This is a genomic window from Methylobacterium sp. 17Sr1-1, from assembly GCF_003173775.1.
Classification (GTDB): domain Bacteria; phylum Pseudomonadota; class Alphaproteobacteria; order Rhizobiales; family Beijerinckiaceae; genus Methylobacterium.
In genome coordinates this window covers 1909717-2024219 of the sequence record NZ_CP029552.1, presented here as the reverse complement: position 1 = coordinate 2024219, position 114503 = coordinate 1909717, and the positions used below count along the sequence as shown (strand labels likewise).

Genomic DNA, 114503 nt, shown 5'->3' with positions numbered 1-114503 from the left:
TCCGGCGCCTCGTAGATCGTGTGCAGGCGGATCGCCGGGCATTCGGCGGCCAGCCGCCGGGCGTGCCCGGCCATGGCGTGGACCCGGCCGTTCAGCGCCCCGTGGACGTACCAGGTCGGCCGCGCCGGCGTCTCGGCGTGGATCGTCTCCAGCATGCTCATCATCGGGGTGAGGCCGACGCCGCCGCTCACCAGCACCACCGGCGCGGTCGAGGCGCGATCGAGCGCGAAGTCGCCGGCGGGCGCCGCGACGCCGAGCACCGTGCCGGGATGGGCCGTGTCGTGCAGCCAGGACGAGACTAGGCCGGCGGGCCGGCCCGGCGCGGCCTCGCGCTTGACGGTGATGCGGTAGGCGCGGTCGTTCGGCGCGCAGGAGATCGAGTAGTTGCGCTTGAGCACACCCGGATCCTGTGCCCCGTCGCCCGGCAGGTCGAGGCGGAGGCCCAGATATTGGCCGGGCTCGTGGCGCAGCACCTTTCCGCCATCCACCGGCACCAGCACGAAGGAGCGGATCGTCTCGCTCTCGGCCGTCACGCTCTCGATGCGGAAGTCGCGCCAACCGGTCCAGCCGCCGGGTCGCGCGGCGTGATCGTGGTAGATCGCCGCCTCCCGATCGATCAGGATGCCGGCCAGGAACCAGTAGGCCTCGCCCCAGGCGGCGCAGATCTCCGGGGTCGCGGCGTCGCCGAGCACGTCCCGGATCGCCCCGAGCAACGCCTCGGCGACGGAGGTGTAATGGGCCGGCAGGATCGCCAGGGTGACGTGCTTCTGGGCGATGCGCTCGACCGCGCCGGCGAGCGCGCCGAGATCGTCGATGTGGCGCGCATAGGCCAGAACCGCATTCGCCAGGGCTTTCGGCTGCGAGCCGGTCTCGCCGTGATGCGACTGGTTGAACAGGTCACGGATCGCCGGGTCCTGGAACAGGCGCTCGTACATCCGGCGGGTGATGGCGGAGCCGTACACCTCCAGGGCGGGCACGGTGGCCTTGACGAGAGCGATGGTGGCGGGGCTCAGCGGAGACGGCATGGCGCGCTCAAAGGTGCATTCGATATGAACCTTATACGGCGCGCATCAGAAGGTGCATAGGAATTACATGTTATGAGACGGGCGAGGCTCCCATGCGCCTGACGCGCTACACCGACTACGCCCTGCGCACGCTGCTCTATCTCGGGGCGAACGAGCCGCGGCAGAGCTCCATCGCGGAGATCGCCCGGGCCTACGGCATCTCCGAGAACCACCTGACCAAGGTGGTGCACCAGCTCGGCCGGCTCGGCCTGGTACGCACCATCCGCGGCCGCGGCGGCGGCCTGCGCCTGGCGCTGAGCCCCGGCGAGATCGTGGTCGGCGCGGTGGTGCGGCAGACCGAGGAGGACCTGGCCCTGGTCGAGTGCTTCGGCGAGGGGGCCTGCGCCATCACTCCGGCCTGCCGCCTGCGCCGCGCACTGGCTGAGGCGCTCGCCGCCTTCCTGGCGGTGCTTGACGGCTACACCCTGGCGGACCTGCTGGCGGGAGGCGCGGCCCCGGACCTGGCGCGCCTGCTGGGCCTGCCGGAGCCGGGGGGTGAGCGGGTGGGGGTGTAGGTCGCACGCGAACCCTCCCCCCTCCGCGGGGGAGGGTGGTCCCTGCGTCAGCAGGGGCCGGGAGAGGGGAGCACGTTTCCGGAAAGGTCGCGCGCTTCATGAAGAGCGCCACCTGAAGCAGCGTCGCGCTGCCCCTCTCCCGCCCCACTCCGTGGGGCACCCTCCCCCGCAGAGGCTAGCGTGTTCACACATCTGGGTCTGAGTGCTTTGGACCTTTGAAGACAAGGCGCCTCTCCTCCCCCTTGTGGGGAGGAGTTGGAGGTGGGGGTGGTGCAGGATTGAGCGCGAGACTTCTCCGGCACCACCCCCACCCCTAGCCCCTCCCCACAAGGGGGAGGGGAAAGCGCCAGCCTTCACAAGGGATTGGCTCTCGGACGGCGAAGTGTGAATCCGCTAGCCTCTGCGGGGGAGGGTTCGGGCGGTGGCGTCAGCGCCTCACCTGTCCCGCCCCGGCCGCTCGGCCAGCGGCGTGTAGTCGATCGTCGTGAAGCTGCCCCCTTGGAGGGTGCGGGCGACCGGATCGAGGGGGTTCTCCTGTGCGAGGATCTCCTCGGCCCAATCTTCCGCCGACTGGGTCGGCCGGTAGCCGATCACGGCGGCCGCCGCGCTGTTGTCCCAGTAGCTGCGTGGGTTGTTCGAGGCGCCCCAGACCGCGACGTAGCCCGGGATCGGTGCCGTGATGCTGCGCAGCACGAGCTGGGCGAGGTCGTCGTGGCCGAGCCAGGTCGAGAGGTGGCGGAACTCGGTCGGCCGCGGCAGGGCGCTGCCGATGCGCAACGCCACCCCCTCGATGCCGTGCCGGTCCCAGTACATCTGCCCCATCAGCTCGCCCCAGGCCTTGCTCAGGCCGTAGGCGCCGTCGGGCCGGAACGGCGCGTCGATGGCGAGCCGGTCGTTCACCGAGTGCATGCCGAAGGCGTGGTTGGAACTGGCGAAGATCACCCGCCGCAGGCGATGGCGGCGGGCGCCCTCGTAGACCGCCTGGAGGGCACGTAAGTTGTTCTCGATCACCTCCGGCAGCGGCTTCTCGACGCTGGTGCCGGCCATGTGCACCAGGACCTCCGTTCCCTCGAGCAGCCGGTCGACCGCCGCGGCGTCGCGCAGGTCGCCCGTCGTCACCGTCTCGGAGTCGGAGAGCGGCGCCAGCGCCGTCGGCCCCCCGCCGGAGCGCAGGACGATCCCGGCATCGAGGAGCCGCGGCCGCAGCACCGCCCCGATCTGGCCCCCCGCCCCCGACAGGGCGACCCGGATTCCCGCTGCCTCGCTCATGCGTCCTCCTGCTTCATCGTTGGTGCGCGCCCGTCCGGCGCGAGGTCAAGGGCCCCATCATCGGGGAACGGCGGTTCCCCGTCGAGGCGCGCCGTGCCTCTCGGCGCTTGCATCGCGGCTTGTGCCCCGCGAAGGTCCGCCGCGCCAGGAAGAGCATCAGGAGGACAGCCACCGTGTGGACGCCGACGACCCGGTATCCCGACCCCGCCATCGAGGTCATCGACCCCTCCTTCGCCCGCTACCGGGTGTTCAGCGCCGGGATCGAGCGCCTCGCCACCGGCTGCCGCTGGAGCGAGGGGCCGGTCTGGTTCGGCGACGGGCGCTACCTCCTGTGGAGCGACATCCCGAACAACCGCATCCTGCGCTACGACGAGGAGAGCGGCGCGGTCTCGGTGTTCCGCAAGCCGTCGAACTTCGCCAACGGCAACACCCGAGACCGCCAGGGCCGCCTCGTCACCTGCGAGCATGGCGGGCGGCGGGTGACGCGCACCGAGTATGACGGCGCGATCACGGTGCTGGCCGACGCTTACGAGGGCAAGCGCCTCAACTCGCCCAACGACGTGGTGGTGGCCTCCGACGGCGCGGTCTGGTTCACCGATCCGCCCTTCGGCATCCTCGGCAATTACGAGGGCGAGCGGGCCGAGCCGGAATCGCCCCAGAACGTCTACCGCCTCGACCCGGAGACCGGGGTGCTGGCAGCCGTCGCCACCGACCTCGCAGGGCCGAACGGCCTGTGCTTCTCCCCCGACGAATCGATCCTCTACCTCGTCGAATCGCGGGCGCAGCCGAATCGCCGCATCCTCGCCTACGACGTCGCGAACGGGCGGCTGACGAACCGGCGCGTCCACATTGACGCCGGACCCGGCACGCCGGACGGCTTCCGCTGCGACACCGACGGCAACCTGTGGTGTGGCTGGGGCATGGGCTCGGACGCCCTCGACGGGGTGATGGTCTACAATCCGGAAGGCACCCTGATCGGCCGCATCCGCCTGCCGGAGCGCTGCGCCAACCTCTGCTTCGGCGGCCGCCACCGCAACCGGCTGTTCATGGCGGCGAGCCAGTCGCTCTACGCGCTCTACGTCGACGCGCAGGGCGTGGCCGGGGGGTGAACCCCGGCCGGCGGGGGCGGGGGACGACGGGCTAACCCCGCCGCCCCGCCGCCACCAGGCACAGGAGCTCGAACAGCACCTGCGCGGCACATTGCGCCGTGTTGCCGGTCGGATCGTATTGCGGCGCCACCTCGACCACGTCGCCGCCGACGATGTTCAGGCCGGCGAGCCCCCGCAGCAGATCCAGCACCTCGCGCGGGGAGAGCCCGCCCATCTCCGGCGTGCCGGTGCCCGGCGCGAAGCCGGGATCGAGGCTGTCGACGTCGAAAGAGAGGTAGGTCGGGCCGTCGCCCGCGACCTCGCGGGCCCGGGCGATCACCGCCGGCAGCCCGAGCCGCGGCACCTCCTCGGCGTGGATCACCGTCATGCCGGAGACGTAGGAGAACTCCCACAGGTACTCGGCGCCGCCCCGGATGCCGATCTGGATCGTGCGCTCCGGATCGAGCACGCCGTCGAGCACCGCCTGGCGGAACGGTCCGCCGTGGTGGAACTTCGAGCCCTCGTAGACGCCGCCGGTATCGCAATGGGCGTCGATGTGGATCATGCCGACCGGGCGCGACGCACCCACCGCCCGCAGGGTCGCGCGGCTGATCGAGTGGTCGCCGCCGACCGCCAGCGGCACCACGCCCGCCTTGACCACGGTGGAAAAGAACGCCTCGATGTCCTCGTGGCAGCTCTCGAGGGAGAAGCGGCTGCGGAACGGCACGTCGCCGATATCGGCCGCCTTCAGCTCCGCCGCCGGGGTGATGCGCAGCACGTGCTCGTAGGGGCCGATGCGCTCCACCGCCCGCACCGCCCGCGGCCCGTGGCGGGCGCCGGCCCGGTTGGTGACGCCGAGATCCATCGGCACCCCGATCAGTGCCACGTCGAGCCCGCCGAAATCGGGCAGCGTCGCGGCCTCGGGGCGGAACGGCAGGTCGAGGAAGGTCGCCGGGTCGGCGAAGGGCCACTTGCGCCGGTCGCTCTCGCTGAATTGCTGCGCGGCGGCCTTGGCGAAATCCGGGTCGTCGATGTCGCCGCCGGTCGCGTCGAGGTAGCGGCCACGCAGGGCGGCGAGCTTGGCCTGATCCATGGGGGGCTCCGGAGATGGGCCCGCGCGGGCTCAGCCTCGCGGGCGCGGCACTCGGGGGGTCGGCCTCGCAAGGGCCCCGGCGCGCCCGGCGTGCCCTCGGCCCGCGCCACCCGGCCGCGACAGAAGCGCAGGCCGGCGATGCTGGCAAGCCCGTTGTCCCGGCCGGCTGTCCTCACCCCAGGGCCACCCCGGCACTCATCGCCGCGCGCCCGGGACCGTCTCGACTGCAGTCCTGAAGCGCGCGGAGCCCGCCGGCCGGCCTCGTGGCCTGGCACGGCGAGCTCCTGTGAGCGGCACGGCCGGCCCCCGCCGGTCGCGCCGCGACGCTCCCCGGAGCGATCGCACGGGCTGAGATCACCCGCGCGGCCGCTCCGGATCGTCTCACGCGCTGCGCGCGCGCCCGCGCTTGGCCGTCTTGGTCTCGGCCTTGGCTTCGACGGCCGGCGCCGTCACGACGGCGTCGGAGGCGGCCCGCTTGGCAGCGGCCGCGACGTTGCGGCCCCGGCCCAGCCCGATGCTCTTCGCCAGCTCGGAGCGCTGGGCGGCGTAGTTGGCGGCGACCATCGGGTAGTCGTGCGGCAGGCCCCACTTGCGGCGGTACTCCTCGGGGGTGAGCCCGCGGGTCGACAGGTGGCGCTTGAGCGACTTGTACTGGCGGCCGTCCTCGAGGCTGATCAGGTAGTCCGGCGTCACCGTCTTCTTGATCGGCATCAGCGGGACCGGCTTCTCCGCCTCCTTGGCGGCCGGCTGGCCGAGGGTGACGAAGGCGGTGTGCACGGTGCCGATCAGGCCGGCCAGTTCGGCGGCCGGGACGGAGTTGTTGGCGACGTAGGCCGATACGACGTCGGCGGTGAGGGCGACGAAATCGACCTCCTGGACCAGATCTTCTTGTGACACGGAGAATCATCCTAACTTACGCGCCCGCATCGCGGGCATAGCCGCGATATCGGGCAGCGCGGCGTGGTTTCAACCCATCATCGCGCGCTCACCCCCGAATTTCCCACAGATGCTTTTGATAATCGGGCAGGCTTGCCATCGCGCAACGGTGTCGGGGCGGATCGGGAGATTCATCCAAGCCTTGCGCAGCCGGCGGGCTACTCGGACGCCTACTCTGACAGGCAGGGCGCTGGGCGGCATCGGATGCGACACGATGAGCAAAAATAGCTCAAGCAACGGCATGTCAGCGATGCGAAACTTGGCGCCGCCCTTTCCCCGGCGCCGATTTTGCACTAACGCCGAGGTACGACCGGCGAGCGCCGCATGCCCTTCAACTCCCTGCCGTTCCTGCTGCTGTTCCTGCCGGTGGCGCTCGGGCTGCACGCGCTCTGCGTCGCCCGCCGGCCGGGCTGGCGCGTCGCCTGGCTCGCCGGCCTGTCCTTCGCCTTCTACGGCTGGTGGGACCTGCGCTTCGTGCCGCTGCTCGCGGCCTCCATCGCCCTCAACTGGCTCGCCGGCGAGGCGTGGCGCCGCTCCGGGCGCGGCGACGTCCTCACCGCGGCGATCGTCCTCGATCTCGGGCTGCTCGGCCTCTACAAGTATCTCGGCTTCTTCGCCGGGCTGACGGACGCCGTCACGGGCGCGAGCCTGCCGCTCGTCTCGCTGGCGCTGCCGCTCGGCATCTCGTTCTTCACCTTCCAGCACATCGCCTATCTGGTCGACCTGCGGCGCGGCAAGGCGGAGCCGATGACGCTCGCGGAATACGCCGTCTATATCGCGTTCTTCCCCCGGGTGATCGCCGGCCCCCTGGTGCGGCCGTCCGAGCTCGTGGGCCAGCTGCGCGCGCCGGAGCCGTCCTCCGCGGACCGCGCCGCAAGCGGCCTGATGCTGCTGACCGCGGGCCTCGCCAAGAAGGTCTTTCTCGGCGACGGGCTCGGGAGCTCCATCGATCCGCTCTGGGCTGCCGCCGCGGCCGGCGGCCGGCCGGACTTCGCCACGGCGCTGCAGGCGACGGTCGGCTACGCCCTCCAGCTCTATTTCGACTTCTCGGGCTACACCGACATGGCGCTGGGCCTCGCGCTGCTGTTCGGCATCGTGCTGCCCGAGAACTTCCGGGCGCCCTACCGGGCGGCCTCGATCCAGGATTTCTGGCGGCGCTGGCACATCACCCTGTCGCTCTTCCTGCGCGACTACCTCTACATCCCGTTCGGCGGCAGCCGGCACGGGGTGCCGCGCCAGCTCCTGGCGTTGTTCCTCACCATGGCGCTCGGCGGGCTGTGGCACGGGGCGGGGCTCACCTTCGTCGCCTGGGGGGCGGCGCACGGGATCGCGCTCGGCCTGCACGTGCTGTGGCGCCGCGCCGGCCTGAGGCTCCCGGAGGCGGCGGGGTTCCTCGCCACCTTCGTCTTCGTCTGCCTCGCCTGGGTGCTGTTTCGGGCGCCCGACTTCGCCACCGCGCTCAGCGTCTATCGCGGGCTCCTCGGCCTCGGCACGGAGGCGGGCGGCGCACCCGAGTTCTGGCCGCTCGCCGCCGGCGCCGCCGCCCTGGCGATCCTCGGACCCACCGCCCGCGAGGCGGTGGAGCGCCTGATCCCGCGAGGATGGGCTGCCGCCGCGACCGCCCTGCTCCTGGCCGCGATCCTGCTCCAGGTCGGCAACGACGCCAACCAGGCCTTCATCTATGCCCGCTTCTGAGGCGCCGGATCGGGATTCTCCTGTTCGCGAGACCCTTGCTCGCGAGACCTTTGCTCGCCGCTACCTGGTGCTGACGGCCCTGGTCCTCGCCGTGCTCATGGCCCTGGTGGCCGGACGGGTGATCTGGTTCGACGCCTACTGGGTTTTTCGCCAGGACCCGCCCTGGCGGGCGGTGACCGACGGCAACAGCCGCCTCCTCGACCGGCAGACCCGCCGGGCCAAGGTGCTGCAAGCGCTGACGCGTCCCTACGACCTCGCGCTGATCGGCTCCTCGACGGTCTATCACGGCCTCGACCCCGCCGACGTCACGAGCGTGGCGCCGGGACGGGTGTTCAATGCCGGCATCTCGGCGATCATCGCCACGGAACTGCCGGTGATCGCCGCGGTGGTGGCCTCCCGGGGTCCGGCCCGGGCGACGCTGGGCCTCGACTACTACATGTTCTCGCGCCCGAGCGTGCCGGTCCACCTCGACGAGGCGCTGGCGACCGCGAGCGGCCGGCTCGCCGCCCTGATGGGCAGCGTGCTCGGCCGCTACGCGCTCGCCGACAGCCGGCTCGACGCGGTGGCGGGCGGCGACGATCCGGGCGCCTGGACTCGGGGAGGCTACCGCATCACCCCGCCCCTGCCGGCGGCGCTGACGCGCGAGAACGACGCCACGCGCCGGCGCACCACCGCGCCGTTCCGGCCCGAGACGCTGGCGAGCCTCGACCTCGCGCTGGAGCGGCTCGCGAACACCGACCTGACGGTCTACCTCTCGCCGGTGAGCGACGCGCAACGCCGGGTGCTCGCCGATCTCGGGCTCTCCGACGATTTTTCGCGGTGGCGCGAGGCGGTGATGCGGCTCTGCGCCGCCCGCGGCCGCCCGGCCCTCGACCTCACGAGCCTCGGCGACCCCTATCCCTTCGATCCCGCCGCCGGCTCGACCCCCGCCTGGCTCGACAACCTGCACTACACGCCGCTGATCGGCCGGCAGGTGCTGGAGCGGCTGGGCTTGCGCCGGGCGGCCGGGCGGTGAGCGCCGCCCGCCCCCCTGCCCCACCTTTGAAACCCTCCGGCCTGCGCCGCCACCGCGCCCTCCTGGCCCGTCTCGCCGCCGGCCCGGCGCCGGACGCGGTGATCCTCGGCGATTCGCTCGCCGCCGGCTGGCCCGAGCCGGAGCTCATGGCCGCGACCGGCCGATCCACCCTCAATCTCGGCCTGCCCGGCGACCGGGTGCAGACCACGCGCTGGCGCCTCGCCGCGATGGCCGCCTTCGCCCTCCGGCCCCGCCTCGCGATCCTGATGGTCGGCACCAACAGCTTCGCCGACGGCGACGACCCGGAGACGATCGTCGCCGGCCTCGCCGCGCTTCTCGCGTCCTTGCGCGCCGCCTGGGCACCGCCGGTGGTCGTGCTCGCTACGGTCCCGTGGCGCGAGAGCCCGCCCGGACGGAGCGAGGCCGACCGGCTCCATCTCAACGCCCGCATCGCCGGCCTCGCCGCGGCCGAGGCCCTGCTCCTCCTCGATGGCGACGCGGCGCTTGGTCCCGATCCGGCCACTGGCCTTGACGCCGACCGGCTCCATCTCAACGCCCGCGGCTACGCCGCGCTCGGCATCGCCCTCGGATCCCTGCTGCGCCAAGGCTGAATCGCTCGGCCGGACCGCCGCTGTCATCGGATCGTCACGAGAGCGGCCGACACGCAGGCCATTCCCTCACGACAGGAGCCCCGCCCGATGGACTTCCACCGCCGCTTCACGGTGCTGATGTGCACGCCGGCCTTCGACCCGGACGACCTGGAAGGCGTGCGCGTGAACCAGATCGTCGCGGCGGTCGAGCACCGCGGCTTCGAGGTGGTGCGGGCGCGGCGGGTCGAGGACGCGGCGATCGCGGTGCAGACCGACGCGGCGGTCGGCTGCCTGGTTGTGGATTGGGGCAAGCGCGGCCTCGACGGCAAGGCGGCGGCGCTCATCGACATGATGCGCAAGCGCGGCCTGGAGATGCCGATCGTCATCATGGTCCGGCGCAAGCGCCTGGAGGACATCCCGGTCGAGCTGCTCGACTTCATCGACGGCTACATCTTCCTCGCCGAAGAAACCCCCGAATTCATCGCCCGCGGCCTCGTCAGCCACGTGACGCAGTACGCCGAGACCCTGAAGACCCCGTTCTTCGGCGCGCTGGTCGATTACGCCGAGAAGGGCAACCAGCTCTGGACGTGTCCTGGCCACAACGGCGGCATCTTCTACAACCGCTCGCCGATCGGCCGCATCTTCGTCGAGCATCTCGGCGAGGCGATCTTTCGCGACGACCTCGACAACTCGGTCCTCGACCTCGGCGACCTCCTGACCCACGAGGGCCCGGCGCTCAAGGCGCAGAAGGAGGCGGCCCAGATCTTCGGGGCGGAGAAGACCTACTTCGTGCTGAACGGCACCTCGGCCTCGAACAAGATCGTGCTGTCCTCGCTCGTCGCCGAGGACGACCTGGTGCTGTTCGACCGCAACAACCACAAGGCGGCGCATCACGGCGCGCTCTTTCTCGGCGGCGGCATCCCGATCTTCCTCGAGACCGACCGCAACGCCTACGGGCTGATCGGCCCGATCTTCCACGAGGCGCTGGACGAGGACAAGATCCGCCAGAAGATCCGCGCCAACCCGCTCGTCAAGGATCGTGAGGCATGGCGCAAGGAACGGCCGTTCCGCGTCGCCGTGATCGAGCAATGCACCTATGACGGCACGATCTACGATGCCCGCGAGATCGTCGCCAAGATCGGCCACCTCTGCGACTACATCCTGTTCGACGAGGCCTGGGCCGGCTTCATGAAGTTCCATCCGCTGTTCCAGGGCCGCTACGCCATGGGGCTGACCGGGCTCGACGAGACCTCGCCCGGCATCATCGCCACGCAATCGACCCACAAGCAGCTCGCGAGCTTCAGCCAGGCCTCGCAGATCCACACCAAGGACGGCCATATCCGCGGCCAGACCCGGCGGGTGGAGCACCGGCGCCTCAACGAGAGCTTCCTCGTCCACGCCTCGACCTCGCCGTTCTACCCGCTCTTCGCCTCCCTCGACGTCGGCGCCCAGATGATGAAGGGGCGCTCCGGCATGATCCTGTGGGACGACACGATCCGGCTCGGCATCGAGTGGCGCAAGAAGGTGCGGGCGATCCGCAAGGAGTTCGAGGAGAACGAGCGCGACCCGAAGCGGCGCTGGTTCTTTGATCCCTTCGTGCCCGACATGGCGACGGGGGCGGGCGGCGCCGAGGTGCCGTGGGAGAGCCTGCCGACCGACGAGCTCGCCTCCGACCCGCGCCACTGGGAGCTGAAGCCCGGTGCCGGCTGGCACGGCTTCACCCATGTCGCGCCGGGCTACGCCATCACCGATCCGAACAAGCTCACGGTGCTCACCCCCGGCTTCGACCGGCAGACCGGGGAATACGCCGAGCACGGCGTGCCGGCCCCGATCGTCGCCCAGTACCTGCGCGAGAACCGCATCGTCGCGGAGAAGAACGACCTCAACTCGCTGCTCTTCCTGCTGACGCCCGGCGTCGAATCCTCGAAGGCCGGCACGCTGATCTCCGGCCTCGTCGCCTTCAAGCGCCTGCACGACGACAACGTGCTGCTCGAAGAGGCGATGCCCGAATTCGTCCGGCGCCGGCCGCAGCGCTACGGCGGCGTGCGCCTGCGCGACCTCTGCGCCGACTACCACACCTTCCACCGGCAGGCCGGCACCTCGGGGCTCCAGCGCAAGCAGTTCATGCCCGAGCACCTGCCCGAGATGGTGATGCCGCCGAAGGCCGCGGCGCAGATGCTGACGCGCAACAACGTCGACTTCGTGCCGATCGCCGAGGCCGAGGGGCGGATCGCCACCACCTTGATGCTGGTCTATCCGCCCGGCATCGGCACGGTGCTGCCGGGCGAGCGGCTGGACGAGCGGGCCAAGCCCATGCTCGACTACTTCAAGATGTTCGAGGCCGCCGCCAACCTGTTTCCGGGCTTCGAGGCCGAGATCCAGGGCGTCTACCGCCAGGTCGAGCCGGACGGGCGCATCCGCTTCTACACCTACGTGCTGCGGGAGGGCCGCTGATGGATTCGATCGCCGCCCAGCCGGGGATCGTGATCCGCCCGTCCACGGATGCGGACGTGGCGGCGATGATCGACATCTACGAGCACCACATCCGCCACGGCGTCGGCGATACCGGCGACTTCGAGGAGGACCGGCTCGTGCCGGACGACCTCAAGCGCCGGCGCAAGAACATGCGCTCGAAGCGCCTGCCCCACCTCGTGGCCGAGCGCCACGGGGTGGTGGCGGGCTACGCCTACGCCGTGCCGTTCCGCAAGCGGCCGGCCTACCGCTACACGCTCAAGCACTCGATCTACGTCCATGCCGGCCATCTGCACGCCGGCATCGGGCGGCGCCTGCTGCCGGCGCTGATCGAGGCCTGCGCCGCCGGCGGCTATCGCCAGATGATCGGCTACATCGACGCCGAGAACGAGGCCAGTTTACGCCTGCACGAGGCCTGCGGCTTCGCCAAGGTCGGCCACCTGCCGGCGGTGGCCTACCGCCACGGGCGCTGGGCCGACAGCGTGATGGTGCAATGCCCGCTGGGGACGGGGTCGTCGGACCAGCCCTCGACCTGGCGGCAGGAGGCGGTGGCGCAAGGTGCGCGGGCGCCGTTGCCGCTGGCGTGAGGGGGAGTCGAACCCCTTCCGACGCTCTTGAAAGCGTCCCATCCTTCCCACCCACCACCTCATCCTGAGGTGGTGGGTGGGAAGAGTTCATAGAACGGCCGGATACGCCAAGTGAAGGCGATCAGGCCTCACCCCGGCACCACCGGCGTCTTGCCCGCCGGCAGTCCGGCCAGCACCGATTCGTCGACGTTCAGATGCGCCCGCACCAGCGCGTGCGGGGTCAGCGCCATCCACTGGTTCAGCGACACGTCGGCGTAGACCGGGCTGCGGAACAGCTCGAGGAAGCGCAGCGGCGTCGATCCGGTATTCTCGACGTAATGCCCCATGGCGAAGGGCACGTAGCCGACGTCGCCGGCCTGATAGTCGAAGGTGCGGGCCTTCGATTCCGATCCGAACACCGTCATCCGGCCCTGCCCGGAGAGGTAGTACTGCCACTCGTCGCCGTTCGGATGCCAGTGCAGCTCGCGCAGGCCCCCGGGCTCCAGCTCGACCAGGGCCGCCGCGATGGTCTTCGAGGCCGGAAAGACCTTGGAATCGGTGATGCGGACGCTGCCGCTCTTCGTCCGGATCGGCTCCTGCGCCAGCATCCGGTAGCTGAAGCCCTCCGGCACCGGACCGGCGCCGCCGGTGCGGTCTCCCGCGAGCGGCCCCGGCATCGGCGCCGGGAAGATGTATTTTTCCTTCTCGGGAATCTGGCCCAGGGCGTCCTCCGGCACCCCGAAATTCTTCGCCAGGATGTCGCGCGGGGTGTGGGCGAGCCAGTCGGTGATCAGGAAGGTCGAGTCCTCGGAGAAGTGGCCGTCGTCGAAGACGAGCAGGAACTCGCAGCCGTCGACGTCGCTCTCCAGGCCCTGGATCGAGTGCGGGATGCCGGACGGGAAGTACCAGAGGTCGCCCTCAGCCACGTCGTCGACGAAGGTGCGGCCCGCTTGATCGACGGCGGTGATGCGGGCGCGGCCCTTCAGCATGTAGGACCACTCGGCTTCCTTGTGCCAGTGCATCTCCCGGGCGACGCCGGCCTTCAGCCGCATGTTGACGCCCGCCATCGCGGTCGAAACCGGCAGCTCGCGGATCGTGGTCTGGCGTGCCCAGCCGCCCTCCTCCAGGCGCATGTGGCTGTCGGTGAACGACCATTTGAGGTTCGGCATCGTGCCGTGGTCGGTCTTCGGCGGGCGCGTGGTGAACGGCTCCGCGGCCTGGCGGGCCGGGTTCACCGGGCCGACGATGTCCGCCCCGTCCTTGCCGCGGATGGGTGTGGGTCCTGACAGGGTCTGGGCGCTGGCGGCGGTGCCGACGAGGCCGGCCGCCGCGGCGGCCAGGGTGTCGCGACGGGAGATGAGGGGCATGGGCGGTCTCCACCTCTGGGCGGGGACAAGCTCTCACGGCCCCGCGTGGCGCCCGACAATGCTCCGCTCACCGGCGGGTTCCGCTCGGTCAGCGCGGCCCAGATCTGCGCGCGCGACTGGACCGGCGCCTCTCCTTACTCCGCCGGCTGGTGCCGGCCCGCCTCCCCCTCCGGCCGGGTCGCCGGCAGGCGCCCGCGGCGCAGCGACAGGACGAGGCGGGTCGCCCCGGTCCCGAGGCGGTCCATGTAGAGGTAGAGCACCGGCGTGATGAACAGGGTGAGGAGCTGCGACACCAGCAGCCCGCCCACCACCGCGACGCCGAGGGGCTGGCGCAATTCGGCGCTCGCCCCGTGGCCGATGGCGATCGGCAGGGTGCCCATCACGGCTGCCGCCGTCGTCATCATGATCGGGCGGAAGCGTAAGGCGCAGGCCTCGCGGATCGCCGCCGCCGGGGCCCAGTTCTGCTCGCGCTGGAGCACCAGGGCGACGTCGATCATCATGATGGCGTTCTTCTTCACGATGCCGATCAGCATCAGGACGCCGATGATCGCGATCACCGAGAGGTCCATCCCGTAGAGCTGGAGCGCGCCCAGCGCCCCGATCGCCGCCGCCGGCAGGCCGGTGAGGATGGTGAGGGGGTGGATGAAGCTCTCGTAGAGGATGCCGAGCACGAGGTAGATGGTGATGACGGCCGCCGCCAGGAGCAGCCCCTGGTTCGCCAGCGCGTCCTGGAATACCTGGGCGGTGCCGGCGAAGGTCGTCGTGATGGTGCCCGGCACCCCAAGAGTGTCCTTGATCGCGGCGATGCGGTTGACTGCCTGGCCGAGCGCCACGCCGGGAGCGAGGTCGAACGAGATCGTCACCGCCGGCAGGAGGCCGAGCTGGTTGATCGAGAGCGGGCCCGGCACCCGGGTGACGCTCGCCACCGCCGAGAGCGGCACCAGCCTGCCGTTGCTCGCGCGCAGGCGGATCTCGTCGAGCCGGTCGGCGGTCCAGTTCAGGCGCGGGTCGAACTCGGTGATGACCTGGTAGCTGTCGGCGGTGCCGTAGATGGTCGAGACCTGCCGGGTGCCGAAGCCGGTATAGAGGGTCTGGCGGATCTGGTCGGAGGTGATGCCCAGCGCCTGCGCCTTGTCGGTATCGACCGTTACCTTGGCCTGGAGCGCGGCGTTCTGGAGGTCGCTGGTGACGCCCGCGAAGGTGGCGCGGTCCTTCGCCAGGGCCTCGGTCAGCCGCTCGGACCAGCGCTCGAGATCGGGGCGGTTCAGGCCCTGCACCACGTACTGGTACTGGCTCTTCGACTGGCGCCCGCCGAGGCGCAGGTTCTGCACCGGCGTGATGAACGAGGTCAGGCCCGGCACCGCGGCGAGCTGCTGGCGCAGTTCCGTGAGGGTGCGGGAGAGCGGCGGGCGCTGGTCGCGGTCCTTCAGCTCGACGAAGAACGAGCCCTGGTTGAGGGTGCCGGAGAAGCCGTTCGAGCCGGCCCGGCTCACCACGTGGGCCACCGCCGGGTGGCGGGCGAGGATCACCTCGGCCTCGTGCTGGAGCGCGCTCATCGCGTCGAAGGACACGTCCTGCCCGGCTTCCGTGGCGATCTGGAGCTGGCCGATATCTTCTGAGGGGAAGAACCCCTTCGGGATCACCACGAACATCCAGGCGGTGAGCGCGACGCTCGCGAAGAACACCATCAGCACGGCGAAGGGCCAGCGCAGGCAGAGATCGACCCCGCGCTCGTAAGCGCCTTGCATCCGGGCGAAGCCGCGCTCGAACAGGTTCTTCTTCTGCCCATGCCCGGCGGCGTCGGCCGGCAGGCGGGCCGCGAGCATCGGGGTCAGCGTGATCGAGATCACCGCCGAGGCGACGATGGCGATCGTCACCACGATCGCGAACTCGTTGAAGATGCGCCCGACGACCCCGCCCATCAGCAGGACGGGGATGAACACCGCGATGAGCGAGATGGTGATCGACAGGATGGTGAAGCCGATCTCGCCAGCGCCCTTCAGCGCCGCCTCGAACGGCTTCATCCCCTCCTCGACGTGCCGGACGATGTTTTCCAGCATCACGATCGCGTCGTCGACGACGAGCCCGACCGCGAGCGTGAGGCCGAGCAGCGAGATGTTGTCGATCGAGTAACCGAGCAGGTACATCGCCCCGAAGGTCGCGATGATCGAGATCGGCACCGCCACCGACGGGATCAGCGTCGCGGCGAGCCGCCCGAGGAACAGGTAGATCACCGCGACGACGAGGACGATGGTCAGCACGAGCGTGAACTGCACGTCGTGCACCGCCTCGCGGATCGAGGCCGAGCGGTCGTTGACGACGTCGATGGTGCCGCTGCCGCCCAGCTGCTCCTGGAACTTCGGCAGCATGGCGCGCACCCGGTCGACCACGTCGACGGTGTTGGCGTCGGGCTGCCGCTGGACGGCGAGCACCAGGCCGCGGGTGCCGTCCTTCCACGAGGCGATGCGGTTGTTCTCGACCGAGTCGATGACCCGGGCAACCTCGCCGAGGCGCACCGGCCGGCCGTTGCGGACCGCCACGATCACGTCGCGGAACGCGTCGGCGTTCATCAGCTGGGTGTTGGTCTGGATGGTGAGGTTCTGGCCCCTGCCCTCGACCACGCCGACCGGCGTCGAGGTGTTGGCGTTCTGGATCGCCGCCTGGACCTCGTCGACGCCGATGCCGCGGGCGGCCAGCACGTTGGGATCGAGCTGGACCCGGACGGCGAATTTCTGGCTGCCGAAGACCAGCACCTGCCCGACGCCCGTGATGGTGGAGAGCGAGGGCGAGATCACCGTCTGGGCGAAGGCGTCGAGCGTCGGCAGCGGCGTCGTCTCGCTCGACAAGGCGAGCAGGATCACCGGCGCGTCGGCGGGGTTGAGCTTGCGGAAGCTCGGCGGGATGGTGAGCTCGATCGGCAGCCGGCGCAGGGTGCGGGTGATCGCCGCCTGCACGTCGGCGGCGGCCTGGTCGATGTTGCGCGACAGCTCGAACTCGACGGTGATCGAGGTGAAGCCCTGGTAGTTCGTCGCCGAGATCGTGGCGATCGACGGGATCGTCGAGAATTCCTTGATCAACGGCGTCGCCACGGAGGCGGCCATCGATTCCGGCGAGGCGCCGGGGAGCTGCGCGGTGACCGAGATGGTCGGGAAATCCACGGTCGGCAGCGCCGCCACCGGCAGGAAGCGGTAGGCGAACAGCCCCGACAGCGTCAGCGCGATCGAGAGCAGGATCGTGGCGACGGGCCGGCGGATGAACGGGGCCGAGAGGTTCATGGGGTCACTCGATCCGGGTGGCGGCGCCGGGCTTGGCCGCCTGCGCCTCGGTCGCGTCCTGCGGGCGCTCGCTGACGGTCAGGCCCGGTCGGACCCGGAACTGGCCCTCGACCACCACCCGCTCGCCGGCCGTCAGGCCCTGACCCAGGGCGGTGCGGCCGTCGCGGGAGGCCAGCACCTCGATCGCGCGGCGCTCCACCGTGCGGTCGGGCTTCACGACCCAGACGAAGCTGCCCTCCTGCCCCGGCTGCACCGCGGCCTGCGGCACCGTCACGGTCCCCGGGCGCGAGCCGAGATCGACCTCGATCCGGACGTACTGGCCGGGCCAGAGCCGGTCGTCCTCGTTCGGGAACAAGGCCCAGGCGGTGACGGTGCCGGACGCCTGGTCGACGCTCGAATCGACGAAGGAGAGGCGGCCGGTCGCCAGCACCGCCTCGCCGCCGCTGGGATAGACCCTGACCGGCGCGGTGCCGGGGCGGGCGAGCGCGGCGCGCAAGCCGTCGAGGTCGCGCTCGGGGAGAGAGAAGGTGGCGCGCAGGGGCCGCATCTGCGTGATGGTGACGAGGCCGGTGCCGGCGGATTCGTTGCCCTTGACGAGGTTGCCGGTGGTGACCAGCACCTTGCCGAGGCGGCCCGAGATCGGTGCCCGCACGGTGGTGTAGTCGAGCCGGACCTTGTCGGCCTCGATCGCGGCCTGCGAGGCCGCGACGTTCGCCGACGCGACCTTGGCCTCGGCGGTGGCGACGTCGAACTGGGCCTGAGAGGCGGAGGAGCGGGACAGGAGCTCGCCGACGCGGCGGACGTCGTTCTGGGTGCGGACCTGGGTCGCCTGGTCGCGGGCGAGCGCCGCCTCGTCGCGGGCGAGCTGGGCCCGGATCTCGCGGTCGTCGAGGCGGTAGAGCACGTCGCCCGCCTTCACCACCTGGCCGTCGCGGGCGAGCTGCTCGGTGATGACCCCGTCGATGCGCGGGCGCACGATCACGCTCGCCATCGGCTCGACCCAGCCCACCGCCGAGCGGGTGAGCGCGAGGTCGGTGACGCCGGCCGCCACCGTGGTCACGACCGGGCGCGCGGCGGGGTTGACCGGGGCTACGGGCGCGGGCGGCGCGTAGGCGACCGGCAGGTGCTCCGGCAGGTGCCGGGCGAGGTCGGCCGGCAGCGCTCCCCGGGCCGTGCTCCAGGCCGCGCGGGTGTCGCCGCCGTGGCGCTGCACGAGCCATCCCGCCCCGGCCGCGAGGGCGACCAGGAGGACGAGGAGGAGGCGGATCATCGTGGGGCTCCCATGGGTGGCGCGGACGTGTGAGGCACGGGCCTGGCGCCGAGGCCGTCGAGGAAGAAATCGGCGACCGCGGCCGAGGCGGGCGGACGCCGCCCGGTGCCGTGCACCGCCATGCGGATGCCGCCGAGGATCATCATGACCGCGAGGTCGATGTCGGGCACGTGCAGCTCGCCCGCCGCGACGCCGGCGCGCAGCAGGTCGGCCAGCGCTCCCCGCAAGCCGTCGAAGCCCTCGCGCAGGACTCGCCGGCTGCGCTCGCCGAACTCGGCGCCGCGTCCCTCGATCGCGGTCAGTGCCGGCGAGAGGGCACCGATCCGCTCCAGCACCAGCCCGACCGCTTCGCGCAGGCGCGCGGGCGCGTCGACCGCCGGGATCGCCCCGATCGCGTCGCGCAATTCGGCGAGCGTCCAGGCGAGGCCGGCGATGAACAGGGCTTCCTTGGTGGGGAAGTAGCGGTAGAGCGTCGGCTTGGCGACGCCGGCCGCGGCGGCGACCGCATCCATGTGCACGGCGGCGTAGGGGAGACCCGAGAACAGGCCCATCCCGGCCTCGAGGATTCGGCGACGGCGCTTGGGATCGAGCGACTTGAGGTCGAGCGACTTGGGGTCGAACGGGCGCTCGGCGGGGAGACGTGCGAGATGCGGGCGATCGGCGTGGCGGGCGGCGTCGCTCATGAAGGCCTAACTGAACTGACGAGTTCAGTTAGCGGTCGGGAGTATCCGGCTGGCAAGCATTGGTTTCTGCGACACAAAGACGCAAAATCGACAAGGCGAAGTGTCCATGCCGCAATACATCCAGAAATTGTGACGAGACGTGGCTTGGGACATCACGCCCCCGCGCCCTGCAAGAAGAGCCGCTCGGATGTCGCGCGGCACCGGTCCACCTTCGACGACGTCAGATGGCCGCGGAGCGGAACCCGGAATCCGCACGTGCTGAGTGTTCAGGATCGGGGCGAAAGCGTTGCGCCGCGATCCTCATCCGGTGCGGCTTCTGATCTCGAGGGTCGCGCCGGGCGCCGCTCGCGCGGGCCCGGTGTGACGCAGAGGATCCTGGACGAATCGAGACGATACGGGCGAGGGCGGCCGCGACCGACCCTCACACCAGGTGGAATGCGTGCGGCGCGAACAGCCCGACCGCCAGCATGGCGATCCCGGCGATCCCCAGCGCTCCGCCCGCGAAGGCGAGCGCGGCGATCCCGGTGATGACCTGGGCCGAGGCGAGCACGATGCCGATCTGGAAGGCGGCCGATCCGAGCTCGTAATGGTGGTAGCGGGCGAGCGACAGGTCGCGCTTGGTCTCGGCCGCCTTGGCCTTGGCGGCGAGTTCCTTGCGGCCGTCGCCGGAGGCCGGGTCGGATTCCCAGCGCGCCATGGTCTTGGCCCATTCCTCGGTCTGCTTCTTCACCGCGTCCGGCGACGCGCCGGGATCGAGGGCGGCCTGCTCGCTCGCGGTCTTCAGCACCGTGGCGCGGATCGTGCGCGCCTGGAAATAGGCCCATTGGTTGGCGGATTCGACGTTGGCGCCGAGCGCGTCGGTCTGGGCGCTCTTCGCCAGGGTCTCGCCGAGGGCGAGGAAGAGCGCCAGCACCGAGATCAGCAGCGCGACCTTCTTGTTGGAGGCGTCGACCGCCCCGTGACCACCCGACATCGTCGTCTCCCCTCAACCGGCCATGACCGGCGCGCCGCGCGCCCGGTCTGGCGTAACCCTGCGACAGGACGAAGACCAGCCGCGCCGCGCGTGGCACGGCGAATCGGCGGTGCCCGCGCCTTCATAGCCGGGCCGCGGGGCCGCGCCAGCCCCCGCTTGCGGCGCGAGGCCGGACCGGGCAGGCCTCTCGCGACGGCCCCGTCCGCGGGCCGGCCCGGAGAGACGCCCCTCATGTCGCCTGCTCGCCTACTCGTCCCGCTGCTCGCCGGCCTCGCGGCCGCCCTCCCCGCCCGGGCGGCGGGGCCGGACTGGCCCGACACCTATCTCTCCCGCGTCGAGGCCGTGGCGGTGGTGCAGAGCCTCAACGCCGCCCTGCTCGCGAGCCGCAGCGCCACCGCGACGCTGGAGGGCTGGTGCGCCGCCCACCGCATGGCCGAGGTGCCGCGCCTCGTCGCCCGGCTCGATCGGGGCGTCGACAAGCCGGCCAGCCCGGAGACCCGCAAGCGCCTCGCCGTCGGGCCCGACGAGCCCCTGCGCTACCGCCGCGTGCGGCTCGCCTGCGGCGACCACGTGCTCTCCGAGGCCGACAACTGGTACGTGCCGGCCCGCCTGAGCCCGGAGATGAACCGGGTGCTGGAGACCACCGACACGCCGTTCGGCCGAGCCGTGTCGTCCCTCGGCACCACCCGCCAGACCGTCGGCGCCGAGCCGCACTGGCAGCCCCTGCCCGAGGGCTGGGACCAGGCGGCGCCCCCGGCCCCGGCCTGCGGCACGCTCGTCGTGCCGGAGCACCTGTTCAGCCACCGCGCGGTGCTGTTCACGGGCGAGCGGCAGCCGTTCTCGGAGGTGGTCGAGACCTATACCCGTGAGGTCCTGGACTTCCAGCGTGCGGCCCGCCCGGCCGATCCCGCCTGCCCCAGGCCCTGACCGTTACGGAGTGGGCAGCAGACTTGCATGGCGGGCCGGAACCCGGATGCTCCGGATCTGTATCCTCACCCCGGACCGGACGGAGGCCATCCCAGGCGAATGGACACCACCCTCACCCTGCTCGACCTCTGCGGCGCGGTCGCGCTGCTGCTCTGGGGCATCCACATGGTGCAGACCGGGGTGCAGCGCGCCCTCGGGCCGCACCTGCGCCGCCTGCTCGGGGTGGCGCTCGGCAACAGGGTGAAGGCGCTGGCGGCGGGGCTCGGCGTCACGGCGCTCCTCCAGAGCAGCACCGCCACCGGCCTGATGGTCGCCTCCTTCGCCGGGGCCGGGCTGGTGGCGGTGGTGCCGGCGCTCGCCGTGATGCTCGGCGCCAATATCGGCACCACGCTCATCGTGCAGGTCCTGTCCTTCGACGTCGCCCGGGTGGCGCCGGTCCTGGTGCTGGTCGGCGTGATCCTGTTTCGCCGCGGCGCCGACCCGCGCACCCGCGACATCGGCCGGGCGGCGATCGGCCTCGGGCTGATGCTGATGGCGCTCGCGCGCCTCGTCGAGGTCATCACCCCCTACGAGGACGTGCCGGCCCTGCGGGTGCTGCTCGGCGCCGTCGCGACCGACCGGCTGATCGCCCTGATGCTCGGCGCGGTGCTGACCTGGGCGGCGCATTCGAGCGTGGCCATCGTGCTCCTGGTGATGTCGTTCACGCAGGCCGGGGTGCTGCCGCTGGAGGCCGGGATGGCGCTCGTGCTCGGGGCCAATCTCGGCTCGGCCCTCAACCCGGTGCTGGAAGGGTCTCGCGATGGCGAGGCCGCCGGACGCCGGGTGGCGCTCGGCAACCTCGTCACCCGGGCGCTGGGCTGCGCGGTCGCCCTGCCCTGCCTCGGGCTGATCGGACCGCTCCTCGTGACCTGGCAGCCCGACCTGTCGCGGGCGGTGGCGGATTTCCACACCGCCTTCAACCTCGCCCTCGCGCTCGTTGTCCTGCCGCTCCTCGATCCCTTCGCGGCCCTGCTGCGCCGGCTGGTCCCGGAACGGATCGACGCCCACGATCCCGGCCGGCCGATCCATCTCGACGAGGCCGCCCTGGAGACGCCGCCGGTGGCGCTCGGGGCCGCCGGCCGCGAGGCCCTGCGGATGGCCGACGTGCTCGCCGAGATGATGAACGGCGCCGGCGAGGCGCTGACCGGCGGCGACCGCACGCGGGTGGCGCAGATCCGCCGCATGGACGACACCCTCGACCGGCTCAACGCCGCCATCAAGGCCTACCTCGTCCGCCTCGACCCCGAATCCTTGAGCGAGGACGACGAGCGCCGGGTCGCGGGGCTGCTGGCCTTCACCACCCACCTGGAGCATGCCGGCGACATCCTCTCGCGCAACGTGATGACCCATGCGGCCAAGCGCCTGAAGCGGGGCTTGGCCTTCTCGACCGACGGCAAGGCGGAGGTGGAGGCGCTGCTGGCGCGGCTGTCAGCGAACCTCAGCGCGGCGGGCGCCGCCTTCCTGACCGAGGATCCCCGCGCCGCCCGACGGCTGGCCGACGAGAAGGCGGTGTTTCGCGATCTCGAGGCACGGGCGACCGAGGCGCATTTCCGCCGCCTGCGCGAGGCCGGCCCCGGCTTGGGGCCGGCCGAGGCCACGGCGCTCTATCCCGACCTCGTGCGCGACCTGAAGCGGGTCAACGACCATCTGGTGGCCGGCGCCGCCTACCCGATCCTGGAGACGCGCGGCGCCCTGCGGGCGAGCCGGCTCGAGGAGCCGTGAGCGCGAGCAATCGATCCCGGCTCGGCGGGCATCCGCCGTCCTTCCTCGGCGTCCGCTCGCGCCATCCGGCAATCGTGTCCGCCGCTACACCCGCCGCCCCTCCTCCGAGAACAACGCCCCCCGCCCCGGATCGAAGGTCAGCGCGATCGTCTCGCCCAGCACCGGCGCCGCATCCCCCGGGAGCCGGGCCAGCACCCGCTCCTCGCCGGTCACCACCGTCACAAGGGTATCCGCCCCGAGGGGCTCGACGAGGGAGATGACGCCACGGATCGCCGGGCCCTCGCCGCCGAGGCTCAGGTGCTCCGGCCGGATGCCGAAGGAGGCGCGGCCCGCATGCGCGCTGCGGGTCGGGATGCGCTCGCCGCCCGGCAGCGTCACCGCACCGCCGGACACGTCGACCGGGACGAAGTTCATCGCCGGCGAGCCGATGAAGCTCGCGACGAAGCGCGAGGCGGGGGCGCGGTAGAGCTCGGTCGGGGTGCCGATCTGCTCGATGCGGCCCTCCTTCAGCACGACGATGCGGTCGGCCAGCGTCATCGCCTCGACCTGGTCGTGGGTGACGTAGATCATCGTGGCGCCGAGGCGCTGGTGGAGTTGCTTGATCTCGGCCCGCATGTCGACGCGGAGCTTGGCGTCGAGGTTGGACAGCGGCTCGTCGAACAGGAAGATCTTGGGATCGCGCACCATCGCCCGGCCCATCGCGACACGCTGGCGCTGGCCGCCGGAGAGCGCCTTGGGCTTGCGGTCGAGGAGATGGCCGATCTGCAGGACTTCCGCGACGCGGTCGACCTTGGCGGCGACGGTCTTCTTGTCGACGCCCGCCATTTTCAGGCTGAAGCCGATATTGGCCGCGACGGACATGTGGGGATAGAGCGCGTAATCCTGAAACACCATCGCGATGTCGCGCTGCCAGGGGGCGAGCCCGTTCACCACCTTTCCGTCGATGGCGATTTCGCCGTCCTGGAAGTCCTCGAGCCCGGCGATCATGCGCAACAAGGTGGACTTGCCGCAGCCGGAGGGCCCGACGAAGACGACGAACTCGCCGGGCGAGACGTCGAAGCTGAGCGAGCGGATGACCTCGGCGGTGCCGTAGCGCTTGACGACGTTGCGGATCGAGAGAGCCGACATCGGGGCTTATCCCTTCACCGCCCCGGACGACAGGCCCGAGACGAGTTGGCGTTGGACGAGGAGCGCGAGGACGAGGGGCGGCAGCGCGATCATGGTGGCGGCGGCCATCAGGGCGCCCCAGTTGGTCACCCCCTCGCCGATGAAGTTGAACGAGGCGACGATCGCCGTCTTGGTATCGAAGCCCGACAGGGCGAGCGCGAACAGGAAGTAGTTCCAGGTGAAGACGAAGCAGAGGATCGCCGCCACCACCAGCCCGGGCGCGACGAGCGGGAGCGCGATGCGCATCAGGATCGCGTGCGGCCGGCAGCCGTCCATCTGGGCCGATTCGATCAGCGCCCGCGGCAGGGCGTCGAAGTAGGGCAGGAGCGTCCAGAGCGCGACCGGCACGGTGATCGCCCCGTGGGTCAGGATCAGCACCGTGTAGGTGCCGACGAGGTCGACCTGCGAGAACAGGATGAACCAGGGCAGCAGGAAGAGCGTGCCCGGCGCCATGCGGGCGAACAGGGTCAGCGTCGCCGGCCAGGTGATGCGGTGCCAGGAGATCGCGAAGGCGGCAGGCGCGCCGAGCGCCAGCCCGAGCAGGGTCGCGCCCGCCGCCACCACCAGGCTGTTCCAGGTGTTGTGCAGGAAGTCGGTGCGCAGAAACAATTCGCGGTAATTGTCGAGGGTCGGGGTGAAGATCAGCCGCGGCGGCAGCGCCATCACGTCGCGGCTGACCTTGAACGAGGACAGGACCATCCAGGCGAGCGGCGCCAGGACCGCGACCAGCATCGCGGCGACCTGAAGGCAGCCGAGGATCCGGCGGGGTGCGGTCGGGGCCATCGGCAAGTCCTCAGTAGCTGAGCGCGCGCCGCAGGCGGGCGAAGACCATGACGGTGCACAGGACGACGAGGGAGAGCGTCAGCATCGCCGCCGAGGCGTGGCCGAAGCGCGAGAACTCGAAGCCCTGCTGATAGGCGTACATGTTCATGGTGGTCGAGGCGTTGCCCGGCCCGCCGCGGGTGGCGATGAAGACGAGGTCGAAGAAGCGCAGGAGATCGACCGAGCGCAGCACCGCCGCGGTGAGCAGCGTCGGCCCGAGGAGCGGCAGGGTGACGTAGACGAAGCGGCGCCAGCCGATCACCCCGTCGACCTCCGCGGCCTCGAACACGCTCGCCGGCAGCGATTGCAGGCCGCCGAGCACGATCAGCCCGACGAACGGCGCCCATTGCCAGGTATCGACCAGCGCCACGCTCAAGAGCACCCAGCGCGGGCTCGCGAGCCACAGGAGCGGCCCCACCCCGACCGTGCCGAGCAGCCAGTTCACGATGCCGACCGACGGATCGAGGATCACGATCGCCAGCATGCCGACCACCACCGGCGGCATCATGAACGGCGTGATCGCGATGGTGCGGACGAGATGGCGGGCGGTCTTGACGCCGTTGAGCACGATGCCGAGCCAGGTGCCGAGCACGAGCTGCATCGTGAGGGCGACACCGTAGAGCAGCCAGGTCACCCCGAAGGCGTTGAGGAATTCCGGGTCGCTCGCGAGGTTCAGGTAGTTGTCGAGGCCGACGAAGCGCGGCTCGGTCCCGAGCGAGGCGTCCTGGAGCGAGATCCAGGCGGCGTAGACGAGCGGGAAGACCATCATCAGGACGACGAAGGCCACCGCCGGCCAGACCATCCAGGAGAACGAAATCTTGTGCTGGCCGCGCCGCGCCCGCTCGGGTGCGATCGTGACGGCTGGGCTGGCGATGGTGCTCACGCGTGTCCCCCGTGGCGGGATGTCGGTCGGTGTCGGACGATGATCCGACCCTGAACCTCGTCCTGAACGTCCGTTCGAATCTGCCGACTGGCCTCGAACCCTCCGTGTCATCCCGGAGCCGCGCAGCGGAACCCGGGATCCATCACCGCCAAGGTTTCAGGATGAGGCGGACGGCCGGTCGTCTTGTCCGGTGCCGTCGGCGGTGATGGATCCCGGGTTCTCGGCAACCCTCGCCCCGCGATGACGCGGAGAGTTGGAAGCCTGTGGGCTACTGCAGCTTGAGCAGCGCCGCGTCCGCGTCGCATGCGGCCTGTTGCGGGGTCTTCTGGCCGAGGACCACCTCCTGCGCCGCCCGGCCGATGATCTCGCGAGTCTCCGGCACCCGGTCGGTCGGCGAGGCGTAGTCGCCGGTGCCGCGGCGGCTGATCTCGCTCACCGCCGTGACCCATTGCTGCCGCACCGGCTTCTGGCTCGCCCAGGCCCGCATCCCCTCGCCCTCGAAGACCGAGGTGCGGGACGGCGCGACTCCGCGATCGACCAGGGTGGCCTGCATCTCGGGCGAGGTCGCCCATTGCAAAAAGTACCAGGACGGGCCCTTGCGGCGGGAATACTCGGAGATCGACAAGCCCCAGCCGAAGCCGATCGGCTGCGACACGCCGCTCGCCTTTCCCTTCGGCAGGATCTTGATGCCGAGATCGTCCTCGCGGCCGGGATACTTCATGATGTTGGAAAATTCGTTCGAGGATTCATGGGTCATGGCGACCTTGCCCTGACCCAGAAGCTCGACGACCTGCGGGAAGCTGTGGTTGGTCGCGCCTACCGGACCGTAATCCTTGAGGAGGTCGGTGTAGAGCGTCAGCCCCGCGACCGATTCCGGCCGGCACAGGCCGGGCTTCGTCCCGTCCACCGACTTGAAGCCGCCGCCGCTGTTGAACACGAAGGCGGCCATCGGGTACGGCACGGCGTTGCGCACGCCGCGGGCGGCCCAGGCGTTGATCGACGGATCGCAGGCCTTGATCTTGCGCGCCGCGTCGAGGATGTCCTCGAGGTATTCCGGCACCGCGACATTGCACTTGGCGAAGATGTCCTTGCGCCAGTAGAACAGCGGACCCTCGACGTTGATCGGCAGGCCGGTGAGCTTGCCGCCGAAGGTCTCGTTGCGGATCAGGCCGGCGCCGAAGTCATCGAGCTTGAACTCCGGCGCGGTCTGGCCCGGATCGTTCAGCATCGGCGTGACGTCGGCGTACCAGCCGGCCTTGTTGTAGACCGCGCCCTCGCGGATCTTGAGCGAGATGTAGACGTCGACGTCGGAGGACTTGGCCTGGAGCAGCGTGTTCAGCCGCGCCCGCTGCGGGTCCTCGTTGAGGATCTCGATGCGCAGCTTGATCCCGGTCTTGTCGGTGAATTGCTGCGCCATCTCCCGGACGGCGTTGCCCCAGGGATGGTTGGTGAGGACGAGGTTGATGGTCTGGCCGTCGTACCGCTTCCAGTCGAACCCCTCGGCGGCGGCCGGGGCCGCGCCGGCGAGGCAGGCGATGAGGCCGGCGAGGGCGGCCGGCCCGCGTCTCCCCACGGTCCGGGAGCGGGTCGAGGCTCTCGCGCGCGGCATCGTCGTCATGTTTCCTCCTCGGACCGGATCCCCGGTTCTCGTTCACGGCTCTGGCCGGCGGCGCCCGCGCCACGTCCCATCACTGCGTGTTGAACGAACCTTTAGCGATTGACAGGCTGACATGTCAATGAGAGATGAGTGACATGAAACAGCGCGACCAAGCCTACGACGCCTTCGTCCAGCAATTGCTGGACGGGCGCCTGGCGCCGGGCTCCTTCGTGACGCAGCGCGAGCTGGTGGCGCTCACCGGCCTGCCGCTCGGCGCCGTGCGCGAGATGATCCCGCGGCTGGAGGCTGACGGGCTGATCTCGACCCTGCCGCAGCGCGGGCTCCAGGTCGCGGCGGTCGACCTGCGGCTGGTGCACGAGGCGTTCGGGCTGCGCGAGATCATCGAGACCGCGGCGGTGGCGCATTTCGCCCGCACCGCGCCGGCCTCCCTGGTGGCGTCCTTGCGGGCCGCCCATGCGCGGATCAGCGCCCAGGCGCGGGAGGGCGTCACCGAGGCGCTGATCGCCGAGGCGCAGGCGACCGACTGGGGGTTCCACGACGCGGTCGTCGCCCATCTCGGCAACGGCCTCGTCTCGGAGATCCACCGGGTGAACCTCATCCGCATCCGGGTCATCATGCAGAGCCGCGTCGCGCTCTCGCCGGAGGTGCTGCCCCCGGCCTTCGCCGAGCATGCCGCGATCCTGGCGGCGGTGGAGGAGCGCGACGCCGACGGGGCGGCGGTCGCCCTGCGCCGGCACCTCGACACCTCGCGCCGCCGGGCGCTCGGCCTCGAGACCGGCCGGGAGGCCGACCGGCACGAGGCGACCTCGCCGCGCAATCCCGACGGGCGCGAGACGCCCGCTTCCCACGATTCCAACGGGCGCGAAGCGCCCGCATCCCTTGAAAGCAACGGGCGCGAAGCGCCCTCTCGGAGGACCGCATGACCAACGCCATCACCGGCCTGTGGGTCGCCCTCGCCACGCCGCTCGACGCGACCGGCGCGGTCGATCACGGCGCGCTCGTGCGCCACGTCCGGTTCCTGATGGAGCAGGGCTGCGACGGCGTGGTGCCGTTCGGCACCACCGGCGAGGGCACCTCGTTCTCAGGCGCCGAGCGCCTCGCGGCGGTCGAGGCCCTGCTCGCCGCCGGCATTCCGGCGGCGCGGATCGGCCTCGGGACCGGCTACCCGGCGATCCCCGACAGCGTCGCGCTGACCAAGGCGGCGCTCGGCCTCGGCCTCGTCCACGCCCTGGTGCTGCCGCCCTACTTCTACCGCGACGTGACCGAGGCCGGCATCGTCGACGCCTTCGCGGCGATCCTCGACGGCGTCGGCGACGACCGGCTGCGGGCGACGCTCTACCACATCCCGCAGACCTCCGGCGTCGGCCTGCCGCCGGCCGCGGTCGCGACCCTGCGCGCCCGCTACGGCCGGCTCGTCGCCGGCGTGAAGGACAGCTCGGGCGACTTCGCGCAGTTCCAGGCCTTCCGGGCGGCGGCCCCCGAGGTCGCGGTCTGCGTCGGCAACGAGGCGGATATCGGCCGTGCCCTCGCCGAGGGCGGGGTCGGGACGATCTGCGGCATGGCCAACATCGTCCCCGACCTGGTGCGGGCGATGTTCACCGATCCCGCCGCCGCCGAGCCGATGCGGGCGGCGATCGGCCTGATCCGCGGGCCGTTCGTGCCGGTGCTGAAATCCGCCATGGCGGCGATGACCGGCGAGCCCGCCTTCGGCCGGGTGCGCGCGCCGCTCGTCGCAGTGGAGGCGGGGGTGGGGCAGCGCATCGCCGCCGAGCTCGCCGGCCTGTCGCGCGCGGCCGCCGCGTGAAGTCTGTAATTCGTCCTCCGCTTGATCTCTTCGAATAAAGGTGGGGCGCATCTCCCCCTCTCCCGTGTGGGAGAGGGGCCGGGGGTGAGGGTGGCTCGGGCTCAGGATCAATCTCGAACCGTAGAGCTGCGCAGCTCGACGCTTGGTGGCTTATCCTGAATTCGAGCCACCCCCACCCCTACCCCTCTCCCACACGGGAGAGGGCATCCCGCGCTTGTCTGGTTTTTGAACAAACCAAACGGACATTGTATAAGCCCATCCACACGTGCGGCGGTCCACGCCGCCTCTGGGAGGAGAGACCTGCATGACGGCGATGCCGGACGCGTCCCGCAGCGAGGCGGTGGTGGCCGCCCTCGTGGCGGAGCTGGGCGACAGGACGGTGCTCACCGGCGCCGGGCGGCCGGAGCGCAACGAATCCGACTGGAGCACCCTCGGGCCGCAAAGTCCCCTCGCGGTCGTGCGGCCCACGACCACCGAGGCGGTCGCCGCCGCGATGCGGATCTGCGCCCGGCACGGCGTGCCGGTGGTGCCGCAGGGCGGCCTCACCGGCCTGTGCGGGGGGGCGCGCCCCATCCCCGGCTCGGTCGCCCTGTCGCTGGAGCGGATGACCGGGATCGAGGCGATCGACGAGGCCTCCGCCACCATGACGGTCAAGGCCGGCACGCCGCTCCAGGTGGTGCAGGAGGCCGCCGACGCGGCCGGCTTCCTGATCCCGCTCGATCTGGGAGCCCGGGGATCCTGCGCCATCGGCGGCAACGCCTCCACCAATGCCGGCGGCAACCGGGTCATCCGCTACGGCATGACCCGCGAGATGATCCTCGGCCTGGAGGTGGTGCTGCCCGACGGCAGCATCGTCACCAACCTCAACCGGATGATCAAGAACAACGCCGGCTACGACCTCAAGCACCTGTTCATCGGCTCGGAGGGTACGCTCGGCATCATCACGCGGCTGGTCCTGCGGCTGTTTCCGAAGCCCGCCTGCACCTTCGCGGCGCTCTGCGCCCTGCCGGACTACGCCGCCGTGGTCGGTCTCCTCGCGGCGGCCCGCCGGGGCCTCGGGCCGATGCTCTCGGCCTTCGAGGTGATGTGGCCGGATTACTGGGAGACGATCGGCGCCATGCCGGGCGTGCGGGTGCCGCTGCCCCAGGGCCACGCCGCCTATTGCCTGATCGAGGCGCAGGGGACCGACGAGACCTTCGACGGGCCCCGCTTCGAGGCCTGGCTCGCGGCGCAGGCCGAATCGGGCCTCCTCGCCGACGCGGTCCTGTCCCGCTCGCTGGCCGACGTGAAGGCGTTCTGGGGCGTGCGCGACGCCTGCTCGGAATTCCCGCAGGTGCTGGGGCCGCACGAGCCGTTCGACATCGGCCTGCCGGTGGCGGCGATGGACGAGTACGTCCGGGCCTGCAAGGCGGCGCTGATCGAGCGCCTGCCCGGCATCACGGCCCTGTTCTACGGCCATATCGGCGACGGCAACCTGCACATCGTCGCCGGGGTGAAGGGCGCGAGCCCGCAGCCGAAGGACGTGATCCAGGAGGTCGTCTACGGCCTGGTGCGGGATTTCGGCGGCACGGTCTCGGCCGAGCACGGGATCGGCTTGACCAAGAAGCCCTGGCTCGGCCACGTCCGCTCGGAGCCGGAGATCGCCCTGATGCGGCGCCTCAAGGCGGCCCTGGATCCGGACGGGGTGCTGAATCCCGGCAAGGTCGTGTGAGCGGAGAAACCCCGTGATCGTCTGCTTCGGCTCCCTCAACGCCGACCTGATCTTCCGCCTGCCCGAGGTCCCGCGCTCGGGCCAGACGCTGCTTGCCGACGACCTCGCGGTGCAGGCGGGGGCAAGGGGGCGAACCAGGCGGTGGCCGCGTCGCGGGACGGGGCCGAGGTCGCGATGGTCGGCGCGGTCGGGGACGATGCCCTGGCCGAGGTGGCGCTCTCGGGCCTGCGCGAGGCCGGGGCCGACACCACCCGGGTCCGCAAGGTGGCGGCCGCGACGGGCTGCGCCTCGATCTGGATCGACGCGGCGGGCCGCAACCGCATCGTGGTGGCGCTCGGCGCCAACGGGCATACGCGGGCCGACCAGCTCACGGACGCCGACCTCGCCCGGGCGACCTCGCTGCTCCTCCAGATGGAGGTCGATCCCGCGCAGACCACCGCCCTGCTGCACCGGGCCCGGGCGCTTCAGGTGCGCAGCATCCTCAACCTCGCCCCGGCCCTGCCGCTCGATCTCGGCGCGTTGCGCCTCGCCGGCCTCCTCGTCGTCAACGAGGACGAGGCGGAGGCGACCGCCGCGCGGCTCGGCTGCACGCCGGAGGCCGCTTCCCTGCGGGCGGCGCTCGGCATCGACGTGGTGCGCACCCTCGGCGAGGCCGGCTCGGAGGCCGCGACGGCGGACGGCGCCTGGCACGTCCCGGCCCGGGCGGTCGGCCCGGTCGACACCACGGCGGCGGGCGACTGCTTCGTCGGCGTGCTCGCCGCCTCGCTCGACCGCGGTGCGGATCTGCGTGCGGCGATGGAGCGGGCGAGCGTGGCGGCGGCCCTCGCCTGCGGCCGGCGCGGCAGCCAGGCGAGCCTGCCGTGGCGGGCGGAGACCGACAGGCGGCTCGACGCCTGATCAGGCCGGGCAGCGCGCAGGGTCCGCCGGCACTGGGAAGGCGGCCTCGCGCGCCCTGATGAGGGCGACCACCGTGTCGTTGACTGGGGTCGGTACGCCGCAACGCCGCCCCAGGCACGGGATCGCGCCGTTGATCGCCTCGACCTCGCCGCGGCGCCCGGCGCGATGATCGAGCAGCATCGAGGGCCGGGCCGCGGGGATCTTGCCGCCGAGCCGGCGGATATGCTCGACCGGATCGCCGACCTGGAGCGTCACGCCCATCGCCGCGGCCACGGCGATCGCCTCCTCGGCGCAACCCTTCGCCACGCTCCACGCCTCCGGATCCGCCATCACCCCGCCGATGGTCAGGTCCGTCAGGGTGGTGGTACCCGAGAAGGTGACGTTCATGATCAGCTTCTCCCACACCATCCGGCCGAGATCGTCGAACAGGCTGACCTTGAACCCGGCCGATTCCCAGATCGCCGCCGAGGCCTCCAGGCGCTCCCGCGGCAGGCCCGCGAAGGCGCCGAAGCGGATCATCTCGAGCCCGTTATGGTGCGCGTGGCCAGCGCGGCGCCGGCCATCAGGCGATGGTCACCACGAAGACCGGTCGGGGCACGAACGTCTCGCCCAGCCTCAGGCGGGTGCGGGCCGTCTTGGCGTGGTGCTCCTCGGTGTAGACGCGGGCCGGGCGAACCGACGTGTTGGAGGGCTCGTGCCAGAGAACCCAGCCGATGGGCGTGCGGGCCTCCTGGGTGGTCGGGGTGGCGGCTTGGTCGCTCATGTCAAAGGAATCTCCCAGAAAAGAGAAAGCCGCCCGGTGGTGCGGCCTAGAGGTGTCTCAGCGGTGGCTTCCGGTCCTCACCAGGAGGACAAGGCCGCTCGCTTCCACGTGTTGGGGGCTACGCAGCGGTATTCGAAGGAGGTATCCCACGCCTTCTGGCCGGTGGTGCAGGGCGAGGTGCTCGTGGGGGGCACGAAGCCCGAAGCCTCAACAGTGAGGCCCGTGACTGTGAGTGCGTTGGCGACCACTGAGCCGGCAGGGCTCACGGTGAAGCCGTTGCCTTGAATCATGTAGAGGCCGTAGGCGCCGTCGAGCCGTAGACCCACAGGGGTGGCCGAATGCTCATAGATGCCGGCAAACGACTTCGAGCCCGACACCCTCACCCCGGCGGGGGCAGTGGAGCGGTCTTCGATGCCGGCGGAACTCTTTGTCCCGGCAATCTCGATGCCCTTCATGGCCGTTGAGTTGTCGTAGAGGAAGGACTGGCTGTAGGTGGTCCCGCCGTCAAGGTTGAACTGGTTTGCGGCGATGCCGTACTTGGAGCTGGCGTCGATGGCGAGAGCGGCCTCCCGAGCCGTATACCGGCCCAGGATGCGGGCGCCCCAGATGGACGCCACGGTATCTGTATTGGATGATCCGAGGCTCAGTCCGGCGGTCGTGACGTTTGGCCCCTGCATGGCGATGGAGAGGCCGATGCAGTTAATACCGAACTCACAGTCCGTGCCCGAGGCGTTGAAGAAGTTGAGTTCGGTCGCGACGTTGAAGGTGGGCTTGAAGCCTGGGCTCAAGGTCACATTGGTGGCCTGTCCCCAAGACTGCCCGCCGCCGGGCTCGTTGATGACCTCGAAGTACGCGCCGGCTTTCGCGTGGATGGCGTAGTCATTGATCCACAACCACTTCACGCTTCCATCGGTCTTGACGAAGCTGGCGCCCACGGGCGGTCGGATGCCCGGCGGTGCAGAGTTCGCTCCCGTGGTGCCGCCCTGGATCGCACGGTACGTCACGTCCCCCACACGGGTATTGTCGCCCAGGGAGAAGGTCTTGTTGGGGGCGTAGGGCCGGACCTCGCCCTTGTTGTTGGTGAACGTGACTGCGAGCGCCTGCTCCTGCGCCTGCCCGTCTATGCCGGTGGTGGCCGAGACCAGGAGGGACGCTCGCTGGTGGTCGAAGTACGCTGGATCGTCCGGCCCGCCGTTGGCCCCCCGGATGCAAGACCCCTTGGGGCAGAACGAGACTGTCCCGCCGGGGCCCACCGCGACGGTGTCCGGGTTGAAGGTGTTGACCCAGTTGCGGTTGAGCGCCGCCCTGCCGCTGAAGTCGCCACTCAGCGCCTTGAGGGCGTTGAGGGCCGGGCTCGGCAAGGTTGACGGTGTCTGGGCGCAGAGCGGGCCAGCAATCAGGGCCAGGAGGAGAGCGAGTAGGAGTCGAGACTTATAGCCCATCGCTGCTCACCACGTTGTACTCGAAGACATCCTCCCCGGCGGGCTGGAGCACCGGGCGGGTGTACCAGTCGGAGGGCTTTAGGGCCTTTGCTAGGGCGACCGCCTGGGCCGGGGTGGAGGCTGTCACGTAGGCCTCGGTGACATGGTGGGCGATGCGGACAACACGAAGCTGCCCGGCCGGGCCTGCCGGCGGGTTGGATGCCATGATGGTGTTCCTCAGTAGGCGATCGTGGGGAGGATTGATCGAACGTCATTCACGAAGCGGCGGGCCAAGTGGTCGTAGCCTGGGTCCGCCGCATGAGTGTTGTCGCTCGACACATAGAAGTCAGCGTTACCGTTCCCGGCGGGGGCGTCAACTCTCCCCGTACCGATCATCCACGGTATCGCGGCGGTGCTTGCGAGATGAAATGCGTCAGCTTGTCCGAGAACTGAACGACCGCCGCCTGTATGGCCGCCTCAACACTCAGCGTCGCAGCGCTAAGGTTGCCGAACACGTGGCGGCCCCAGAGTTGACACTCGCCGATGGATGGGGCGTCAGGCCGGGCCTTGAGGACCAGGAAGTCCTTCTCGGGGGTGCGGACCTTCTGCCCTGCCGGCTCGCCCGCCTAGTCGAAATAGGGGGCGACCTGGCAATGCTGCCCCTTGAAGCCCGCTACGAAGTAGCCGAACCGCCGAAGTGTCGCGCTCTCGATGCGGCGCTTGCCAAGCTTATCGAAGGCGCCGGGGCCGCGGGCGAGAAGAGGGGCGCTTCGGCCCGGGGTCCAGCAGCTCGAACAGGATGAGAGCCTGGAGCGTCTGCCCCTTGGTCGTTCCCGGGTAAAGGCGTGTGATGGCCGCACGAGTAGCAATGGGTGTGGAGGTCGGCATAGGTGGCCTTTGCGTCTGACGACCCGCAGCTCTCGCAGGGTCCCTTGGAAACGATGTCGGCGTTGGTCGCCGGGAAGGTCGGGTAGGGCGAGGGCATCATCGCGGCCCCGGGAGGAGCACGGCGACCTGGGCCGCGGTGTTGAGCCGCCCGTCCTCGACGGTCTCCGTGAACGTGACCGCGGACGATTCCAGGAGGGCGTCTGCGAGGTGCCGGGCGATGACGCGGCGAGCCACGTCGCGGGCTCCGGGGGTGTCGGCGCCCCGCTCGAAGTGGTGAATGTCGATGCTTGACCCCGCCTTGAGGTCGCCGAGTTGGAAGCCGGCAGAGGCGAGAGCCTCGCGCAGAGCTTTGCTCCGCACGTCGATGGCACGCATGAGGTCTCCTTGCCGGTGGACCCTAGGCCCCCTCCCCGGCTTAAGCTGGTGGGAAATCTGGTGGGACCGCGTACAGCAATAGGCCCGCGCGTTCGGGGTCTGTTCCCCGGGTGGGCTCACAGCGGGGCGCGAAGGCGCCGCGCCGCCGGAGCGGATCTAGAAGATGGAGGAGGTTAGCGGCGCCAGGAGTGGCGACCCCGGTAGGGCTCGAACCTACGACCTGCCGCTTAGAAGGCAGTTAAGGCGTTCTATTATGCTATTGTGGTGAAAGGGATTTCTGAAACGTTGTCGTTGCCGTGTTGCGTCCGTGTTGCAGGCTCAAGCCGCCCCAAAACGGACTGTTCACCAGCGCTGATCGCCCGGCGATCCGACCGGCCGGCGCTGGAGAGGTGCCCATAGACGCGCTGCGTGAAGTCTGGCGCTTCGTGCCCCGCCCATTCCGAGACCTGCTTGATCGCAGCGCCCTCGTCGATCCAGAGCGACACGGCGAAGTGCCGGAAGTCGTGAGCCGTCCAGCGCGGCGAGCCGTCGACCGCGGTGATCCCGAGCGCGATCTGCAGCGGCTTGAGCTGCCGATTGGCGATGTTGGCGTAGCCGAGCGGGGTCTTTTCCTCGGAGGGGAATACCAGGCCCTCCTTGCCCTCGCTGGCAGCCTTCCAGTTCGCCAGGATCGCCGCGAGATGAGGGCCGATCGGCACGGTCCGGAGCGCAGCCACCGTCTTCACGGTCCCGAGCTCGTTGAAGGCGTCCACCGCCTCGCGGACCTCGAGGTGCTCGGCATGGATCCGGCGCCACGAAAGCCCCCTCGCCTCCCCGATCCTGAGCCCAGCCAGAGCAATTGCAGCGAGCATGGGCCGGAGCCAAGGCGTTGGGCGGTATGCCTGCACCTGAGCGCCTGGGTGCTCCTTCCGGAAGGTGCGCAGCCCGTTGATGGGATGCTTCGCCGGCACCCGCCGCACCTCGATTGTCCGCAGCCCGCCAGCGGTCTGCTCCCGTGCGATTAGGAACAGCCCCTCCACATCGCCAGCCCCGGCCAGAAGCGCCCTGACGGTCTCCCGCTCGGGGATCTGCAGGGTGTCCTGTGCCTCGTGGATCTCCGCCCGCCGGGTCTTCCTGCGGCTGCGCAGCGCCCGGACCGGGTTGGTGAATGCCAGCCGGCGTCGGATGGCCTCGTCGAAGATCACTCCCAGCACCACCCGAGCCCGCCGGCGCGTGTCGTCCGTCCGCCCGTCCGCCTTGAGCTTGTCGAGCCACTCGCCAACGTCGGCCGGGTGCAGCTTCGGGAGCAGACGGGCGGCGAGGTAGGGGCGGACGTGGCCGTTGTAATAGATCTGGTAGTTCCGCCGCGTCGACCGGGCGGTGCCCTCGTCCTCCAGGGTCCGCATGAGCAGGTCGAAGGCCTGCCCGCCGTGCTCGCGGCGCGGTCAGGGATGTGGCTTCCTGCGGCCACCTGGCTGCGCGCCTGCAGCAGGAAGGCCTCCGCCTCTCGCTTGGTCTGGAACTGCTTGAAGCGGCACTGGGCGCCGCCATCCACGTAGCCGGCGAGCCAGACCTGCTTGCCGCTCGGGAGCGTTCGCTTTCGGATTGCCATTCGCATCCTCCCCACAGATGGGCGCCTGGTTCACGATCCCTGCACCCTTCTGATATAAAGTCAGATGGGGGTTGACCCGTCAACCATCTGAAGCTATTTCATATGAGCAGGCTGAGTTCATGGCGCTCCTTAGTGACCTCGTTCGGACCGTGGCCGCTGTTGAAGGCATGGACGAAGTTTCAGTCGGTATATATGCCCGCGCTGCTCGGGAGGCGGGCTTTATATCACAAGGTGGGAGAGGCAGGTCTGCTGCGAAAATGTCGGTTATAGATGCCGTCAATCTGATAATTGCTGTTAACGGCTGCGCTCTTGCTAAAGATGTTCCGAACTCAATTCCAATTTACAGAAATCTGCGCGTATCAGAATGCGATAACCCCGGCGTGTCGCCTTTAGGAGGGGCAAGGGCTGCATTTGGGGACGACCTTGAGCGCGTCATAAGTTTATGGGCCACTCGGGATAAGAATAGATTGTTTGATTATTCGTCTGCGGGTATAGGTATTACGTTCCACAAGCCTTATTTTCATGCCGAAATCAGGTTGTTCGTTTACTTAGATGGCGATTTTCATACCGTAAATACTTATTATCGAGGAGTGGGAGATAATCCGCTCGACTATGACGGAGACAGGTCTGACGATACAATAATTACCGATCGTACCATCGATGCGATAACGAAACTAATATCGCTCTAAGGAGAGAAATAAATGAACAACGACACAGCGCGCTATTTGAGCGCGAACAATGGAGCCTTGCCTGACGACATCATCGTGGGCGCAGAAGGGATCTCGGTTGCGCTCTACGGCCCCGAGGAGGGCGCGCGAGAGACGAACATCCGGCGGATCTATCACGCCGTCGCGAAGGGCGACCTGCCGACCTTCAAACTTGGTGGCCGGGTCCACGCCCGCTGGTCGACGATCCTGGCCTGGATCGAAAAGCAGGAGGCGCGGTCATGAAGCAGCAGACCCGCTCCGAGATCTCGGTCTACGCTGGCCGCACGCTCCTCGGGACGATCCGGCGCTCGGCCGGCTACGTCTACGCCTTCGCCACTGACGGCACGCCCATTGGCACCTTCGGCGATCAGAAGGCCGCCACAGCCCCCCTGGCGACCCAGACCGCCGGTACGACAGAGGACGGCCGATGAGTGCCATCGTAGTCCCCTTCCGGTTCGCCCGTCGCGTGCCCCAGATCCGGAAGACGGCGGCCTACATGGCGGGCCTGCCGCCCAAGCACGCCGAGGGACACCTCCGTGATCAACTCCGGCGCCTTGAGGAGGGTCTGCGTAAGAAGGGCGTCGCCGACCCCCTCGTCCGGAGCGAGGTCGCCGGCTACGAGGCCGCGATCCGGGCCAACCTCTGGCGAATGATCCTGACGGGGGAAGGCGGCGCTGCATGACGAAGCAGCACAATCACACCGGCCGATCGGAGAAGGCCGCCGACCACGTCAGGCTCTATGCCTGGCTCATGAACAGCCCCGCCTGGAAGGCACTCACGCCGGTCGCCAGAGCCCTCTACGTGCTCCTGAAGGCCGTCTACAAGGGCAACAACAACGGCTCGCTGGTGCTGTCCACCCGGCAGGCCGCCGAGGACCTCCACATCAGCAAGACAACCGCTGCGAACGCGTTCTCCGAGTTGCAGGTCCACGGCTTCATCGAAGCCATGATCCGCGGCAGCTTCGGTGGTCGCAAGGATCGACGGGCGACGGAGTGATTGCTGACCGAGCACAAATGCGATGTGACCGGGGATCTGCCCTCGAAGCGTTTCATGCGCTGGACCCCCGGAAGCAATTTCACAGTCCGCGTAGAGGGACAGGGTGTCCCTCAGGGCGGACTGTCTGTCCCTCAGGGCGGACTGTCGAAATCCAAAGTGGCCGTTTCTGTCCCTCTACGCGGACTGTGAACAACGTTCAGAGCCGTCCATAGGTACTCAGGGCGGACACTATATAATTTACCAGTGAGGGAGCGAAGCGGACGAGACGCTTCCTGTGCTGGCCTCCTTCGACCCCAAGCTTCGAACGCTGAGATCGCGCACCGGCCCGGTGCGTGAGGCATGCCGGCTGTCCTCCACCGGCCTGCGAGACTGTGAGGAGGAAGGCCGAGGAGCGCCTGGACCGCGCCCCTCAGCCGCGTCACCTGACTGGGGAACCCGATGACAAGCAAGTCATACAGCGATCAGTCTTGCAAAACAATGAACATCGATACGGCGCGCGTTGTCCAAGTGGGACAAGGGCAGGTCGAGAGGCTGAACGAGGAGCTCGGCGCGATCGAACGTGACCTCGCTCACATGAAGGGTATGGGCAAGCTGATGGGTCATCTCGCTGAGAGCCCACACGCCATGGATCCGGAAGTACTGTACGCCGTCGGCGCCGCGATCGAGGGCTTTCACCGGGAGGTCGAGGAGCGGTGGCAGGCGGCTGTCGCGATCGCCTACGAGTTTCCGGGCCGGGGAGCGTGATCATGGCACCCCTGTCCTTCGCCACGAAAATCGACAGCCCGCTTCGCGACACGGCTCGAGCCGCCCGCCTCGGCGAGCAGTGGCTGGGGTCCCTGTCCAACCGCGGTCTGGATGATGGTGACCGCCGGTTCTTCCTGTCGGAAAGCGAGCTGGAGATCCTGGAGTTTATCCTGGACGACGTCGCCAAGCGGGCAGAGGGCCTGGTGGCGCTCCTCGATACCGAAGCCGATCTGGCGATGGTGAGCCTTAACCACAGGATGCGGGCAGCCCGGCCATGACCGCTCGCCCCTTCATCGTCGTGCTTCTCGGGACCGCTCGAGCCTGCTGGCTGCTGTTCGGCTCAGCCCGGGACCTGCAGCGCGCTCGGCACCACCTGGCCCTCTGCGACGCGTACGCGGCACGAGCAGAGGCACGGCTTCTCGTCGCCCGGGATCTCTCATTCCCGCCCACGCGGCCAGAGTAGGCAGCCCCTCTGCCACTAAGAAATGCGCGCCGTAAAGGCACGCAGCAAGAGATAGGAGATCAAGATGGATGATGATCTGCCATTCGGTGATGGCTGGAACTCCGAGGAGTGGGCTCGAAAAGAAAAAGAAAGAGAGCGCAAGATAGCGCTGAGAAAGCAGGTAAAATCTGAGATCGTAGCCTTCATGGCCGAGGCGGAGAAGAATGGCAAGGATCCGATCAACGCCGCGAAAGCCGCCTTCCCTGCTGTTCCTGAAGGCATTCGCTATCAATGCTTGATGGAAGTCGGGAATGTAGAGGAAGAGGCTTGGTGGGGGCACATGGAGCGCACGATTGACGAAGAAGTTGTGCGCAACGCCCTCCAGAACACCCTGAAGCGCGGCTCATGAGCAGCCTCATCGACCGGGCTCGATTTGAGAAGTGCTTCGCGCTCGCCGAGCGTGGGGCAACCCCTGGGGAACGGGCAGCAGGCCGGGCTGTGTGCGATAGCTCGACCGCCTTCTGGCATGAGGCTTCGGGCAACTGGATCTGCGAGAGACGCTGCGGCATCGCCGATAGAGCTGCAGCGTCCGTCGGCCTCAACGATTTCGTCGATGGCATCCCATTTCGTTCGGCCCTGGGGGATTTTCTATGACCAGCGGTCTGGAGACCTTCGCAAAGGTCCGTGCCCTGTATGATCGGACCACGAACCCGGGTGAGCGGGCAGCCGCGGCGGGCAGGATGGAAGCCTTGGCCCGCAACGCCGGAATGACGGTCGCAGAGGCGGTGTCCAAGTTGGACGCTATGGCAGCGCTCGCTGCGCAGCCGCGACAGACCAACTTCAAGGACATTTTCGACACGCCATTCTTCCGGCAACAGAAGGCCGGCCACGAGCGGGAACGGTCTGAAAAGTGGCGCCAAGTGGTTGCGGAGTACGGGTCCGAGGAGGCTGTATTCGCGCCTGGCTCCTGGGAGCGTGCACTTGAGGAGGCTTGCGCGCCATTCGTTGTCCAGGGCGAAACCACCGGCTGGCGGAGAGGCAGCCTGTCGGGCTGGGACATCTTCACCAACGACGAGCCACCCCCGCACATCGTCGAAGCAGTGTCCCGCGCCTATCCCCTGCCGGAGACCGTGCGGGCAGCTTGGGACGAGTGGAGGTTCTGGGAGAAAATCGCTGGCGATATCGAGGTGCGCGGCACGGGTTGTGGAGACCCGGCACCCGAAGTTTCAATCCGGACCCAACTCGTTGAGCGTCTGCTCGACACCATGCCCGCGAGCCGCATGGACGATGTGCGGGCTCGCCTTGACTGGTTCGACCACCACAACACCATCGAGAATGCGCCGAACCCGAGACAGGAGCGGGTGCGGTTGGCGACCCTGCGCGCCGACATCGAACGGCTAGCTGCGCGACTTCAAGAACAGGACGAGGGGCCTGTCCAATCTGGACACGCGCGCCGGACCAATGCCCACAAGCGCCAGGCCGTTCTAGACCTGCTCGGCTCTGGCCTCTCCGATCGCGAGATCGCGCGCAGGGTCGGCGTATCTCCCCAGACCGTTGGTAACGTTCGGAGGGCGGCATGATCGCCATCGACAGCGCCAAGTTCCGGAAATGCATGGCCCTAGCCGTCGGCGGGTCGACGGAGGGCGAGCGAAAGGCAGGGCAAGCTGCGGCCGCACGCGTGGCCGTGGCCGCCGGCCTGTCGTTTGAGGAGGCCGAGCGCCTCGCCCGCCAGCATCCGGAGCCCGACGAAGGCCTCCTCGACGCCTTCTCGGAAGCTATGGCGCGGGTCATTGCTGAGGCCGTCGCCGAGGCCTTCAGGTCGGTTCAGGAGGAGATCGCCCGGCAGCTAGCTGCTCGCGACCAGGAGCGGCGGGCTGCAGCGCGGGAACTTCGCCGGCAGCAGAAGGCCGCTGCAGCCGCCTACGAACGCGAGATGGCTGAGTGGCCCGAGCGTGCCAAGGCCGAGCAGGCGGAGCGCGACCGAATATGGGCCGAGCAGCGCCGCCAAGCGCGGGAGAGTGCCGCAGGCGCGACAGAGGCCAGCCGATGACCGAGCCTCGGCCCCTCAGCATCGAACACGGAAAGCTCCCGACGGAGGCTGCAACGTGACCAGGCCCACCCGCGATCTCGCAACAGGCGATCTCTTCCGGGAGACGCTTCCGGCCCACCTCGGTGCTGCCCCTCAGGCTGAGGCAGTCGTCGGCATTCCGTGGGATCGTCGACACGGACCTAAGCCGGGCGTCCGGTGGCAGCACGCGGGCAAGGCGTTTGCCCGGTCCCCTGTTCGCGCGCAGTCGGTTCGCCACGGGCACGTTCCGGCCATCGACCCCACTTCGGAAGGCCGCCCAGAGCAAATCGGGCTTGGAGATCTGGCCATGCCGGCTGTCGACGCCCAATCGGTCGCCGACGAGCTACAGGCCTATGCAGGCGGACGGCTCACCGAGAACCTCGCGAAGTTCGTCCGCGACACACTCCGCCGCCGTGGCACCACCAAGACGGCACTCGCCAGGGCCATCGGCGTCGAGCACCCCCAGGTCGTTCGGGTGCTCAACGGCTCGCGTGGTCTGAGCCGGAGCGTCGCGGCCAATCTCAAGATCTGGCTGGCGACGTGATGCACGGCGCCGAGGTGCGCCAGGACCCCGCCAACGGCTTCCTGATGACGGATGGAGTGATCAGCGTGCGTGCGTTCCCCCTCCCTATCGCCACCAACGAGGCGCAGGACTTCGAGAGCTACCGCGGAGCCGCCGGCGCCCGGGATCAGCTGCTACGCGAGGCGGAACGTCTGCGTGAGAGCGCGGACCGCCTCCAGCAGGCAGGCTGCGGTATCCAGGCCGAACTGACCCGCAAGCGGGCGATCGGGATGGAACAGGCGGCTGCTGACCTTCAGGACGTCCTGTCCGGTCACGAGGAGCGCCATCCCGGCTACCGCCGCCAGCTGAAGGCGGAGCGCAAGCGCGAGGCTGCCCTCGCCCAGGCTGATGCCGCCCGCGCCAAGCCGCTCAGGGATCTCGATGCCAATCTCGTGTTCGACCGCCGTACCGCCGGCGGAAGCCGCGAGATCCGTCTCGGCAACGCCAAGGGCAAGGGCGAGGCCCAGGTGACCCTGGCAGCCTATGCGACCCTCATCCGCGATCCGAAGGAGCGCACCGAGGCCCGCCTCCGCGCCATGGAGAAGTTCGACGATCTCTGGCACCGCGCCGAGGCCGGCCTCTACCCGGAGCCGCGCTTCGAGCCCGCTGTGGACACCAGCGCCGGCGCTTCAGGGGTCACCGCCCACCGCATGGACGGCCTCGCCGAGATGCAACGCCTCACCGCCTATATCGGCCGCCAAGCGCAGGCCTTGCTCTGGATGCGCGTGGTCGATCGGCAAGAGTTCACCGCCATCGCCCGGGTCACAGGCCGCGATGCGCGCGATGTGTCAGCCCTGGTCGTGTCCGCGATCGACAGCGTCGCGGCCTTCTATGGCTTCGGACGGCCCGCCCCTGAGGTGCAGCGCCTCGACGCGGCGCAGGCTCACGCATCACTCCATCTCGGCCCGATCGTGCGAACTGCCGTATCTGCTACGCCCTCCTCAGTTCATGAGGACGATCGGCTCCGTTGTCCGCGCGACGGTCGGCCACCTTCAATAATTGAGTGAAGCTTCCAGCTGTCATCGGTCGTCCGAAGAAGTAGCCTTGACCTTCGGCGCAATGCTGACCCATTAACCCAGTTTGCTCCAGCGTCTCGATCCCCTCGGCAATCACGTCAAGGTCGAAGCCCCGCGCCAGAGTGGAAATCGCTTCAACGATGGTCTGGTCCTTCCGGCTACACCCGACGTTGCTGACGAAGGAGCGGTCGATCTTCAGCCGTGTGACCGGGTAGTCCTTCAGCATGGTCAGCGAGGCGTAGCCGGTGCCATAATCGTCGAACGCGATGCCGACTCCAAGGGCCCGCAAAGCTGTCAGGTTGGCCTTGATCCGGCCGTCGCTGCGCAGGATGATGTTCTCAGTGATCTCGAGCTCAAGGGCGTCCCCCGGCAGGTTGTGGTCGTCCAGAATTTGCTCGACCACGTGGGGGAGGTCCCCGGTTCGGAACTGGGCCGCGAAGAGGTTCACGCCGACGCGGAAGCGGGGGAAGCCGAGCCGGCGCCACGTGGCCGCCTGCTTGCACGCGGTGCGTAGGATCCACTCCGAGACCGGAACGGCGAGCAGGCTCTCTTCGAGGACCGGCAGGAAGGCGGCGGGGCTGACGAGACCACGCTCGGGGTGATTCCAACGGATCAACGCCTCCGCCCCGGTGATGGCGCCAGTGTCGAGAAGCACCTGGGGTTGGTAGTACATCTCAAACTCGCCCCGCTCCCACGCCGCGCGCATGCCGGAGCTCACGGAGGTGCGCGTCCGCGCAATCGAGCGTAGATCGGGCGTGAACAGCGCCACCCGGCTCCGGCCTTCGGCTTTAGCGCGGTAAAGAGCGAGGTCGGTGTCGCCGAGAAGCTCGCCAGGATCCCACTCGGCGGCCTCGGTCACCGCGATCCCAACGCTGGCACCGACGTAGATGCAGCGCTCGTCGATCTCGATCGGGCGCTCGATGGCGGCGATCATGCGCTGGCCCAGGGCAGTGCCTACGACTGGATCGACGATCCCCTCCAGGAAGACCGCGAACTCGTCTCCTCCCAAGCGGGAGACAAGGGCGTTGCCCGAGGCCTCGGCCTGCAGGCGGGCGGCGACTACCTTGAGGACCTCATCGCCTGCCGCGTGACCCAGGCTGTCATTGACGTCCTTGAAGCCGTCGAGGTCGACCAGCAGGAGGATGGCGGCTGAGCCGCAGCGGCCCGCCTCTTCCATGCGGGCCGACAGCACCTTCCGGTTGGCGATGCCCGTGAGGTGATCGAGCTCTGCCTCGCGCTTGAGGCGCTCCTCGGCAAGGGCCCGATCGGTGACGTCGCGGGCGATCGCGCCGAAGTGGTGCTCGCCGGCCTCGGTCCAGTGCGAGAGCGAGAGTTCGATCGGAAACTCATCGCCGTTGCGGCGACAGGCCGGCACAGTGACGACATTGCCCACGAGCGTAGTTGGATGGCCGGCGGCGGCACGGGCTAGACCGGCCTCGTGCATCGAGCGGAACGCGGGCGGCACGATGAGGGTCAGAGGCTGACCGATCACCTCCGCCGCCGCGTAGCCGAAGATTGTCTCAGCGGCCTTGTTCCAGGACACAATCCTGTTTGCGCCGTCGGCGCAGATGATGGCGTCGGGCGAGACTGCGGCGACTGATTCAAATCGCTTGCGGCTGTCGCGGTCGGCGAGCTTCAGCTTGCGAGCTTCCAGCCGCTCCATCACGAGACGGGCGAGGTCTTCCATTGTCCTGCGCTGATCGTCGGAGAAGTCCGCGCGCGGGACAACGTCCTTGATGCAGAAGCTGCCGACGACAAAACCTTCCGGTGTGACAAGGGGTGCGCCCGCATAGAATCGGACATAAGGTTTGCCGGTGACGAGGGGTGAGGAGATAAAGCGCTCATCCGCCAGCGCGTCGGGTATGACCATGACCTCTTGGCCAAGGATCGCACGGGTGCAAAATGATCCCTCGCGGTTGGTCTGGCAGACGTCCAGACCGATGCGAGCCTTGAAATACTGCCGGTCGGCGGCAACGAACGAAACGAGGACTATTGGAACCGCGAATATACGCTGCGCCATCCTCACGATGTCATCGAACTCCCGCTCGGGCGCTGTGTCTAGGATGGCGTACCCGTCGAGGGCGGCCAGACGCCCGCCCTCGTTCACCGGCATTTGGTCAGCGCTTGACGAGAGCATTACAGTAATCCGCAGAATTAATAATTAGTTGCCTGGCACGTGGGCGGTAGCCGATCGATTGATTGATGCTGCTGCTAGCACCGATAGTGATGACGCCTGCGACCATAAAGGCGTATGCAACAATTGTTACTATCGTCCTAGATCTCGACGGGCTAACTGTTAAGGCACCGGGCCGACGCTCGCCGCCGACGGTACGGCTCGCATTCGCGACGGTGGTGTGGGATCGCTGCGCCAAGACGCTAAGCTCCTTGGCGACCACCAAAAACCCTCTTGCCCCCTGGATCAGTCCCTCACGCGAGAAAAGCGCCGCCCTGCGACGTTGAGGTATTACGTGAACTCTGCCTGTGGGTTGAGTTCGATTAGTTCACGAACTGCCTTCGGTTAACCCCTTGCAGTTGCGCGCAGACTTAGGCATCAATCTCCTCACAGTTCGAGGTGTGTCCAGAGCCAGGCGTTAGCCAGCCGACCGCACTTCTCTCCTGATCCCCAATCCTCGTGATCTCGCCCACCAGCGAGCCAAGCCTGCGCCCCTCCCAGGCTTTGGGCCACACGGCGTTGGGGCCGCCACTCGCGCAACCGAGGTGAACCATGCCGATCCCCAGTCAGGCAGCCCCCTCCTATGTCACGATTGCCGCCGCGGCGGAGCAGGTCGGCGAGCCCGCGCACGTCCTGAGGTTCTGGCAGGAGCAATTTCCACAAATCCGACCGCTCACGCGAGCCGGTGGACGCCGCCTCTACGATCAGACCTGCATCGAGCTCCTTCGCGGGATCCGGCACCTTCTCCGCGATCAGGGCCGCACCATCGCCGGCGCCAAGGCATTCCTGTCACAGCACGGCATCGGACACGTTCGGGCGCTCGGCAACAACGCGGCAGGCTCGGAGAGCACCGGTCCGCTGGACATCGACGGCATCCGCCGCGGGTTCGATGCGGTCGCAGCCGACGCGATCGGCCAGGGCCTGCAGGAATTGTGGGTCGCCGAGGAGATGATCACTGTCGGGGTTCGGCGACTGCGCCACTGCGCCAACAGGGACACGATCAGGGAAACCCTGGCGCTCGCCCTCGAGCAGAATGGCCTGGACGGCATCGTCCATCACCGGGGGCTCTGATGCGCAAGGCTCCGAGGATCCGCCTCGCCCGGCCGCTCCTGCAAACTGCCGACCATCGTACCACCCGGCCGCCGCCGAAGCGGGCCGATCCAGAGTTGCTGACTGCCGAGCACCGCGCCTGGGCTCTCGCCGTCAAGCGCCGGGCCGGATGGAAATGCGAGGACTGCGGAGTGCAACTTACGTTCAAGCGGTCATCGCAACACCATCTTGCACGGCGGCCAGCACAGCGTCGAGTGCCTCTGCCGGCGTCTTCCAGTTCAGCGTTTTGCGCGGTCTGCTGTTGAGGGCTGCGGCCACAGCAGCAAGATCGTCCACGCTGTGAGCGCTCAGATCCGTTCCTTTCGGGAAGTACTGCCGTAGCAACCCGTTCGTATTCTCGTTTGTCCCCCGCTGCCAGGGTGAGCGTGGATCACAGAAGTACACCTGCAGACCCGCGTCGATCCGCAAGCGCGCATGCTCGGCCATCTCGGCCCCCTGGTCCCAGGTCAAGGAGCGCCGCAGATGCTCCGGCAAGCGCGCGATCGTGCCGGTGATCGCCTCGCGGACCGCCGCGGCCCCGTGCCCCGCCAGCGCTGGGCCAGTCTTGGCGCGTGGTGTCACCCCATGGCCGTCCATCGGCGGAAGATGCAGCAGCATCGTAAAACGTGTCGTGCGCTCGACCAGGGTCCCGATCGCCGAGCTCTTCAGACCCAGGATCAGGTCTCCCTCCCAGTGACCCGGTACCGCGCGGTCCTCCACCTCGGGCGGACGCTCGCTGATCAGTACCTCGGGGGTGACGAACGACTTGCCGCGCCGCAGGCAGCGGGCCCGCGGCACTCGCAAAGCCCGTCCTGTGCGAAGACAGGCGGTCAACTCACGCTTCAGCGCGCCCCGACCCTGAATGTAGAGCGCCTGATAGATCGCCTCGTGACTGATGCGCATCGTCGGATCGTCCGGAAAGTCGAGCCGCAGGCGTTCGGCGATCTGCTGCGGGCTCCAGGATCGGCCCCAGCGCCGGCTCTGGCGTCGCCCGTGCCGCCGTCCCTTCCAGGCAACGCTCGGTCCAGGCAGAACGCTCCCGCCCGGTGTCGCGACAGCGCCGGCGAGCCGTTCCTGCACGTAGGTCCGTAGCGCGGTGTTCCCCACCAGCTTTGCGGGTTTGGGCCGGCGTGCCGCACGTTCAGCGTGCCACTGCGCCGTCGTCGCGCGATAGTCCAAGCCGCCACTGCGGGTCGCTGCATTGCGCCGCAACTCGCGCGAGATGGTCGACGCCGCCCGCCCCAGACGCCGGGAGACTTCCCGGACCCCATGACCTTGCGCCTGCAGTATCGCGATCTCCTCACGCTCCGCGAACGACAGATAGCGCGTAGAAGGTGACTTGGATGATGGTGACAGATGAGACGGTGCCATTCCGCCTGCTGTTCGGAACCATCGCGAGCCGACCGGTGGCGAGATCCCGACCTTCATCGCTGCGTCCTCGCTGGAGAGACCTTGGGCGATGAACGCCCAGAACTCCCGCCGCGTCACGCGTAAACCAACCCCGGGACGACCCGGTGACCGCAACTTCTCTCGAAGACACCGATCCGAACGCCGCCGACCTGCCATCACAGCCGCCCTCCGCCAAGCCGTTGCGACGACCACTTGAATCCACCCAAGGCGGCAAGGGCGGTGTGATGCTGTACGCAGACCATGTCATCGAGCGATCCGACGGTGGCGCCCCCTACGACCTCGACAACTCGAGGTGCAGATGCGGGTCATGTCACGGCGCAAAGACCGCCGACGCCCGAGCTTACCGACACGGTCTGAGGTGAACGCGGTTCATACGTCATGCAGACCGCTAGCCTGACGGCGGGGCCGCCCATCTCGCTGCCCTGCCCCCTTGGCAGCATGACCAATCGATCAGGACGGCCAGGGAAGCCCATCAGCCTCTCAGGCCAAGAGGGACCCCTCGCACCACCGAGCCCGCCCACGGCCAGCCTGGACCATTCCTGGGCCGGATGCCTACCGGGACCGCCCCTGACGTCGAGGGGGAGGGGTAGGGTCGAAAGTCTGGGAGGTTGAGGGGCATTTACCGCAATGGGTATTACGCGCGCATTTTTTGTGGCCGAACCTGAATTTTCCCGTGTCAAAAATCCAAGAGCCCTCGTTTCGGGAGGGGTGCTTCCAGGCTGTTTTCCCTGACGGTTCAAGCTGTTGTGATTTTCGCGCAGCCTGTCGCGAAATCCCCGTCGACCGCGCCGCGCCTCACGAGCAGGAGCCCGCCGTGAACGACAACCAGAACCCCGCCCTGCGGCACGCCATGAACAGCATCGTCATCGCCGGGGAGCGCCTGATCGGCCCGGGGATCGACGCGAGGGTGGTCGGCCTGGCGATGCTCGCCGCGGGCGTAGCGCATCTAGGGCGCCTGATGCCGGCCGAGGCTCTGCGGGAGCACCTGGAGCGCTTGGCGGAGGAGATGGACGGGGCCGACGCTCGGCCCTGACGCCGACCTCTCGCCGCCCTGAAGGCTGCTGCTGAGGCGTCGCGCCTCCTGATCGAATTCCCGCCGGTCCGTCTTGGTCCCGGCAGGACCGCTGGGTCATGCATCCCTAGCCATGCATCCCTGGCGCGGGCCACAGGGCGGTGCCCGGAACAACACCCTGAGCCGAGCGGCCCCTGGTCCTAGGGGCGTGGCCGGCACGACGCCCCCGGTGGCGCACGACCGCCAAGCGTGCCGCCACCGGGGGCGCCCTCCCTTGAGAGGCAGTCGCCATGGTCAGCATCTCCACCGTTCGCACCATCAGCATCGAGGCTCGCGCCCTCGGCACCGAGGAGGCCACCGCGAAGGTGCGGGCCCTCGGCCAGGCCGCGGACGGCGCGGCGAAATCCGTCGACGGGATCGCGATCGCCACAGAGACCTCGGCCCGCCGGCAGCTGTCGGCCATGACCGCGTACGATCGGGTGCGGCAGAAGGTGGATGACGCCTACCGAGCACAGGTGCAGCTTGAGAAGGCCACCGCGGCGGTTGACCGTGCACACCAGCAAGGCAAGATCAGCGCGAGCGCCTACGCGGATGCAATCGCTAAGATCCAGGCGAAATATGGGGCTGCGGCGGCGGGCGGTGGGGCGAATTCGAACAACCGACTTCGCGGCGACCAGATCCAGAACCTCCTGTACCAGGGCAGCGACATCGTCAGCAGCCTCGGGAGCGGCTCCAATCTTACAACGGTGGCGCTGCAGCAGGGCCCACAGATCGCGCAGGTCTTTGCCGGCCCAGGCGGCGCGAGCATCAAGGGCGCGTTCGCAGCCGCGCAGGAGGCGGCCGCCGGCCTGGCAGCGCGTGTCGGGATCGCAGGCGGAGCCTTGGGCGCCCTGGCGACCGCTGGCGTCGCGGCCGCCGCCGCGGGCATGTCCTACGCCTCGTCGCAGCGAGAGACCGAGAAGGCCCTTCTCGGCGTCGGGCGCGCCTCCGGCGTCACGGCCGGCCAGATCGCAGAGCTCGCCGCGGCGAACGCCAGCGCGGGAGGCGTCTCGACCAGATCGGCGCGCGAGCTCGCGACTGGCTACGCCGCGACCGGCCGCATCGGCGCCGAGACGATCACGGGCCTGATCCGCACCACCAAGGATTTCGCGGCCACGACCGGGCAGGACGTGCCCGACGCCGCGAGGATGCTCGCCGAGGCCTTCGCGGACCCGACGAAGGGCGCCGACGCTCTGAATGAGCGCCTCGGCTTCCTGAACGACACGACCCGCGAGACGATCCAGCGGCTCCAGGCGCAGGGCGACCAGCTCAGCGCGCAGCGCGCCCTGATGGAGGCCTATTCCGGCAGCCTCACCAAGGCGACCGACACCATGTCGGGGTGGGGCCGCGTCACCGAGACCGTCGGGACCACGATCGGCGACATCTGGGACAAGATCGGGCGACAGGTCGACCGGGTTGTTACCGGTGGCTCCCTCGAGGAGCAGATCGCGGCGGCCCGGCGCACCCTGGAGAATGCCCAGGTCGCGGCGGAGGGTGGCTTCGGCCTGTTCTCATCCAAGGACGTGGAGAGGGCCCAGTCGGCGTTCGACAAGCTGTCGGCGCAGGCGGAGAAGATCCGGCAGCAGCAGGAGCAACGCGAGGCGGCCCGCAACTCCATCACGATCGGTAACTCGATCCGCTCGACCCAGCCGGACCAGGCGGAGATCAAGAAGCTCCAGGACAATATCGAGCAACTCAAAAAGGCCATCGCCGAACCCGCCAAGTTCAACCTCGACATCGTCGGCCTCTACAACGCGAATACGGCCGTCGGCAACTTGAGCCGGTCGTTCCAGGCCCTCACCGAGGACGTGGACAAGTTCGGCAGCAAGGCCGTGGCCGCGATGAACCGGGCGGCTGACCCCGCGAACAAGACCGTCGGCTACTCCTCCTCGGCCAAGGCCGCAGCGGAGATCAAGGACAGGTTCGACCAGCTGGAGCGCACCGCGGACAGCCGCGAGCTCGCGGGCCTGCGGCGGGCCCGGAGCGTCGAGCTCGACACCCTCCAGAAGACCACCTACTAGACCACGGGCAGCTACCGGACCAACATTCGTGACGTCCCGGACGCCTACCGGGATCGGATCTACCAGGCCGCCATCGCGCAGGGGCTGGACCCGAGCTTCCTGGCGTCCGTGGGGGCGCAGGAGAGTGGCAACTTCGATCCCCGGGTCGTCTCGGGTCGGAAGCGCAGCTCGGCCGGCGCCATCGGCATCATGCAGTTCATGCCGAAGACCGCGGCGGAGTACGGGATCGACCCGATCAACCCGGAGCAGTCGATCGACGCCGCGGCGCTCTACCTCCGGCGCTCCCTCGACCGGCGGAAGGGCAACGAGGCCCTGGCGCTGGCCGACTACAACGCCGGCCCGGGCCGCGTGAACAGCGTGGGCGGGGACATCAGCCGCCTGCCGGCCGAGACGCAGAACTACATCGCCAAGATCCTAACGGCGACGCCGCAGGCCACGGAACTGGCGAAGGCGCAGAAGGCGCGCACGGACCGGCTGGAGAGCGAGCGCCAGAGCCTCGAGATCGCGAACCGCCTTCTCGGCCGCAACGGCGAGGCCTACGACGCCGCCACGCGGGCGCAGCAGATGCTGGCGGACGCCGAGCGGCAAGGCATCCCCGTCACCGATGCCTACCGAGCCCAGATCGAGCGCGTCGCCGGCGGCATGGCCGCGGCGAACCGCGCCCTTGCAGATACCCGCCTCGGCCGAGATCTCGAATTCGAGCGCGAGCAACTCGGCCGCTCCGCCGGTGACCAGTCCGCGTTCGCCCGGGTCCGCGCGGCCTATGGCGACACGACCTCGGATCCGGCGCAGGCCGCGATCGGCCGGATCCGCGAGATCGACATGCTGAAGGAAGGCCGGGCAACCTTCCAAGAGACCTTCGGCGGTGTGGTCTCGAGCCTCAGTCGAGGCGCCACGGCTGCGACCGCATTTTCTCAGGTGCTCAACCGGTTCGCCGACAAGGCGATCAACGTCGGCACGGACATGCTCGGCGGCTTGCTCTTCGGCGGCGGCAAGAGCGGGGGCGCAGGGCTGCTCGGCAGCTTGCTGGGCGGCGCCTCGTCCTGGATGCCGAAGTTCGCCGACGGCGGGATCATGACCAGCGGGGGCGCACTGCCGCTCCATCGCTACGCCACCGGCGGGATCGCAAATTCGCCTCAGCTGGCGCTGTTTGGCGAGGGGCGCGGGCCGGAAGCTTTCGTGCCGCTGCCCGACGGCCGGCGCATCCCGGTGGCGATGACCGGCGCGCCGTCGAACCAGAACCCGGCCATGACCGACGCCCGCTCCTACAGCTTCGACCTCAGCGGCTCGAACCTGACCGAGGCGCAGGTCCGCGCGGCCCTGACGCAAGCCATCGCCGCGAACAACCAGGAGCGAGACCGGACCCACTTTGAACGGGTCGAGACCCTTCGTCGGATGGGCCCTTACTGATGGCGACGCGCGAGATGCTGATCGACGAGGGCATGGCCGCCGGGCGCGAACTGGCGGACACAGCGGCCGCGGTCGGACTTCGGAGCACGACCCACGATCCGGTCGTAGTCGCCGAGATGGAGCTCGACCGGCGACTGTCGGCTGCGGCGGCGGGGCTGATAGCTGGGGGCATCCCTGCGGCGGACGTCGAGATCTGGCGCGGCGCCGTGATGATCGGAGCCGGGGTGCGGCTCAGGGAAATAGCCATGATGGCGAGCGGCGCCAACGACTAAGGCTGGAACCGCGAGGCAGCCGGTTGGTTGTCCGGCAGATCTTCATGGTCCCCAGAAGCCCGCCTTCAGCCCCGCCGGCAGCCGCCGAGCGGGGCCTTTTCGTTCCGGGCTGCATCCCTCATCTGAGGGACGACGCAGCCTCTGCCGCCAGGCACATTCAGCTTGCGTCGAGAGGCGCACTGGAACTCCAAATTCCTTCGGCCCGCCCGGTTCACCCCGGTGCGGGCCTTTTGCTGATTGCGCTCCACCGATCCGGCCACGGCACGTCCAGACCGACGACGCTGTAGCTCTCTGGCAGCGGGCCGGCCGACTACATGCGCCACCCGGTTTCGGCGTGGGCATGCGCATAGTGCGCCTGGATGTCCTTCATGACCGACACGTCGCGGCTGCCGCAGCCTGAGCACCGGAGCCTCAGGGCGATGTCGGGGAATGGCAGCCAGGCCGGAAACCGGTCTGTGGTGATGATGACGTGCCGGCGGCAACTGTGGCAGGTGACGGCGGCGGTGGTCTCACCCTCAGCCCTGGCATCGCCCACGGTCGGCGGCGCGATCTCGCGGCCCTGCTCATCGTAGGCCCTGCGTGGGTTGCGCCTCACCGCCTCACCCTCTCTTTTCCGGATGCCCGCCGCCTGCAATCGCCACAGCACATGAGGAGCTCTGAACCATGGGCCGCCGCGCAGCGCCTGTGACCCAAGCCGACATCACCCGAGCGATCCGGGCGGTCCAGGATGCCGGCCTGCCAGTGGTCCGTGTCATCGTCCGACCGAACGGGGAGGTCATCGTCGAGACGGTCGACATACCCCAGCCGGTTGTCGATCCGATCGATCAGTATGCTGCTTGGCGGGATGTAGTCCCCTGAACCCAAGACGGGGGCGGGCGATCCGGATTAGGTAGCCGTTATAAGATGGAGAAAGAAGGCACCCACGCCTAGGTTGTGATCGTGGTGGAGCTGATCGGCGTGGGCGCACCCCTCATCTTGAAGTAGGCAGCATAAGCCTGCCGGAGGTGAGTGGGTTGCGCACTCGATATTTGGGCGCATTTCTGTAATATTTGATTGATTGTGTCACCCCAGCGGCGCCAGCAGGATCGCCGTCCTCACCTCACTCAACCGCCGGGCCGGTGTCGCATCATCAACCGCGAGCTCGTCAGCTGACCACTGGTGCGCCAGGACGGCTCCATCACTGGGCCTCCGCGCCAGATACCATATGGGCTGCCACAGGCTCACTGTCGCCGGACCGACTTCTGGTCGATGATCCATTTCCCTTCACGCGGCCTGGCTTGCAGTGCGAGGCTTACACGCTGACATCGGCTTGGTTCGGTGCCCCGCAGGCGTAGCAGAATCGCTCGAAGGTGCTCTTGCGGTGACTGCATGAGGAGCATCGCTCGTACAGGCCGATGCCGCAGTGCGGACAGAAGTTTGCTTCGGGGTTCGCCAAGTTCACCGGCCGTTCGCAGCCGGGACACACCTGCTTGGCCAGACGTTGTAGCGCTTGGTCGGCCGCGATGTGCGTGCGACGCTCCTCGTTTGGTCGTGCTTCCGCCGCGCGCTGCCGCTCCTGATAGGCCTGCAGAGCGTTAATGGCGGCGCGGCCGAGGACCAGAGTTAGGACGACGCCAACCCCGTACTGCACGTAGCCGCCGTAGCTCGGCAGATACGGTACGAGCTCGACGAAAAAGGCGAACGCTGCGGCCAGGGCAAAGCCCCACACGAACGGCCAGTTGCGCGTGTGCCGCCGCTTCACCAGGAGCCAGCCTGCGATGGCGAGCAGCGGCAGGGTCAGTGCCAAGCGATAGGCAAAGACCCGCAGTTCCTGTCCCCGCTCGGCGGTATCGAGCCTCTCCTGTGCGGCGGCACGAAGATCCTGGTCGATCCGCCGCTGCGCTGTCTCCTGGTCGGCGAGCGCCAGCATCGACCTGTTCAGATCGTCGAGTTGCTCCTCCACCGCACGCTCGCCCGCCTTGAGCCGGTCGAGCTGCTCCGTACGCGCGATCAGGCCTGGATCCTGATCGACGCGCTGGGTCGCATCACGGGTCTGCAGCCAATTGCCGAAGGTCTCGCGGGCAGCGCGGGACGCTGACTGCGCCGCCTCGAGAGCGAGGCGGGCTTGCTCGACCCGACGTCCGACATCCTCCTGCTCACGCTGGAGGCGCTTCAGGCTCTCGGCCGAGGCCGCGGCGGGATCACGGTCGAGGAACTGGTCCAGGGTGTAGCGCTGCTCAACCTGTGGCAGGTCGCCGACCACGAGCGACCCCAGACCGATCAGGAAGACCGCAAACGCGAGGGCGATGAGCCAGAGAACAAGGTTGAACCAGCGTTCCGGAAGGCGAGAGGCGGAGCGCACGCTGATTCAGCCTCTGCCGCTCATGGACGTCCATCCGGCTTCGCGGCGCTCTTGTGGCCACGCGGGAGGCGTTGTGTCCGGCAAAGCAGCGAGGATCAGGGCGCCGGCAGCGGGGACAGAGGCCCGTGCGGCTTGGCCGGCCTTGCGTCCAGGAGAGCTGCCATGCATGGCGCCGAGCACCGATAGCGCGCCGAGCAGCACCATGAGCACGGAGTAGTACTGCATCGGGATCCAGAACAAGGTGTGGCGCCGGCGCAGGATCACGATCTGTCCCGTGCGCGGATCGACGAGTTCGCGACCTGGGCGGTTGTTGAGCCGAGTGCCGAGCCACCAATTGAAGGTCGCTGCAGCGATCCAGACGAGGACCACCCCGGTCGGCGTCGGGATACCGGTGCGCGCGAGCGCCGGATCGAGGAGCACACTGCCGACGAGGCCCGCCGCCGCGATGAGCGCCGAGAGCATGCCCCAGCCCGACCAGATGATCATGTGTCCGAACTCCTCATGATGAACCCCTATCGGACGCGTCCGACCAGAGGTGAGCAGCCGCATCTTTCAGCGCTCAATGGGGCGTGCGCCGTGCAGTCTCGTTTTCGCCGTCACGAGCCGCCAGTACTGGGATTATGCCGTGCGCCGATTGCGGAGGAGCGAGAGCAGCGCCCCGAAGATGCAGGCCGCGATCGCACCCATGCCCACCAGAAGGGTGATCGTCCGGTTCCAGAGCCGTTCGAGGCCGAGATCGGTGGTGACGAGGTCCGGCCGGGCCGGGTCGGCCATCACCCCGACGCGGTAGTCACCGGCATGGAGACCGGTGAACACGTAGTTCACCCGCCGCGTCACCGTTCCGGTGGGCGTGCGCAGGGCGAGGGTCGCGTCGCAGATGTGGATGACGAGCTTGGCGCTGCACTTACCCTCGCTCACCCGGGCGTTCGTGGCGGGCTGAGCCGCGGCACGGACCTGCCAGTCCGACATCACGGCCGGCGCCGTGTAGATCGCACAGGCAACCAGGATGCCCCCGAGCGCCACCACACCGAACAAGATCCAGAAGGTGTTGATCCATCCGTGCTCGCGGGGCGGCAGCCGCAGGGCGTCAGGGCGGTAGGACGAGGTGTTCTCAGGCGTTCCAGTCATGGATCCTCTCGCGGTTCGTTAGGCGGGCTCGGTTGCGGGCGTGGTCCCCTCGAGGATCATCCGGGCTCGCGCTGCCGCCTGGTAGGTGGCGATCAGATCGGCGAAGCCCTGCGGGTTCATCCCGCGTGGCATCGGAAGCGGCAGCGTGACGATGCGGCGCTTGGGATCGAGCTTCACGACGGGGCGGCCACGTCGCCGCTCGGGCCAGGGCACGGCTGGCGGCAGCAGCACGCGCATGACGATGCCGCTATGGTTCCCGGTCAGGTCGAGGTCGGCGATGTCGTCCCAGGCGATCGTCCGGTCGAGCCCAGGCGCGGCCAGGCCTTCGGACTTCAGAACCAGGATGACGGGCTCGCCCCGCGATAGGACAAAGGCTCCGGCCCCGCCCATCAGGATGGCAATGCCGAGCGCCGTGGCGAGGATAACGTTGGCCTCCCGAGGCAGGATCCCGGGGATGCCGAGCACCGCCACGACCAGGGCCACCACGGCGAAGAGGCCGCCGGCCACCGCCAGCACGAAGCCGCGGGGGCGGTAGTTCGCACGCAGCACCCGCTCCTCGGTACCAACCTCGGCGGCGGTCGCTTCCAGATGGGCACGGAACGCCGCGTCGCGCTCGCGCATCGCGCCGAGGAAGTCTGCGCTCGCTGCCCGGCACAGGCCGGCAGGGTCGGCGAAGTAGGCGGCGAGCTGTCCGATGGCGTGGGGCGGCGGAGTGAGGGCGGCGGCGCTCAGGAGGTCTGGGCCGAGCGCCTGGCCGAGAGCGGCGACGCGCTCCCGGGTCGTCGGATGGGTGTCGGTCGGGTGGGCCTGCTCGGCCTCCAGGTGGAGAGCCGGGTCGTCGAGGCCGCAGGCGACGGCGCGCGCGAGCACGGCGGCCACGAGGTCGGGCGGTGCCGCGTCCGGCGCCTCGGCCGCTGCGGCGAGGGTCTCGGCGATGCGGGGGGCGACCGCGCCACTGCGCAGGAGCGCCCGCGCCGCCGCCTCGTTCGAGGTCACGCCTGCTCCCGCGGCGTCGGCAGCGAACTCCCGCACCCGGCTCCAGTGCCGCACGGCTAGGTGGAAGCGCTCCATCACGAAGCGGCCGAGCCGCAGCGATGGGCCGAGCAGGCCGAGGGCGTGTCGCTCGCGCGCCGCCACCGCGTCGAGCGAGCGCGCGACCCCGGCATAGATCGGCAGGAAGCGCTGGCTGTAGGCGGTGTCGCCGCCGGCGTAATGGGCAAGCTCGTGGGCGATGATCGCCGCGACCTCGTCGCCGCGCATCAGGGCGAGATGCGGCAGCGGCAAGTAGAGGATGCGGCCCGAGAGCCGCGCGCCGCCGGGCTCCAGCACCACCGGCCCGGCGGTGACGAAGAACCCTTCCGTCAGACCGACGACCATGGCCTCGGGCTTCAGCGCTCCCATCCGCTCGGCGAGCCCCTCGACGAGACGCCACAGGCCCGGCGCCTCAGCGGGCGCGATGGGCCGTCCGAGGATCGGCAGTGGGTTGGGCTCGAAGGCGTCGAGCGCACGGCGCAGGCCGAGGAGGGCACCGCCCGCCGCCAGGACCGTGGCACCGACCACGATGGCGGCGGCGCCCAGGAGCCTCATCCCGTCGCTGGAGAGGCCGCCCTGGAGCAGCAGTCCCGCCTCGAAGGCGACGACGGCGACGAAGCCGGCGGTCGCCGCCAGGATCTGGGCCGCGAGCACCGTCGGCAGCACGCGGCGCACCAGCGAGAAGCCGCGCACCAGCGCGTCGCGCGAGCCGCGCCCGAGCCGCGCGAGGGACGCCCCGGCCAGCAGCACGAGGAAGGAGAGCCCGGCGGCGATCCCCCCGCCCGCGATCGCGACCGGCGGCAGCCACCGGCGCCAGTCCATCACCGCAACGAGCGTTCCGGCCCCGTCCCGGGCCTCGCGCGCCTTCAGCACGGCGAGGGGCCCACCGTAGTTCCTGCCGTCGTGGCGGAACTGCAGACGGTAGTCGGGCCGCCCATCGCGCGGCGTGCGCGCCTCGAGATCCGTCACAACCCGGGCGAGGCGATCGTGCTCGGCCGCGAACTCGGCCCAGTCGTCGGCGCTGCGCTGCCGCTCCCACAGGCCCACGAGCAGGATGATCAGCGGCAGAAGCACGGTGGTGGCGATTAGACCGGCGAGGGCGCGCGGCCGCGAGGGCACGCTCGACATCGTTGCCTCGGGGATGGTCGCCTCCTGAGCACGAGAGATCAGTCGCCGTTGCGTCGCACGAAGCCAGTGACGATCGTAAGACGACGGGGCGTCGCCATTGATGACCTAAAGACACATGTGCCGATTTCAGTGAATGAGGATCGGACGTGATACGTCCGACGTCTCGGCTGTCACCGCGATTTCTACCGTGATGAGCACGCAGGTCAAGCGTGTCTTGCCGTCAACGGATCTGAAGGGATTAACGTCCCGAGCCGACACCAGGGGCGGCACCAGACGCAGCGGTGGCGTCATTAGTGCTGGCGCAGCCGGTAGCCGAGCATTCGAGGTGCGCCTCGATCCCCAGATGGTTCAGGCGTGGTGTCGTGGTTCCGGCGCGGGCGGGGCTCGTCGAGAAGCGCACCTGGTCGACGTAGTTCGAGATGTGCACACCGCGGTTCACGACGCGGTTGAGTGAAGTACCGAGCGTGTCCGCAGTGCATTGATCACGGGCCACGCCTTTGCCTTTTATGCCGCCCGCACGGTGTCGAGGAAGCTCGCCACCTCGACCGAGAGGTACTCGGACTGGCGCGACAGCTCGCTTGCAGCCCCCAGCACCTGGCTCGCCGCAGCGCCCGTCTCCTCCGCGGCACTCGCCACCCCGGCGATGTTGCCAGTGACCTCGCCGGTGCCGGCCGCTGCTTGGGAGACGTTGCGCACAATCTCCTGCGTCGCCGCGCCCTGCTCCTCCACCGCTGCGGCGATCGAGGTCGCCACGCTCGAGATCTCCTCGATCCGCGCGGAGATCTTGCCGATTGCGCCAGCCGCCTGGCCGGTGGAGGCCTGGATCGCCGCGATCTGCCCGGTGATCTCCTCGGTTGCCTTCGCGGTCTGGCCGGCGAGCTCCTTCACCTCCGCTGCCACCACGGCGAAGCCGCGGCCAGCCGCCCCGGCCCGGGCTGCCTCAATGGTGGCGTTAAGCGCCAGCAGGTTGGTCTGCGCGGCGATCGACGAGATCAGCCCAACCACGTCGCCGATGCGTGCGGTGGCCTCGGTCAACGCACGGACTTGGTGGGCGGTCTGCCCGGCCTCCGCGACGGCGGCCTGGGCGAGGCGGGCCGAGCTGTCGACTTGGCGGCCGATCTCTTGGACTGAGGCGCCAAGCTCCTCCGCCGCCGCGGCCACGGTGCCCACATTCGATGAGGCTTCCCCGGCAGCGGCCGCCACGGCAGTGGACTGCGCGGCGGTCTGCGTCGCGGTCGCAGTCATGGTCTGAGCTGTGGCTTGGAGCTCGACCGCCGAAGCCGATACTTGGCCGACAATGCTGCCAACTGCCTGCTCGAAGGCGTCGGCCATCTGACGCATGCCGGCGCGGCGCTGCTCCTCGGCAGAGGCGCGGGCGAGCACAGTCTCCTCCTCCAGTTCCCGCGAGCGGATCAAGCCGTCCTTGAACACCTGCACGGCGGCGGCCATCTCGCCGACCTCGTCGCGGCGCCCGGTGCCCTCGACAGATACTGCGAGATCGCCACTAGCAAGGCGGCGCATCGTTTTTGTCATCCGTCCGATCGGGCCAATCACCCGCCAGCGCACGATGACGAACCCGACGAGGGTGAGGACGAGCGCAACGGCAAGCAGTCCGACCCCACCAGCAAGCCTTGCCGTTGCCTCAGAACGCCGGATCTGCGCGTGCTGCCGCGCCAATGCCATAGCGGCATTCGAGATGGCAGTAAGGGCTTCTAAACCCTGATTGCCTAGGCGGTCCAGCTCGTCGTTGCCGATGCCCGGGGCACGCTTGGCGGCAGCATCGTCAAAGGCTGTCTTGCGCACGCGCTCGTAGGTGCCGAATGTCACGCTCTTCGCCGCATTCGTAAGATCTACTAGCTCGGCCGGGACCCCGGGCCGCGCGACGAGTTCGTTGAGCACTGACCAGTTCACCAGCGCGCGGCCGCGCAGCTCGGCCATCTTGCGATCCAGGTCCGGCGTGAGTTCGCCCTTGCTGCGCACTTCGGCTAAGATCGTGCGCTCCAGGCCAACCCCGTCGCGGGCAAGCCAAGCTGCTTGCTTGATGGCCATAAACTCAGCCGTCGTTGTGTCGGCTATACGGATGGCCTCGCCCAAGGCGATCGATATCGCCTCCAGCCGATCGATCACGTCGGTGGCTGCGGCAGCGTAAGCTTTGCTCAGGCCTGAGGGCCGCTTCTCCAGCGGCACCATGAGTGCGGTGTCAGCCTCTCCACGCAAGCTGGAGAACTTCGCGATACTTTCGGCGAGGCCTGCGGCGATCTCAGGCCGCCCCCTCGTGCAGTCGAACTGCCCGCAGAGTTCGACGACGCGGGAGAGTGCGGGGTCGGCTTTCTGGCGTGCTGTGACGAGCGTCGCGAGAAGCGCCTCGGATGCGGGCTGTCGTGCTTCCAGGGCGACGCGAATGGGCCCACGTTGGGTACGGGTGTTCTGGAGTGCAGCGAAGACCTCATACCCAGTGTCGGCTACGCGCGCCGCGCGGGTGCTGTCGCGCAGCTTTGAGATGTCGCCGTAGATCGGAGCTCCGGCTGCTACTACGACCAGGACGGCCATCGATCCGAGCAGGGCCTGAAGGGTCGTGCCGATCTTCGGCGACAAAATTCTAAAACCCATCACTCGTTCCGCCAATCGAACCGACATCTACAAGATCGTAGAACCTGCGCGAACATGGGTTAATTTTATTAAAATTTTGCTTATGATTCTCTGTCGGAGCTCGATTGCTTGACCATGCGGCAATTCTGACTAGCGTGGATGCTACACGGGAAGCTCCCAAAAACGACGACGATTACTTTGATGCCGCTTCGAAAATGCATTATTATCAACAATAAATTTAATATTAGGCAGGAATCGAATTTCACCGAACTGCCGTCGTGGTCGCTCAAGACGTAAAAGTGGGAGTGGCGAACACGAAGCTCCAATGCCCATACTCTGCCGAGCTTACGAGCGGCCACGTCGTCCCTGTTCACGCCGTTCGATAGCGGTAGTTATCCAGATTGGATGTTTTCCCGTCCTCCCACTCCGTATCAAGGAATGGGGAAGGCCCGATGGGCTACGGTTCTGGCCATGTGCAACCTCTACAGCTCCGCCCGCTCCCAGGACGAGATCCGGCGCACCTTCGCGGTCGATCGCGACGAGGCCGGCAACCTGCCGCCGCTGCCCGGGATCTTCCCTGACCAGATGGCGCCCGTCGTGCATGTCGCCGATGGTGAGCGGGTGCTGACGATGATGCGCTGGGGCTTTCCGCCACCGCCGAAGGTCGGCACGCAGCCGGTCACCAACGTGCGCAACGTCGCCTCGCCCTACTGGCGCCCCTGGCTCAAGCCAGCGCACCGCTGCCTGGTGCCCGTAACCTCGTTCAGCGAGTACGCCGACACCAAGCCCCGCAAGACACCTGTTTGGTTCGCCCTCGACGAGAGCCGGCCCCTGTTCGCCTTCGCGGGCATCTGGAGGCCCTGGACGGGCGTGCGCGGGCCGAAACGGGACGAACCCGTCGAGGAGGAGCATCGCCTGTTCTCGTTTCTGATGACCGAGGCGAACGGGGTGGTCGGGCCTGTCCATCCGAAGGCGATGCCGGTGTTGCTCACCACAGCGGAGGAGTGGCGCACGTGGCTTGAAGCGCCGGCCGAGGAGGCGCTGCAATTGCAGCGTCCGCTCGCGGGCGAGATGATGGCTGAGGTGGCGCGAGGCTCACGTCAGGACGCGTGATGACAGCCACTACGCCGCTTGCCGCGATTATCCTGTCGCGGTTCACGACGCGGTTTTAGGGAGGATCCGGAAGTGCAGGCGATTCTACCAGTCGCTCCGTGCACTATGGCGATGGCGGCAACACAAGTTCGTCCAGCAATATTTAATCATCAAGATCCTTTGTGGCGCCTTTGACATTCAACAGGGCATGCTTACCAAGGAACTTAATCAAAATAGCCTCAATTTTTGCACATAATTCAGGATCTGGTATTTCTAGAAATGCCCCTCTTACTACAAGCGGATCCTTGAACCAGAAACGGGTCTGGTGATCTTTGACGCGACGTCTGACGTTTGTTTTAGAAATTCCAACATAAACCGGACGATCTGTAGTATCATAGAATACATACACACCTCCTAGCTGCGGAATTGTTTGTAAATCGCTAGGAGTAAAATCAGCCCATGAAAGACCGGGGACCGTGATAGCATCTTTCTCAATTTGTTGTTCAACTGCCTCAGGAACATGCCTATTCAAGGCAGCTGCAAGTTTATCACGCGTTTCAGGGCGCGGTGCCTTAGTCTTGTTGTTTGCAATATTTCAAATACCAGCATAAGATATACCTGTTCTAGCTACCAACTCAGGTATTTAAATATTTTGATTATGCATTTCTCCCTTCAGCCAGTCTCCGAACGACGGCTCGCTATCTTCATCGACAACTTCGAAACTCTCGTCCATACTAGACATCCCTAACGCATCGGTTGCGGATTGGCGACGCGTAAAACAATCTCAAGAACGACCGCCGACCGACTTTACTTACCCATAAAACCCAGATCAACCCAGCCGGTCAACAAGATTATCGGGCCGGACAAGTCGTGCGCCCCCCGGCGATGACTTAGCCTGGCGCCGGATTAGCAAGGGGTAGGTCACCTTGGCGAGCACTTCACGGTCTGCCTACCTCCGGTTATCTCCCAAATTCGGTGAGAAGCCGCCTCTGAGGCCGCTTCGGCACTATTTGCACGGTTTACAGCCCTGCTTATCTGAGATGAAAGGTGGAGGTAGGCACCCGCAAGAGAGATCAAAAGCAAGGCCTGCATTCCAACTACAATCTTGAGCATTTTTGAGTGCATCTGTCATCCTATCGGTGCCGGCAGGATCGCCGTCTTGACCGCATTCCGCCGCTGCAGCGCCGTCACATCCTCCCGGGCCAGCACCTCAGTGCTGTAGGCGTTCGCTAAGACGGCCGCCGCCCCGTCGAGGCGCTTGTCGCCGATCCAGTGCACTGACACCGACGAACGAGCCACGTAGGCGCTTGCTAACCGCCTGCATTCGCCGGTGAATTTCGATGCGCGGTGTACCTTTTGAAGGCGTCAGTGCACTAGACTACCGCCAGCTTCGACGGATCGGAGAGGTAGGCCGAGATCGCGGCGTCTATCGCTTCGGGGGGTGAGAAGGCCTTCGCGGAACAGGTTGCCTCCCGTCTTCATCGCTTCGCCTCCTACACCGGGATCATGCCCACCAACTTCACTGGATGTAGCCGGAACACGCGCCCATTCACGATCCCTATCCACTCGTCCGTGACCTCAGTCACGTCACGGGCCAGCGGCGTCGCAGAAATCCCCCTACAGCGCGCCGGTCTCCGGGCCGACGCCGAACAGCCGCAGCGCGTCCTACCCCGCCGCGTGCGCCTGCATGCCCAACCGTTCGACAAACTTGGTGCAGCGGTAGTGGGTCTCGCACCACTCCTGCTCGCGCATGCCGTGGCAGGGCACTACGCCCAGAGACAGACTGGCAAGGCCGCGATCCCAGACGAAGATGGTAGGGGTAGGAGCGTTCATGTGGCGGTCTTACCCGCTCCCTTGAAGCTGACCATTGCATCCTGATCGGCACGACGAGTGAGGCCATCAACGTCAGCGCTATCCGGGCCCACCATGCGGAGAAGACCCGCAACCGGGATAATGACCGGGTGGCCTACCGCCGGGTGGCTGGCTGATGGTGTGCGCGGGATTGGCGGAACAGGGCAAGGCTGCCAATGGCTGAAGCTCTACGTTAATGAGGGAGGCAAGCTGTCGATTTACCCGCCCACCCCATACCATAAGCACATTAAGCCAGATTATTTGAGTTCGATCGTGTTTCGAACTATACGTGCAATCGGTTCGATTTTTCCGATATTCGCCTGCATCCATAAATTTATGAAAGCTGATGCAACTATGTTGCTTGATATAAGACCAGCTTTTTGACCAATTTGGTTGAACAATAGATGGGAGTCCCTGTTTGTCAGAGCAACATCTTTAACAACCTTCTTCACCATTTCGTCTTTTTCTGGAGATAGGTGAAGTCCGGCTGCAACAAGCATTGATAACTGATCAATATTATCGTGAACATAATCGAATATCTCTGATTCTGGGACATTTCCAGGGAGTTTTATTATACTTTGATCCACATCCTCCTGATGAATGCTGTCTCCATCAAGAATGCATATCGATTTCAGCTGTCTCACTGATGGATCGCGCATATGATGCAGATGTATATTATAAGCCTGAGACTGGCCACTTACAGCATAAACTCCGATCATATCGAAAATATCTGGCGTGAATCTTCTGATTATATTCTCAACAACGCTTTTTGCAAAATCGTTCTCCACAAATATAGCAAGACCCTCTTCAACTTTTCCCGTCATCGCTCGCAAGGCATCAATTGATATTTTGCCTTGTCGTACTTTGCCTTCGATTGCATACCATATTGCCTCCGACGGAAGCGGTAAGAGGGCATCTTCAGAATGGGTGGTGAAAACAGACTGAACGGACCTACGATCAGCAGCGTCAATCAGATACTCGACCATCCTTCGCACTGCAACTGGGTGTAAACCATTCTCGATCTCCTCAATAAGTATTAGCGAATTCTTCGGCGTATTCTCTATCAGTGAAACCATTCTAATAACGGAAGATTCTACGGCACCGAAGTGAAATTCTGAATAGCTTACAATGCCGTCTCCGCCTATATAGAAGCTTTTCCCCGGCCCTAGATCAGCGACCTGGAAAAATGATATATCTTTGCCAAGTATCTTAGCGACATGATCGATTATATCTTTCGATATGCTAATCTTTTTCCCATAATGTCGATAAGTCGGCCTAGCAAGCTTCTAAAACTCTGTCCTCTCGCCAGCAGGGACTGTTCTTGTAATACCGAAATATACAACCGGCCTTTCAGCAACGGCATCACGAGCCCATTTTTTGTTTTTGAAGCGTGCGGTTCTCGGTATCAGCTGGTGGAGATTCTTTCCTTTGTCGACTAGTTCGAAGGCGACCCCCCAATCTGCCATCGAATTATCGCCAAGGGAACTTTTCGGAAAAAATATTGCTGGCTTCGTATTTTTATAAGCAAGCGCTGCCGCCCCTAGTATGGAAGATTTACCGCCCCCGTTTGCGGCTATCAAAGCCGTAACTGGGAATTCAAAATCTACGGCCTCTCCCTCGAAAGCTCTAATCTTCGTCATCCTCATGCGCCGGAGATAATAGCCGAAATTTGCGTCCTTAACCTTCTGCAGCAGATCGCGAACCGTGCTGTGGCGTATCTCAGACTGATACTGCTGCGCCATTTAACCCCCCGTCGCCCCGTGCTGCGGGGCTTCACAGCCCGGTTGTGACCGGCCGAGTGGGTATTTCAGGCGCGATTGAAGAAGATCCGGTTACCTCACCATTCCGAGGCGGCATCACAGAGCGCAACTTTAGGCTAAGGCAGCAGCAGAAGGTCGGGCACGAAGCCTGCTCAGGCTACATTCGCTGGCAGCGGCTGCCTTCGCGTCCTCACGCCCGAGAACATCTCTTTTCTCCCGGATGGGAATTATGACTGCTCAAGGCCGTCCACACCGCTGCCGGTACTCCCTTCGTGCGTCCTCAACCCGATCGTCGAACCACCGCGCTAGGTCGACCAGATGTACGCCCTTCGCCGCCTTCTGGCTCGCCTCGATCCGGACCAGCGGCAAGGCGATCCCGCCGACGGAGATCTTCCGGATCAGCACCTCGGGCGTCAGGTGCGAGCAATAATCCCGGCACACGAGGCTGATCGAGATCACGGCCGCGCCGCCGTACTGAGCCAGCAGAAGGAATGCCGTGACCATGGGCTCGGGTCTTGCGGCTGGGTGGACGTCGGTGGCGGACTTGCGGGCACGCGGCATCGGTTAGATCCGGCGCCGCTCAGGAGACCGTCCGAGACCGTGTTGATGCCTCTGAGCCTAGTCCGCATGCTGGGCCGCCCACTCCTCGAACGACTGACCGGCAGCCTCCACGAGGCCGGAGTGGCGATCAAGTGCGCGGTCGATTGCCTTGCGGTCCCACCGGCGGGTGCCTGGCATCGCTGGCGGAACGATCTTGCGCCGAACCCATGCGTCGAAGGCTTCGGTGCTATCGCAACCGCAGTACTCGGCCGCCTGCTCGCGAGTAAGGCCTCGAGGCAGCATACCGATGGGGAGCTTGGTCATGAGGTGCTCCGGGCTGATTGATCGGAGGTGGGTAGGGTTAGATCTCGGATGTGGGCCGTGCAGCTTTCCTGAACCACTCGAGGCCGCAATCAGGTCGTTGGCCGCGGTTTTGCGCGCCTGCCAGCCGCTCTGGTTGGAGTTGGCCGCGGCGGCCCCATAAGCGCTTTCAGCTTGAGCTGTAGAGCCTCCATCGCGAGAGATCCTGATGCCCCCTGCGATCTCTGAGATCCAACTGGCGGCCCGGCACCGCCCGATGCTGCATCGTGCGAGATCTCCTTGGGCGGCAGCCGGCACAGCTCGCGCATCCGCTCGATCGCGGCGAGCGTGGTGAAATCCTTCCCGGCGATCCGTTCGATGGTAAGGCGCCCCTTGGCGGCCTCTCGGCGAAGGCTGGCAGCCGTCATCCCGCCGGCCGGAAAGGCGAGGCGGGCGGCATCGGCCAGCCGAAGCGGAGCATCATCGGAGATCTGACACCTTGCCAGAGGCTCCTTGATGGGAGGCTTGGTCATGTGTTGCTCCGAGCTACGTTGGGGGGAGCGATCAAAGGGGCAATCCAAGTGGATGCACGCCCTGTGGGAGCCCCCCAAGCCGCATCTGATGATGCGTGGGGGGATAGCCTTTAGTCGTCTGCACGGCAGCTTCGACGCGGTACCGAACCGCCGAAGCTGCTCACTTCTTTCAGCGGTTGATGCCAGCAGCAGGACCTGGGGCCAGCGTGTTAGGCTATAACCGTGTCGCCGAGGAGCGCTCCGCTTCCAGCCGACCTCCCGGCGAGGGTAGCAGCCGTGAGAGAGATGATGGACAAGAGCGCGACGTAGCCGCCTATGAGCCAGGACTGGCCGTAGGTCGCGATCAGCCATTGCGCGATGGTGGCGGCAAATGCTCCGCCAAGGATCGATCCGAGGGCGTAGCCCATCGATACCCCGGAATACCGCACGTTAGCCGGGAACATGTCGGCATAGAGAGCGGCCTGAGGTCCGTAGGAAAGTCCGAGGGGGATCGTGAGCAGGAAGGCGGCGAGGAAGAACAGCAGGATGCCGCCGCCATCGAGCAGGAACCACATCGGAATGGCATAAAGTGCCATGGCGACGTAGCCGAGCTGGAACGTGCGCACATTTCCGAGGCGGTCGCCCAGGTAGCCACCGAGCAGCGTGAAGGCGAGCCAGCCGAAAGAGGCCAGGGTGCAGGCGATGAGCACGCTGTTGGCCGGCAGGCCGAGAACACGCTGCCCGTAGCTGATCAGGAACGCGATCAGCAGGTAGCCGGCCGCGTTGTTGGCCACGAAGATGAGCGCCGCGAGCAGGACCTTTCCGGCGTGGTGCCGGAACAGGATCGACAGGGGAGCCGATGCCTCGCGGCGGCGCTGGCGCAACGCCTCAAAAACCGGCGATTCCTCAACGCTCCGGCGGATGACGAAGCCGACGACGATCAGCACGATGGAGAACAGGAACGGCAGGCGCCAGCCCCAAGCCATGAACTGCTCGCGGCTCATTGACGTCGTCACGATGAGCAGCGTCGCGGTTGCGACGATCATGCCGACAGGCGTTCCGACCTGTGGGAAAGCACCGAAGAGGCTGCGACGATGGACGGGGGCATGCTCCACCGCCATCAGAGCTGCCCCGCCCCACTCTCCACCGGCGGAGAAGCCCTGCAGGATGCGCAGCACGATCAGGAAGACCGGTGCCCAAGCACCGATCTGCGCGTAGGTCGGCAGCAGCCCGATGAGCGCAGTGGACGCACCCATCAACACCAGGGTCATGACGAGGGTAGCTTTGCGGCCGAACCGGTCGCCGAGGTGACCGCATACCAATGCGCCGAGGGGCCGAAAGAGGAAGGCAACGCCAATGGTGGCGAAGGACAAGATCTGCGCTAAAGCCGGATTGTCCTGCGCTATCGGACCGAGGAAGAGCGGGCCGAGGACGAGGCCGGCTGCTTGCGCGTAGACGAAGTAGTCGTACCACTCGATGCCCGTGCCTACGAGCGTGGCTGCAAGTACCTTTTGCTCTTCCTGGGTGACAGCGCTCGCTGGCACGCTGGATAAATTTTCGATCGTGGCCATAACACCCTCCCTGTCGCACCGCTCTTGGGGCGGCGTCGCGTTGGACTGAGTTATGGCAAGCTGAGATCACCTAAGCCAGAGCACGCTTCGCGGCGCAGGCCAGGCATACTGTTCCGGCATGCGGGTTGCCGCGTGCCAGGTAGCTCACCGTTGCCTCCAAGCTCATTGGAAGCAGCGGCGGCTTGCTCTGCATGCACCGCAGCTGCATCTCACCAGCCCGCTGGACGTCCCTCGTCGGAGAGCGGGTCTGCCGTCGGAATTTGCGCCCCAACGTGTTGCGCTGGTGTTGCGTGGAGCAGCCTACGCCGCGCCGTAACCCGTTGTAAAACAACGATTCGTGTTGCAAGCCGCTGCAACACGCCTTGGGTTGAAGCAGGGCAAGAAAAAGCCCGCTAAGTCATTGACTGAGCGGGCGTTTCAGTGGCGACCCCGGTAGGGCTCGAACCTACGACCTGCCGCTTAGAAGGCGGCTGCTCTATCCAGCTGAGCTACGGAGTCTGGCCGGTCCGGGTGGTAGCAGGCCCCTCGCCGCCCGTCCATAAGGGAGTCCCGGTTCCGCAGGCAGGATCACCGCAGCGGCAGCAGGCGGACCCGGCGGTGCTCCGCGAGCCGCGACGGGGTCCCGAGCGCCTCGGCGAGCCCGAGCTGCTGCAGGGCGGCGAGCGCGGCGATGATCCTGACGTGGCTGGTCCGGGTGAGGCGAGAGGCGGCATCGACGTCGAGGGACGCGACGCCGTCGGGGTCGCGGCCGCAGGCGCAGAGCAGCAGGTAGGTCTTCAGCGCGGCGAGGTGGAGCGCCTTGCGGCAGGTGAGACCGTGCAGGGCGGCGATCGGGGCGCCGGGCTGCGCCCCATGGACGAGGGAGGCCGCGGCGGCGGACGGGCGCAGGCCGGTCAGCCGGTAGGCGATCGTGCCGCCCGGGCGGTCGCCGCCTGTGGTGACGAGGCCCCGGTCGAGGAGCGCCTTCTTGCCGTCGCAGATCAGCGGGTCGGAGAGGCCGGACAAGGCGGCGATCCGCCCGTAGGACAGGAGGATCGGTGCCGGATCGCCGCCGCCCGCGTCCTGGCTGACGACCAGGGTGAGGTAGAGCTTGAGCGCCGCGATCGAGCGGCCGAGATAGCCGGCATCGCTCCGGAAGGCCCGCAGGCCCCCGTCATGGATCTAGTCCGCCGGCAGAGGCGACGCCCGCCCCGCCCGGGCCGGCGCCACGGCCTCGGACGGCACGGTCGGCCGGGCGCGGACCGGAGGCTGCGTCGGGTGGAGGACTTCCGGATGCATCATGCGGGCGTCGGCGTCCCTGCGGCCTCGCGGGCGGAGCGGACCGGCATGAGCCGGTGCCACGCTCCGGACGTGAGATCATCGGCGGTACGATGCCATTGCATACGCCGCAATAGGACGTATGCTTCCGATGGAGACTCAGGCCGTGCCGCGGGCCGGATCGCGTCGCGGTGCCGGCGGCCCGGCCCGGGGATGGGCATGCAGCGGGACGGGCGGAGGCTGGCGCCGGTGGTTTTCTCATGACGAGACCGCCCGACGAGGGTCTCGATGTCGCGCTCGGGCTCGGCGGCTGGCTGCTGATCGGGCAGGCGCGCATCGCCGTCGCCGACGCCTCGGCGCTGCTGCGCGCCATCGTCCGGACCGGCTCGGTGCAGGGGGCGGCGAGCGAGATCGGCCTGTCCTACCGCGCCGCCTGGGAGCGGGTCCGGACGCTCGAGGCCGAGGTCGGCCACCCGCTGGTGCGCAAGACCCGCGGCCACGGCACCACGCTCACCGAGGCCGGCACCGTCCTGCACGAGGCCCTGGCGGGTGCGGCCGAGGGCCTGGCCCTGCCGCTCGCCCGCGAGGCGCGCGTGATGCGGGCCCGCCTCGCCACCCTGCGCGGCGGCCCGCGGCGCCTCGCGGTGGCGGCGAGCCACGATCCCCTGCTGCTGGAGGTGCTGGGCCTCTGGGGCGGGGCCGAGATCGCCGTGATGGGCAGCCGGGACGCGGTGATCCGGCTCATGGACGGGCGCGCCGACGCGGCGGGCTTCCATTGCGGGGCAGTCGGGCCGGCGGCCGCCGGACTACCCTTCTCGGACCTCGTCGCCGATCCGGCCTTCCGGATCCGCCCGCTGTTCGAGCGCGAGCAGGGCCTGCTGGTCGCGCCCGGCAACCCGCTCGGGCTCGGCGGCCCGGCGGACCTGCGGGCCACCGAGGCCCGCTTCGTCAACCGGCAGAAGGGCTCGGGCACCCGGGACTGGTTCGACCGGCTGCTGGCCGAGGCCGGGATCCGGCCGGACGAGATCGTCGGCTACGGGCTGGAGGAATTCACCCACCAGGCGGTGGCGGCGGTGATCGCCTCGGGGGCCGCCGATGCGGGTCTGGGAGCGCGTGCGGCGGCGGAGCGGTTCGGTCTCGGCTTCGTCCCGGTCGGCTGGGAGGTCTACGGCCTCGCCGCCAGCGCGTCGCTGCCGGGGGACGGGCTCGACCGGGTCGCGGCGCTGGTGGCCGAGCGGATCGGACACTTGCCGGGCTATCGCCTGCCGCGGTGACCGACGGTCCGGCGCGACGTCCGCCGGGGCCGGTGGCCCGGCAGCCGGGCAATGCCTTGGAGGATCGGCGCGCTTGATTCGACCGAAGGTCCGATCATCATGACGCAAGGGGCGTGCGACACCGCTCCCCGATGCCCCACCCGGAGAGTGCCGCCATGACAGCTCCCTCGACGATCTACGACTACGGCCTCGACCGGAATCCGGCCAACCACCAGCCGCTCACCCCCCTCACCTTCCTGGAGCGGGCGGCGACGGTCTTCCCGGACCATACGGCGGTGATCCACGGCGGGTTGCGGCGCAGCTACAGCGACCTCTACGCCCGCTGCCGGCGCCTCGCCGCGGCGCTCAGCGCCCGGGGGATCGGGCGGGGCGATACGGTGGCGGTGATGCTCGCCAACACCCCGGCGATGATCGAGTGCCATTACGGGGTGCCGATGGCCGGCGCGGTGCTCAACACCCTCAACACCCGGCTCGACGCCGCGATCATCGCCTTCTGCCTCGACCACGGCGAGGCCAAGGTGGTGATCACCGACCGGGAATTCGCCCGCACCATGGGCCCGGCCCTGGCCCAGGCCGGGGTGACGCCGCTCGTCATCGATTACGACGATCCCGAATACGACGGCCCGGGCGAGCGCCTCGGCACGGTCGAGTACGAGGCCTTCCTCGCCGAGGGCGACCCCGCCCATGCCTGGACCATGCCGGGCGACGAGTGGGACGCGATCACGCTCAACTACACGTCGGGCACCACCGGCGACCCGAAGGGCGTGGTCTACCACCATCGCGGCGCGTCGCTGCTCGCCGTCGGCAACGTGGTGGCGGGCAATCTCGGCCGGCACCCGGTCTATCTGTGGACCCTGCCGATGTTCCACTGCAACGGCTGGTGCTTCCCCTGGACCCTGTCGGTGGTGGCCGGCACCCATGTCTGCCTGCGGCAGGTGCGGGCCAAGGCGATGTACGACGCCATCGCGGATCACGGCGTCACGCATCTGTGCGGCGCCCCGATCGTGATGTCGCTCCTCATCAACGCCCCGGAGGCCGAGCGGCGGGAGCTTCCGCGCCGGGTCTCGTTCCTCACCGCGGCGGCGCCGCCGCCGGAGGCCGTGCTCGCCGGCATGGCCGAGGCGGGATTCGACGTCACCCACGTCTACGGGCTGACCGAGACCTACGGCCCGGCGGTGGTGAACGAGTGGCACGCCGACTGGGACGCCCTGGGCAAGGACGAGCAGGCCGCCCGCAAGGCGCGCCAGGGCGTGCGCTATCCCCCGCTCGAGGCCCTCGACGTGCTCGACCCCGAGACGATGCGGCCCGTCCCGGCCGACGGCGAGACGCTCGGCGAGGTGATGTTCCGCGGCAACGTGGTGATGCGCGGCTATCTCAAGAACCCGACGGCGACCGAGGCCGCCTTCCGGGGCGGCTGGTTCCACTCGGGCGATCTCGGGGTGAAGCACCCGGACGGCTACATCCAGCTCAAGGACCGCTCGAAGGACATCATCATCTCAGGGGGCGAGAACATCTCGTCGATCGAGGTCGAGGAGGCCCTGTTCAAGCATCCGGCGGTGGCGGCCGCCGCCGTGGTGGCCAAGCCCGACGACAAATGGGGCGAGACGCCGTGCGCCTTCGTGGAGCTGAAGGGCTCCGAGATGGTCTCGGCCGAGGAGCTGATCGGCTAGTGCCGCCAGTCGCTCGCCGGCTTCAAGGTGCCCCGGCACGTGGTCTTCACGGAATTGCCGAAGACCTCGACCGGCAAGGTGCAGAAATTCGTGCTGCGGGAGATGGCGAAGGCGTTGTGAGGAAATTTGAGCATCTGTCTCTTCAACTTGAATGCAATTAGATAGTTCCGATGACTAGCTCGCCTTTACCCAATGAATAAACGATAGGCCTAGCCAAATATATTTTGGAGTCGAGCGGTTTTTTTTGACTTTCTTCGGAACAATGGTCGGAGGGTATTATATTACAAACCGCTTTCTTAAAAATTTTACGATGCCATATATTGCGGATTAGGATGAAGGAACGCAGCTTTATGGGATATTTTAACAAAATCATTAATCTAACTACATCAATTTATCTATTTTTGTATTTACAACATTAACATATATTTTTTTCTTTTTGTAGAACATACATAACATATCAAATTTCATGGCGCGTACCACTTCAAGTTCGAAAGCTGATCTAGGTCAACGAAAACTTCCTCAACATCAGAGCGAACAGCAGCCCAGAGGCGCAAAACGGCACACAGAGAAAGGGCTTGACCCTGCTCATACCCGTAGGCGCCTCTCAGATGAGGCCCACGAATCAGCACCAGACCGGGCTTACGAAACATCTTGAGGCATGCCATGCTCGCATGTATGTATCCCTCGCGTTCAGCCCGCTTTTGATCAGAGTATCGCCATGTGGAATGACAATGAATTCGATCTAGCCTTTCAAAAGCGAGACTCTTTGAAGAACGAAAAAGGGCTAGCGTTTTGCAGATCGGAGTTTGAGCTACTATTTCGATCTGACGCCGGCAATCTTCCTTATGCGCTGAATTATGGTATTTGCCTTCTTGAGACAGAAAGCTACCTGGACGCGGAAAATATAATTAGTCCGCTTTGTAGAAAAGAAAACAATCATGAAATCAGTGAAAGGTGGCGGTTTGAGTCTCTGAAATTTTACAGTCTTGCCATTAAGCATCGCTCAATAGATGCGGCCATAAATGTTATTTTGGACCATTTGTCTATGTTTGGACATGAATTTCAAAACAGACTTATAAATCATATTATTTCACATCTCGCGGCCGAGAGCGTCTTTGAAAAGCTCGACTCTGCCCTTATCGAACATCAAGATCGGTTCAAATTTTCCAAGCAGTCTCTTCGGAAGCTTTATGAAATCGCAAGTTCAAGAAACGTTCCAACGACAGTCGATAGGTTTAATTTATCATTTGACGCCGAAGTCGCCGCAGAAAGAAATCTGATTAGCTTACTTCACGATCGACTTCCTTCAGATGGCGGCAGTAGTGAAGCGAGCAACTGGAAAAATATTTACTGCGGTCTTAAAAATAAGATTTCAAATATATCTCCGTTTGATGCTTACAGACTGTGTCTGCAAATGCACGAGCGATTGGGAGCAGATCAAGCAGAAAAAGAAATCCAAAGTTTGATTCGTCTTGGAGATAGCTATTTTTCCTGTTACTGGCCACTGGGCGCGCTACAGGAAGAAATGGGAAATACTACGGCAGCCATTGAGTCTTATGCATTGGCAGGCCAGAGGGAAATGAAAAATGAGAATCAACCACTGAACGGCATATCGCAAATTGATCCAAAAAATGCTAAAATTTCCTGTATAGCGATTTCGTTCAATGATGCCCCGCTCGTTGAAATGTACTGTAGAATGATACGCCCACACTGCGATGAAATTATCGTCAACGACGGCGGAAGCACTGATGGAACCATCGAGCTGTTCCAAAAATTTGCCTCAGATGAAAACTTCCCGATTCATGTGATACGCGATCAACAAGCGTCATTTAGAGATAGAAATATATTCAATAAAGATAGTTATAGAAAGGCGGGACTAGGAGGTGTTAAAGGATTTGAAGCAGATCGCCGCCGCACGACCACGCTTATGCTGGCTCAATACGATTATATATTAATTGCCGATCTTGATGATTTTTTTCCCCAGTTCCCGAATCTTAAGACGATCGTATCTGCAAATCATGGTGTTGAACATATTGCCGGATCAAAACGAGAGCTTATCGACCGGTATAATTACTGTGATCTGTATCAACACAAGATGTCTGCAATGCCTACATTGTTCAAACGCGATCGTCGACATGTTTTCTCTGGTATTTCTGGAGACGACGAATATCTAGCACGGCTTGATCAAGATTTAGCGTTGTGGGCGAGCAAATTTATGAAAACAAGTATATCAAAAGCATATCACTTTTGGCACCTCAAATGGTTATTAGACTCTTCGCAGAAAGGCCCTGCTGAAGCAAAGCTTGGTGTTAAATCTTCGGTAGGAAATATACGGCAGCGGCCTGATATTAATAAAATATTAGCGGACATCGCCGCCGCCAGGAAGTAAATTGAGCCCTTCAATTTGCATTTTAGCGGTATCGCCGACCGAATTAGCTTGGGCTAATCTAAAGTAAGGAGCGCGTAGTAGACTGTGCTATCACTGAGCTAGATCGAGTTGCAGGCAGCCTAGGACGATAGCTTAGCGCTGCCTGCCAGTAGCAATTTACAGCAAGAAGGTTACCGGTGCTTGTTTATCAGGGCAGCTCAATCGCAGTTGTGCGACTCACCCAAGATATCTTGAATATTTTAAGAGATAAGCGGACCTTCAGTCCTTCCAATCCAGATTTACAAAGATGGAATATAGGCAAAAATATTGGATTCCGATAAAACAATATATTAGAAACATATGTAGGTTTTTTACAGTGATATTATGTGCGCTATGGGGTCGCACTCTTACAGTAGATCAAAGGTCGATTTCAAATATAAAATTAGGAGATATTGTTCAATCTCGGACGGCTTGACTTGCCCATCCCACCGACACCTATCGAAGTTGTTGGAAGAAGTAATGTGTTTTATGATTATAAATCATGGTCCACTGCAGCAAGCGCGGTGAAGGACTTCGCACTCGAATCTCCTTTCAAGTTCAATCCCCCCAGAAGCAGATGCCCGTAATCGGCAATGATGTATGGATAGGTGCTGGCGTAATGATGATGCCCGGTATCACTATCGGCGATGGTGCTGTTGTTGCGGCTGGTTCAGTTGTAACGAAAGATGTCCCTCCCTATTCTATTGTCGGAGGATCCCCGGCCAAGCTAATAAAACGCAGATTTTCAGATGAAATTTACGAGAGAATGCTTTCTGTTGCATGGTGACGGTTTAGTATCAAGCAACTCGCGAGATTTGATATGCAGAACCCAATCAAGTTTCTTACACAATTTGAGCTTGAAGTGGATAGCCTGGAGTTGTGGCAGCGGGAAAAATTCAGTCTTTGGTCAATTATTAACTCTTAATATCGCATAGATAGATAACACTATCAGTTAAGATTGGCATGGAACAGATAAATAACTCGATGCAGATGAAACCTGTTGCAAATTGAGCGCGCCGTAGGCGGAAAGATCGGTTCGTCCGTGGTGTGCTCAACCCGCGTACGGGTTGGATCCGGACTCCTCTTCAGTCCCCTAGCTTGCGTCACAGGCCAGTCCTCACGCGCCCCTAGAGCGGGCTATTTAGATTTGATTTTTGGGCGCCTGAGTCATTACCTGATAACAAGGAGTCATGATTGATATCCCCCCTGTGCTACTCTCGATTTCGACAATGACACCGTTATTGCGGTCATCCGCCTGGCTGATGGGAGCAAGGTCCAGCATGGGGTGCGCACCTTCGCCACCACCACGCCTACCCTCCTTGCTCAGGGCCTGATGCGCTCCAGCTTCGTGCCCGAGGTTTACCTCTCAGGTGACGCGCGACGTGCTGCGCACGCGTAAGCAGCTGTTCTGCAAGCAGTCTAGCCACATTCAGCGCACCCAGAAGACTCTTGCGCAGGCCAACTTCAAGCGTATAATTTCTCAGCACAGATAATTCATTAAAGAAAACCTTTTATTATGATAGCAAAACTATTCTTAAATATCAGCACAAATGTCATTTTTCGCGCAAAAAAAAGCTGACGCGTCGAAAGTGACAGCGTATCGCCGGCATGAAAATATATCTCACGATTTATCGGTGTCGTTAAAGAGTCTTCGGAAAGTAGGCGTTGAAGCCAGGTAGTAAGAATTAACCCTGCATCAGCCATATGTCTCGCAAGATAAAAACTCGACTGCTATCCCTGCAACGATCGAAAACCGCCACGCCGAGGACCGGCGCGGCGGCGCGCTGACTGCATCTGGGCTAGTGCATCACGCGGGTGGACGTCGTGCGCAGACGACTGATTTCATCCTTCAGGTGAAGTTTTTTTCGCTTAAGCTCTACAATTCGCAAATCGTCGGTGGAGAGGTGGGTGATTGCGTCCTGAATCTCGCGCTCCAGGGCTTCGTGCTTACGCTCGAGCTCGGTGAGATGCGTGTGCAGCGACATCAGCCATTGCCTCCTGTCATGTAGGTGACACACGCAACCTGCCACAGCTCGCAGCCGATGTCGAAGGTATTTGATGCTGCACCTGCGTCATGCGCCGCAGGGGCGGCGGGCCCTCGCGGGGCTGCACAACCCCGCCCGCACCCTTGCCGGAGGCCGGGGCCTGGTTCATGCTCAGGCCTCTCTCTCCAGGGCTTAGGGCGGCGATGGACTTCGAGTTGAGTGCGGAATCGACGGCGGAGTATGAGAGCGAATTGGCACGGCTGCGGGAGGAGCATCGCGACCTCGACGACGCGATCGAGGCCCTGTCGGGGGTCATGGCCGGGGACCGCCTGCAGCTCCAGCGGCTCAAGAAGCGCAAGCTGGCTTTGCGAGACCGCATCTCCTTCCTGGAGGACCAGCTCACCCCGGACATCATCGCCTGACGGGCACGGGCGAGCGCCTGCGCGCTGCTTGCGTGAAGGCAAGCGCGCCGCTACTGCACAACGACCGGCTGCGGCCCGCTCGCGGCTAGCAGCGCTTTCTAGAGGATGCGCTTGACGATGGCGGCAGCGCCCCCCGTCGCGGTGATCATGGGCAGCCAGTCCGACTGGGCCACGATGCGCCACGCCGCCGAGACCCTCGACGCGCTCGGCATTCCGTACGAGGCCCGCATCGTCTCGGCCCACCGCACCCCGGACCGCCTGGTCGCCTTCGCCAAGGGCGCCAAGGCCGCGGGATTCCGGGTGGTGATCGCCGGCGCCGGCGGTGCGGCCCACCTCCCCGGCATGGCCGCCGCGATGACGCCGCTGCCGGTCTTCGGCGTGCCGGTCGAGTCGAAGGCGCTGTCGGGCCAGGACAGCCTTCTGTCGATCGTGCAGATGCCGGCCGGCATCCCGGTCGGCACCCTCGCCATCGGCCGGGCCGGCGCCGTCAACGCCGCGCTCCTCGCCGCCGCCGTCCTGGCGCTGACCGACGACGACCTGGCCCAGCGCCTCGACGCCTGGCGCGCCCGCCAGAGCGCGGCGGTGGCCGAGCACCCGGACACGAGCGCCCCGTGAGCCGCACGCCCCTCATCGCCCCTGGGCCGAGCATCGGCCCCGTCGCGCCTGGCGCGACCATCGGCATCATCGGCGGCGGCCAGCTCGGCCGCATGATCGCGGTCGCGGCGGCGCAGTACGGGCTGAAATGCCACGTCTACTGCCCCGATCCGGACAGCCCGGCCTTCGAGGTGGCCGGCCGCCGCACGGTCGCCGCTTACGACGACGCGGCGGCGCTCCAGGCCTTCGCCGAGTCCGTCGACGTGGTGACCTACGAGTTCGAGAACATCCCGAGCGATACCGCCGAGATCCTGGCCGCCCGCCGGCCGCTGCATCCGAGCGCCTCGGCGCTGGCGACGACGCAGGACCGGCTGACCGAGAAGAGCTTCGTCGCCGGCCTCGGCATCCCGGTGGCGCCGTTCCGGGCGGTGGACGACGCGGCGGGCCTCGTCGAGGCCGTGCGGGAGATCGGCCTGCCGGCGGTGCTGAAGACCCGGCGCTTCGGCTACGACGGCAAGGGGCAGGTGATGCTGCGCGACGCGGTCACGGACCCCGCCGCCGTGATGGCCTCGCTGCGCGACCAACCCTGCATCCTCGAGGGCTTCGTGCCGTTCGAGGCCGAGGTGTCGGTGGTGGCCGCCCGCAACGCGGAAGGCGGCTTCTCGGCCTACGCGCCCTGCGCCAACGAGCACCGCCACCATATCCTCGCCCGCACGGTCGTGCCGGCCCCCGGCATGGCGCCGGAGACCGCCGCGGAGGCGATCGCGATCGCCCGCACCATCGCCGACGCGCTCGACTATGTCGGCGTGCTGGCGGTCGAGATGTTCCTGGTGCGCGGGGCGGACGGCCGCGCCAGCGTGGTGGTCAACGAGATCGCCCCGCGGGTGCACAATTCCGGCCACTGGACCATCGAGGGGGCCGAGACCTCGCAATTCGCCCAGCACGTCCGGGCGATCTGCGGCTGGCCGCTCGGCAGCGCGGCGCTGACCGGCACGTCGGTCGAGATGCTGAACCTGATCGGCGACCAGGCCGGCGACTGGACCCGCATCCTCGCCGAGCCGGGCAGCCACCTCCACCTCTACGGCAAGGGCGAGGCCCGGCCCGGCCGCAAGATGGGCCACCTCACCCGGGTCACGACCCGCGCCTGAGGGCGCGCGGTGCGGCCTCCCGGCCACACCCGCGCCGGCACGGACCCCTCCCCTGCCGTTGCGGCGCCGGGAGGCCACACCTTCGCCACATCGGCCCGCACAAGCGTCGGGAGCGCATCGCTTTAAGCCGGCGTTCACCCCGATCCGGAATGGTCGTTCCGGCACCGGGACCGCGGTTTTTGGCGGCGCGTGCGTGCGAATGGCGAAGGTGCGCGGCGCGACGTGGATGCGCCGCCCCGGGGGAGCGGGCGATGAACAACGTGATCGGCTTGAGCCGCGTGACACCGGCGGCCCGGGTGCTGGGGGCGACCGTGCTGACCGCGCTGGCGCTCGCCGGCTGCGACACCGTCAGCCGGGCGACCGCGACGCGGCAATTCGCGGTGGTCGAGGCCGACAAGTCCGGCGCGACCGAGGTCAACATCGCCTCGCTGTCGGACGTGATCCAGCGCAACCCGAGCGACGCGGCGGCCTACAACACCCGCGGCGCGGCCTATGCCCGGGCCGGCAACTTCGACTCGGCGATCACCGACTTCACCAAGGCGATCCAGCTCGACCCGAACTCGGCCTCGGCCTACGGCAACCGGGCGCTGGCCTACCGCCAGTCCGGCCGCAACGACGCGGCGCTCCAGGACTTCTCCAAGGCGATCAACGCCGACCCGAACTACACCGCCGCCTATATCGGCCGGGCCAACCTGCAGCGGGCGCAAGGGAACTTCGAGGCCGCCTACAGCGACCTCAGCCAGGCGATCCGCCTGACCCCGGAATCGGCCGAGGCCTATCACGCCCGCGGCCTGGTGCGGCAGGCGCAGGGCCAGCACCGCGCCGCGATCGGCGACTTCGACGCCGCCATCGACCGCAACCCCTTCGTGGCCGCGCCCTACGCCGCCCGCGGCCAGAGCCTGATCGCGACGAACCAGTACGACAAGGCGATCGAGGACTACAACGCGGCGCTGAACGTCAACAACAAGGACGCGGATTCCTGGGCCTACCGGGGTCTCGCCTACGAGAAGACCAACCGCCGCCAGGAGGCGACGGAGAGCTACCAGCGCGCCATCGCGATCGACCAGGGCAACCAGGTCGCCAAGCAAGGCCTGGCGCGGATGCAGGGCGGGATGGCGTCGCTGTTTCGGTAGGGGCCGGCGCATTCCACGGGTTACGGGGCTCCCGGCGGCACGCCGGGAGCCTTTTTCGTATTGGTGATCGCCGCAGGGCATAACCCTCCCCCCTCTGCGGGGGAGGGTGCCCGGCGGAGCCGGGCGGGAGAGGGGCAGCGCGACGCTGATTCAGCTCGCGCCCTACAGAACGGCTCAGCCATATCCGGAAGCGGCGTCCCCTCTCCCGCCCCGCATCCGCGGGGCACCCTCCCCCGCAGAGGGGGGAGGGTTCGGAGCGTCGTAACGCTCAGAGGACCTTTCGGTACTGGATGAACCCCGGCCGGTCCGCCAGCGTGTCGTACAGCGCCCGCGCCGTGACGTTGGCCTCCTGCGTCAGCCAGTACACCCGGCTCGCCCCGGCCTCGCCCGCCGCCGCGTAGACCGCCTCGATCAGCGCCCGCCCCGCCCCCTGCCCGCGCGCCTCCTTGGCGGTGAACAGGTCCTGCAGGTAGCAGTACGGCCCGGCGGTCCAGGTCGAGCGGTGGAAGATGTAGTGGACGAGGCCGATCACCGCGCCGTCCTCCCGCTCGGCCACGAGGGCGTGCATCGGCTCCGACGCGTCGTGCAGGCGGGCCCAGGTGAGGTCGGTGACCTCCGGCGCGACGGTCGCGCCGTAGAAGGCGAGGTAGCCCTGCCAGAGCGGGTCCCAGGCGGCGCGCTCGTCGGGGCGCAGCGGGCGAATGGTGGGGGTCGGCATCCGGCGGCGGTCCTGTCGGGGAGAATCGCCGGCAGGGTCGCGGGGAACGATCGCAGGATCAAGGGGGCCGCGCAGGTCGACCGCGCGGCCCGGCTCCCGGAGGATCCTACTTCAGGTGGAACTTGTCGAAGTCGCGGTGCTCGGCCTCGATCCGGCGCACGGTGCCGGTATGCGAGCGGTAGACCACCGTCTCGGTGCGGATCGTGCTGCGGCCGAACTTCACGCCCTTGACCAGCGCCCCGTCGGTCACGCCGGTCATCGCCACGACGACGTCGCCGCGGGCGAGATCCTCGAGGGAGTAGAGGCGGTTCGGGTCGGAGACGCCCATCTTGGCGGCGCGGTCGCGCTTCTCCTCGGTGTCGAGGATCAGGCGGCCCTGCATCTGGCCGCCGATGCAGCGCAGAGCGCCCGCCGCCAGCACGCCCTCGGGGGCTGCGCCGATGCCGAGATAGATGTCGATGCCGGTCTCCTCCGGCATGGTGGTGAAGATCACGCCGGCGACGTCGCCGTCGGAGATCAGGCGCACCCCGGCGCCGGTCCGACGGATCGCCGCGATCAGGTCGGTGTGGCGCGGCCGGTCGAGGACGAGGGCGGTGATCTCGGCAGGCGGCACGCCCTTGGCCTTGGCCAGCGCGTGGATGTTCTCCTCAGGCGAGGCGTCGAGATGCACGGTGCCGGCCGGGTAGCCCGGGCCGATGGCGATCTTGTGCATGTAGACGTCGGGGGCGGCGAGCAGGGTGCCGCCCTCGGCCATCGCCATCACGGCGACGGAGCCCGGCATGTCCTTGGCGCAGAGGGTCGTGCCCTCCAGCGGATCGACCGCGATGTCGACCTTCGGGCCCGAGCCGTTGCCGAGGGTCTCGCCGATGAACAGCATCGGGGCCTCGTCGCGCTCGCCCTCGCCGATCACGACGGTGCCGTCGATCGGCAGGCGGTTCAGCTCGCGGCGCATCGCGTCGACGGCGGCCTGGTCGGCGGCCTTCTCGTTGCCCTGGCCGCGCAGGCGCGCGGCGGCCACGGCGGCCCGCTCGGTGACGCGCACCAGCTCGAGGGTCAGGATACGCTCGATGACCTGGCTCGGCCCCGGCTTCTTGGCGTCCGACATGCGTTCGTGATCCTCGTGCTGATCCTTCGCGCCGGGTCTTAGAGGAGAAACCGGCGCCGCTGAACTGAATTTTGTCAATCGGCCGCCGGGCCGGCGGTGGATTGCACGGGAATGTTAGTCCCGTTCAACCCATCCCTCGTCACGGCGACCGGCCGGCCTTGGTGCACCTCACGAAACTCCCTCTGCGCTGACGCCGCCACAGCGAGCGACGACGGTGATCGGGAGTTTCGTGAGAGACCCTTACTCGCGCTCGATGCGGATGAGCTGCGGCGGCTCGGAGAGGAGGCCGTCCGCCGCCATCGCGTCGAGGCTCTCGCGGATCGCGGCCTCGGTCGCCGCGTAGGTGATCAGCACCAGCGGCACCGGCAGGCCCGAGCGGCCGTGGCGGTCGCGGGCCACCGCGTTCTCCGAGCGGTGCTGGAGGATGCTCTCGAGCGAGATCTCGCGCTCGGCCATCTTCGTCGCGACGCCGGCGGCGACGCCGGGGCGGTCGTGGACGGTGAGGCGGATGTAGTAGCCGCCCTCGTGGCGCTGCATCTCGGCCCGCACCGGGGCGGTCAGCGCCGCCACCGGGCGGCCGAAGGCCGGGGGCGTGCGGCCGGCCGCGACGTCGGCGATGTCGGCGACCGCCGCCGAGGCGGTGGCCTCGCCGCCGGCGCCGGGGCCGATCAGGGTGAGTTCGCGCAGGGCATCGGTGTCGATGGTGACGGCGTTGGTCACGCCCATCACCTGGGCGATGGCGGAGGATTTCGGCACCATGGTCGGGTGGACCCGCTGCTCGATGCCGCCCGCCGTCGCCTCGGCGACGCCCAGCAGCTTGATCCGGTAGCCGAGCTCGTCGGCCATGCGCAGGTCGAGGGGGGTGATCGCCGAGATGCCCTCGACCGAGACGCCCTCGGCGTCGAGCTCGGTGCCGAAGGCGAGGCTCGTCAGGATCGCGAGCTTGTGGGCGGTGTCGAAGCCCTCGACGTCGAAGGTCGGGTCGGCCTCGGCGTAGCCGAGGGCCTGCGCGTCCTTGAGGCAGGCCTCGAAGGTCAGGCCCTCCAGCTCCATCCGGCTCAGAATGTAGTTGCAGGTGCCGTTGAGGATTCCGTAGACGCGGGAGATCCGGTTGCCGGCGAGCGCCTCGCGCAGCGCCTTGACCACCGGGATGCCGCCCGCCGCCGAGGCCTCGAAGGCGAGCGCGACGCCGGCGCTTTCCGCCGCGCGGGCGAGCGCCGGGCCGTGACGTGCCAGCAGCGCCTTGTTGGCGGTCACGACGTGCTTGCCCGCGGACAAAGCCGCCTCGACGGTCTCGCGCGCTTTACCCTCCGCGCCGCCGATCAGCTCGACCACGCAATCGACCTCACCCGAGCGGGCGAGCGCGACCGGATCGTCGAACCAGGTCACGCCCTGGAGGTCGAGGCCGCGGTCGCGGGTGCGGTCGCGGGCGGCGACGGCGGTGACCCGGACCGGCCGCCCGGCGGTGGCGCTGATCGCATCCGCGCGGCGCGCGACCATGCGGACGACGGAGGCGCCGACGGTGCCGAGACCGGCGATGCCGAGGCGGAGGGCTTGAGTCATGGCGAACAATCCGGGCAGGCAGGCGCCGGGCGCGAATGTCGCGGCCCCGCGGCGGGGTCCTTCTGCAACGGTTTCCGGACCCGTGCAAGGAAGGCGGCACCTTGCGTCAGGCGGCACTTGCGTCAGGCGGCCCCCGCGCGGCGGGCCGCCCGCACCAGGCCGTAGAGCACGCACGCGTTCAGCAGGTGCCAGAGCCAGTGGGTGCCGAACGGCACGAGAGGGCAGAGGGCGGCATCGAGCGTACGCGCCGTGAGCGACGCGAGGAACAGCATCCCGATCCCGATCAGGGCGCCGCCCTCCCGCCGGCCGAACCGGAGCGAGGCGAGCCCGACGCCAAACAGCGCGAGCGCCGCGGGGGCGTAGGCGACCGAGCCGTTGGTGAGCGGCCCGAGCGGCCGCCCGGCGAGGGTCGACAGGACGGGCTCGAAGAACGCGGCCGCCCCCGCGAAGGCGAGGGTGCCGGCAAGCGCCACGAGGCCGGAGAGCCCGAGGAAGCGCCGGAGGGCGAGGAAGAAGTAGGCGTGGATGAACAGCGCGATCGGGATCACGTCGGCGAGCGCCGACCACTCCACCGCCAGGGTGTGGAACAAGGCGCTGCCGAGGCCGATCAGCCCGATCAGCCCGGCGAAAGCGTCGGCGACCGGGTCCGGCGCCCGGCCGCGCCGCAGCAGCAGGAAGGCGGCGACCCCGAAGGCGGCGTTCGAGACCGCGTTGAGCGGCTCGGCGAGGAGCTCCGGCCCGGTGCGCTCGCAATAGTCGCGCACCGGATCCCACCAGTCGAACGCCATCCTGTCCGTCCCCACCCCACCGCCGTCCCGCGGCTTGCCAGCGCGGCGCGAAACCCCGATGACGGGGCCTCACGGCAGTAGCGGTTCACGAGCGGCGCGGGACGCGATGCGGATCACCACCTGGAACGTCAACTCGGTCAAGCAGCGTCTGCCGCACCTCCTGGCCTTCCTGGCCGAGGCGCAGCCCGACGTGATCTGCCTCCAGGAGCTGAAATGCGTCGACGACGCCTTTCCGCGCACCGAGATCGAGGAGGCCGGCTACGTGGTGGCGACCCACGGCCAGAAGGCGTTCAACGGCGTCGCGCTGCTGGCCCGCCGGCCGCTGCCGCTGCAGGAGATCCGCCGCGGCCTGCCGGGCGACGCCGCCGACGAGCAGGCGCGCTACATCGAGGCGGTGATCCCGACCGCGACCGTGCCGGTGCGGGTGGCCTCGATCTACCTGCCGAACGGCAACCCCGTCGGCACGCCGAAATACGACTACAAGCTCGCCTTCATGCGCCGGCTCCAGGCCCATGCCGTGGCTTTGCGGGCGCGGGAGGAGGTGCTGGTGCTCGCCGGCGACTACAACGTGATCCCCGAGCCCGAGGACGTCGCCGATCCGGCGGCCTGGGCGAACGACGCGCTGTTCCTGCCCCAGACCCGGGCGGCGTTCCGCAGCCTCATCAACGAGGGCTTCACCGACGGCCTTCGCGCCTGCGACGGCAGGCCGGGCGTCTACAGCTTCTGGGACTACCAGGCCGGCTGCTGGCCGCGGAACCAGGGCATCCGCATCGACCACCTGCTCCTGTCGCCGCAAGCCCTCGACCGCCTGGTCTCGGCCTCGGTGCAGAAGCACCTGCGCGGCCTGGAAAAACCCTCCGACCACGTGCCGGTGACGGTGGAGCTGGATGTCGGGTGATCAGCCGTTTGCCGGCCGCAGGTAATCGGCCTGGAACTCGGCGACGGCCTGGAGCCCGGGCAGGTCGAGGATGTCGACCCGCCGGCCGCCGACCTCGACCAGCCGCATCAGGCGCAGCTGGCGCAGCACCCGGTTGACGTGGACGTTCGACAGGCCGGTCGTGTCGGCGAGGTCCTGCTGCGTCAGGGCGAGGTCGTAGCCGCCCTTCGTCGCCCAGCCGACGATGCGCAGCCGCTCGTGCAGCTCGCACAGGAGGTGCGCCACCCGCTCGACCGCCGAGCGGCAGCCGATATTCATCACCCATTCGCGGGTCGTCTCCTCCTCGGCGAGCTTGGCGTAGCGCAGGGCCCGGGCGATGCCGGGATGGCCCTCGACGAGGCCGGACAGCACCTCCCGGGGGATGCGGGCAACCCGGCAGGCGCCGAGGGTGCCGACGCTGTGATTGATCCGGCCCAGATGCGCGAAGTCGGGGTCGCAGACATCGCCGGGTACGAGGAAGCCGGTGATCTGGCGCGACCCGCTCGGGCGGTGGCGGTAGCGGCAGGCGATGCCCTCCAGGATCAGGACGGCGCTGTCGGGCGCGGTCCCCTCGACCAGGAGGTCGTGACGCCCCTCGACCCGCTGCCCGCCGGCGCTCAAACCCGCGAGCGCGGCTTGCTCCTCCACGTCGAGGGGAAGGTAGGCCGCGAGCTTGCGCACGATCGGATGGAGCAAGTGCCCGCCCGGCGGAGCCGCCGAGGAGTGGTGCATCGCCTGGGTCGACGAAGTCGAAGTCGTGGAAGTCGAAATCATGGTCGCGCCTCGCGGGCGAGCTGGCCGAGCACCAGGACGAGGTCCCGGTGCCAGGCCGGCTTGGTCAGTCGGGGCGCGGGGCGCAGCTCGGTGCAGGAGGCGGCGTCGCGCGCATCGTCGGCATGAACCAGGAACGGCACGCCGCTCTCGCGCAATGCCCGGGCGAGGCGGCTGCCGTCGCCGTCCCGGAGCGGGAGGTCGAGGATGGCGAGATCCGGTACGCCCCGGGCCATCCAGGCGAGGGCCTCGGCCTGGCTCCCCAGCGGCCCGGCGACCCGGTAGCCGGCCTCCGCCAGCGTGTCGCCGACCGCGAGGCCGACAAGCGGATCCTCCTCGACCAGCAGGACCGTCGGATGATGGTCATCCCGTCGCAAGAGCCCGCCCCTCCGATGCCGGCCCGCGGATGCGCGCCGTTGCGAAGAGTTATAGGTGCAGGTTGCCGCACCCGTAAGAGATCGCGTGGTTCGGTATTGTACCGTACAATGGCGTGCCGCGATGCAGGTTCCAAAATCAGCGAATGATATCGATGTCGATGACGGCGGACATCAAATGATAATCCATATATCATTTGTTATGATCATTCGCTGATTTCCCGTATCGCTTGAGCGATTGGGGCACGTCTGATAATCGATGACATGGTTTCCCGTTGGGACGGGCCCCCGGCCATCGATCAGCGAGGAGGGAGCCGTGGTGCATCAGCCCGGACAGACGATCCTGCGCAACCGTCTCCTGCGGGCCATGGCGCCCGAGGATCTCGCGCGGGTGCGGCCGCACCTCGTGCCCGTCGCGCTCCAGCTGCGCGAGGTGGTGATCGCCCCGGACGCGCCGGCGGACACGCTGGTCTTCATCGAGACCGGGATGGTCTCGATCTCGACCGCTCACGACGATCGCCGGATCGAGGTCGGCCTCGTCGGCAGCGAGGGCCTGGTCGGCGCGGTGCCGATCGCGCTCGATTGCACCACCACGCCGCACGTCTACTTCGTCCAGCTCTCGGGCGAGGGGCTGAGCATCGGCCGGGAGGCGCTCTGCGCCGCGCTCGACGAGAGCGCGACCTTGCGCCGGCTGCTGCTGCGCTACGTCCACACCCTGATCGTCCAGATCACCCAGACCGCCTACGCCCACGCGTCCCTGAGCCTCGAGAGCCGCCTCGCGCGCTGGCTGCTGATGTGCCACGACCGGACGGAGGGCGACGAGCTGGTGCTCACGCACGAGTTCCTGTCGATGATGCTGGGAGTGCAGCGGGCGGGGGTGACGCTGGCGATCCAGAACCTGGAGGGCGCCGGGCGCATCCGGGCCCGGCGCCGGCGGATCGAGGTTCTCGACCGCGACAAGCTCCTGGCGCTGACGAACGGCAGCTACGGCACGCCGGAGGCCGAATACGCCCGCCTGATCGAGGGCGCCTGATGCCGCGCTACTTCTTCCATCTCCGGCACGGCCCCGGCCCGAACGGCCTCGCGGTGGATCCGGAGGGGGACGCGCTGGCCGGGCCGGACGAGGCGCGCGCCCACGCCCTCGCGGTCGCCCGCGACCTGATCGCCCGGGTGCGGGTCGACGCGGTGCGGGACTGGTTCGCCTGCACCTTCGAGGTGACGGACGAGGACCGGCGCCCGGTGATGAGCGTGCCGTTCTCCGACACGGTCACGGAGGACGGGGACTAGCCCCGAGCCGCCGCGCGATCCAGGTCTCCGCGGCATCGAGATCGGAGAAGATCTTCGGCTGCGGCGAGGCGAGGCTGCCGAAGCCCGCTTCGAGGAACCACTGGCCGGCCTCCTCGCCATAGGCGTCAGAGAGGCAGACCAGCACCGCCGCGAGGGCGCCGTCGACGAAGACGAGCAATCCGCGCTCGGTCTCGTCCCCGGTCCTGACGCGCACGGGCTGGAGCGTGAGTTCCATGGCGGGGCAACGACGCGCGGCTTGCTTGGTTCTGCTGCGCCCGCGGCATGGCTGCCTCCCGGCGGGCATGGCTGCCTCCCGGCGGGTTTTGGCTGCCTCCCGGCGGGCTTTGGCTGCCTCCCGGAACGCGGGCAGCCGCCACCGATTGCCTCCGCGACGCCCGCCCCCGGCGGGCCTCCTCTCACAATGAGGCATCGGGACATGAAGGCCATGATGATCGCCGTCGCCCTCGTCGCCGGCAGCACCGGGCTCGCGGCGGCGCAGGGGGCGGGCGGAGGGTCCGGCGGGGGCGGCGCGCTCGGCGCGGGGTCCGGCAGCCCGAACAGCACCGGCGCCGCCGGCCAGCCTGGCATCAGCCAGGACAGCGGCAAGGGCGCCGGCCACAGCAGCCTCAGCACCGGCACCACGGGCGCGGCGGCGGTACCGCCCGGCGAGCGTGCCGGCGGCAGCGCGACGGGAGCGGGCGAGCCGGGGCGGGGTGCGCCGCGGTAGGATCGGGCCGGCGTCCTCTTCAGCACAGAGGCGCCCAGGTTAAATCGCGTTCTCCTCTCCGGGCGCTATCAGGCCTGGTAGCGCCCGGAGAGGAGAACGCGGCCAGTCCTGATACAGCAAGAACAATAAGATTGGACAATCGATATCCGTCACGGCCCCGCTTCGCGACGGCGATGACGCAGAGATCGCCGCCCGGCCGTCCTGAAATCGCCGGAGATTGATCCAGGTTGAGGACGGAGCCTCGAAACCGGCCCAGTGTCCCCTTCGCCACGCCGGCCCTGTCCCGCCCTCAACGGCGGCACTCGGCTGGTGTCGCACCCGCGGGCCGGGACCTCCGTCTCCCCGAAGCCTAGCGCATCAGCCCGGCCCGCCCCCCTCGTCCTCCGGCACCACGTCCACCGCGACCCGCAGGCTCTGCGCGCCCGATCCGGCGATGATCCCGGCGACCGGCGCGACGTCGCCGTAGTCGCGGCCGCGGGCGACGACGATGTGGTCGTCCTGCACGCCGATGCCGTTGGTGGGATCGAGGCCGATCCAGCCCTCCCCGCACCAGACCGACACCCAGGCGTGGCTGGCGTCAGCCCCCTCCAGCCGCGGCTGGCCCGGGGGCGGCAGCGTGCGGAGGTAGCCGCTGACATAGGCCGCCGGCAGGCCGAGGCCCCTGAGAGCCGCGATCATGATGTGGGAGAAATCCTGGCACACGCCGCGGCGCCCGGCGAAGGACTGGCTGAGCGGCGTGCCGACCTCGGTCGCCTCCGAATCGAAGGCGAAGTCCTCCCGGATGCGGCGCATCAGATCGAAGGCGCCCGCATAGGCGCCGCCGCCGGGGGGGAAGCTCGCCCGGGCGTAGTCGGTGATCTCGGGCAGGAGCGGCACCCGCCGGCTCGGCGCCGCGAAGTGCAGGGCCGCGTCGGGACCGAGGCCGTGCCAGGTCAGCACCCGCTCCCGCACCTCCTCCCAGGCCGGCCCGGCCGCGAGGTCGGGCAGAGGCGGCCGCTCGACCCGGACGCGAGAGAGCGCGTCGATCCGGAACTCCCGGTGCGGCGTCTCGACGGTGAGCGAGACCGTGCGGTTGCCGAAGAAGTCGGTGCGCTCGGTCGCGGTCGGCGGCGCGGGCTCGACCACCACCTCGTGCGACAGGAGCGCCTGCCCCTCCCCCGCCGCCGGCGCGAGGCGCAAGGTGCAGCGGGCGAAGCCCACCGGGTTGCGGTAGGCGTAGGCCGTCAGGTGGCGCAGGCGGTAGAGCATCGATGCGGGGGTATCACGCCAGGGTGGTGAGGTTCTCGGGCCGGGCGGCGTCCGACCCGCCCGGGAAGTAGCGGGCGCCGACCGCCTCGGCGATCCCCCACAGCCGCTTCTCCCATTCCGCCACGGTGGCGAGCGGCAGGGTCGCGGCCTCCGCCGCCGCGATCTCGCCCGACAGCCCGGCGACGAGCCGCACCGGCAGCTCCGCCACCCCGTCCTGGCGTAAAGGGGGCAGGCCGGACAGGCGCTCGGCCAGGCGCTCGATCTGGAAGGCGAGGGAGCGCGGGTTGTAGGGGTCGAGCAGCACCATGTCGCGCACCGGCGCCAGGGCGACGCCCAGGATGTAGCGCGCCCCGTAGGAGATGCGGGAATCGACGAGGTCGAGCAGCACGCCGAGATCGTCGGTGCTCGCCCCCGCCCCGCCGAAATCGAGGGCGAAGCGGCAGGCATTGACCGCCCGCTCGACCCGGCGGCCCATGTCGACGAAGGCGAAGCCGCCGGCCCGGTTCATGTTCTCCTGGGCGAGGCCGGCGAGCGCCGCGGTCAGCGACAGGGCGCGCTCGGCCCGGTCGAGGAGCGCCGCCTCCGAATCGGCGCCGTCCGGCGCCTCCAGCACCTCGCGCAGGGCCGAGAGCGCCCGCCAGGTCTCGCCCGAGAGCCGCTCGCGCAACGACGCCGCGTTGCGCCGGGCCGACAGGGCGTGGGAGAGCCCCGAGCCCCATTGCCCCCCGTCCGAGAGGGCATGGTGGGCGAGCGTCGCCGCCGGCCCCTCGGCCGAGGGCACGGCGCCCCAGGCGTGCAGCAGGGCGCGGATGCGGCCCGAGGTGGCGCGGTCCTCCGGCGCCATCGAGACGCTGCCGGCCCCGTCGAGGAGGCAGGCGGTGAGGCGGATCACCGCCTCGGCCCGCTCCAGGTGGCGGCCGAGCCAGAACAGGTTGTCGGCGGCCCGGCTCGGCAGGAGGCCGGGCACCCGGCGCACCGCCACCCGGTCGCTCGGCGGCAGCAGGCTCGCCTGGGCGGCGGTGGGGCTGGCGGACAGCACCCAGACGTCGGCGGCGCGGACCCCGGCTCCCATCGCCACCGGGCGCACGTCCGGCGTCTCGGAGATGCGGCAGAAGCCGCCGGGCATGACCTGCCAGCCCTCCGGGGTCGCCGCGGCGAAGACCCGGAGCACGAAGGGCCGGGGCACGAGCCGGGTGCCGTCCCAGACCGGGGCGGTGGAGAGCCGCACCGGCTCGTGGGCGACGAGGTCGCCGGGCCGGTCGCGCAGGACGGCGCGCAGGCGCGCGGTCTCGGCCGCGTCGCGCCCCTCGCCGAAGGCCCGGCTGGTGAAGGCGCCCTGCGCCGGCGCCGCCGCCGGCCGGAAGGCGAGGGAATCGAACCGCTCCAGCACGGCCGCGCGCTGATCGGCGTCGCCGCACCACCAGGTCGGCAGGCCGGGCAGGCGCAGGGGCTCGCCGAGCAGGCGCTCGCACAGGGCCGGCAGCGAGGCGGCGAGCCAGGCGCTCTCGACGAGGCCGGTGCCCGGCATGTTGCCCATCGCCACGGCGCCGGAGCGCAGGGCCTCGACGAGGCCGGGGGCCCCGAGGCGGGAGGCGGGATTGAGTTCGAGGGGATCGACGAAGTCGCCGTCGATGCGCCGCCACAGCACGTCGACCCGCTTCAGGCCCGCGACGGTGCGGATGAACACCAGCCGGTCGCGCACCAGGAGGTCGTCGCCCTCGACGAGGGAGAAGCCGAGGTAGCGGGCGAGCACCGCCTGCTCGACGTAAGTATCGCTGTAGGGCCCCGAGGTCATCAGACCGATGCGCGGCTCGGCGCGGGTGGCCGCCGCCGCGAGGCCATCGCGGAACGCCTGGAAGAACGAGGCGACGCGCTCGACGTCGAGGGCGCCGTAGACCTCCGGCAGGGCCCGGGCCATGACGAGGCGGTTCTCGAGGGCGTGGCCGGCGCCGGACGGCGCCTGGGTCCGGTCGGCGAGCACCCGCCAGGCGCCGTCCGGCCCGCGGGCGAGGTCGGCGGCGTAGAAGTGCAGGTGGCGCCCGCCCGGGGGCGCGACGCCGACGAGGGGGCGCAGGAATTCCGGATCGCCCGCGGCGGCGGCCGCCGGCAGCAGGCCGGCCCGGGCGAGCGCCCCGTCGCCGTAGAGGTCGGTCAGCACCGCCTCCAGCAATTCGGCGCGCTGCGCCACCCCGGCGGCGATCGCCTGCCACTCCGATCCCTCGATCAGGAGCGGCAGGGCGCCGATCGGCCAGTCGCGCTCGGTCGCCTCGCCGTAGGCCCGGTAGGCGATGCCGGTCTCGTGGATGTGCCGCCCGGCCGCCGCGAGGCGGGCGGCGATCTCGCCGTCGCTCAGCCCGGCGAGGTGGCGCAGGAACCGGTCCCAGGCCGGGCGCCGGGACCCGTCCGGGGCGAGCAGCTCGTCGGGCAGGCCCGGCAGGGCGGCGTAGCCCGCGGTCCAGCGCGCCAGCCGCTCTTCCGGCCCGTCCTCTCGCGAGCCGTCCTCCTGCGGCCCCTCCCCCTGCGGTCCATCCTCTCGCGGCGCGCCGGGGCGGCCCGGCGTCGGGACCCCCGCCTCCGCCGGCGCCTCGCTCATCGGAGCCTCGCTCACCCGGGCGTCACTCACCGGAGATTGGGCGTGCGCAGGTCGAGGGTCAGGGGGAACTCGCGCTGCGTCTCCGCCGGCGGCACGCTCACCCGGCCCGGGGTGTGGCCGTTCTCCTGGAAGCGGGCGAGGCGGCGGCCTTCCGCCTCGTAGGTGTTGATCGGGAAGGTCTCGTAGTTGCGCCCGCCCGGATGGGCGACGTGGTAGACGCAGCCCCCAGCGAGCGCCCGCTCCAGGTGTCGAGCACGTCGAAGGTCAGCGGCGCGTGGACCGGAATCGTCGGGTGCAGGGACGAGGCCGGCTGCCAGGCCTTGAAGCGCAGGCCCGCCACCGCCTCGCCGGAGCGGCCGGTATCGGTCATCGGCAGGCGCCGGCCGTTGCAGGTGACGACGTGCCGGCTCGGCACGTAGCCCGACACCTTGGCCTGCAGGCGCTCGACCGAGGAATCGACGTAGCGCACCGTGCCGCCGATGGTGCCCTCCTCGCCGAGCACGTGCCAGGGCTCGAGCGCCTGGCGCAGCTCGAGCTTGACCCCGCCGCGCTCCACCTCGCCGTAGCGCGGGAAGCGGAACTCGGCCTGCGCCTCGTACCAGGCCGGATCGAAGGCGTAGCCGGCGCGGTTGAGGTCGCCCAGCACCGACTGGAAGTCCTCCCACAGGAAGTGGGGCAGCATGAAGCGGTCGTGGAGCGCCGTGCCCCAGCGCACGAACCCGCCCTCCTGCGGCTCGCGCCACAGCCAGGCGACGAGGGCGCGCAGGAGCACCTGCTGGGCGAGGCTCATCCGCGCGTCGGGCGGCATCTCGAAGGAGCGGAACTCCAGCAGGCCGAGGCGGCCGGTCGGCCCGTCCGGCGAGTAGAGCTTGTCGATGCAGATCTCGGCCCGGTGGGTGTTGCCGGTGACGTCGGTGAGGATGTTGCGGAACAGGCGGTCGACGAGCCAGAGCGGCACCTCCGGCCCGTTCGGCGGCGGCACCTGGGCGAGCGCGATCTCGAGCTCGTAGAGCCCGTCGTGGCGCGCCTCGTCCATCCGCGGCGCCTGGCTCGTCGGGCCGACATAGAGACCCGAGAACAGGTAGGACAGCGACGGGTGGCGCTGCCAGTACAGGACCAGGCTCTTCAGGAGGTCGGGCCGGCGCAGGAACGGCGAATCGGCCGGGGCCGCGCCGCCGAGCACGACGTGGTTGCCGCCCCCCGTCCCGGTATGGCGCCCGTCGGTCATGAACTTCTGCGCGCCCAGCCGGGTCTGGCGGGCATCCTCGTACAGGCCGGTGGTGATCTCGACCGCCTCGCGCCAGGTCCTGGCCGGCTGCACGTTGACCTCGATCACGCCGGGATCGGGCGTGACCTTGATCACCGACAGGCGCGGATCGTAGGGCGGCTCGTAGCCCTCGACGTGGAGCGGCTGGCCGATCTCGGCCGCGGCCTCCTCCAGGACCGAGAGCAGGCTCAGGTACTCGTCCACCCGCTCGACCGGCGGCATGAACACGCACAGGATCCCGTCCCGCGGCTCGACCGCGAGCGCCGTGCGCACCGCGACGCCGACCGGCACGGGCTTGCGCGGTGCCGCGGTGGTGGCGGCGCCGGGCTGGAGCGGCCCGCGCTGCTCGACCGGATCCTGCGGCACGTAATACGGGTATTCGCCCGGCGGCACGTAGGGCAGCGAGGCCAGCGGCAGGCGGAAGCCCGCCGGGGAATCGCCCGGCACCAGGTAGATCGCGCCGCGCTTGAGCTGCCACGGCTCCGAGACCCAGTGCCGGTCGGCGCCGATCGCCACGTTGGCGAGCGGCAGCACGAAACCGACCGCGTTCTCGAGCCCGCGGGTATAGACCCGGACCATCCGCCGCTGCGATTCCTCGTCGCCGACCTTCGGGTCGAGGGGCGTGACGTTGACAGGCAGGTCGGCGACCTTGCGGTCCCAGTATTCCGGGTCCTCGAAGACCGGCTGGACGTAAGCTTCGAGGCCGAGCCGCCGGGCGAGGCCGTGGATCAGCGCCTCGGCCTCCTGGATGCCGGCATTCCGCGGCCCGGTCTCGGAGGCGATCAGATCGGCGTTGCGCCAGACCGGCTCGCCGTCCTTGCGCCAGTACAGGCCGAAGGCCCAGCGCGGCAGGCTCTCGCCCGGATACCACTTGCCCTGGCCGTAATGCAGGAAGCCGCCGGGGCCGAAGCGGTCGCGAAGCCGCCGGATCAGCTGGTCGGCCAGCCCGCGCTTCGTCGGCCCGACCGCGGCGGCGTTCCACTCGGGCGCCTCGAAGTCGTCGATCGACACGAAGGTCGGCTCGCCGCCCATGGTCAGGCGCACGTCCGCGTCGGCGAGGTCGCGGTCGATCCGGTCGCCGAGCGCGTCGAGGGCGGCCCAGGCCTCGTCGGAGAAGGGCTTGGTCACCCGCGGCGCCTCGGCGACGCGGGTCACGCTCATGGCGAAGTCGAACTCGACCTCGGCCGGTTCGGCGAGGCCGGCGATCGGCGCCGCCGAGCGGTAATGCGGGGTCGCGGCGAGCGGGATGTGGCCCTCGCCGCACAGCAGGCCCGAGGTGGCGTCGAGGCCGATCCAGCCGGCGCCCGGCACGTAGACCTCGGCCCAGGCGTGGAGATCGGTGAAGTCGGTCGTGGTGCCGGCCGGCCCGTCGACGGCGGTGGTGTCGGGCACGAGCTGGAGCAGGTAGCCGGAGACGAAGCGGGCGGCCATCCCGAGGCGCCGCAGCACCTGCACCATCAGCCAGGCCGAGTCGCGGCAGGAGCCGCTGGCCTTGGCGAGCGTCTCGGCGGGGGTCTGCACCCCCGGCTCCATCCTGACGACGTAGTTCACCGCGTCGCGCACCATGGCGTTCAGCGCCACCAGGAACAGCACGGTGTTGGGCTCGTCCGGCAGCCGCGCCATCAGGGCCTCGATCTCAGGGGAGCCCTCCTCGACCGCGAGGTAGGGGCCGAGCTCGGCCTTCAGCTCGTCCGGATAGGCGAAGGGCCGGGTCTGGGCGTAGTCCTCGACGAAGAAATCGAACGGGTTGATCACCGACAAGTCGGCGACGAGGTCGACCTCGATGCGGAACTGGGTCGTCTTCTCGGGGAAGACGAGGCGGGCGAGCCAGTTGCCGTTGGGGTCCTGCTGCCAGTTCACGAAGTGGTTGGCCGGCGTGACCTTGAGGGCGTAGCTCTCGATCCGCGAGCGCGTATGCGGCGCCGGCCGCAGGCGGACCACCTGCGGGCCGAGCGCGATCGGCCGGTCGTAGGTGTAGGACGTGACGTGGTGCAGGGCGGCCTTGATCGACACGGCGAGTCCGAACCTTCTGCTTGTTGAGATGAGGGGTGAGCCCGCCGGCCTGTCCGTGCGCGTCCCGTGGAATCCAGCCTTGGCCTCATACACCTTGGCCAGGCCCGCGTCAGCCGCCGCGTCGCTCCACGGACGGCGTCCTTCGAACGGGCCTCGCGTCTCTCTGCGTCATCTCGAAGCCTGATCACGGGCGGCAGGGCGAAAAAATGAGGCAAGTCCCGTGCCGCCTGGAACGGAACCTCTTCCGGGCGAAGCTCCTTGGTGAGGCAGGCCCCGCCCGGCTGTTCCACGGGGCCTGTCCGGACGCCGCGATGAAGATCTTCCAGTGCCAGGCCTGCGCGCAGCCGGCCCATTTCGAAGCCGACGCCTGCGAGAGTTGCGAATGCCGCCTCGGCTACGATCCCGACCTCGCCGACATGACGGCGATGGTGCGGGCCGGTTCGCGCTGGCGCGGCCTCGCCGATCCGCGCCGCCGCTACCGCGCCTGCGCCAACCGCGAATCGGGGGGCTGCAACTGGCTGGTGCCGGCGGGCTCGAGGGAGACCTACTGCGTCGCCTGCCGCCACAACCGGGTGGTGCCGGACCTGTCGATCCCCTGGAACCGGACCCGCTGGCGCGAGGTCGAGGCGGCCAAGCGCCGGCTGTTCTACGCCATGCTGCGGCTGCGCCTGCCGCTCGCGTCGCGGCGCGACGACCCGGCTGGCCTCGCCTTCGACTTCCTGGTCGACCCGGCGGAATCCTACCTGATCGGCCCGCCGGTGCTGACCGGGCACGACAACGGCCTCATCACGCTGAACATCGCCGAGGCCGACGACGTCGAGCGCGAGCGCCGGCGCACGCAGTTCGGGGAGCATTACCGCACGCTTCTCGGGCACTTCCGCCACGAGATCGGGCATTATTTCTGGAACGTGCTGGTGCGGGCCGATCCCTGCCTCGAGGGTTTTCGCACCGTGTTCGGCGACGAGCGGGCCGATTACGGCGCCGCGCTCCAGCGCCACTACGCCCACGGCCCGGACGAGGGCTGGCAGGAGACCTACGTCTCGGCCTACGCCACCTCCCACCCCTGGGAGGATTTCGCCGAGACCTGGGCGCACTACATGCACATCGTCGACACGCTGGAGACCGCGGCGCAGTTCGGCGTGCGGGTGCAGCCGAAGCTCCAGGCCGGCCCGGCCTTGCACGCGCCGATCACGCTCGCGGCCAAGGTCGATTTCGACGCCTATCGCAGCCCGGATTTCGGCCGGCTGATCGACGCCTGGCTGCCACTGACCTTCGCGATGAACTCGCTCAACCGCAGCATGGGCCAGCCCGACCTGTACCCGTTCCGGATGACGCCGGCGACGATCGGCAAGCTCTCCTTCGTGCACGACCGCATCTACGCCCGCACCGACGCGCTGGAAACCGAGGCGGGCACCCTGCGGGCGGTGATCGCCGGCCTGCGCCACCGGGTGGCGGCGCCGCGCTCGGCGTGAGAATACTTCAGGGTTCGATCCGACCTTGCTTGATACCCACCGCGTCATTCCGGGGCCGCGCAGCGGAGCCCGGAACCAGAGCCGCGGGTCGTGCAGAATGAAGCGGAACCCCATCCGCTCTGTTCTGAACATCCTGCCTTTCTGGATTCCGGGCTCCGCTGCGCGGCCCCGGAATGACCCTGTGTGGTGGGACCCAACCGGATAATCGACTTCCGGCGAGGCTTGAAGCACGACACCCACCCCCGCACGATCGCGGCACGCCGCACTCCGAAGAGCCACATTCCCGAACGGCTCGCGCCTCACCCCGGGCACAAAGAACCGGCACTCTCCCGCCCATGCCGACGACCCATCGCCTCGCATGTCAGACCTTCACCGCAAGCTTAGCTGTGGCGGGGTCGCAACACCGCGAAAGCATCCCAGCTTTGCCCCAGACCGCCCCCCGCGCCGCCGCGATCCCGCCATAAACCGGCGGCACCTCAACGGCCACGTTAAGCGACTGTCCCCACAGCGATTTATCGTGGTCATCCCGTTCCCCCCGGGGATCGCGGGCGACGCTGGCGGATTGACCCGGGAACGGGTCCGTTTCGCGCAAGCCGTCCCAGGGCGGCGCAGGGAGCGGGACCGGGGAAAAACCGGCCATTCAAGAAACTACGGGTACGGGACAGGGCCATGGACGCGCGTCACACCACCGACAAATCGAAGCTCCCCAGCCGCTACGTGACCGAGGGTCCGGACCGTGCGCCGCACCGCTCGTACCTCTACGCCATGGGCCTCACCCGCGAGCAGATCCACCAGCCGCTGATCGGCGTGGCCTCGTGCTGGAACGAGGCGGCGCCGTGCAACATCTCGCTGATGCGCCAGGCCCAGGCGGTGAAGAAGGGCGTCGCCGCCGCCGGCGGCACGCCGCGCGAGTTCTGCACCATCACGGTCACCGACGGCATCGCCATGGGGCATCGCGGCATGCGCGCGTCGCTGCCGTCCCGCGAGGTGATCGCCGATTCGGTCGAGCTGACGATGCGCGGGCACGCCTACGATGCGCTCGTGGGGCTGGCCGGCTGCGACAAGTCCCTGCCCGGCATGATGATGGCGATGGTGCGCCTCAACGTGCCGTCCGTCTTCATCTATGGCGGCTCGATCCTGCCCGGCACCTTCCGGGGCCAGCCGGTCACCATCCAGGACCTGTTCGAGGCGGTCGGCAAGCACTCGGTCGGCGCGATGAGCGACGACGACCTCGAGGAGCTGGAGCAGGTCGCCTGCCCGTCGGCCGGCGCCTGCGGCGCGCAGTTCACCGCCAACACCATGGCGACCGTCTCCGAGGCGATCGGCCTGGCGCTCCCCTACTCGGCCGGCGCGCCCGCGCCTTACGAGATCCGCGACCGGTTCTGCGCCACCGCCGGCGAGATGGTGATGGAGCTGCTCGCCAAGAACATCCGCCCGCGCGACATCGTCACCCGCAAGGCGCTCGAGAACGCCGCGACCGTGGTGGCGGCCTCCGGCGGCTCGACCAACGCGGCGCTCCACCTGCCGGCGATCGCGCATGAATGCGGCATCAAGTTCGACCTGTTCGACGTCGCCGAGATCTTCAAGCGCACCCCCTACATCGCCGACCTGAAGCCCGGCGGGCGCTACGTCGCCAAGGACCTGTTCGAGGTCGGCGGCATCCCGCTCCTGATGAAGACGCTGCTCGACGGCGGCTACCTGCACGGCGACTGCATCACGGTCACCGGCCGCACCATCGCCGAGAACCTCGCCAAGGTGGCGTGGAACGCCAACCAGGACGTGGTCCGGCCCTCGAGCCAGCCGATCACGCCCACCGGCGGCGTCGTCGGCCTCAAGGGCAACCTCGCCCCCGAGGGCGCGATCGTGAAGGTCGCCGGCATGCCGCCGGAGAAGCAGACCTTCGCGGGTCCCGCCCGCGTCTTCGACAACGAGGAGGCCTGCTTCGAGGCGGTGAAGAACCGGACCTACAAGGAGGGCGAGGTCCTGGTGATCCGCTACGAGGGCCCGCAGGGCGGCCCCGGCATGCGCGAGATGCTGGCGACCACCGCCGCCCTGTACGGCCAGGGCATGGGCGACAAGGTGGCGCTCATCACCGACGGGCGCTTCTCGGGCGCCACCCGCGGCTTCTGCATCGGCCATGTCGGGCCCGAAGCCGCGGTGGGTGGCCCGATCGGCCTGCTGCAGGACGGCGACATGATCCGCATCGACGCGGTTCAGGGCACGCTCTCGGTCGACCTCACGGACGACGAACTGGCGAAGCGCCGCGCGGCCTGGCAGCCGCGGGCCAACGATTCGACCTCGGGCTACCTGTGGAAGTACGCGCAGACCGTCGGCCCGGCGGTGACGGGCGCGGTGACGCATCCGGGCGGGGCCCAGGAGACGCTCTCCTATGCGGATATCTGAGGCCGGCCTGCCCCAGCGGGCGGGCCGCCGGTTCCTCCTCGCGCTCCTCGGCCTGATGCTGGCCGGGGAAGGTCCCGCTGCTGCGCTCGACGCCGCGGTGCGGACCCCGGTGCCCGCGGCCGTGGGCTACCGCAACGCCCGCGAGGCGATGCGGACGGGCATGCGCGACTACAATGCCGGCGACAAGGAGGGCGCGGCGCGCGCCCTCGAATACGCCGCCGGCCAGGGCCACGCCCTGGCCCTGTGGAAGCTCGGCCGCATGTACGCGGAGGGCGACGGCGTCCCGCACGACGATCTCAAGGCGTTCGAGTTCTTCTCGAAGATCGCCGACGAGAACGCCGACGAGGGCCCGGAGGCGCCGAATGCCGGCGTGGTGGCGAGCGCCTTCACGGCACTCGGCCGCTACTTCCTCGACGGGATCAAGAATTCGTACGTGCGCCCGAACGTCGAGCGCGCCTACGACATGTTCAACTACGCGGCGACCTACTACGGCGATCCGAACGCGCAGTACAACCTCGCCCGGCTCTACCTCGACGGCACCGGGGTGACCCAGGATCCGCGCCAGGCGGCACGCTGGTTCAACCTCGCCGCCGAGAAGGGGCATCCGGCGGCGCAGGCGCTGCTCGGCCAGCTCCTGATCAACGGCCAGGGCGTCACGGTGCAGCGCGCCCGCGGGCTCGCCTGGCTGACGCTGGCCCGCGACGCCGCGGAGGGGCCGAAGGACCAGTGGATCGTCGCCCTGCAGGAGCAGGCGATGGCGGCGGCCAACGAGCGCGACCGGGCCGAGGCCCAGTCCCAGGTCGACGGCTTCTACCGCCGCAGCGCCAAAGGACGCTGAGATGACGGCGCGCTGAGAGAGGGGACGGTCGCCCGCCCCCTCCCCTCCCTGTTTCGCCTTTTTTCAACCCTGCCGGGCCGCGATCGCCGTCTGAAACGACGGGCGCTCCAGGATGCCCGCGACGTAGGAAGCGAGCCGCGGCCAACGCCCGGCATCGACCGTCTCGCCGGCGAGATGCAGGTTGTGGAAGCCGGTCACGACCGAGATGTCGGCGAGGCTGAACGCGCCGCCGACGAGGAACGGCCCGTCGATCGCGCCCTCCAGATAGTCGAACGGCCGCGGCAATTCCTCGGTCATGCACTTGGCGACCACGGCTTCGTCGCAGGGCTGCTTCATCATGTTCGGCCGCAGCACCCGCTGCACGAAGGGCTTGACCAGGAGCGGAAAAAGCTCGGTATCGCCGAGTTCGTCGAACCAGATCGCCCGGCCGAGATCCTGCGCCGCCGCCGGCAGCATCGCCGGTTCCGGATGCTTGCGCTCCAGGTAATGGATGATCGCCGTGGAATCGGCGAGGCGGAAATCGTCGTCCTCCAGGGCCGGGATCTTGCCGAACGGGCTCGTCGCGCGGAAGCGCGGGTCGGGATCGTGGAAGCGCAGCGGCACGTGCTTGGCCTCGATGCCCTTCTCGGCGAGGACGACGAGCACCTTGCGGACGAAGGGCGACAGGCTGGTGCCGTAGAGTTTCATGAGGCTCTCCCTGCGGCTGAGGACCGCCGGCGCGGTATCGCACCGGACCGCCCGGTTGGCACCCCTCCCCGCCTGGAAACCGCCGGCCCGCCGGCCCATACTCCGGCGCGGCCGTTCCCGGCCCGGAGAGGCCGATCCGTGGACGATACTTTCGAGCTGCGCGAGCGCCTGTCGCGCGCCTGGCGGGCGGTGTTCGACAACGCCGTCGAGGCCGGCAGCCCGCCCGAGGCGGTGGTCGAGACGATGACGGCGGTGGCCCATGCGCGCTTCGCCGAGTTGTTCGGCATGGCTGCGGCGGCGAGCTACCTCGCGCTCCTCGCCGAGCAGATGCGCGACGTCGACCACGACGAGGCCGAGACCCTGATCCGCGGCGAGGCGCCCGGCCCGGCGCCCTTCGACGAGGAGATGACGGCGATGGACCCGGCCTGGATCGAGCGCGACCCGCCGTGAGACCGCGTGCGACGTCACCGGCTCCTACAAGCTCTTCCGGTCATCCCGGCGCTCGCCGCAAGGCGAGAACCCGGGATGACACAGGGCTGTCCGGGGAGAGTTGTTGGTGGTTATGCCGGATTCATCGACGCAGCCGGTCAAGCAGGCTCCCAGAGACGTCGATCGAACGGACCTCAGGCTGCCCGCACCGTATCGAGGAAGCGCGCCACCTCGGCCGAGAGATGCTCGGACTGGCGCGACAGCTCGGTGGCCGCGCCCAGCACCTGGCTCGCCGCCGCCCCCGTCTCCTCCGCCGCGCCCGCCACGCCCGCGATGTTGCCCGTCACCTCCCCGGTGCCGGCCGCCGCCTGGGACACGTTGCGCACGATCTCCTGCGTCGCCGCCCCCTGCTCCTCCACCGCCGCGGCGATCGAGGTCGCCACGCCCGAGATCTCCTCGATCCGCGCCGTGATCTGGCCGATCGCCCCCGCCGCCTGACCCGTCGAGGCCTGGATCGCCGCGATCTGGCTCGTGATCTCCTCGGTGGCTCGTGCCGTCTGGCCCGCCAACTCCTTCACCTCGGCCGCCACCACCGCGAAGCCGCGGCCCGCGGCGCCCGCGCGCGCGGCCTCGATGGTGGCGTTGAGCGCCAAGAGGTTGGTCTGGGCCGCGATCGACGAGATCAGCCCGACCACGTCGCCGATGCGGGCGGTGGCTTCGGTCAGCGCGCGGACCTGATGGGCGGTCCGGCCGGCCTCGGCGACGGCGGCCTGGGCGAGGCGGGCCGAGCCGTCGACCTGGCGGCCGATCTCCTGCACCGAGGCGCCGAGCTCTTCGGCGGCCGCCGCCACGGTTCCGACATTCGACGAGGCTTCCTCGGCGGCGGCCGCGACGGCGGTGGACTGGGCCGCGGTCTGCGTCGCCGTGGCGGTCATGGTCTGGGCGGTGGCCTGGAGTTCGGTCGCGGAGGCCGAGACCTGGCCGACGATGCCGCCGACCGCGTGCTCGAAGGCGTCGGCCATCTGGCGCATGCCGGCGCGGCGCTGCTCCTCGGCGGAGGCACGGGCGAGGCGCGTCTCCTCCTCCAGGGCGCGGGCGCGGATCAGCCCGTCCTTGAACACCTGCACGGCGGCCGCCATGGCGCCGATCTCGTCGCGCCGGGCCGCGCCGGGGATCGGCGCCGCGACGTCGCCGGCCGCCAGCCGGCCCATCGCGGCGGTCATGCGGGCGATCGGGCGGGCGATGCCGAGGAGGCTGAAGATCACCGCGCCGATCGCCGCCGCGAAGGCGAGCGCCGTCATGACCGCCGCCGCCAGGATGCCACGGTCGGCGCTGGCGCTGCTCTGCTCGGCGCTCGCCAGGGCGGCGCCGGCATTCATCGCCACGATCGCCTTCAGGGCGCCGGTCGCCTCGGCGTTGGTGCCGCTCATCTGGGGGCTGGTCAGCGTCGCGAGCGCCGTGGCCTGGTCGCCGGCCGCCATCGCGCCGGTCACCATCTTCTGGCCCTCGAGGTAGTCGCTCCACCGGGCGACGAAGCGCCCGAAGGTCGCCCGCTCCTCCGGCCCGGAGATCAGCGGCTCGTACTTGGCCTGGAGGTCGATCAGCGCCTTGCGGCTGTCGGTCAGGGCCTGCTCGTTGCGGTCGTAGGCGGCATCGTCGGTCGAGGTCACGACGAAGCGGTAGAGGTTGATCCGGTAGGCCTGGGTCTCGGCGTAGATCTGGTTGATCAGGTTCGAGGCCGGGATCCGGGTCCGGGCGATGTCGACGACGTCGTCCCGCAGCGTCACCAGCCGCAAGATGCCGTTGCCGCCTTGCGCCACGCTGAACAGCATCAGCGTCATGGTCGTCCCGATCAGGACATGCTTGATCGACAACTTCATCCTGCGACTGCCCGGCATTCATGGTCGCGCCTCGGGATTCGAGGCTCCCTCATGCATACGAGGTACTTAGTTAGTCCTTACTTAAGAAAAGAGTCACTGGCGCGCGAAGCACCAGATCATCGCCGAGATCGGCACCGACGGCGATCGACTGGGCAGAGGATGCCCGGCACTTGAGCAGCTTTACTCGGCGGCGGCAGTCCCGGGCTGGTGCGGCCGCGGCCGCGCCTTGCGCCGCAGCGCAATCTCCTGCTCGCGCGCCTTCGGCAGCTCGCGGTGGGCCTGGTCGCGGCCCGGCAGATATTGCTTCGGCCAGGCTTGCGTGCGGGCGTCGTACCAGGCGGCGGCCTGGCGGCAGAAATTCGGGTTCCACAGGTGGGGCCGGCCCAGCGCGACGATATCGGCCCGGCGGGTGTGCAGGATGGTGTTGACCTGGCCGGCTTCCGTGATCGCACCGACCGCCATCACCGCCATCGGGGCGCGATTGTGGCCGCGGTTGCGGATCGCGTCGGCGAACTGGACCTGGAACATCCGTCCATAGACCGGGCGCTGGTCGGCGACGGTCTGGCCGGCCGAGACGTCGACGAGGTCGCACCCCGCCTCGTGCAGGGCCTCGGCCACCGCCACGATGTCGGCCTCGGTCATGCCGCCCTCGGCCCAGTCGGTGGCGGAAATGCGCACCGACATCGGGCGCTCCGCCGGCCAAGCGGCCCGCATGGCGGAAAACACTTCGAGGGGGAAGCGCAGCCGGTTCTCGATCGCCCCCCCGTAAGCGTCGGTGCGGGTGTTGGTGAGCGGCGAGAGGAACGAGGCCATCAGGTAGCCGTGGGCGCAGTGCAGTTCCAGCATGTCGAAGCCCGCCCGCGCCGCCCGCCCGGCGGCCCGCACGAAGTCGTCGCGCACCCGGTCCATCCCGGCCCGGTCGAGCGCGTCCGGCACTTGGCTCACGCGATCGAGATACGGGATCGGGGAGGCCGAGACGATCGGCCAGTTGCCCTCGGGCAGCGGCCGGTCCATCCGCTCCCAACCGACCTGGGTCGATCCTTTGCGGCCGGCGTGTCCCAGCTGCATCACGATTTTCGTGTCGGTGTGCGCGTGGACGAAGTCGACGATGCGGCGCCATTGCGCCTCGTGCGCGTCGGTCCAGAGCCCCGGACAGCCCGGAGTGATGCGGGCGTCGGCCGACGGGCAGGTCATCTCGGTGAAGAGCAGGCCCGGGCCGCCGAGCGCGTGCGAGGTGTAGTGCACGAAGTGCCAGTCGGTGAGGTTGCCGCCCTCGTCCGCCGAGTACTGCGCCATCGGCGCCATCGCGACCCGGTTCGGGATCCGCATCTCCCGCAAGCGCAGCCCCGTGAACATCGGCGTCGGCCGGCTCGTCCGGTAATCCTCGCCGGTCTCGGCGTGGAGGCGGGCGTAGAACGCGTCGTCCACCGCCCGCACGTAATCGGGATCGCGCACCACCAGGTTGTCGTAGGTGATGGACTTGGCCCGGCACATCACCACCATCGAGAACTGCTCCGCATCCATGTCCCAGGAGCGGTTCATGTGCTCGAACCAGGCGAGCGAAACGTCGGCATTGTGCTGCACCACCTGGCACGGCGTGCGCCGCGCCCGGTCATAGGCGGAAAACGCCGCCTGCACGTCCTCCTCCGCGTGTGTCACCAGGGCGTCGGAGAGCGCGATGGCGCATTCCATCGCGAGCTTGGTGCCCGAGCCGATCGAGAAATGCGCCGAGGCCTTGGCGTCGCCCAGCAGCACGATGTTGTCGTGCGACCAGTTGTGGCAGAAGATCCGCGGGAAGCGGCGCCAGGTCGAGCGGTTGAGGAGCAGGCCGTGGCCCTGCAACTCCTCGGCATACATCCGTTCGAGGATCCGGCGCGAGCCTTCCTCGTCGGCCTCGGTGAAGCCGTGGCCCTGCCAGCAGGCCTCGTCCATCTCGAACACCCAGGTCGAGCGGCCGGGCTCGTACTGGTAGGTATGGGCGCAGACGATGCCGTGCGGCGTCTCGCGGAAGAAGTAGTTGAACTCGTCCATCGGCCGGGTCGAGCCCATCCAGCAGAAGCGGTTGGACTTGATCTCGACCTCCGGCTGGAAGGCCTCGCGAAAATGTTCGCGGATGCGCGAGTTGATGCCGTCGCAGGCGACGATCACGTCGGAATCGGGGAAACGCGTCGAGAGCTGGTCCGGCGGGATGCTCTCGCCGAAATGCAGCTCCACGCCCTCCTCGCGGCAGCGCTCCTGGAGGATCTGCAGCAGGCGCATCCGGCTCACCCCGGCAAAGCCGTTGCCGGCGCAGCGCATCGCGCGGCCCTGCTTGTGGATCGCGACATCGTCCCAGTACGAGAAGGCGTCGCGGATGCGGGAGAAGGAGCGCGAATCGCGCGACAGGAACTCGTGCAGGGTCTCGTCCGAGAACACCACGCCGAAGCCGAACGTGTCGTCGGCCCGGTTCTGCTCGTAGACCTCCACCCGCCACTCGGGCCGGCGCTTCTTGGTGAGGAGCGCGCAGTAGAGCCCGCCGGGTCCGCCGCCGATCACCGTGACGCGCATCGGGCCAGTCATGGAAGGCTCCTGTTCGTGACGGCGGGCGCGCCGGCCGAGAAACTTTAACCTTGAAACATCCCGGCGCAAGAGGGGGCATGATGGATCGCGGCAGGCCCGGCCGGGTTCCGGTCTCCGGTCCCGCCGCACCGCGATGATGCTGCGATGCACCAAGCAAAAAGGCTTGTTTTTCAGCATTCTGCTCGCTGCACTGCACAGTGATGCGGCAGGGCGAAAAAGTCGCCAGGCACGGTTGCCAGACGATATTTCATGCGTAAAGTATTCCCCGTGCGGCGAGGCGGGATCCGACGAAAGAGCGCCGCCCTCGTCCCACGCGCCGACTCGACTTCGGCCGCATCACGCCGGACAAGTGCCGTCGATGCTCTCGACAGATCAGGGGACACACGGGATGAATCCGATCCGGAACGCCAGCCGCCTCGCGACCGCGCTCTTGGGCGCCACGCTGCTGGCCGGCCCCGCCGCGGCGCAAGGCGCGGAGAAGGTCCGGGTCGGGCTGATGTTCACGCTGTCCGGCCCCTCGGCGGTCTTGGGCGAGCAGGGCCGCGACGGCTTCCTGCTGGCCCTCGACACCCTGGGCAAGAAGCTCGGCGGCCTGGAGACCGAGGTGGTGACGGTCGACGACGAGTTGAAACCCGACGTGGCCACCAACAAGGCGCGGGAACTGGTGAAGCGCGACCGGGTCGACTTCGTCGTCGGGCCGACCTTCTCCAACGTGCTGCGCGCGGTGGTGCGCCCGGTGACCGAGGGCGGCGCCTTCCTGATCTCGCCCAATGCCGGCACCTCGAACTATGCCGGGGCGGAGTGCAACCCGAACCTGTTCGTCTCCTCCTACCAGAACGACCAGGTCCACGAGGTGCTGGGCAAGTACGCCCAGAACAAGGGCTACAAGCGCCTCGTCCTGCTGGCGCCGAACTACCAGGCCGGGAAGGATTCGCTCGCCGGCTTCAAGCATTCCTACAAGGGCGAGGTGGCGAACGAGATGTTCACGCCGCTCGGCCAGCTCGATTTCTCGGCCGAGCTCGCCCAGATCTCGGCGGCGCAGCCCGATGCGGTGTTCGCCTTCATGCCCGGCGGCATGGGCGTCAACCTGGTGCGGCAGTACCGCCAGGCGGGCCTGAGCACCATCCCGTTCCTCTCCGCCTTCACGGTCGACGAGAGCACCCTGCCGGCGCAGAAGGACGCGGCGGTCGGCTACTTCGGCGGCGCCAACTGGGCGCCGGATCTCGACAACCCGCAATCCAAGGCCTTCGTCGCCGCCTACGAGAAGAAGTACGGCAGCGTGCCGGGCACCTACGCCATGCAGGCCTACGACGCCGCCCTGATGATCGACGCCGCGATCAAGCGCACCAAGGGCGACCTGAAGGACAAGGACGGCTTGCGCGCCGGCCTCAAAGCCGCCGAGTTCCAGTCCCTGCGCGGCAACTTCAAGATCGGCAACAACCACTACCCGATCCAGGACTTCTACCTCGTCAAGGCCGCCAAGCGCCCGGACGGCAAGTACGAGACCCAGATCGCGGAGAAGATTTTTTCGAATTATCAGGATAATTACGCGGCCGAGTGCAAGATGAAGTAAGAATATTTCCCTCCAGGGACATCTCACCCACTTCGTCATCCCGGGACTCGCCGGAGGCGAGAAATCGGGATCCATAACCGCCGAGGGTGCCGGATGAAACGGAACCGTTCCACCTTTGCTTGCCGCCTCGGCGGATATGGATGCCGGGTTCCGCTGCGCGGCCCCGGGATGACGTGGAGCTGCCTTGGAAAAGAGAGGGGCGCAGGTCTCTCCTCTCCCCGCGGGCGGGGAGAGGGCTGTGCTCCCGTTCAGGGAGCGCAGCGAGCCCGCAGGGCGAGGGTGAGGGGGTCTCAACGAGTGAGACTCCTCCGGAAACACCCCCTCACCCTCGCTCCGGCTTCGCCTGCGCTCACTTCATCGACGACAAGGTCGATGAAGTCCTCTCCCCGCCCGCGGGGAGAGGGGACAACCGAGACTCATCCTTCACCCGGACAGCTCAGCGGGATGACACGGAGTACGGCAGCCGCCGCAGGGCAAACCTCTCAGCCGCAAGTCGCGCCATGCTCAACCTGTTCCTGATCCAGGCGCTGAACGGCGTCCAGCTCGGCATCCTGCTGTTCCTGGTGGCGGCGGGCCTGACCTTGATCTTCGGGGTGATGGACCTCATCAACCTCGCCCACGGCGCGCTCTACATGATCGGCGCGTACCTGGCCGCGACGCTCACCGCCGCCACCGGCAGCTTCGGCCTCGGCCTGCTCCTGGCGCTTCCGGCGACGCTCGTCTTCGGCCTCGCCCTCGAGTTCCTGGTGGTGCGCCACCTCTACGGGCGCGACCACCTCGACCAGGTGCTCGCCACCTTCGGGCTGATCCTGATCCTCAACGAGGGCGTGCGCATCGTCTGGGGCGCAGCACCCATGAGCGTGCCGGTGCCGGACGCCCTGTCGGGCTCGATCCGGCTCGTCGGCACCCTGCATTACCCGCTCTACCGAGTCGCGATCATCGCCGCCGGCCTCGCCACGGCTCTCGGCCTCCACCTCCTCGTCAACCACACGAGGCTCGGCATGCGGCTGCGCGCCGGGGCCAGCAACGGCCCGATGGTGGCGGCGCTCGGAATCGACATCCGGCGGCTGTTCCTGGTCGTGTTCGGGCTCGGGGCGATGCTGGCGGGCTTCGCCGGCGCGATGGTGGCGCCGATCCTCTCGGTCGATCCCGGCATGGGCGATTCGGTGCTGATCCTCACCTTCGTGGTCATCGTCATCGGCGGCGTCGGCTCGGTGCGGGGCGCCTTCGTCGCCGGCCTCCTCGTCGGCCTCGCCGACCAGCTCGGCCGCACCTTCGGGCCGATCCTGCTGCGCAGCGTGATGGACGCCTCCTCCGCCTCGCAGACCGGGCGGACGCTCGCCCCGATGCTGATCTACATCCTGATGGCCGCCGTGCTGTTCTTCCGGCCCTCCGGCCTGTTTCCGGCGCGGGGGTCCCGATGACGACGCTCGTCGCCCGCGTGACCGCCGAGCCGCCCCGGCGCCGGGCCGCCCTTCCGGGCACCGCGCTCGCCGCGCTGGTCCTGGCGGCGCTCGCCGCCCTGCCGGTCGCGGCGGAAGCGGCAGGCCTGCCCTTCCTGGTCGTCACCGCGACCCGGATGATGATCTTCGGGCTCGCCGCCCTCTCCCTCGACCTCGTGCTGGGCTACGGCGCGATGGTGTCGTTCGGCCACGCCGCCTTCATCGGGCTCGGCGCCTACGCCGTCGGGATCCTCGACGCCCACGGCATCCGCGACCTCGCGATCCAGGCGCCGGTGGCGGCCGGTGTTTGCGCGCTCTTCGCCCTCGTCACCGGGGCGATCTCGCTTCGCACCCGGGGCGTCTACTTCATCATGATCACGCTGGCCTTCGGGCAGATGGCGTATTTCTTCATGGTGTCGCTCGCCGCTTACGGCGGCGACGACGGGCTGCCGCTGTCGGGCCGCTCGACCCTGTTCGGGATGCGGCTGATCGCGGGCGATCCGGCCTTGTTCTATTGCGTGCTGGCGATGCTGGCGGTGGCGCTCCTGGCCTTGCGCCGGGTCGTCGCCTCGCGCTTCGGCCGGGTCCTGCGCGGCAGCCGCGACAACGCGGTGCGGATGCAGGCGATCGGCTTCTCGCCCCTGCCCTACCGGCTCACCGCCTACGTCATCGCCGGGGCCATCGCGGGCCTCGCCGGGGTGCTCCTCGCCAACCAGGCCGAGTTCGTCTCGCCGGCCTACATGAGCTGGCAGCGCTCGGGCGAGTTGATCGTCATGGTGGTGCTCGGTGGCATGGGCACGCTGATCGGCCCGGTGGCGGGCGCCGCCGCGCTGATCGCGCTGGAAGAGGTGCTGGCGCATTACTCCGACCATTGGCGCCTCGGCCTCGGGCTGATGCTGGTCGCGGTGGTGCTGCTCTCCCGCGGCGGCCTCGCGGGGCTCGCCGCGAAGCTCGGGAGGCGCGCGTGACCCCACTCCTCTCCGTCCGGAACCTCCGCAAGTCCTACGGGGCGCTCAAGGTCACCGACGACGTCAGCCTCGACGTGGCTTCGGGCGAGCTGCACGCCATCATCGGCCCGAACGGCGCCGGCAAGACGACGCTGATCCACCAGCTCTCCGGCAGCCTTGCGAGCGATTCTGGCAGCGTCCACCTCGCCGGCGAGGATGTCACCGCCCTGCCGATGGTCGCCCGGGTGCGTCGCGGCCTCGCCCGCTCGTTCCAGATCACCTCGATCCTCGACGGGTTCTCGGTCTTGGAGAACGTCGCGCTCGCGGTCCAGGCCGGGTCCGGTTCGAGCTTCCGGTTCTTCCGACCGGCGGCGAACGAGACGGCGCTCAACGCGGAAGCGATGGACGCGCTCGGCCGCGTCGGCCTCGCCGACCGGGCCGGGCGGCGGGCCGGCAGCCTGTCGCACGGCGAGAAGCGCCAGCTCGAACTCGCGGTGGCGCTGGCCACCGGCGCCCGCCTGCTCCTCCTCGACGAGCCGCTCGCCGGCACCGGCCCGGAGGAATCGGCGATCCTGGTCGGGCTGATGCGCGAGCTGAAATCCACCCACACGCTCGTGCTGATCGAGCACGACATGGAGGCGGTGTTCGCCCTTGCCGACCGGATGAGCGTGCTGGTCTACGGCCGCGTCATCGCGAGCGGCCTGCCCGCGGTGGTCCGCTCCGATCCGGCGGTACGCGCCGCCTATCTCGGCGAGGAGGAGGCGGCCTGATGCTCACCGTCGAGGGCCTGGAGAGCGCCTACGGCGATTCCCGCATCCTGTTCGGGATCGACCTCTCCGTCGCCAAGGGCGAGGTGGTGACCCTGCTCGGCCGCAACGGCATGGGCAAGACCACCACCGTGAAGTCGATCTTCGGCCTCCTGAAGCCCCGGGCCGGCCGCATCCTGATCGACGGCGAGGACATGGCCGGGCGCCCGTCCCACCTCGTCGCCCGCCGCGGCCTCGGCCTGGTGCCGGAGGGGCGCCAGGTCTTCCCGACCCTCTCGGTCGAGGAGAACCTCGTCGCGACCCATCGCGGCGGGCGGGGCGCGAAGTGGAGTCTGGACGCCGTCTACCGCCTCTTTCCGCGCCTGAAGGAGCGGCGGCGCAACGGCGGCGACCAGCTCTCGGGCGGCGAGCAGCAGATGCTGGCGATCGGCCGCGCGCTCATGACCAACCCCCGCCTCGTCGTCCTCGACGAGGCGACGGAAGGGCTGGCGCCGCTGATCCGCGAGGAGATCTGGGCCTGCCTGCGGGCGATCAAGGACGAGGGCGAGGCGATCCTGGTGATCGACAAGAACGTCGATGCGCTCGCCCGCTTCGCCGACCGGCACGTGGTGATCGAGAAGGGCCGCGTGGTCTGGACCGGCACCAGCGCCGCGCTCCGGCAGGCGCCGGAGGTGAAGGACCGGTTCCTTCATGTGTGAAACATCTGTTGCGAAGGAGTGACCGCATGACACCCATGACCGCAGGCATCACCCGCGCCGGTGAGGGCATCGAGGGCGTCCGCTGGAACATCCTCGGCCAGATCTACGTCCCCAAGCAGCTCTCCGAGAGCTCGCTGTCCTGGCACGCCACCTTCCCGCCCGGCACCTTCGTGCCGCCGCACATCCACCCGACGCAGGACGAGTTCCTGTACATCCTGCAAGGCAGGCTCACCGCCGTGCTCGACGGGCAGGAGAGCGTGGCCGAGCCCGGCGACACGATCCGGCTGCCGCGGGGCCAGCCGCACGGGCTGTTCAACCGCTCGGACGCGGACGTGAAGTGCTTCTTCTGGGTCTCGCCGGCGCGCCGGCTCTACGACCTGTTCTGGGCCCTGCACAATCTCGGGCCGCAGGCCAACCCCGCCGACGTGGTGGCGATCTCGGCCAAGCACGAGGTCGACTTCCTGCCGCCCCCGGACGCGGAGTGAGGCGATGCGCGTCCTCATCGTCGGCGCCGGGATCGGCGGGCTCGCCACCGCCCTGATGCTCCACCGGCGCGGCATCCGCGCCACGATCGTCGAGCAGGCCGCCGAGGTCCGCGAGGTCGGCGTCGGCATCAACACCCTGCCGCACGCGATCCGCGAGCTCGCCGAGCTCGACCTGCTGCCGGCCCTCGACCGGGTGGCGATCCGCACGAAGGAACTGGCCTACTTCAACCGCCAGGGCCAGGAGGTCTGGCGCGAGCCGCGCGGGATCGACGCCGGTCACCCGGTGCCGCAATTCTCGATCCATCGCGGGCGGCTGCAAGCCGTGCTCTACGACGCGGTGCGCGAGCGGCTCGGGCCGGGCGCGGTGAGAACCGGCCTGTCGCTCGCCGGCTTCCTCCAGGACGAGGGCGGGGTCACCGCCCACTTCACCGACTCGCTCAGGGGTGACGCCGGCCGCACGATCCGGGCCGACGTGCTGATCGCCTGCGACGGCATCCACTCGGTGGTGCGCAAGACCTTCTTCCCCGACGAGGGCCCGCCGCGCTGGGACGGGGTGCTGATGTGGCGCGGCGCCACCGAGTGGAGCCCGTGGGGCGACGGCCGCACCATGGCGATCGGCGGCGGGATGGGCGCCAAATGCGTGCTCTACCCGATCGCCGACGCGGAGGGCGGGCGCCAGCTGATGAACTGGGTGGTGTTCGTGAAGATGGCGGACGGAAAAGTCTCGCCGCCGCCGAAGGAGAGCTGGTCGCGCCCCGCCCACCGCTCGCAGGTGCTGCCCTACGCGAAACGCTTCGCCCTGCCGGATTTCGATCTCGCGGCCCTGGTCGAGGCGACGCCGCAGATCTTCGAATACCCGATGTGCGACCGCGATCCGCTGCCGCGCTGGACCCACGGCCGGGTGACGCTGCTGGGGGACGCCGCCCACCCGATGTACCCGGTCGGCTCGAACGGCGCCTCGCAGGCGATCCTCGACGCGCGGGCGCTCGGCGACGCGCTGGCGAGCGCCGAGCACCCGATGCAGGCGCTCCATGCCTACGAGGCCGAGCGCCGGCCGAAGACCGCCGAGATCGTGCTCCTCAACCGCAAAGGCGGGCCGGAGCGGGTGATCGACGAGGTCGAGAAGCGGGCGCCGGCGGGGTTTTCCCGGATCGAGGACGTGCTGAGCCACGCCGAGCGCCAGGCGATCGTCGGCGGCTATGCCGGCAAGGCGGGGTTCGCGGTGGCGGGAAAGGTGAGCCCGCTGCGGGTGGCGGTGTGAGGCACCCCGCGCCGTGAGCAGTCTCCTCTCCCCGCGGGCGGGGAGAGGGCTTTGGTGACCTTGTCGTCACCAAAGCGAGGCGGCAGCCGAGGGTGAGGGGGTGTTTCCGGAGGGGTCTCATCCGGAAACACCCCCTCACCCCCGCGGCGAACCTCCGGTTCGCTACACGGGCTTGCCGAACCCTCTGGACGAGGGTTCGGCCCTCTCCCCGCCCGCGGGGAGAGGGGAATTCCGCCCAAATCCTTTAAGGTTGAAACATCCATGCCCGACACCCCTCCTTCCCGCCACGTCCTCGTCACCGGCGCGACCCGCGGCATCGGGCGGGCGATCGCGGCGGCGTTCGTGGCGGCGGGGGAGCGGGTGACTCTGCTCGGCCGCAGCGCGGAGAGTGCCGAGCGGGCCCGCCGGGAGATCGGCGCAGCCCACGCCGTCGCGGCCGACGTGACCGACGCGGCGGCCCTGGAGGCCGCCCTCGGCCAAGCCGCCGCGCAGGCCGGCCCGGTCGCAGTGCTGGTCAACAATGCCGGCGGCGCCGAGACCGCGCCGCTCGCCCGCAGCGACGTCGAGACCCTGCGCCGGATGATGGCGCTCAACGTCGAGCCGGTGCTGGTCGCCACCCGCGCCGTCGTTCCGGCCATGAAGGCGGGCGGCAGCGGCCGGATCGTCACGATCGCCTCCACCGCCGGCCTCAAGGGCTACGGCTACGTCAGCGCCTATTGCGCCGCCAAGCACGCCGTCGTCGGCCTCACCCGGGCGCTGGCGCTGGAGCTCGCCGCCACCGGCATCACGATCAACGCGGTCTGCCCCGGCTTCACCGACACCGACCTCGTCGGGAGCGCCATCGACGGGCTCGAAGCCAGGACCGGCCGGGCCCGCGACGACCTCATGACCGAGTTCACCCGCCACAACCCGATGGGCCGCCTGATCCGCCCGGAGGAGGTGGCCGACGCCGTGCTGTGGCTCGCAGGAACCGGCGCCGGTGCCGTCACCGGCCAGGCCGTCGCGGTGGCGGGAGGCGAGCTGTGAACGCCCCGGTCGAGCCTCCCGCCGAGATCCCCGGCCATCGCAGCGAGTTGCGGCTCTGGCTGCGGCTGCTCACAACGGCCAACACCATCGAGGCGGAGATCCGCCGGCGCCTGCGCGATCAGTTCGACACCACGCTCCCGCGCTTCGACCTGCTGGCGCAACTGGAGCGCGCGCCCGACGGCATCATGCTGAGCGAGCTGTCGCGCCGGATGATGGTGTCGAACGGCAACGTCACCGGCCTCGTCGAGCGGCTGGCGCAGGAAGGGCTGATCGACCGCCAGGTCTCGGAGTCCGACCGCCGGGCGGTGCAGGTGCGCCTGACAGCGGAGGGGCGGCGCGTTTTCGCCGGGATGGCCCGGGCCCATGCCGACTGGATCGCCGAGCTCGTCGGCGCCCTCGATTCCTCCGAGCAGGACGCGCTCTCGACCCAGCTCTCCGCCCTCAAGGCCTCGGTACGCCCGGGCGGCGCGCC

At 68.4% G+C, this 114503-nt stretch carries 102 protein-coding genes, 1 tRNA gene and 4 pseudogenes (1 of these 107 running past the window's edge); 57 read left to right on the top strand and 50 right to left on the bottom strand.

Annotated features, from left to right (window positions below; translation table 11 throughout):
- Nucleotides 1-1025, bottom strand: the 5' portion of a protein-coding gene (gene hmpA, locus DK412_RS09145) for an NO-inducible flavohemoprotein (RefSeq protein WP_109971698.1). 232 nt of this gene lie to the left of the window's left edge; 1025 of the gene's 1257 nt are visible here — the first part of the coding sequence; the start codon lies at nt 1023-1025; its stop codon lies off the left edge, out of view.
- 92 nt (nt 1026-1117) lie between these two features.
- On the opposite strand from hmpA, the gene DK412_RS09140 reads away from it, so the two are divergent.
- Nucleotides 1118-1579 carry an Rrf2 family transcriptional regulator gene (locus DK412_RS09140; protein WP_109971697.1) on the top strand — a complete coding sequence of 154 codons (462 nt, stop codon included), beginning with the start codon at nt 1118-1120 and terminating at the stop codon, nt 1577-1579.
- Nucleotides 1580-2014: 435 nt separating this feature from the next.
- Here DK412_RS09140 and DK412_RS09130 read toward each other — a convergent pair whose 3' ends face one another.
- Entirely contained in the window at nt 2015-2848 is an 834-nt protein-coding gene (locus DK412_RS09130; protein ID WP_109971696.1) for an NAD(P)-dependent oxidoreductase, read from the bottom strand.
- A gap of 173 nt (nt 2849-3021) precedes the next feature.
- Here DK412_RS09130 and DK412_RS09125 point away from each other — a divergent pair, with 173 nt between their 5' ends.
- A complete protein-coding gene (locus DK412_RS09125; RefSeq protein ID WP_109971695.1) occupies nt 3022-3957 on the top strand; it encodes an SMP-30/gluconolactonase/LRE family protein in 936 nt (311 codons plus the stop codon).
- 31 nt (nt 3958-3988) lie between these two features.
- Here DK412_RS09125 and speB read toward each other — a convergent pair whose 3' ends face one another.
- Nucleotides 3989-5029 carry an agmatinase gene (gene speB / locus DK412_RS09120; RefSeq protein ID WP_109971694.1) on the bottom strand — a complete coding sequence of 347 codons (1041 nt, stop codon included), beginning with the start codon at nt 5027-5029 and terminating at the stop codon, nt 3989-3991.
- A 381-nt stretch (nt 5030-5410) separates the two neighbouring features.
- On the bottom strand, nt 5411-5926 hold the full coding sequence (locus DK412_RS09115) for a MucR family transcriptional regulator (protein WP_109971693.1): 516 nt from the start codon (nt 5924-5926) through the stop codon (nt 5411-5413).
- Between the two features lie 363 nt (nt 5927-6289).
- Between DK412_RS09115 and DK412_RS09110 the strand changes: the two genes are divergently transcribed.
- The 5 genes from DK412_RS09110 to DK412_RS09090 all read left to right on the top strand — a co-directional run bounded on the left by DK412_RS09110 (nt 6290) and on the right by DK412_RS09090 (nt 12324).
- Entirely contained in the window at nt 6290-7660 is a 1371-nt protein-coding gene (locus DK412_RS09110) for an MBOAT family O-acyltransferase (protein WP_109971692.1), read from the top strand.
- A gap of 67 nt (nt 7661-7727) precedes the next feature.
- Nucleotides 7728-8675, top strand: coding sequence for a hypothetical protein (locus tag DK412_RS09105; protein WP_245447511.1), 948 nt, complete (start codon nt 7728-7730; stop codon nt 8673-8675).
- Nucleotides 8672-9286 carry a GDSL-type esterase/lipase family protein gene (locus DK412_RS09100; protein ID WP_109971691.1) on the top strand — a complete coding sequence of 205 codons (615 nt, stop codon included), beginning with the start codon at nt 8672-8674 and terminating at the stop codon, nt 9284-9286. Before DK412_RS09105 ends, DK412_RS09100 begins: the two co-directional genes overlap by 4 nt.
- An 87-nt stretch (nt 9287-9373) precedes the next feature.
- Nucleotides 9374-11719 carry an Orn/Lys/Arg decarboxylase N-terminal domain-containing protein gene (locus tag DK412_RS09095; RefSeq protein ID WP_109971690.1) on the top strand — a complete coding sequence of 782 codons (2346 nt, stop codon included), beginning with the start codon at nt 9374-9376 and terminating at the stop codon, nt 11717-11719.
- Nucleotides 11719-12324 carry a GNAT family N-acetyltransferase gene (locus DK412_RS09090; RefSeq protein WP_109971689.1) on the top strand — a complete coding sequence of 202 codons (606 nt, stop codon included), beginning with the start codon at nt 11719-11721 and terminating at the stop codon, nt 12322-12324. Before DK412_RS09095 ends, DK412_RS09090 begins: the two co-directional genes overlap by 1 nt.
- Before the next feature lie 128 nt (nt 12325-12452).
- On the opposite strand, the gene DK412_RS09085 is transcribed toward DK412_RS09090, so the two are convergent.
- From DK412_RS09085 to DK412_RS09065, 5 genes are all read right to left on the bottom strand, one after another.
- On the bottom strand, nt 12453-13670 hold the full coding sequence (locus DK412_RS09085) for an oxalate decarboxylase family bicupin (RefSeq protein WP_109971688.1): 1218 nt from the start codon (nt 13668-13670) through the stop codon (nt 12453-12455).
- Between the two features lie 134 nt (nt 13671-13804).
- On the bottom strand, nt 13805-16945 hold the full coding sequence (locus DK412_RS09080) for an efflux RND transporter permease subunit (RefSeq protein ID WP_109971687.1): 3141 nt from the start codon (nt 16943-16945) through the stop codon (nt 13805-13807).
- Nucleotides 16946-16949: 4 nt separating this feature from the next.
- Entirely contained in the window at nt 16950-18215 is a 1266-nt protein-coding gene (locus DK412_RS09075) for an efflux RND transporter periplasmic adaptor subunit (protein WP_109971686.1), read from the bottom strand.
- Complete coding sequence (locus DK412_RS09070; protein ID WP_245447509.1) at nt 18212-18898, bottom strand: TetR/AcrR family transcriptional regulator; 687 nt, start codon at nt 18896-18898, stop codon at nt 18212-18214. Before DK412_RS09070 ends, DK412_RS09075 begins: the two co-directional genes overlap by 4 nt.
- Nucleotides 18899-19319: 421 nt before the next feature.
- Nucleotides 19320-19871: a DUF4337 domain-containing protein gene (locus DK412_RS09065; RefSeq protein ID WP_109971685.1), complete on the bottom strand. Its 552-nt coding sequence runs from the start codon at nt 19869-19871 to the stop codon at nt 19320-19322.
- Nucleotides 19872-20102: 231 nt separating this feature from the next.
- Between DK412_RS09065 and DK412_RS09060 the strand changes: the two genes are divergently transcribed.
- On the top strand, nt 20103-20798 hold the full coding sequence (locus DK412_RS09060; protein WP_109971684.1) for a hypothetical protein: 696 nt from the start codon (nt 20103-20105) through the stop codon (nt 20796-20798).
- 99 nt (nt 20799-20897) lie between these two features.
- Nucleotides 20898-22559, top strand: coding sequence for a Na/Pi cotransporter family protein (locus tag DK412_RS09055; protein WP_109971683.1), 1662 nt, complete (start codon nt 20898-20900; stop codon nt 22557-22559).
- Between the two features lie 84 nt (nt 22560-22643).
- Here DK412_RS09055 and ugpC read toward each other — a convergent pair whose 3' ends face one another.
- The 4 genes from ugpC to DK412_RS09035 all read right to left on the bottom strand — a co-directional run bounded on the left by ugpC (nt 22644) and on the right by DK412_RS09035 (nt 27049).
- Nucleotides 22644-23687, bottom strand: coding sequence for a sn-glycerol-3-phosphate ABC transporter ATP-binding protein UgpC (gene ugpC / locus DK412_RS09050; RefSeq protein WP_109971682.1), 1044 nt, complete (start codon nt 23685-23687; stop codon nt 22644-22646).
- A 6-nt stretch (nt 23688-23693) separates the two neighbouring features.
- Nucleotides 23694-24509 (bottom strand): carbohydrate ABC transporter permease, encoded by an 816-nt coding sequence (locus DK412_RS09045; protein WP_109971681.1) that lies wholly within the window; start codon nt 24507-24509, stop codon nt 23694-23696.
- 10 nt (nt 24510-24519) lie between these two features.
- Nucleotides 24520-25431, bottom strand: a complete 912-nt coding sequence (locus DK412_RS09040) for a sugar ABC transporter permease (protein ID WP_245447507.1) — start codon at nt 25429-25431, stop codon at nt 24520-24522.
- A gap of 268 nt (nt 25432-25699) precedes the next feature.
- Complete coding sequence (locus DK412_RS09035; RefSeq protein ID WP_245447506.1) at nt 25700-27049, bottom strand: ABC transporter substrate-binding protein; 1350 nt, start codon at nt 27047-27049, stop codon at nt 25700-25702.
- 134 nt (nt 27050-27183) lie between these two features.
- Between DK412_RS09035 and DK412_RS09030 the strand changes: the two genes are divergently transcribed.
- The 4 genes from DK412_RS09030 to DK412_RS09015 all read left to right on the top strand — a co-directional run bounded on the left by DK412_RS09030 (nt 27184) and on the right by DK412_RS09015 (nt 31461).
- Nucleotides 27184-27972 carry a GntR family transcriptional regulator gene (locus DK412_RS09030; protein ID WP_204165536.1) on the top strand — a complete coding sequence of 263 codons (789 nt, stop codon included), beginning with the start codon at nt 27184-27186 and terminating at the stop codon, nt 27970-27972.
- Nucleotides 27969-28853 (top strand): dihydrodipicolinate synthase family protein, encoded by an 885-nt coding sequence (locus DK412_RS09025; protein ID WP_109971679.1) that lies wholly within the window; start codon nt 27969-27971, stop codon nt 28851-28853. The genes DK412_RS09030 and DK412_RS09025 overlap by 4 nt, the downstream gene beginning before the upstream one ends.
- A 313-nt stretch (nt 28854-29166) precedes the next feature.
- Entirely contained in the window at nt 29167-30564 is a 1398-nt protein-coding gene (locus DK412_RS09020; protein ID WP_162596355.1) for an FAD-binding oxidoreductase, read from the top strand.
- 141 nt (nt 30565-30705) lie between these two features.
- Nucleotides 30706-31461: a PfkB family carbohydrate kinase gene (locus DK412_RS09015; RefSeq protein WP_204165535.1), complete on the top strand. Its 756-nt coding sequence runs from the start codon at nt 30706-30708 to the stop codon at nt 31459-31461.
- Here the strand turns inward: DK412_RS09015 and DK412_RS09010 are convergent, their stop codons facing one another.
- From DK412_RS09010 to DK412_RS08985, 6 genes are all read right to left on the bottom strand, one after another.
- Nucleotides 31462-31980 (bottom strand): ketopantoate reductase C-terminal domain-containing protein, encoded by a 519-nt coding sequence (locus tag DK412_RS09010; RefSeq protein WP_109971677.1) that lies wholly within the window; start codon nt 31978-31980, stop codon nt 31462-31464.
- A gap of 43 nt (nt 31981-32023) precedes the next feature.
- Nucleotides 32024-32224 carry a hypothetical protein gene (locus DK412_RS09005; protein WP_109971676.1) on the bottom strand — a complete coding sequence of 67 codons (201 nt, stop codon included), beginning with the start codon at nt 32222-32224 and terminating at the stop codon, nt 32024-32026.
- Nucleotides 32225-32301: 77 nt separating this feature from the next.
- Complete coding sequence (locus DK412_RS09000) at nt 32302-33585, bottom strand: hypothetical protein (RefSeq protein ID WP_162596052.1); 1284 nt, start codon at nt 33583-33585, stop codon at nt 32302-32304.
- 70 nt (nt 33586-33655) lie between these two features.
- Nucleotides 33656-33871 (bottom strand): hypothetical protein, encoded by a 216-nt coding sequence (locus tag DK412_RS08995; protein ID WP_109971674.1) that lies wholly within the window; start codon nt 33869-33871, stop codon nt 33656-33658.
- 758 nt (nt 33872-34629) lie between these two features.
- Nucleotides 34630-34908 (bottom strand): hypothetical protein, encoded by a 279-nt coding sequence (locus DK412_RS08990; RefSeq protein WP_109971673.1) that lies wholly within the window; start codon nt 34906-34908, stop codon nt 34630-34632.
- 251 nt (nt 34909-35159) lie between these two features.
- A complete protein-coding gene (locus tag DK412_RS08985; RefSeq protein ID WP_109971672.1) occupies nt 35160-36293 on the bottom strand; it encodes a tyrosine-type recombinase/integrase in 1134 nt (377 codons plus the stop codon).
- Between the two features lie 277 nt (nt 36294-36570).
- Between DK412_RS08985 and DK412_RS30120 the strand changes: the two genes are divergently transcribed.
- The 12 genes from DK412_RS30120 to DK412_RS30105 all read left to right on the top strand — a co-directional run bounded on the left by DK412_RS30120 (nt 36571) and on the right by DK412_RS30105 (nt 43025).
- Nucleotides 36571-37188 carry a hypothetical protein gene (locus DK412_RS30120; protein WP_162596162.1) on the top strand — a complete coding sequence of 206 codons (618 nt, stop codon included), beginning with the start codon at nt 36571-36573 and terminating at the stop codon, nt 37186-37188.
- 12 nt (nt 37189-37200) lie between these two features.
- Nucleotides 37201-37449 carry a hypothetical protein gene (locus tag DK412_RS08980; protein ID WP_109971671.1) on the top strand — a complete coding sequence of 83 codons (249 nt, stop codon included), beginning with the start codon at nt 37201-37203 and terminating at the stop codon, nt 37447-37449.
- Nucleotides 37446-37637: a hypothetical protein gene (locus DK412_RS08975; RefSeq protein WP_109971670.1), complete on the top strand. Its 192-nt coding sequence runs from the start codon at nt 37446-37448 to the stop codon at nt 37635-37637. The genes DK412_RS08980 and DK412_RS08975 overlap by 4 nt, the downstream gene beginning before the upstream one ends.
- Nucleotides 37634-37888, top strand: a complete 255-nt coding sequence (locus DK412_RS08970) for a DUF6074 family protein (RefSeq protein ID WP_109971669.1) — start codon at nt 37634-37636, stop codon at nt 37886-37888. Before DK412_RS08975 ends, DK412_RS08970 begins: the two co-directional genes overlap by 4 nt.
- A complete protein-coding gene (locus DK412_RS08965) occupies nt 37885-38202 on the top strand; it encodes a hypothetical protein (protein ID WP_109971668.1) in 318 nt (105 codons plus the stop codon). Before DK412_RS08970 ends, DK412_RS08965 begins: the two co-directional genes overlap by 4 nt.
- A 438-nt stretch (nt 38203-38640) precedes the next feature.
- Nucleotides 38641-38946 (top strand): hypothetical protein, encoded by a 306-nt coding sequence (locus DK412_RS08960; RefSeq protein WP_204165534.1) that lies wholly within the window; start codon nt 38641-38643, stop codon nt 38944-38946.
- A 2-nt stretch (nt 38947-38948) separates the two neighbouring features.
- A complete protein-coding gene (locus DK412_RS08955; RefSeq protein ID WP_109971666.1) occupies nt 38949-39224 on the top strand; it encodes a hypothetical protein in 276 nt (91 codons plus the stop codon).
- Between the two features lie 249 nt (nt 39225-39473).
- Nucleotides 39474-39797, top strand: coding sequence for a hypothetical protein (locus tag DK412_RS30115; protein ID WP_162596161.1), 324 nt, complete (start codon nt 39474-39476; stop codon nt 39795-39797).
- A 241-nt stretch (nt 39798-40038) separates the two neighbouring features.
- Complete coding sequence (locus DK412_RS08945; protein WP_109971664.1) at nt 40039-40968, top strand: helix-turn-helix domain-containing protein; 930 nt, start codon at nt 40039-40041, stop codon at nt 40966-40968.
- Complete coding sequence (locus DK412_RS08940) at nt 40965-41438, top strand: hypothetical protein (protein WP_109971663.1); 474 nt, start codon at nt 40965-40967, stop codon at nt 41436-41438. The genes DK412_RS08945 and DK412_RS08940 overlap by 4 nt, the downstream gene beginning before the upstream one ends.
- Before the next feature lie 55 nt (nt 41439-41493).
- Nucleotides 41494-42000: a hypothetical protein gene (locus DK412_RS30110; RefSeq protein ID WP_162596160.1), complete on the top strand. Its 507-nt coding sequence runs from the start codon at nt 41494-41496 to the stop codon at nt 41998-42000.
- Nucleotides 41997-43025: a hypothetical protein gene (locus tag DK412_RS30105; RefSeq protein WP_204165533.1), complete on the top strand. Its 1029-nt coding sequence runs from the start codon at nt 41997-41999 to the stop codon at nt 43023-43025. The genes DK412_RS30110 and DK412_RS30105 overlap by 4 nt, the downstream gene beginning before the upstream one ends.
- Here DK412_RS30105 and DK412_RS08925 read toward each other — a convergent pair.
- Nucleotides 42949-45147 carry an EAL domain-containing protein gene (locus DK412_RS08925; protein WP_109975152.1) on the bottom strand — a complete coding sequence of 733 codons (2199 nt, stop codon included), beginning with the start codon at nt 45145-45147 and terminating at the stop codon, nt 42949-42951. The genes DK412_RS30105 and DK412_RS08925 overlap by 77 nt on opposite strands.
- A gap of 612 nt (nt 45148-45759) precedes the next feature.
- Between DK412_RS08925 and DK412_RS08920 the strand changes: the two genes are divergently transcribed.
- Nucleotides 45760-46278, top strand: a complete 519-nt coding sequence (locus DK412_RS08920) for a MerR family transcriptional regulator (protein WP_109971660.1) — start codon at nt 45760-45762, stop codon at nt 46276-46278.
- A gap of 183 nt (nt 46279-46461) precedes the next feature.
- Here DK412_RS08920 and DK412_RS08915 read toward each other — a convergent pair whose 3' ends face one another.
- Nucleotides 46462-47862, bottom strand: coding sequence for an IS30 family transposase (locus DK412_RS08915; protein WP_109970315.1), 1401 nt, complete (start codon nt 47860-47862; stop codon nt 46462-46464).
- 68 nt (nt 47863-47930) lie between these two features.
- Between DK412_RS08915 and DK412_RS08910 the strand changes: the two genes are divergently transcribed.
- From DK412_RS08910 to DK412_RS08890, 5 genes are all read left to right on the top strand, one after another.
- On the top strand, nt 47931-48068 hold the full coding sequence (locus DK412_RS08910; protein WP_109971659.1) for an HNH endonuclease: 138 nt from the start codon (nt 47931-47933) through the stop codon (nt 48066-48068).
- A 452-nt stretch (nt 48069-48520) separates the two neighbouring features.
- Nucleotides 48521-48739: a hypothetical protein gene (locus tag DK412_RS08905; RefSeq protein ID WP_109971658.1), complete on the top strand. Its 219-nt coding sequence runs from the start codon at nt 48521-48523 to the stop codon at nt 48737-48739.
- A 269-nt stretch (nt 48740-49008) separates the two neighbouring features.
- Nucleotides 49009-50778, top strand: a complete 1770-nt coding sequence (locus DK412_RS08900; RefSeq protein ID WP_109971657.1) for a phage tail length tape measure family protein — start codon at nt 49009-49011, stop codon at nt 50776-50778.
- A gap of 24 nt (nt 50779-50802) precedes the next feature.
- The gene (locus DK412_RS30600; protein ID WP_204165597.1) at nt 50803-52188 is read left to right on the top strand and encodes a lytic transglycosylase domain-containing protein; all 1386 of its coding nucleotides are present in this window, start codon (nt 50803-50805) and stop codon (nt 52186-52188) included.
- Complete coding sequence (locus DK412_RS08890) at nt 52188-52460, top strand: hypothetical protein (RefSeq protein WP_109971655.1); 273 nt, start codon at nt 52188-52190, stop codon at nt 52458-52460. The genes DK412_RS30600 and DK412_RS08890 overlap by 1 nt, the downstream gene beginning before the upstream one ends.
- Nucleotides 52461-52770: 310 nt before the next feature.
- On the opposite strand, the gene DK412_RS08885 is transcribed toward DK412_RS08890, so the two are convergent.
- The 6 genes from DK412_RS08885 to DK412_RS08850 form a co-directional block, all read right to left on the bottom strand.
- Nucleotides 52771-53055 carry a hypothetical protein gene (locus DK412_RS08885; protein ID WP_245447503.1) on the bottom strand — a complete coding sequence of 95 codons (285 nt, stop codon included), beginning with the start codon at nt 53053-53055 and terminating at the stop codon, nt 52771-52773.
- 696 nt (nt 53056-53751) lie between these two features.
- Nucleotides 53752-54801: a zinc ribbon domain-containing protein gene (locus tag DK412_RS08875; RefSeq protein ID WP_109971653.1), complete on the bottom strand. Its 1050-nt coding sequence runs from the start codon at nt 54799-54801 to the stop codon at nt 53752-53754.
- Nucleotides 54802-54807: 6 nt separating this feature from the next.
- Entirely contained in the window at nt 54808-55287 is a 480-nt protein-coding gene (locus DK412_RS08870; RefSeq protein WP_109971652.1) for a hypothetical protein, read from the bottom strand.
- Between the two features lie 132 nt (nt 55288-55419).
- Nucleotides 55420-55929, bottom strand: coding sequence for a hypothetical protein (locus DK412_RS08865; protein ID WP_109971651.1), 510 nt, complete (start codon nt 55927-55929; stop codon nt 55420-55422).
- 18 nt (nt 55930-55947) lie between these two features.
- Nucleotides 55948-58089, bottom strand: coding sequence for a M48 family metallopeptidase (locus DK412_RS08860; RefSeq protein ID WP_245447501.1), 2142 nt, complete (start codon nt 58087-58089; stop codon nt 55948-55950).
- 504 nt (nt 58090-58593) lie between these two features.
- Nucleotides 58594-60726 carry a HAMP domain-containing methyl-accepting chemotaxis protein gene (locus DK412_RS08850; protein ID WP_245447499.1) on the bottom strand — a complete coding sequence of 711 codons (2133 nt, stop codon included), beginning with the start codon at nt 60724-60726 and terminating at the stop codon, nt 58594-58596.
- Nucleotides 60727-61149: 423 nt separating this feature from the next.
- Here DK412_RS08850 and DK412_RS08845 point away from each other — a divergent pair, with 423 nt between their 5' ends.
- Nucleotides 61150-61791 carry an SOS response-associated peptidase family protein gene (locus DK412_RS08845; RefSeq protein WP_109971650.1) on the top strand — a complete coding sequence of 214 codons (642 nt, stop codon included), beginning with the start codon at nt 61150-61152 and terminating at the stop codon, nt 61789-61791.
- A 142-nt stretch (nt 61792-61933) separates the two neighbouring features.
- On the opposite strand, the gene DK412_RS30915 is transcribed toward DK412_RS08845, so the two are convergent.
- From DK412_RS30915 to DK412_RS08800, 9 genes are all read right to left on the bottom strand, one after another.
- Nucleotides 61934-62302, bottom strand: coding sequence for a GIY-YIG nuclease family protein (locus DK412_RS30915; RefSeq protein WP_245447493.1), 369 nt, complete (start codon nt 62300-62302; stop codon nt 61934-61936).
- A 1576-nt stretch (nt 62303-63878) separates the two neighbouring features.
- Nucleotides 63879-64697, bottom strand: coding sequence for an AAA family ATPase (locus tag DK412_RS08835; RefSeq protein ID WP_109971649.1), 819 nt, complete (start codon nt 64695-64697; stop codon nt 63879-63881).
- A gap of 210 nt (nt 64698-64907) precedes the next feature.
- Nucleotides 64908-65363 carry an ATP-binding protein gene (locus DK412_RS08830; RefSeq protein ID WP_109971648.1) on the bottom strand — a complete coding sequence of 152 codons (456 nt, stop codon included), beginning with the start codon at nt 65361-65363 and terminating at the stop codon, nt 64908-64910.
- Nucleotides 65364-65618: 255 nt separating this feature from the next.
- The gene (locus DK412_RS08825; RefSeq protein WP_109971647.1) at nt 65619-65885 is read right to left on the bottom strand and encodes a pyocin activator PrtN family protein; all 267 of its coding nucleotides are present in this window, start codon (nt 65883-65885) and stop codon (nt 65619-65621) included.
- Nucleotides 65886-65999: 114 nt separating this feature from the next.
- Nucleotides 66000-66245: a hypothetical protein gene (locus DK412_RS08820; RefSeq protein WP_109971646.1), complete on the bottom strand. Its 246-nt coding sequence runs from the start codon at nt 66243-66245 to the stop codon at nt 66000-66002.
- Nucleotides 66246-66334: 89 nt separating this feature from the next.
- Complete coding sequence (locus tag DK412_RS30910) at nt 66335-66754, bottom strand: excisionase (protein WP_245447491.1); 420 nt, start codon at nt 66752-66754, stop codon at nt 66335-66337.
- A 209-nt stretch (nt 66755-66963) separates the two neighbouring features.
- On the bottom strand, nt 66964-68304 hold the full coding sequence (locus DK412_RS08810; protein WP_109971645.1) for an MFS transporter: 1341 nt from the start codon (nt 68302-68304) through the stop codon (nt 66964-66966).
- 421 nt (nt 68305-68725) lie between these two features.
- Nucleotides 68726-68802: transfer RNA gene (locus tag DK412_RS08805), tRNA-Arg, on the bottom strand.
- A 69-nt stretch (nt 68803-68871) separates the two neighbouring features.
- Nucleotides 68872-69309: a hypothetical protein gene (locus tag DK412_RS08800; protein ID WP_109971644.1), complete on the bottom strand. Its 438-nt coding sequence runs from the start codon at nt 69307-69309 to the stop codon at nt 68872-68874.
- A gap of 512 nt (nt 69310-69821) precedes the next feature.
- On the opposite strand from DK412_RS08800, the gene DK412_RS08795 reads away from it, so the two are divergent.
- From DK412_RS08795 to DK412_RS08785, 4 genes and pseudogenes are all read left to right on the top strand, one after another.
- On the top strand, nt 69822-70835 hold the full coding sequence (locus DK412_RS08795; RefSeq protein ID WP_109971643.1) for a substrate-binding domain-containing protein: 1014 nt from the start codon (nt 69822-69824) through the stop codon (nt 70833-70835).
- Between the two features lie 155 nt (nt 70836-70990).
- Nucleotides 70991-72625: pseudogene (locus tag DK412_RS08790) on the top strand (acyl-CoA synthetase).
- Nucleotides 72626-73223: 598 nt separating this feature from the next.
- A complete protein-coding gene (locus tag DK412_RS30090) occupies nt 73224-74894 on the top strand; it encodes a glycosyltransferase family 2 protein (RefSeq protein WP_162596158.1) in 1671 nt (556 codons plus the stop codon).
- Between the two features lie 601 nt (nt 74895-75495).
- Nucleotides 75496-75696 (top strand): annotated as a pseudogene (locus DK412_RS08785) (CatB-related O-acetyltransferase); the annotation flags it as partial.
- Between the two features lie 1015 nt (nt 75697-76711).
- Here the strand turns inward: DK412_RS08785 and DK412_RS08780 are convergent.
- A complete protein-coding gene (locus tag DK412_RS08780; protein WP_109971641.1) occupies nt 76712-76897 on the bottom strand; it encodes a DUF465 domain-containing protein in 186 nt (61 codons plus the stop codon).
- 203 nt (nt 76898-77100) lie between these two features.
- Here DK412_RS08780 and DK412_RS08775 point away from each other — a divergent pair, with 203 nt between their 5' ends.
- From DK412_RS08775 to DK412_RS08760, 4 genes are all read left to right on the top strand, one after another.
- A complete protein-coding gene (locus DK412_RS08775) occupies nt 77101-77319 on the top strand; it encodes a DUF465 domain-containing protein (protein WP_109975149.1) in 219 nt (72 codons plus the stop codon).
- Between the two features lie 117 nt (nt 77320-77436).
- Nucleotides 77437-77934 (top strand): 5-(carboxyamino)imidazole ribonucleotide mutase, encoded by a 498-nt coding sequence (purE, locus tag DK412_RS08770; protein WP_093566919.1) that lies wholly within the window; start codon nt 77437-77439, stop codon nt 77932-77934.
- Nucleotides 77931-79061, top strand: coding sequence for a 5-(carboxyamino)imidazole ribonucleotide synthase (locus tag DK412_RS08765; protein ID WP_280953979.1), 1131 nt, complete (start codon nt 77931-77933; stop codon nt 79059-79061). The genes purE and DK412_RS08765 overlap by 4 nt, the downstream gene beginning before the upstream one ends.
- 251 nt (nt 79062-79312) lie before the next feature.
- Nucleotides 79313-80194: a tetratricopeptide repeat protein gene (locus tag DK412_RS08760; RefSeq protein ID WP_109971640.1), complete on the top strand. Its 882-nt coding sequence runs from the start codon at nt 79313-79315 to the stop codon at nt 80192-80194.
- A gap of 268 nt (nt 80195-80462) precedes the next feature.
- Here DK412_RS08760 and DK412_RS08755 read toward each other — a convergent pair whose 3' ends face one another.
- From DK412_RS08755 to DK412_RS08740, 4 genes are all read right to left on the bottom strand, one after another.
- A complete protein-coding gene (locus DK412_RS08755) occupies nt 80463-80912 on the bottom strand; it encodes a GNAT family N-acetyltransferase (protein ID WP_109971639.1) in 450 nt (149 codons plus the stop codon).
- A 106-nt stretch (nt 80913-81018) separates the two neighbouring features.
- Nucleotides 81019-82017 (bottom strand): class II fructose-bisphosphatase, encoded by a 999-nt coding sequence (glpX, locus tag DK412_RS08750; RefSeq protein ID WP_109971638.1) that lies wholly within the window; start codon nt 82015-82017, stop codon nt 81019-81021.
- 240 nt (nt 82018-82257) lie between these two features.
- Nucleotides 82258-83580 (bottom strand): homoserine dehydrogenase, encoded by a 1323-nt coding sequence (locus tag DK412_RS08745; protein WP_109971637.1) that lies wholly within the window; start codon nt 83578-83580, stop codon nt 82258-82260.
- A gap of 122 nt (nt 83581-83702) precedes the next feature.
- Nucleotides 83703-84368 carry a hypothetical protein gene (locus DK412_RS08740; RefSeq protein ID WP_109971636.1) on the bottom strand — a complete coding sequence of 222 codons (666 nt, stop codon included), beginning with the start codon at nt 84366-84368 and terminating at the stop codon, nt 83703-83705.
- 106 nt (nt 84369-84474) lie between these two features.
- Between DK412_RS08740 and xth the strand changes: the two genes are divergently transcribed.
- Nucleotides 84475-85266 carry an exodeoxyribonuclease III gene (gene xth / locus DK412_RS08735; RefSeq protein WP_109971635.1) on the top strand — a complete coding sequence of 264 codons (792 nt, stop codon included), beginning with the start codon at nt 84475-84477 and terminating at the stop codon, nt 85264-85266.
- Here xth and DK412_RS08730 read toward each other — a convergent pair whose 3' ends face one another.
- Together DK412_RS08730 and DK412_RS08725 are read right to left on the bottom strand one after the other, a co-directional pair.
- Nucleotides 85267-85980, bottom strand: coding sequence for a Crp/Fnr family transcriptional regulator (locus tag DK412_RS08730; RefSeq protein ID WP_245447489.1), 714 nt, complete (start codon nt 85978-85980; stop codon nt 85267-85269).
- Between the two features lie 74 nt (nt 85981-86054).
- Entirely contained in the window at nt 86055-86432 is a 378-nt protein-coding gene (locus DK412_RS08725; protein WP_162596157.1) for a response regulator, read from the bottom strand.
- 316 nt (nt 86433-86748) lie between these two features.
- Here DK412_RS08725 and DK412_RS08720 point away from each other — a divergent pair, with 316 nt between their 5' ends.
- Complete coding sequence (locus tag DK412_RS08720; RefSeq protein ID WP_204165532.1) at nt 86749-87462, top strand: Crp/Fnr family transcriptional regulator; 714 nt, start codon at nt 86749-86751, stop codon at nt 87460-87462.
- Nucleotides 87462-87716 (top strand): hypothetical protein, encoded by a 255-nt coding sequence (locus tag DK412_RS08715; protein WP_109971631.1) that lies wholly within the window; start codon nt 87462-87464, stop codon nt 87714-87716. Before DK412_RS08720 ends, DK412_RS08715 begins: the two co-directional genes overlap by 1 nt.
- On the opposite strand, the gene DK412_RS08710 is transcribed toward DK412_RS08715, so the two are convergent.
- The gene (locus DK412_RS08710; RefSeq protein WP_109971630.1) at nt 87697-87951 is read right to left on the bottom strand and encodes a hypothetical protein; all 255 of its coding nucleotides are present in this window, start codon (nt 87949-87951) and stop codon (nt 87697-87699) included. The genes DK412_RS08715 and DK412_RS08710 overlap by 20 nt on opposite strands.
- A 201-nt stretch (nt 87952-88152) precedes the next feature.
- Between DK412_RS08710 and DK412_RS08705 the strand changes: the two genes are divergently transcribed.
- Nucleotides 88153-88443, top strand: coding sequence for a hypothetical protein (locus DK412_RS08705; protein WP_109971629.1), 291 nt, complete (start codon nt 88153-88155; stop codon nt 88441-88443).
- 357 nt (nt 88444-88800) lie between these two features.
- Here the strand turns inward: DK412_RS08705 and DK412_RS08700 are convergent, their stop codons facing one another.
- From DK412_RS08700 to DK412_RS08690, 3 genes and pseudogenes are all read right to left on the bottom strand, one after another.
- Complete coding sequence (locus tag DK412_RS08700; RefSeq protein ID WP_109971628.1) at nt 88801-89691, bottom strand: transglutaminase family protein; 891 nt, start codon at nt 89689-89691, stop codon at nt 88801-88803.
- Between the two features lie 13 nt (nt 89692-89704).
- Complete coding sequence (locus tag DK412_RS08695) at nt 89705-92284, bottom strand: circularly permuted type 2 ATP-grasp protein (RefSeq protein WP_109971627.1); 2580 nt, start codon at nt 92282-92284, stop codon at nt 89705-89707.
- Nucleotides 92285-92310: 26 nt separating this feature from the next.
- A pseudogene (locus DK412_RS08690) lies at nt 92311-95564 on the bottom strand (transglutaminase family protein).
- A gap of 311 nt (nt 95565-95875) precedes the next feature.
- Here DK412_RS08690 and DK412_RS08685 point away from each other — a divergent pair.
- The 3 genes from DK412_RS08685 (at nt 95876) to DK412_RS08675 (ending at nt 100277) form a co-directional block, all read left to right on the top strand.
- Entirely contained in the window at nt 95876-97036 is a 1161-nt protein-coding gene (locus DK412_RS08685; protein WP_109971626.1) for a putative zinc-binding peptidase, read from the top strand.
- Nucleotides 97037-97705: 669 nt separating this feature from the next.
- Nucleotides 97706-99439, top strand: a complete 1734-nt coding sequence (gene ilvD / locus DK412_RS08680; RefSeq protein WP_109971625.1) for a dihydroxy-acid dehydratase — start codon at nt 97706-97708, stop codon at nt 99437-99439.
- A 55-nt stretch (nt 99440-99494) separates the two neighbouring features.
- Nucleotides 99495-100277: a tetratricopeptide repeat protein gene (locus DK412_RS08675; protein ID WP_109975147.1), complete on the top strand. Its 783-nt coding sequence runs from the start codon at nt 99495-99497 to the stop codon at nt 100275-100277.
- Nucleotides 100278-100340: 63 nt separating this feature from the next.
- Here the strand turns inward: DK412_RS08675 and DK412_RS08670 are convergent, their stop codons facing one another.
- Nucleotides 100341-100964: a glutathione S-transferase family protein gene (locus DK412_RS08670; RefSeq protein ID WP_109971624.1), complete on the bottom strand. Its 624-nt coding sequence runs from the start codon at nt 100962-100964 to the stop codon at nt 100341-100343.
- A 138-nt stretch (nt 100965-101102) separates the two neighbouring features.
- Between DK412_RS08670 and DK412_RS08665 the strand changes: the two genes are divergently transcribed.
- Nucleotides 101103-101414, top strand: coding sequence for a hypothetical protein (locus DK412_RS08665; protein WP_109971623.1), 312 nt, complete (start codon nt 101103-101105; stop codon nt 101412-101414).
- A gap of 173 nt (nt 101415-101587) precedes the next feature.
- On the opposite strand, the gene DK412_RS08660 is transcribed toward DK412_RS08665, so the two are convergent.
- A complete protein-coding gene (locus DK412_RS08660) occupies nt 101588-103273 on the bottom strand; it encodes a methyl-accepting chemotaxis protein (RefSeq protein ID WP_109971622.1) in 1686 nt (561 codons plus the stop codon).
- 180 nt (nt 103274-103453) lie between these two features.
- A complete protein-coding gene (locus DK412_RS08655; protein ID WP_109971621.1) occupies nt 103454-105820 on the bottom strand; it encodes an FAD-dependent monooxygenase in 2367 nt (788 codons plus the stop codon).
- Nucleotides 105821-106220: 400 nt separating this feature from the next.
- Here DK412_RS08655 and DK412_RS08650 point away from each other — a divergent pair, with 400 nt between their 5' ends.
- The 9 genes and pseudogenes from DK412_RS08650 to DK412_RS30595 all read left to right on the top strand — a co-directional run.
- The gene (locus DK412_RS08650) at nt 106221-107405 is read left to right on the top strand and encodes an ABC transporter substrate-binding protein (RefSeq protein ID WP_109971620.1); all 1185 of its coding nucleotides are present in this window, start codon (nt 106221-106223) and stop codon (nt 107403-107405) included.
- Nucleotides 107406-107905: 500 nt separating this feature from the next.
- The gene (locus tag DK412_RS08645; RefSeq protein WP_109971619.1) at nt 107906-108829 is read left to right on the top strand and encodes a branched-chain amino acid ABC transporter permease; all 924 of its coding nucleotides are present in this window, start codon (nt 107906-107908) and stop codon (nt 108827-108829) included.
- Nucleotides 108826-109815 carry a branched-chain amino acid ABC transporter permease gene (locus tag DK412_RS08640; protein ID WP_109971618.1) on the top strand — a complete coding sequence of 330 codons (990 nt, stop codon included), beginning with the start codon at nt 108826-108828 and terminating at the stop codon, nt 109813-109815. Before DK412_RS08645 ends, DK412_RS08640 begins: the two co-directional genes overlap by 4 nt.
- The gene (locus DK412_RS08635) at nt 109812-110564 is read left to right on the top strand and encodes an ABC transporter ATP-binding protein (protein ID WP_109971617.1); all 753 of its coding nucleotides are present in this window, start codon (nt 109812-109814) and stop codon (nt 110562-110564) included. Before DK412_RS08640 ends, DK412_RS08635 begins: the two co-directional genes overlap by 4 nt.
- Nucleotides 110564-111259, top strand: coding sequence for an ABC transporter ATP-binding protein (locus DK412_RS08630; RefSeq protein ID WP_109971616.1), 696 nt, complete (start codon nt 110564-110566; stop codon nt 111257-111259). The genes DK412_RS08635 and DK412_RS08630 overlap by 1 nt, the downstream gene beginning before the upstream one ends.
- A 26-nt stretch (nt 111260-111285) precedes the next feature.
- Nucleotides 111286-111744, top strand: coding sequence for a cupin domain-containing protein (locus DK412_RS08625; protein WP_048442117.1), 459 nt, complete (start codon nt 111286-111288; stop codon nt 111742-111744).
- Between the two features lie 4 nt (nt 111745-111748).
- Complete coding sequence (locus tag DK412_RS08620) at nt 111749-113005, top strand: flavin-dependent oxidoreductase (protein WP_109971615.1); 1257 nt, start codon at nt 111749-111751, stop codon at nt 113003-113005.
- A 261-nt stretch (nt 113006-113266) separates the two neighbouring features.
- On the top strand, nt 113267-114031 hold the full coding sequence (locus tag DK412_RS08610) for an SDR family oxidoreductase (protein ID WP_109971613.1): 765 nt from the start codon (nt 113267-113269) through the stop codon (nt 114029-114031).
- A pseudogene (locus DK412_RS30595) lies at nt 113962-114351 on the top strand (MarR family transcriptional regulator); the annotation flags it as partial. The gene DK412_RS08610 and the pseudogene DK412_RS30595, both read left to right, overlap by 70 nt.
- Nucleotides 114352-114503 lie beyond the last annotated feature (152 nt).

Coding starts and splice junctions, on each gene's coding strand:
- DK412_RS08810 (WP_109971645.1), bottom strand. CDS start 68,304: ATGGCCACGATCGAAAATTTATCCAGCGTGCCAGCGAGCGCTGTCACC.
- DK412_RS09140 (WP_109971697.1), top strand. CDS start 1,118: ATGCGCCTGACGCGCTACACCGACTACGCCCTGCGCACGCTGCTCTAT.
- DK412_RS08780 (WP_109971641.1), bottom strand. CDS start 76,897: ATGTCGCTGCACACGCATCTCACCGAGCTCGAGCGTAAGCACGAAGCC.
- DK412_RS09130 (WP_109971696.1), bottom strand. CDS start 2,848: ATGAGCGAGGCAGCGGGAATCCGGGTCGCCCTGTCGGGGGCGGGGGGC.
- DK412_RS08705 (WP_109971629.1), top strand. CDS start 88,153: ATGAAGGCCATGATGATCGCCGTCGCCCTCGTCGCCGGCAGCACCGGG.
- DK412_RS09090 (WP_109971689.1), top strand. CDS start 11,719: ATGGATTCGATCGCCGCCCAGCCGGGGATCGTGATCCGCCCGTCCACG.
- DK412_RS09085 (WP_109971688.1), bottom strand. CDS start 13,670: ATGCCCCTCATCTCCCGTCGCGACACCCTGGCCGCCGCGGCGGCCGGC.
- DK412_RS09055 (WP_109971683.1), top strand. CDS start 20,898: ATGGACACCACCCTCACCCTGCTCGACCTCTGCGGCGCGGTCGCGCTG.
- DK412_RS09065 (WP_109971685.1), bottom strand. CDS start 19,871: ATGTCGGGTGGTCACGGGGCGGTCGACGCCTCCAACAAGAAGGTCGCG.
- DK412_RS08740 (WP_109971636.1), bottom strand. CDS start 84,368: ATGGCGTTCGACTGGTGGGATCCGGTGCGCGACTATTGCGAGCGCACC.
- DK412_RS08820 (WP_109971646.1), bottom strand. CDS start 66,245: ATGACCAAGCTCCCCATCGGTATGCTGCCTCGAGGCCTTACTCGCGAG.
- DK412_RS08860 (WP_245447501.1), bottom strand. CDS start 58,089: ATGTCGAGCGTGCCCTCGCGGCCGCGCGCCCTCGCCGGTCTAATCGCC.
- DK412_RS09005 (WP_109971676.1), bottom strand. CDS start 32,224: ATGAGCGACCAAGCCGCCACCCCGACCACCCAGGAGGCCCGCACGCCC.
- DK412_RS09080 (WP_109971687.1), bottom strand. CDS start 16,945: ATGAACCTCTCGGCCCCGTTCATCCGCCGGCCCGTCGCCACGATCCTG.
- DK412_RS09045 (WP_109971681.1), bottom strand. CDS start 24,509: ATGGCCCCGACCGCACCCCGCCGGATCCTCGGCTGCCTTCAGGTCGCC.
- DK412_RS08795 (WP_109971643.1), top strand. CDS start 69,822: ATGACGAGACCGCCCGACGAGGGTCTCGATGTCGCGCTCGGGCTCGGC.
- DK412_RS08700 (WP_109971628.1), bottom strand. CDS start 89,691: ATGCTCTACCGCCTGCGCCACCTGACGGCCTACGCCTACCGCAACCCG.
- DK412_RS08845 (WP_109971650.1), top strand. CDS start 61,150: ATGTGCAACCTCTACAGCTCCGCCCGCTCCCAGGACGAGATCCGGCGC.
- speB (WP_109971694.1), bottom strand. CDS start 5,029: ATGGATCAGGCCAAGCTCGCCGCCCTGCGTGGCCGCTACCTCGACGCG.
- DK412_RS08900 (WP_109971657.1), top strand. CDS start 49,009: ATGGTCAGCATCTCCACCGTTCGCACCATCAGCATCGAGGCTCGCGCC.
- DK412_RS08825 (WP_109971647.1), bottom strand. CDS start 65,885: ATGGTCACGGCATTCCTTCTGCTGGCTCAGTACGGCGGCGCGGCCGTG.
- DK412_RS09075 (WP_109971686.1), bottom strand. CDS start 18,215: ATGATCCGCCTCCTCCTCGTCCTCCTGGTCGCCCTCGCGGCCGGGGCG.
- DK412_RS08835 (WP_109971649.1), bottom strand. CDS start 64,697: ATGGTTTCACTGATAGAGAATACGCCGAAGAATTCGCTAATACTTATT.
- xth (WP_109971635.1), top strand. CDS start 84,475: ATGCGGATCACCACCTGGAACGTCAACTCGGTCAAGCAGCGTCTGCCG.
- DK412_RS08985 (WP_109971672.1), bottom strand. CDS start 36,293: ATGCGGACCCTGGAGGACGAGGGCACCGCCCGGTCGACGCGGCGGAAC.
- DK412_RS08675 (WP_109975147.1), top strand. CDS start 99,495: ATGCTGGCCGGGGAAGGTCCCGCTGCTGCGCTCGACGCCGCGGTGCGG.
- DK412_RS08670 (WP_109971624.1), bottom strand. CDS start 100,964: ATGAAACTCTACGGCACCAGCCTGTCGCCCTTCGTCCGCAAGGTGCTC.
- DK412_RS08865 (WP_109971651.1), bottom strand. CDS start 55,929: ATGACTGGAACGCCTGAGAACACCTCGTCCTACCGCCCTGACGCCCTG.
- glpX (WP_109971638.1), bottom strand. CDS start 82,017: ATGTCGGACGCCAAGAAGCCGGGGCCGAGCCAGGTCATCGAGCGTATC.
- DK412_RS08980 (WP_109971671.1), top strand. CDS start 37,201: ATGAACAACGACACAGCGCGCTATTTGAGCGCGAACAATGGAGCCTTG.
- DK412_RS09095 (WP_109971690.1), top strand. CDS start 9,374: ATGGACTTCCACCGCCGCTTCACGGTGCTGATGTGCACGCCGGCCTTC.
- DK412_RS08975 (WP_109971670.1), top strand. CDS start 37,446: ATGAAGCAGCAGACCCGCTCCGAGATCTCGGTCTACGCTGGCCGCACG.
- DK412_RS08630 (WP_109971616.1), top strand. CDS start 110,564: ATGCTCACCGTCGAGGGCCTGGAGAGCGCCTACGGCGATTCCCGCATC.
- DK412_RS08650 (WP_109971620.1), top strand. CDS start 106,221: ATGAATCCGATCCGGAACGCCAGCCGCCTCGCGACCGCGCTCTTGGGC.
- DK412_RS08945 (WP_109971664.1), top strand. CDS start 40,039: ATGACCAGCGGTCTGGAGACCTTCGCAAAGGTCCGTGCCCTGTATGAT.
- DK412_RS09010 (WP_109971677.1), bottom strand. CDS start 31,980: ATGATCCGCTTCGGCGCCTTCGCGGGCCTGCCGCGGGAGCGCCTGGAG.
- DK412_RS08660 (WP_109971622.1), bottom strand. CDS start 103,273: ATGAAGTTGTCGATCAAGCATGTCCTGATCGGGACGACCATGACGCTG.
- DK412_RS08695 (WP_109971627.1), bottom strand. CDS start 92,284: ATGAGCGAGGCGCCGGCGGAGGCGGGGGTCCCGACGCCGGGCCGCCCC.
- purE (WP_093566919.1), top strand. CDS start 77,437: ATGGCGGCAGCGCCCCCCGTCGCGGTGATCATGGGCAGCCAGTCCGAC.
- DK412_RS08655 (WP_109971621.1), bottom strand. CDS start 105,820: ATGCGCGTCACGGTGATCGGCGGCGGACCCGGCGGGCTCTACTGCGCG.
- ugpC (WP_109971682.1), bottom strand. CDS start 23,687: ATGTCGGCTCTCTCGATCCGCAACGTCGTCAAGCGCTACGGCACCGCC.
- DK412_RS08920 (WP_109971660.1), top strand. CDS start 45,760: ATGCCGATCCCCAGTCAGGCAGCCCCCTCCTATGTCACGATTGCCGCC.
- DK412_RS09035 (WP_245447506.1), bottom strand. CDS start 27,049: ATGACGACGATGCCGCGCGCGAGAGCCTCGACCCGCTCCCGGACCGTG.
- DK412_RS08915 (WP_109970315.1), bottom strand. CDS start 47,862: ATGGCAGGTCGGCGGCGTTCGGATCGGTGTCTTCGAGAGAAGTTGCGG.
- DK412_RS08715 (WP_109971631.1), top strand. CDS start 87,462: ATGCCGCGCTACTTCTTCCATCTCCGGCACGGCCCCGGCCCGAACGGC.
- DK412_RS09070 (WP_245447509.1), bottom strand. CDS start 18,898: ATGAGCGACGCCGCCCGCCACGCCGATCGCCCGCATCTCGCACGTCTC.
- DK412_RS30090 (WP_162596158.1), top strand. CDS start 73,224: ATGTGGAATGACAATGAATTCGATCTAGCCTTTCAAAAGCGAGACTCT.
- DK412_RS30115 (WP_162596161.1), top strand. CDS start 39,474: ATGGATGATGATCTGCCATTCGGTGATGGCTGGAACTCCGAGGAGTGG.
- DK412_RS08960 (WP_204165534.1), top strand. CDS start 38,641: ATGACAAGCAAGTCATACAGCGATCAGTCTTGCAAAACAATGAACATC.
- DK412_RS08890 (WP_109971655.1), top strand. CDS start 52,188: ATGGCGACGCGCGAGATGCTGATCGACGAGGGCATGGCCGCCGGGCGC.
- DK412_RS09060 (WP_109971684.1), top strand. CDS start 20,103: ATGTCGCCTGCTCGCCTACTCGTCCCGCTGCTCGCCGGCCTCGCGGCC.
- DK412_RS08970 (WP_109971669.1), top strand. CDS start 37,634: ATGAGTGCCATCGTAGTCCCCTTCCGGTTCGCCCGTCGCGTGCCCCAG.
- DK412_RS08640 (WP_109971618.1), top strand. CDS start 108,826: ATGACGACGCTCGTCGCCCGCGTGACCGCCGAGCCGCCCCGGCGCCGG.
- DK412_RS09030 (WP_204165536.1), top strand. CDS start 27,184: ATGAAACAGCGCGACCAAGCCTACGACGCCTTCGTCCAGCAATTGCTG.
- DK412_RS08850 (WP_245447499.1), bottom strand. CDS start 60,726: ATGTCGGTTCGATTGGCGGAACGAGTGATGGGTTTTAGAATTTTGTCG.
- DK412_RS08830 (WP_109971648.1), bottom strand. CDS start 65,363: ATGGCGCAGCAGTATCAGTCTGAGATACGCCACAGCACGGTTCGCGAT.
- DK412_RS08625 (WP_048442117.1), top strand. CDS start 111,286: ATGACACCCATGACCGCAGGCATCACCCGCGCCGGTGAGGGCATCGAG.
- DK412_RS09110 (WP_109971692.1), top strand. CDS start 6,290: ATGCCCTTCAACTCCCTGCCGTTCCTGCTGCTGTTCCTGCCGGTGGCG.
- DK412_RS08620 (WP_109971615.1), top strand. CDS start 111,749: ATGCGCGTCCTCATCGTCGGCGCCGGGATCGGCGGGCTCGCCACCGCC.
- DK412_RS08990 (WP_109971673.1), bottom strand. CDS start 34,908: ATGCGTGCCATCGACGTGCGGAGCAAAGCTCTGCGCGAGGCTCTCGCC.
- DK412_RS08995 (WP_109971674.1), bottom strand. CDS start 33,871: ATGGCATCCAACCCGCCGGCAGGCCCGGCCGGGCAGCTTCGTGTTGTC.
- DK412_RS08870 (WP_109971652.1), bottom strand. CDS start 55,287: ATGATCATCTGGTCGGGCTGGGGCATGCTCTCGGCGCTCATCGCGGCG.
- DK412_RS08755 (WP_109971639.1), bottom strand. CDS start 80,912: ATGCCGACCCCCACCATTCGCCCGCTGCGCCCCGACGAGCGCGCCGCC.
- DK412_RS08910 (WP_109971659.1), top strand. CDS start 47,931: ATGCTGTACGCAGACCATGTCATCGAGCGATCCGACGGTGGCGCCCCC.
- DK412_RS08925 (WP_109975152.1), bottom strand. CDS start 45,147: ATGCCGGTGAACGAGGGCGGGCGTCTGGCCGCCCTCGACGGGTACGCC.
- DK412_RS08775 (WP_109975149.1), top strand. CDS start 77,101: ATGGACTTCGAGTTGAGTGCGGAATCGACGGCGGAGTATGAGAGCGAA.
- DK412_RS08745 (WP_109971637.1), bottom strand. CDS start 83,580: ATGACTCAAGCCCTCCGCCTCGGCATCGCCGGTCTCGGCACCGTCGGC.
- DK412_RS30910 (WP_245447491.1), bottom strand. CDS start 66,754: ATGACCAAGCCTCCCATCAAGGAGCCTCTGGCAAGGTGTCAGATCTCC.
- DK412_RS08760 (WP_109971640.1), top strand. CDS start 79,313: ATGAACAACGTGATCGGCTTGAGCCGCGTGACACCGGCGGCCCGGGTG.
- ilvD (WP_109971625.1), top strand. CDS start 97,706: ATGGACGCGCGTCACACCACCGACAAATCGAAGCTCCCCAGCCGCTAC.
- DK412_RS09020 (WP_162596355.1), top strand. CDS start 29,167: ATGCCGGACGCGTCCCGCAGCGAGGCGGTGGTGGCCGCCCTCGTGGCG.
- DK412_RS08710 (WP_109971630.1), bottom strand. CDS start 87,951: ATGGAACTCACGCTCCAGCCCGTGCGCGTCAGGACCGGGGACGAGACC.
- DK412_RS08685 (WP_109971626.1), top strand. CDS start 95,876: ATGAAGATCTTCCAGTGCCAGGCCTGCGCGCAGCCGGCCCATTTCGAA.
- DK412_RS08955 (WP_109971666.1), top strand. CDS start 38,949: ATGGCACCCCTGTCCTTCGCCACGAAAATCGACAGCCCGCTTCGCGAC.
- DK412_RS08610 (WP_109971613.1), top strand. CDS start 113,267: ATGCCCGACACCCCTCCTTCCCGCCACGTCCTCGTCACCGGCGCGACC.
- DK412_RS09025 (WP_109971679.1), top strand. CDS start 27,969: ATGACCAACGCCATCACCGGCCTGTGGGTCGCCCTCGCCACGCCGCTC.
- DK412_RS08940 (WP_109971663.1), top strand. CDS start 40,965: ATGATCGCCATCGACAGCGCCAAGTTCCGGAAATGCATGGCCCTAGCC.
- DK412_RS08965 (WP_109971668.1), top strand. CDS start 37,885: ATGACGAAGCAGCACAATCACACCGGCCGATCGGAGAAGGCCGCCGAC.
- DK412_RS08645 (WP_109971619.1), top strand. CDS start 107,906: ATGCTCAACCTGTTCCTGATCCAGGCGCTGAACGGCGTCCAGCTCGGC.